The sequence below is a fragment of the uncultured Massilia sp. genome (assembly GCF_913773735.1).
Classification (GTDB): Bacteria; Pseudomonadota; Gammaproteobacteria; order Burkholderiales; family Burkholderiaceae_D; genus Telluria.
Genome location: NZ_CAJYEB010000043.1, coordinates 1 through 87,096 on the forward strand (window position 1 = coordinate 1; position 87,096 = coordinate 87,096).

At 66.2% G+C, this 87,096-nt stretch carries 89 protein-coding genes and 4 pseudogenes; 53 read left to right on the plus strand and 40 right to left on the minus strand.

Translation table 11 applies throughout. The features are described from left to right. From QZ749_RS22570 to QZ749_RS22600, 7 genes and pseudogenes are all read left to right on the plus strand, one after another. A pseudogene (locus QZ749_RS22570) lies at positions 1 to 104 on the plus strand (IS5/IS1182 family transposase); the annotation flags it as partial. Between the two features lie 98 nt (positions 105 to 202). After that, on the plus strand, positions 203 to 937 hold the full coding sequence (locus QZ749_RS22575; RefSeq protein ID WP_296951794.1) for a site-specific integrase: 735 nt from the start codon (positions 203 to 205) through the stop codon (positions 935 to 937). Between the two features lie 347 nt (positions 938 to 1,284). Then, on the plus strand, positions 1,285 to 1,473 hold the full coding sequence (locus tag QZ749_RS22580; RefSeq protein WP_296952017.1) for an AlpA family transcriptional regulator: 189 nt from the start codon (positions 1,285 to 1,287) through the stop codon (positions 1,471 to 1,473). Further along, on the plus strand, positions 1,470 to 1,646 hold the full coding sequence (locus QZ749_RS22585; RefSeq protein ID WP_296951797.1) for a hypothetical protein: 177 nt from the start codon (positions 1,470 to 1,472) through the stop codon (positions 1,644 to 1,646). The genes QZ749_RS22580 and QZ749_RS22585 overlap by 4 nt, the downstream gene beginning before the upstream one ends. Continuing rightward, positions 1,643 to 1,879 (plus strand): hypothetical protein, encoded by a 237-nt coding sequence (locus QZ749_RS22590; protein ID WP_296951800.1) that lies wholly within the window; start codon positions 1,643 to 1,645, stop codon positions 1,877 to 1,879. The genes QZ749_RS22585 and QZ749_RS22590 overlap by 4 nt, the downstream gene beginning before the upstream one ends. After that, positions 1,857 to 2,660: a hypothetical protein gene (locus tag QZ749_RS22595; RefSeq protein WP_296951804.1), complete on the plus strand. Its 804-nt coding sequence runs from the start codon at positions 1,857 to 1,859 to the stop codon at positions 2,658 to 2,660. Before QZ749_RS22590 ends, QZ749_RS22595 begins: the two co-directional genes overlap by 23 nt. Positions 2,661 to 2,837: 177 nt before the next feature. Beyond that, positions 2,838 to 3,461, plus strand: a complete 624-nt coding sequence (locus QZ749_RS22600; RefSeq protein ID WP_296951807.1) for a hypothetical protein — start codon at positions 2,838 to 2,840, stop codon at positions 3,459 to 3,461. 251 nt (positions 3,462 to 3,712) lie between these two features. Here QZ749_RS22600 and QZ749_RS22605 read toward each other — a convergent pair whose 3' ends face one another. Next, positions 3,713 to 4,276 (minus strand): hypothetical protein, encoded by a 564-nt coding sequence (locus tag QZ749_RS22605; RefSeq protein ID WP_296951808.1) that lies wholly within the window; start codon positions 4,274 to 4,276, stop codon positions 3,713 to 3,715. Between the two features lie 273 nt (positions 4,277 to 4,549). Between QZ749_RS22605 and QZ749_RS22610 the strand changes: the two genes are divergently transcribed. Then, the gene (locus tag QZ749_RS22610) at positions 4,550 to 5,170 is read left to right on the plus strand and encodes a recombinase family protein (protein WP_296951810.1); all 621 of its coding nucleotides are present in this window, start codon (positions 4,550 to 4,552) and stop codon (positions 5,168 to 5,170) included. Positions 5,171 to 5,239: 69 nt separating this feature from the next. Here QZ749_RS22610 and QZ749_RS22615 read toward each other — a convergent pair whose 3' ends face one another. Together QZ749_RS22615 and QZ749_RS22620 are read right to left on the minus strand one after the other, a co-directional pair. Then, on the minus strand, positions 5,240 to 7,528 hold the full coding sequence (locus QZ749_RS22615; RefSeq protein ID WP_296951812.1) for a DEAD/DEAH box helicase: 2,289 nt from the start codon (positions 7,526 to 7,528) through the stop codon (positions 5,240 to 5,242). Beyond that, positions 7,528 to 8,253: a hypothetical protein gene (locus tag QZ749_RS22620; RefSeq protein ID WP_296951815.1), complete on the minus strand. Its 726-nt coding sequence runs from the start codon at positions 8,251 to 8,253 to the stop codon at positions 7,528 to 7,530. Before QZ749_RS22620 ends, QZ749_RS22615 begins: the two co-directional genes overlap by 1 nt. 698 nt (positions 8,254 to 8,951) lie before the next feature. On the opposite strand from QZ749_RS22620, the gene QZ749_RS22625 reads away from it, so the two are divergent. The 6 genes and pseudogenes from QZ749_RS22625 to QZ749_RS22655 all read left to right on the plus strand — a co-directional run. After that, positions 8,952 to 9,323: a hypothetical protein gene (locus QZ749_RS22625; RefSeq protein ID WP_296951817.1), complete on the plus strand. Its 372-nt coding sequence runs from the start codon at positions 8,952 to 8,954 to the stop codon at positions 9,321 to 9,323. 553 nt (positions 9,324 to 9,876) lie between these two features. Further along, positions 9,877 to 10,659 (plus strand): annotated as a pseudogene (locus QZ749_RS22630) (DUF4172 domain-containing protein). 782 nt (positions 10,660 to 11,441) lie between these two features. Continuing rightward, entirely contained in the window at positions 11,442 to 12,344 is a 903-nt protein-coding gene (locus QZ749_RS22640; protein WP_296951819.1) for a hypothetical protein, read from the plus strand. Between the two features lie 421 nt (positions 12,345 to 12,765). Then, the gene (locus QZ749_RS22645; RefSeq protein ID WP_296951821.1) at positions 12,766 to 13,035 is read left to right on the plus strand and encodes a PAAR domain-containing protein; all 270 of its coding nucleotides are present in this window, start codon (positions 12,766 to 12,768) and stop codon (positions 13,033 to 13,035) included. 63 nt (positions 13,036 to 13,098) lie between these two features. After that, positions 13,099 to 13,939: pseudogene (locus QZ749_RS22650) on the plus strand (Fic family protein); the annotation flags it as partial. Between the two features lie 52 nt (positions 13,940 to 13,991). Continuing rightward, positions 13,992 to 14,498 (plus strand): annotated as a pseudogene (locus QZ749_RS22655) (DUF2199 domain-containing protein); the annotation flags it as partial. 94 nt (positions 14,499 to 14,592) lie between these two features. Here the strand turns inward: QZ749_RS22655 and QZ749_RS22660 are convergent. Beyond that, positions 14,593 to 14,775: a hypothetical protein gene (locus QZ749_RS22660; RefSeq protein WP_296951825.1), complete on the minus strand. Its 183-nt coding sequence runs from the start codon at positions 14,773 to 14,775 to the stop codon at positions 14,593 to 14,595. A 304-nt stretch (positions 14,776 to 15,079) separates the two neighbouring features. On the opposite strand from QZ749_RS22660, the gene QZ749_RS22665 reads away from it, so the two are divergent. The 3 genes from QZ749_RS22665 to QZ749_RS22675 all read left to right on the plus strand — a co-directional run bounded on the left by QZ749_RS22665 (position 15,080) and on the right by QZ749_RS22675 (position 18,275). Beyond that, positions 15,080 to 16,600 carry a PAS domain-containing methyl-accepting chemotaxis protein gene (locus QZ749_RS22665; protein ID WP_296951828.1) on the plus strand — a complete coding sequence of 507 codons (1,521 nt, stop codon included), beginning with the start codon at positions 15,080 to 15,082 and terminating at the stop codon, positions 16,598 to 16,600. Between the two features lie 216 nt (positions 16,601 to 16,816). Then, the gene (locus QZ749_RS22670; protein ID WP_296951831.1) at positions 16,817 to 17,467 is read left to right on the plus strand and encodes a zinc ribbon domain-containing protein; all 651 of its coding nucleotides are present in this window, start codon (positions 16,817 to 16,819) and stop codon (positions 17,465 to 17,467) included. 76 nt (positions 17,468 to 17,543) lie between these two features. Further along, positions 17,544 to 18,275 carry a transcriptional regulator gene (locus QZ749_RS22675; protein ID WP_296951834.1) on the plus strand — a complete coding sequence of 244 codons (732 nt, stop codon included), beginning with the start codon at positions 17,544 to 17,546 and terminating at the stop codon, positions 18,273 to 18,275. 108 nt (positions 18,276 to 18,383) lie between these two features. On the opposite strand, the gene QZ749_RS22680 is transcribed toward QZ749_RS22675, so the two are convergent. From QZ749_RS22680 to QZ749_RS22695, 4 genes are all read right to left on the minus strand, one after another. Further along, entirely contained in the window at positions 18,384 to 20,519 is a 2,136-nt protein-coding gene (locus QZ749_RS22680) for a TonB-dependent siderophore receptor (protein ID WP_296951836.1), read from the minus strand. Positions 20,520 to 20,523: 4 nt separating this feature from the next. Continuing rightward, positions 20,524 to 22,143, minus strand: coding sequence for a peptidoglycan DD-metalloendopeptidase family protein (locus tag QZ749_RS22685; RefSeq protein WP_296951838.1), 1,620 nt, complete (start codon positions 22,141 to 22,143; stop codon positions 20,524 to 20,526). Further along, positions 22,140 to 22,526, minus strand: coding sequence for a BlaI/MecI/CopY family transcriptional regulator (locus QZ749_RS22690; RefSeq protein ID WP_296951842.1), 387 nt, complete (start codon positions 22,524 to 22,526; stop codon positions 22,140 to 22,142). Before QZ749_RS22690 ends, QZ749_RS22685 begins: the two co-directional genes overlap by 4 nt. A gap of 187 nt (positions 22,527 to 22,713) precedes the next feature. Next, positions 22,714 to 24,030 (minus strand): alpha-amylase family glycosyl hydrolase, encoded by a 1,317-nt coding sequence (locus QZ749_RS22695; RefSeq protein WP_296951844.1) that lies wholly within the window; start codon positions 24,028 to 24,030, stop codon positions 22,714 to 22,716. A gap of 285 nt (positions 24,031 to 24,315) precedes the next feature. On the opposite strand from QZ749_RS22695, the gene QZ749_RS22700 reads away from it, so the two are divergent. Both QZ749_RS22700 and QZ749_RS22705 read left to right on the plus strand, forming a co-directional pair. After that, a complete protein-coding gene (locus QZ749_RS22700) occupies positions 24,316 to 25,383 on the plus strand; it encodes a porin (RefSeq protein ID WP_296951846.1) in 1,068 nt (355 codons plus the stop codon). Positions 25,384 to 25,480: 97 nt separating this feature from the next. After that, on the plus strand, positions 25,481 to 25,918 hold the full coding sequence (locus QZ749_RS22705) for a hypothetical protein (protein WP_296951849.1): 438 nt from the start codon (positions 25,481 to 25,483) through the stop codon (positions 25,916 to 25,918). A gap of 172 nt (positions 25,919 to 26,090) precedes the next feature. Here QZ749_RS22705 and QZ749_RS22710 read toward each other — a convergent pair whose 3' ends face one another. The 4 genes from QZ749_RS22710 to QZ749_RS22725 all read right to left on the minus strand — a co-directional run bounded on the left by QZ749_RS22710 (position 26,091) and on the right by QZ749_RS22725 (position 29,816). Next, positions 26,091 to 27,119 (minus strand): SDR family oxidoreductase, encoded by a 1,029-nt coding sequence (locus QZ749_RS22710; protein ID WP_296951852.1) that lies wholly within the window; start codon positions 27,117 to 27,119, stop codon positions 26,091 to 26,093. 46 nt (positions 27,120 to 27,165) lie between these two features. After that, positions 27,166 to 28,197, minus strand: coding sequence for an SDR family oxidoreductase (locus QZ749_RS22715; protein ID WP_296951854.1), 1,032 nt, complete (start codon positions 28,195 to 28,197; stop codon positions 27,166 to 27,168). 218 nt (positions 28,198 to 28,415) lie between these two features. Beyond that, entirely contained in the window at positions 28,416 to 29,450 is a 1,035-nt protein-coding gene (locus QZ749_RS22720) for a sulfate ABC transporter substrate-binding protein (protein ID WP_296951856.1), read from the minus strand. A 153-nt stretch (positions 29,451 to 29,603) separates the two neighbouring features. Next, entirely contained in the window at positions 29,604 to 29,816 is a 213-nt protein-coding gene (locus tag QZ749_RS22725; protein WP_296951859.1) for a hypothetical protein, read from the minus strand. Between the two features lie 176 nt (positions 29,817 to 29,992). Between QZ749_RS22725 and QZ749_RS22730 the strand changes: the two genes are divergently transcribed. The 3 genes from QZ749_RS22730 to QZ749_RS22740 all read left to right on the plus strand — a co-directional run bounded on the left by QZ749_RS22730 (position 29,993) and on the right by QZ749_RS22740 (position 32,539). Beyond that, positions 29,993 to 30,754, plus strand: a complete 762-nt coding sequence (locus QZ749_RS22730; RefSeq protein WP_296951861.1) for a phosphatase PAP2 family protein — start codon at positions 29,993 to 29,995, stop codon at positions 30,752 to 30,754. Further along, positions 30,751 to 31,641, plus strand: coding sequence for a diacylglycerol kinase family protein (locus QZ749_RS22735; RefSeq protein ID WP_296951863.1), 891 nt, complete (start codon positions 30,751 to 30,753; stop codon positions 31,639 to 31,641). The genes QZ749_RS22730 and QZ749_RS22735 overlap by 4 nt, the downstream gene beginning before the upstream one ends. Before the next feature lie 61 nt (positions 31,642 to 31,702). After that, a complete protein-coding gene (locus QZ749_RS22740) occupies positions 31,703 to 32,539 on the plus strand; it encodes a metallophosphoesterase (protein WP_296951866.1) in 837 nt (278 codons plus the stop codon). Between the two features lie 196 nt (positions 32,540 to 32,735). On the opposite strand, the gene cls is transcribed toward QZ749_RS22740, so the two are convergent. After that, positions 32,736 to 34,145 carry a cardiolipin synthase gene (gene cls, locus QZ749_RS22745; protein ID WP_296951869.1) on the minus strand — a complete coding sequence of 470 codons (1,410 nt, stop codon included), beginning with the start codon at positions 34,143 to 34,145 and terminating at the stop codon, positions 32,736 to 32,738. Beyond that, entirely contained in the window at positions 34,142 to 36,238 is a 2,097-nt protein-coding gene (locus QZ749_RS22750) for a site-specific recombinase (RefSeq protein ID WP_296951872.1), read from the minus strand. Before QZ749_RS22750 ends, cls begins: the two co-directional genes overlap by 4 nt. Positions 36,239 to 36,387: 149 nt before the next feature. Between QZ749_RS22750 and QZ749_RS22755 the strand changes: the two genes are divergently transcribed. Then, positions 36,388 to 37,224 (plus strand): branched-chain amino acid aminotransferase, encoded by an 837-nt coding sequence (locus tag QZ749_RS22755; RefSeq protein WP_296951874.1) that lies wholly within the window; start codon positions 36,388 to 36,390, stop codon positions 37,222 to 37,224. A gap of 188 nt (positions 37,225 to 37,412) precedes the next feature. Here the strand turns inward: QZ749_RS22755 and QZ749_RS22760 are convergent, their stop codons facing one another. The 6 genes from QZ749_RS22760 to QZ749_RS22785 all read right to left on the minus strand — a co-directional run bounded on the left by QZ749_RS22760 (position 37,413) and on the right by QZ749_RS22785 (position 43,599). Beyond that, positions 37,413 to 37,967: a DUF3617 family protein gene (locus QZ749_RS22760; RefSeq protein ID WP_296951877.1), complete on the minus strand. Its 555-nt coding sequence runs from the start codon at positions 37,965 to 37,967 to the stop codon at positions 37,413 to 37,415. A 154-nt stretch (positions 37,968 to 38,121) separates the two neighbouring features. Further along, complete coding sequence (locus tag QZ749_RS22765) at positions 38,122 to 40,974, minus strand: TonB-dependent receptor domain-containing protein (RefSeq protein WP_296951883.1); 2,853 nt, start codon at positions 40,972 to 40,974, stop codon at positions 38,122 to 38,124. A gap of 409 nt (positions 40,975 to 41,383) precedes the next feature. Then, entirely contained in the window at positions 41,384 to 42,055 is a 672-nt protein-coding gene (locus QZ749_RS22770) for an OmpA family protein (protein WP_296951886.1), read from the minus strand. 106 nt (positions 42,056 to 42,161) lie between these two features. Further along, entirely contained in the window at positions 42,162 to 42,308 is a 147-nt protein-coding gene (locus QZ749_RS22775) for a lmo0937 family membrane protein (protein ID WP_296951888.1), read from the minus strand. Between the two features lie 91 nt (positions 42,309 to 42,399). Continuing rightward, entirely contained in the window at positions 42,400 to 42,630 is a 231-nt protein-coding gene (locus QZ749_RS22780) for a hypothetical protein (RefSeq protein WP_296951890.1), read from the minus strand. A 180-nt stretch (positions 42,631 to 42,810) separates the two neighbouring features. Beyond that, on the minus strand, positions 42,811 to 43,599 hold the full coding sequence (locus QZ749_RS22785; RefSeq protein ID WP_296951893.1) for a glycine zipper 2TM domain-containing protein: 789 nt from the start codon (positions 43,597 to 43,599) through the stop codon (positions 42,811 to 42,813). 208 nt (positions 43,600 to 43,807) lie between these two features. Between QZ749_RS22785 and QZ749_RS22790 the strand changes: the two genes are divergently transcribed. Continuing rightward, complete coding sequence (locus tag QZ749_RS22790) at positions 43,808 to 44,539, plus strand: Crp/Fnr family transcriptional regulator (RefSeq protein WP_296951896.1); 732 nt, start codon at positions 43,808 to 43,810, stop codon at positions 44,537 to 44,539. Positions 44,540 to 44,774: 235 nt separating this feature from the next. On the opposite strand, the gene QZ749_RS22795 is transcribed toward QZ749_RS22790, so the two are convergent. The 3 genes from QZ749_RS22795 to QZ749_RS22805 all read right to left on the minus strand — a co-directional run bounded on the left by QZ749_RS22795 (position 44,775) and on the right by QZ749_RS22805 (position 47,606). Next, positions 44,775 to 44,996, minus strand: a complete 222-nt coding sequence (locus QZ749_RS22795) for a glycine zipper 2TM domain-containing protein (protein WP_296951899.1) — start codon at positions 44,994 to 44,996, stop codon at positions 44,775 to 44,777. A 36-nt stretch (positions 44,997 to 45,032) separates the two neighbouring features. Further along, positions 45,033 to 45,326 carry a BON domain-containing protein gene (locus QZ749_RS22800; RefSeq protein WP_296951901.1) on the minus strand — a complete coding sequence of 98 codons (294 nt, stop codon included), beginning with the start codon at positions 45,324 to 45,326 and terminating at the stop codon, positions 45,033 to 45,035. A gap of 228 nt (positions 45,327 to 45,554) precedes the next feature. Further along, complete coding sequence (locus tag QZ749_RS22805; protein WP_296951904.1) at positions 45,555 to 47,606, minus strand: AsmA family protein; 2,052 nt, start codon at positions 47,604 to 47,606, stop codon at positions 45,555 to 45,557. A 189-nt stretch (positions 47,607 to 47,795) separates the two neighbouring features. Here QZ749_RS22805 and QZ749_RS22810 point away from each other — a divergent pair, with 189 nt between their 5' ends. The 6 genes from QZ749_RS22810 (at position 47,796) to QZ749_RS22835 (ending at position 50,972) form a co-directional block, all read left to right on the plus strand. Beyond that, complete coding sequence (locus QZ749_RS22810) at positions 47,796 to 48,191, plus strand: DUF4398 domain-containing protein (RefSeq protein ID WP_296951908.1); 396 nt, start codon at positions 47,796 to 47,798, stop codon at positions 48,189 to 48,191. Between the two features lie 79 nt (positions 48,192 to 48,270). After that, positions 48,271 to 49,194, plus strand: coding sequence for an OmpA family protein (locus tag QZ749_RS22815; RefSeq protein ID WP_296951911.1), 924 nt, complete (start codon positions 48,271 to 48,273; stop codon positions 49,192 to 49,194). A 40-nt stretch (positions 49,195 to 49,234) separates the two neighbouring features. Further along, positions 49,235 to 49,771 carry a bacterioferritin gene (locus QZ749_RS22820; protein ID WP_296951914.1) on the plus strand — a complete coding sequence of 179 codons (537 nt, stop codon included), beginning with the start codon at positions 49,235 to 49,237 and terminating at the stop codon, positions 49,769 to 49,771. A gap of 49 nt (positions 49,772 to 49,820) precedes the next feature. Continuing rightward, positions 49,821 to 50,180, plus strand: a complete 360-nt coding sequence (locus tag QZ749_RS22825) for a YqjD family protein (protein WP_296951917.1) — start codon at positions 49,821 to 49,823, stop codon at positions 50,178 to 50,180. Positions 50,181 to 50,198: 18 nt separating this feature from the next. Next, a complete protein-coding gene (locus QZ749_RS22830; protein ID WP_296951920.1) occupies positions 50,199 to 50,585 on the plus strand; it encodes a phage holin family protein in 387 nt (128 codons plus the stop codon). 9 nt (positions 50,586 to 50,594) lie between these two features. Further along, positions 50,595 to 50,972, plus strand: coding sequence for a hypothetical protein (locus QZ749_RS22835; RefSeq protein WP_296951923.1), 378 nt, complete (start codon positions 50,595 to 50,597; stop codon positions 50,970 to 50,972). A gap of 240 nt (positions 50,973 to 51,212) precedes the next feature. Here the strand turns inward: QZ749_RS22835 and QZ749_RS22840 are convergent, their stop codons facing one another. Further along, entirely contained in the window at positions 51,213 to 51,677 is a 465-nt protein-coding gene (locus QZ749_RS22840) for a glycine zipper 2TM domain-containing protein (RefSeq protein WP_296951925.1), read from the minus strand. Between the two features lie 191 nt (positions 51,678 to 51,868). Between QZ749_RS22840 and QZ749_RS22845 the strand changes: the two genes are divergently transcribed. The 3 genes from QZ749_RS22845 to QZ749_RS22855 all read left to right on the plus strand — a co-directional run bounded on the left by QZ749_RS22845 (position 51,869) and on the right by QZ749_RS22855 (position 54,287). Further along, a complete protein-coding gene (locus QZ749_RS22845; RefSeq protein WP_296951928.1) occupies positions 51,869 to 52,417 on the plus strand; it encodes a hypothetical protein in 549 nt (182 codons plus the stop codon). A gap of 123 nt (positions 52,418 to 52,540) precedes the next feature. Beyond that, entirely contained in the window at positions 52,541 to 52,855 is a 315-nt protein-coding gene (locus QZ749_RS22850) for a BON domain-containing protein (protein WP_296951931.1), read from the plus strand. 145 nt (positions 52,856 to 53,000) lie between these two features. Beyond that, positions 53,001 to 54,287: an AI-2E family transporter gene (locus tag QZ749_RS22855; RefSeq protein WP_296951933.1), complete on the plus strand. Its 1,287-nt coding sequence runs from the start codon at positions 53,001 to 53,003 to the stop codon at positions 54,285 to 54,287. 292 nt (positions 54,288 to 54,579) lie between these two features. On the opposite strand, the gene QZ749_RS22860 is transcribed toward QZ749_RS22855, so the two are convergent. Together QZ749_RS22860 and QZ749_RS22865 are read right to left on the minus strand one after the other, a co-directional pair. Then, complete coding sequence (locus QZ749_RS22860; protein WP_296951936.1) at positions 54,580 to 55,509, minus strand: YihY/virulence factor BrkB family protein; 930 nt, start codon at positions 55,507 to 55,509, stop codon at positions 54,580 to 54,582. A gap of 103 nt (positions 55,510 to 55,612) precedes the next feature. After that, positions 55,613 to 56,653 (minus strand): OmpA family protein, encoded by a 1,041-nt coding sequence (locus QZ749_RS22865; protein ID WP_296951939.1) that lies wholly within the window; start codon positions 56,651 to 56,653, stop codon positions 55,613 to 55,615. Between the two features lie 681 nt (positions 56,654 to 57,334). Between QZ749_RS22865 and QZ749_RS22870 the strand changes: the two genes are divergently transcribed. From QZ749_RS22870 to phbB, 9 genes are all read left to right on the plus strand, one after another. Beyond that, complete coding sequence (locus tag QZ749_RS22870) at positions 57,335 to 57,949, plus strand: winged helix-turn-helix domain-containing protein (RefSeq protein WP_296951942.1); 615 nt, start codon at positions 57,335 to 57,337, stop codon at positions 57,947 to 57,949. Between the two features lie 162 nt (positions 57,950 to 58,111). After that, positions 58,112 to 58,876, plus strand: coding sequence for a glutathione peroxidase (locus tag QZ749_RS22875; RefSeq protein ID WP_296951945.1), 765 nt, complete (start codon positions 58,112 to 58,114; stop codon positions 58,874 to 58,876). Between the two features lie 13 nt (positions 58,877 to 58,889). Beyond that, a complete protein-coding gene (locus QZ749_RS22880) occupies positions 58,890 to 59,756 on the plus strand; it encodes a zinc-dependent peptidase (protein ID WP_296951948.1) in 867 nt (288 codons plus the stop codon). A 133-nt stretch (positions 59,757 to 59,889) separates the two neighbouring features. After that, on the plus strand, positions 59,890 to 60,444 hold the full coding sequence (locus tag QZ749_RS22885) for a hypothetical protein (RefSeq protein ID WP_296951950.1): 555 nt from the start codon (positions 59,890 to 59,892) through the stop codon (positions 60,442 to 60,444). A gap of 97 nt (positions 60,445 to 60,541) precedes the next feature. Continuing rightward, positions 60,542 to 61,492 (plus strand): phosphate acetyltransferase, encoded by a 951-nt coding sequence (locus QZ749_RS22890; RefSeq protein WP_296951952.1) that lies wholly within the window; start codon positions 60,542 to 60,544, stop codon positions 61,490 to 61,492. 1 nt (position 61,493) lies between these two features. Then, positions 61,494 to 62,687, plus strand: coding sequence for an acetate/propionate family kinase (locus tag QZ749_RS22895; protein ID WP_373896852.1), 1,194 nt, complete (start codon positions 61,494 to 61,496; stop codon positions 62,685 to 62,687). Beyond that, positions 62,684 to 63,457, plus strand: coding sequence for an enoyl-ACP reductase FabI (gene fabI / locus QZ749_RS22900; RefSeq protein ID WP_296951954.1), 774 nt, complete (start codon positions 62,684 to 62,686; stop codon positions 63,455 to 63,457). The genes QZ749_RS22895 and fabI overlap by 4 nt, the downstream gene beginning before the upstream one ends. A 12-nt stretch (positions 63,458 to 63,469) precedes the next feature. Then, positions 63,470 to 63,718, plus strand: a complete 249-nt coding sequence (locus QZ749_RS22905; RefSeq protein WP_296951957.1) for an RNA-binding protein — start codon at positions 63,470 to 63,472, stop codon at positions 63,716 to 63,718. A gap of 112 nt (positions 63,719 to 63,830) precedes the next feature. Further along, entirely contained in the window at positions 63,831 to 64,577 is a 747-nt protein-coding gene (phbB, locus tag QZ749_RS22910) for an acetoacetyl-CoA reductase (RefSeq protein ID WP_296951959.1), read from the plus strand. A gap of 75 nt (positions 64,578 to 64,652) precedes the next feature. Here phbB and QZ749_RS22915 read toward each other — a convergent pair whose 3' ends face one another. The 7 genes from QZ749_RS22915 to QZ749_RS22945 all read right to left on the minus strand — a co-directional run bounded on the left by QZ749_RS22915 (position 64,653) and on the right by QZ749_RS22945 (position 71,740). After that, the gene (locus QZ749_RS22915; RefSeq protein ID WP_296951963.1) at positions 64,653 to 65,243 is read right to left on the minus strand and encodes a hypothetical protein; all 591 of its coding nucleotides are present in this window, start codon (positions 65,241 to 65,243) and stop codon (positions 64,653 to 64,655) included. 22 nt (positions 65,244 to 65,265) lie between these two features. Further along, positions 65,266 to 66,129, minus strand: coding sequence for a hypothetical protein (locus QZ749_RS22920; protein WP_296951966.1), 864 nt, complete (start codon positions 66,127 to 66,129; stop codon positions 65,266 to 65,268). Positions 66,130 to 66,239: 110 nt separating this feature from the next. After that, positions 66,240 to 67,025 carry a 2-oxo-tetronate isomerase gene (otnI, locus tag QZ749_RS22925; protein ID WP_296951968.1) on the minus strand — a complete coding sequence of 262 codons (786 nt, stop codon included), beginning with the start codon at positions 67,023 to 67,025 and terminating at the stop codon, positions 66,240 to 66,242. Between the two features lie 93 nt (positions 67,026 to 67,118). After that, complete coding sequence (locus QZ749_RS22930; protein WP_296951970.1) at positions 67,119 to 68,414, minus strand: MFS transporter; 1,296 nt, start codon at positions 68,412 to 68,414, stop codon at positions 67,119 to 67,121. Then, a complete protein-coding gene (locus QZ749_RS22935; RefSeq protein WP_296951972.1) occupies positions 68,411 to 68,848 on the minus strand; it encodes a MarR family winged helix-turn-helix transcriptional regulator in 438 nt (145 codons plus the stop codon). The genes QZ749_RS22930 and QZ749_RS22935 overlap by 4 nt, the downstream gene beginning before the upstream one ends. Before the next feature lie 230 nt (positions 68,849 to 69,078). Beyond that, a complete protein-coding gene (locus QZ749_RS22940; RefSeq protein WP_296951974.1) occupies positions 69,079 to 70,596 on the minus strand; it encodes a DEAD/DEAH box helicase in 1,518 nt (505 codons plus the stop codon). A 361-nt stretch (positions 70,597 to 70,957) separates the two neighbouring features. Continuing rightward, positions 70,958 to 71,740 (minus strand): inositol monophosphatase family protein, encoded by a 783-nt coding sequence (locus tag QZ749_RS22945; RefSeq protein ID WP_296952026.1) that lies wholly within the window; start codon positions 71,738 to 71,740, stop codon positions 70,958 to 70,960. A 172-nt stretch (positions 71,741 to 71,912) separates the two neighbouring features. On the opposite strand from QZ749_RS22945, the gene QZ749_RS22950 reads away from it, so the two are divergent. From QZ749_RS22950 to QZ749_RS22965, 4 genes are all read left to right on the plus strand, one after another. Then, positions 71,913 to 72,665, plus strand: coding sequence for an RNA methyltransferase (locus tag QZ749_RS22950; protein WP_296951976.1), 753 nt, complete (start codon positions 71,913 to 71,915; stop codon positions 72,663 to 72,665). Between the two features lie 177 nt (positions 72,666 to 72,842). After that, the gene (locus tag QZ749_RS22955; protein WP_296952029.1) at positions 72,843 to 73,763 is read left to right on the plus strand and encodes an alpha/beta fold hydrolase; all 921 of its coding nucleotides are present in this window, start codon (positions 72,843 to 72,845) and stop codon (positions 73,761 to 73,763) included. A 67-nt stretch (positions 73,764 to 73,830) separates the two neighbouring features. Continuing rightward, complete coding sequence (locus tag QZ749_RS22960; protein ID WP_296951978.1) at positions 73,831 to 74,514, plus strand: TetR/AcrR family transcriptional regulator; 684 nt, start codon at positions 73,831 to 73,833, stop codon at positions 74,512 to 74,514. 23 nt (positions 74,515 to 74,537) lie between these two features. After that, entirely contained in the window at positions 74,538 to 75,077 is a 540-nt protein-coding gene (locus QZ749_RS22965; RefSeq protein ID WP_296951981.1) for a TIGR00730 family Rossman fold protein, read from the plus strand. Between the two features lie 19 nt (positions 75,078 to 75,096). On the opposite strand, the gene QZ749_RS22970 is transcribed toward QZ749_RS22965, so the two are convergent. The 5 genes from QZ749_RS22970 to QZ749_RS22990 form a co-directional block, all read right to left on the minus strand. After that, positions 75,097 to 77,847, minus strand: coding sequence for an EAL domain-containing protein (locus QZ749_RS22970; protein ID WP_296952032.1), 2,751 nt, complete (start codon positions 77,845 to 77,847; stop codon positions 75,097 to 75,099). Continuing rightward, positions 77,847 to 78,284 carry a phosphate ABC transporter substrate-binding protein gene (locus QZ749_RS22975; protein WP_296951984.1) on the minus strand — a complete coding sequence of 146 codons (438 nt, stop codon included), beginning with the start codon at positions 78,282 to 78,284 and terminating at the stop codon, positions 77,847 to 77,849. The genes QZ749_RS22970 and QZ749_RS22975 overlap by 1 nt, the downstream gene beginning before the upstream one ends. 1 nt (position 78,285) lies before the next feature. Continuing rightward, positions 78,286 to 79,521 carry a porin gene (locus QZ749_RS22980; protein ID WP_296951987.1) on the minus strand — a complete coding sequence of 412 codons (1,236 nt, stop codon included), beginning with the start codon at positions 79,519 to 79,521 and terminating at the stop codon, positions 78,286 to 78,288. 268 nt (positions 79,522 to 79,789) lie between these two features. After that, on the minus strand, positions 79,790 to 80,311 hold the full coding sequence (locus QZ749_RS22985; protein WP_296951989.1) for a M48 family metallopeptidase: 522 nt from the start codon (positions 80,309 to 80,311) through the stop codon (positions 79,790 to 79,792). A gap of 217 nt (positions 80,312 to 80,528) precedes the next feature. Then, the gene (locus QZ749_RS22990; RefSeq protein ID WP_296951992.1) at positions 80,529 to 80,864 is read right to left on the minus strand and encodes a KGG domain-containing protein; all 336 of its coding nucleotides are present in this window, start codon (positions 80,862 to 80,864) and stop codon (positions 80,529 to 80,531) included. A 206-nt stretch (positions 80,865 to 81,070) separates the two neighbouring features. On the opposite strand from QZ749_RS22990, the gene purU reads away from it, so the two are divergent. From purU to QZ749_RS23005, 3 genes are all read left to right on the plus strand, one after another. Next, entirely contained in the window at positions 81,071 to 81,940 is an 870-nt protein-coding gene (purU, locus tag QZ749_RS22995) for a formyltetrahydrofolate deformylase (protein ID WP_296951993.1), read from the plus strand. A 36-nt stretch (positions 81,941 to 81,976) separates the two neighbouring features. Continuing rightward, on the plus strand, positions 81,977 to 82,519 hold the full coding sequence (locus QZ749_RS23000; protein WP_296951996.1) for a YaeQ family protein: 543 nt from the start codon (positions 81,977 to 81,979) through the stop codon (positions 82,517 to 82,519). A gap of 67 nt (positions 82,520 to 82,586) precedes the next feature. Next, positions 82,587 to 83,057, plus strand: coding sequence for a copper chaperone PCu(A)C (locus tag QZ749_RS23005; protein WP_296951998.1), 471 nt, complete (start codon positions 82,587 to 82,589; stop codon positions 83,055 to 83,057). A 106-nt stretch (positions 83,058 to 83,163) separates the two neighbouring features. On the opposite strand, the gene QZ749_RS23010 is transcribed toward QZ749_RS23005, so the two are convergent. Continuing rightward, positions 83,164 to 83,949 (minus strand): head GIN domain-containing protein, encoded by a 786-nt coding sequence (locus QZ749_RS23010; protein ID WP_296952000.1) that lies wholly within the window; start codon positions 83,947 to 83,949, stop codon positions 83,164 to 83,166. A 209-nt stretch (positions 83,950 to 84,158) separates the two neighbouring features. Here QZ749_RS23010 and QZ749_RS23015 point away from each other — a divergent pair, with 209 nt between their 5' ends. The 4 genes from QZ749_RS23015 to QZ749_RS23030 all read left to right on the plus strand — a co-directional run bounded on the left by QZ749_RS23015 (position 84,159) and on the right by QZ749_RS23030 (position 86,822). Beyond that, positions 84,159 to 84,473, plus strand: a complete 315-nt coding sequence (locus tag QZ749_RS23015) for a hypothetical protein (RefSeq protein ID WP_296952003.1) — start codon at positions 84,159 to 84,161, stop codon at positions 84,471 to 84,473. 123 nt (positions 84,474 to 84,596) lie between these two features. Beyond that, positions 84,597 to 85,565: a threo-3-hydroxy-L-aspartate ammonia-lyase gene (locus tag QZ749_RS23020; protein ID WP_296952006.1), complete on the plus strand. Its 969-nt coding sequence runs from the start codon at positions 84,597 to 84,599 to the stop codon at positions 85,563 to 85,565. A gap of 10 nt (positions 85,566 to 85,575) precedes the next feature. Then, a complete protein-coding gene (locus QZ749_RS23025) occupies positions 85,576 to 86,259 on the plus strand; it encodes an HAD family phosphatase (protein ID WP_296952009.1) in 684 nt (227 codons plus the stop codon). Between the two features lie 8 nt (positions 86,260 to 86,267). Further along, positions 86,268 to 86,822: a YbaK/prolyl-tRNA synthetase associated domain-containing protein gene (locus QZ749_RS23030; RefSeq protein WP_296952012.1), complete on the plus strand. Its 555-nt coding sequence runs from the start codon at positions 86,268 to 86,270 to the stop codon at positions 86,820 to 86,822. 68 nt (positions 86,823 to 86,890) lie between these two features. Here the strand turns inward: QZ749_RS23030 and QZ749_RS23035 are convergent. Continuing rightward, the coding region (locus tag QZ749_RS23035) for a DUF4214 domain-containing protein (RefSeq protein ID WP_296952014.1) at positions 86,891 to 87,096 on the minus strand (206 nt) is incomplete at its 5' end.

The following is an 87,096-nucleotide window of genomic DNA, read 5'->3' on the forward strand; positions in this document are numbered from 1 at the left end:
ATCGATTGAAGGACTTCCGGGCCATAGCAACGCGCTATGACAAGCGCGGCCATAATTTTTTTACAGCCGTGCTTGTAGCGACAATTATCCTATGGCTCCTCTGAACTCAGTCAGACACGCCCTAGCCCTGCACGAAGGGAAAGACCCGTTGGAGTTGAAGCGGTCAGCCAAGTTGGCAGCGGCGCTTGATAGGGCGCGCCTGATGACGTTCGACCAGTGCGCGGCGGCGTACATTGCGGCCCATCGCGGAAGCTGGAGCAATCCCAAGCACGTAAGCCAGTGGGAAAACACGCTTGCGACCTATGCCAGCCCGATCATTGGCGCATTGCCGGTTGCGGAAGTGGACACGCCGCTTGTCGTCAAGGTGCTTAGTCCGATCTGGCAGACGAAGACTGAAACAGCGACTCGTCTGCGAGGTCGAATCGAAAATATCCTGGACTGGGCAACGGTCAGCAAGTACCGCACTGGCGAGAACCCGGCACGCTGGCGCGGCCACCTTGAGAACGTGCTAGCCAACCCGAACAAGATAGCGCCGGTAGTACACCATCCAGCCTTGCCATGGCAGGAAATTGGCGCGTTTATGGCAGAGCTACGGACAAGGCCCGGAACGGCAGCGCGCGCCCTCGAATTCTTAATCTTAACCGGGGTCCGGTCGGGTAGCGTTCGCGGTACGCGCTGGGTCGAGATCGACTTCGATCGGCGCGTTTGGACCGTTCCAGCAAGCCGGATGAAGAGTAAGCAAGAGTTCCGCGTCCCGCTCTCGTCTGCTGCGCTGGCGCTGCTCGGCAGCATGCCACGGACAGGGGCGCTGGTGTTCCCGGGGCGGAAGGCTGACAGCCCCCAATCGGACATGACTTTGACCGCTGTACTGCGTCGGATGGGGCGCGAAGATATCAGCGTGCACGGCTTTCGCTCAACCTTCCGTGACTGGTGTTAGGAATCGCTTACCAACTCGTTCCCGCATGAGGTGATCGAGCAGTCGCTTGCGCACACGTTGCCGAACAAGGTTGAGGCGGCGTACAGGCGCGGCGATCTGTTAGCCAAACGTGCCATGCTGATGCAGGCGTGGGCTGACTACTGCGGAGTTGTCCCTTCCATGGCAACCGTGACAACAATTCGGAGCGAAGCAGTCGGCTGAAAAAGTTTAGTAGAAAGCCTCAAAGACCGGCGAACGATAAAAATCGATGACTATAATGGGCTGTGACTAGTAAGTCATCCATTACTTAGACACACAGTAGGATTGTAGGAAACGATATGAAACAACCAACTCAAGGCGGCGTTACTATGCTCCGTCTTCCCACCGTAAAAGACCGGGTGTCGCTCGGCCGCTCCAGCATCTATGCCGCTATCAAACGAGGCGAGTTCCCAGCACCAGTAAGGCTATCGGAACGGGCTGTGGCGTGGGTCGAAAGTGACATAGATGCTTGGTTGGCTTCACGTATAGAAGCCAGCCGGAAGGGAGTGCATGTATGAGCGCCGCTATGCACGAAGTTGAATCGCATGACCATATGGCGGAAGTCATCTGGGCGGCGATAGGGAGCAACGACCCGTATCCAACTGCCGTTCAATTGGCAGCGCACCGCGCAAAGCAGGCGCAACGCGAAAAGTATTTTAGTAACGAATACAGGACGGATGAAGCACAATGAACGTAGCAATGATCTCTCACGGAACACTTGCTGAAACCCTGCGCGAAGCGAACATTTTGGCGACGCTGGAAGGCCCTGGGTTATCGCAAACCTATGTATGCGAGCGTGATGGCGCTGACATCCTGGTCATTGCAGATCCTGTGTCCGGTGATGCAATGGTAGTGCATCCGTGCAGCGAAGATGCTGAGTCCGGCGGTAGCATCCACGATCATGCACGAGCATCCATCGTTTGATGTTATCAAGAGCATTCCACAGCTACTGACCGAACGAAAGACGAGCGCAGCCGCTTGGGCCATTTTCCAGGCGGCTGCAACCGACATACATACACAGGAATCCAAGACACTCGTCGCTCGTATCGAGACAACCACGGACCCGCTTTTGCTTTGGCAAATTCATGAGGAACTGGACCGGCGTGAAGTGCCGCCAGCATTCCGTTGGCCGGTAAATCAAGAATCAACGCAAATCGAATACGTGACTTGGCTGGCTGATATCTACTGGTTCACACGTCGCAATCCGGGCCATAAACCGGCTTACAAGAACTGGCAGCGCTGGTTCGCTGGGGTTTACGAAACGTGGCACATGTCAACCGTTAAGGCGTACCTCTTTGCTTTCAAGCAGGGCTTGGGCGCCGCATATTTTTCCAAAGGTTTGCTGCTTTCTGATCGGGATAGGCAGGATCTCATGACGATAAAAACAGCTGGGCAGATTGCACGGTTGCACCCGCTGAAAAGGCATGCAGAATACTTGAAAGCCATTCTTGACCATGCTAGAGCCAAGCCGGACAGGTCTGGCTCGAAAACCCCCGAGGAAGTCGCAAAACGGCGGTACGCAATGTGGAAGCTCTACTTACTGGCAGACGGAAGTGAAACCGCTGCGGCTCGGCAATATGGCAACCTGTACGGTGAGCAAGTAGCTCGGCAGAACTTGGGAAAACAGGTCGCATTGGCGCGAGAAGCATGGAGAGCATTCGGACCTGCGGTCAAGAATCAACCTTTGTACTGTCTCACAGGGTAGTCCCCCTTTTCTACGAAAAGGGGTGGGGCGGTGCTACCCTGCGAAGCTAGTATTGATGCGGGCTTTAAGGGTATGCACTTCACCCCACAGTAAGGGTATGCACTTTTTATCCGGCTGCATACCCTTCCGTTACCTGTTCGTGATAGCGTCTGCTCTCGACAAGACCACAATTTAGCTATGAATGACCTGAATATCAGGGTTCGCTTGGGCGACCAGACCCGTTACATTACCTCGGCTCAATTGAACGCCTTCGCTTCGATATATGAGCTAGACAGGATCGCGGACGGACGCTACAGCTCGCTGTTCGTGCTTAACTTATTGCTTATGAGTGAGATTCAAGGGATCGATCCCGCGCACGTCATCGTGGAGTTGAAAGCTTTGGAAGGGAAAGGCCCTTCATTCACCAAGCCGGAGACCGAGTTTCGAGGTCAGCACTTGCAGGGCCTGTGGCATAAACATTTCCTACCGCCACTACCTAGCGCAATGGCCCACAACATCCTGAACCAACTTGGGAAAAATGGACTCAGCAAAATCGCTGAAGAGGTCTTTGGTCCGCACATGGGTAAGACTGTTACTCAGGAAATGTTGGACGAGGTTACAACTAGGGCTATCGTCGATACCATTACACAGCGCGCCGACAACAACCGACTGACCGGCGAATGGATCGTATTTGCAAGAGAAGACGGTCGAAATTATTACCTCGGCATCTGGCCACATGCACAAGGCGATGAAGAGATCGCTCAAAGCCTACGGGCAGCGTGCCTCCCGGAATTTCCTTTCCTGCAAAAATATCTGTCTTAACGGCCCTGCCTGGTGCGACCCTCTGCAGAGGGTAGGTAGTCTTAGAAAAAAAGGGCTTGGGCCTGATCCCCTTCGTCAATTAGCCCGACCACTTGGCAAACCAATGCTTATATAAAATTCGACAACTATAAGAATGTGGCCGTGCAACCTGTTGCTGTCTTCAACTGAACATCATTGAGAATACAGACTAGATGTTGTCCGTAGTTTGTCGGGTTTCGAGCTGCGCTGCCAGAATATTCAGGTCATGTGCATCAAGTCTTTGGATAGAGGATTACAGTGTCACCATTGAGAATAAACTGACTAGAAACCTTTTCGCCACTTGCCACGGTAGTCCATAGACGGTTAATTAGATCGTCAACAGCCGTACACTCTTCCGACAAAGCCTTCAAGGTTTGAACCGAGTTCTGGCTCGACTTAACCCCTGCGCCTTTTCGCCCCCTGGTCAGTTTATGGCTATCCGCCCTAAACGTAGGATCATCCTCGCCCCTAGCGCCTACCATAGTGACGCTATGGACGAGATCGTTACGAGTCTCGATAAGACTTTGCACGCGCTTGAAAATTTTGTCAGTGATCGATCGATCCTGATCGTCAAGCTCTGCAACCTCTGCGATCATGGCCTGTAAGATACTCTTTGCAGGATAGGCAGTTAGCTCGGCCAAAATGATATGCGCTAGCTGCTGATTTTTCAGACCTTGGCTATGGAGAAGAAAGGTAATGCCCCATCCAATCGACATGACAACGTGTTCAAACTTAACAGCGAATCGGCCGATTTCGCAAAAAATTCTGTCGGCCTGGCTGTATTCCTCATCAGTCATATCATTTCCCCCATCGCTAGCTATTTATAAAAATTTAACCCAGCCACCCCGCTACAAGAGCTGCGGGCGCTGCTGCGGTTGAGCATGATTATCCACTCCTTAAGCAGAAAGACCTAATGGTTAACCAGTTCATTTTGGGTATGCCCTAACTGAACCATTCCAAACCGGCCTAGGGCTGGGCAGAGAAACAAAATGAACCACTTGTACTAGACCAGTATTAATAGACCACTTATAATATACTTACTTAAACTTGTCACTCCGGAACTAAAGAATATGTTTGTACGCGCTTACCTCCGTGCCTCAACCAAAGAACAAGATGCTACCCGCGCCAAGGCGCAACTGGAAGTCTTCGCAGCTGAACGTGGCTTGAAGATTGCGGCGTTTTACATCGAGAACGAAAGCGGCGCATCGTTGCACCGACCGGCATTGTTTGAACTAATCGCGGATGCGTCTGCTGGGGATATCCTTCTGGTTGAACAGGTAGACCGCCTGTCCCGCCTAAATGAGTTTGATTGGGCTAAGTTGAAGCAATCGCTCAACGAAAAGCATATCAAAATTGTGGCCTTAGATCTGCCAACCTCTTGGATGATGACTGGCACAGACGAGACCACGGCTCGCATGTTTGATGCGATCAACAATATGATGTTGGATATGCTCGCGGCGATTGCACGCAAAGACTATGTGAGTCGTCGCCAGCGCGCGGCGCAGGGCGTAGAAAAGGCGAAGGCCGCCGGTAAGTACCGGGGCCGTTCCGAAGACACTGAGCGCAACGCTCTGATTCAAAAACATCTCAAAGCGGGCTTGTCGAGTTGGAGTGAAATTATGGCGCTGGTAGGCTGCAGTCGTGGCACTGTTGCAAAACAGGCTGCACTGCTGAAAACGCTAAGTGCATAAGCTAATCTTGAAAATAGCGGTCTTGTAAGATTAGTTGCGAGCTTAAGCCGGTAACGACGTCATAGCGATTTACGGGAGGTACCATTCAACAAGGTCGAGAATATGTTGCGGCGCTGAAGATATCTCAGTCCGAAACACGATTTCATTCTCGGTCACAAATTGAATGTAAGGAATAATTTGTGCCACGCTTTCCGGAGGAAAGCCATACCGCATCAACAAAATGTGGTCAACGTTATTCGTTCCATAGCGCAGCAGTTCCAGCATCTTGCTAGCTCGCGAGTCCTGGGTTTTAGTTCTATAAATCTTGAAGGCCGCCATGAATATATCAGACAACGAAAAAGAGACGACCTTGTCCATATAATCATATGTGTCAAACACGACAGCATCGTAACTGACGTCATTTGCCGCCACTCCGGCGAACATAGAGAAACGCCGCTTTAGCTCACTGTTTGGTAAGCTTTCCGCCGGTTGAGCAAAATCTGCTTCCCCTTTGTGACCGGAATTTCTTCGGGAAATTTTACTGTACCTGATTCCGGCAATTTCGCGGAACGTACGCCCGCCAATCGCTAACAAGAAAATAGTAATAGCCGTCCTGAAGACAGCCTCTTCACCATAATAAAGCTCACGATTAATTGCTTCTTGATAAATCGACTGTAGGCACTTTTTGATAGATTCACGTAGGTCGCGCTTTTCCTCGCCTTCGATACTGTCACGTATTGTATTTTCGGCATAGAGTAGATCTAAGATATTACGACAGGCCGAAATGATACTCGGCTTTGATAGCCGCTCTACCTTTGTCTGTGGCAGGTTGTGTTCATCATCGAACGTGTTACCTCGGATCGAATCGATAAGTTCTTTTGAATCTTCTGTCTGACCCGAAAAATCTTCATCGATTAATGAAGTTTCGCTTAAAACGTAGGAGTCATTAATTCGCTCGGCGTAAAGCGCTGGATTGGAAGTAAAAACATAGCCAAAGTCAAACTGCTGCTCAGATGACAATCTCCCCGCGCGGCCTGTTAAGTTTTTAAACGATAACGATCTATCGGTCGCCTCATCGCCGTTAATACGCATGCTGTGTAGCCAGACAATGTCAAAGGGCATGTTTACGCCCTGAGCCAAGGTATTTGTTGCGAAGCAAACGCGGGCGTGCTTTTCACGAATGAAATCTTCGACAAGGAACCGTACATCTAACGGAACTGAGCCGTGATGGATGACTACTCCTTTCCTAAGCAACGCGACGAGGCTTGATCGGTGGTCGTTGTGGTCCGCACCTAACGCATGTTCAACGGCCTTGATTATTTCTAGCGCACGTGTGTCAGTGACGTTCGGAAAGGCGTCAATGTACTCTTGGAACGGTATCAAGAACTTTCCGTTATAGATAGACGCTTTCGAGACAAAAATTAATATCGAGTGTTTTTCGTTAAAGGCGAACTGCGCGAAGCCGCCGTCAAACTCCTCGCAATTTGATAGTAGGTGGCCCTTCTTAACGAAAGGGGAGAAGTAGAAGTCGCGCCCGTTTTTGTGCTTAAAAATGCTTATTTTTCCAACGGTGCCGTGGGTATAGGACCTGGCATAGCTTTTAGACTCATCAATACTGTGCTTCTTGAACTGAGCTTCTGGGTTGTCGACGAAAGGGTGCGCAAAAATAATCTTTGCACTTGGAAAACGCTTTTGTATCCTTCGCACCAGAACATCAAAAATAACGCCGCGGCCTTTTTCTTCTGACATCTGAGCTTCGTCTAGAAAAAACACCGAAATATTGAAGTTTTCTGTTTGCGTGAAAAGCTCACGCGCTCGCTCAGGTGTTAATACGAAAATATACCGGAGTTTTCTTTTTTTGAATACGGAGTCGACGAAGGGAGAAACCATTATCTCCTTTGATGACCCGAAGCCGCGTCGCATCGATGAGATATATTCTGCTATTAATGCCCTAGAGGGAACAATCACTACAGCGTCGCCGTCCTGCTCGGAAATAAAGTCTCGTATCGAATAGGATTTCCCAGCACTTGTTGGTGCTGATATCGAAATAAACTGCTTGTCGTCCAGCGCTCTGCGTACGCTCGCTTGAACAGGTGTCAGCGGTTTTCCATATTTTTCTTTGTAGTCATCACCAACCGCTGCCATCATAAACGTATATAAGTCTTGAGGCGTCTGAATCTTATAAAAAAGACCCATTGCGGAAATAATTCTTTGCTCCGCCAAGGCAAACGACTTTGGGTGAAATTCTTTATATAGTGCGATGTCCTCAAGGATATCGGAGCTTATTGGACCTTTTAGATGAAGTTGTTCAATCAGATCGGAGATGTCTTGTAAAACGGTCTCCGATTCTTTTATTCGGGTGATCTTGGATTCTGCCATTATCTAACTCCAACCAAATATATGTTAGTCACCTTATTTTTTGCTGCTAAAGTGGCTGCAGATTTGGCTGCGTTGGCGAAGATTTTGTCGGGATTTTTCCCTTGAATCGAAAATGCTGCCACGATCCCGAACTGCTGATTGTCTAGATTTGTAACGCAATTTCCGTCTACTAGGTGCATGAGGTGCACTGCGTCGCGGAAATGCTTTTCGTCATCAATAAAATCTTCCGCTTGCGATATTGCTAACGTATAAGAATTTGTGTTGCTGGAATATTTCGCCTCGCCAAAGTTGACCATGTTAGCAGGGCAAGTTGTATGAAAGTCAAATCCCTCGTTTTGGCTTAATTTTGGTTTCCATAACTCTGCAATGGGAATCCTCAAATGCGAGAATATTTTTTCTAGCGCATATGCTGATCCCATTGATACCATCAACTCGCCAAAGTCTGCTCCGAGTGTGCCCGTAGCGCTGGTGGCCTGAAAAATACTGACCAGTTTGTTCGCAGTTTGAGTTACGGTCCTGTCGTAAGCCTTCTGTACGATTGGGTCGAGACTCGTTATCCATGATTTATCAAGTACACCGCGCGTAATCACTGCGGCAAACGCAGGCAGGTTTGTGACTTCGACGAAGCATAATTTGACATTCGGCAGACCGGGCGAATCGACGACCTGCTGATATGCGCACCCCCAGACAGCGTCGACTGTTTGTGTTTGAAAAGTTACACTCATACAATAATCTCGTCGCGATACGTCGACTTAACCTCATGCAGTGATTCATTAACAACTAGAATGCAGCAGAGTGATCAAATTGTCTAGAAATAACGTTTACAAAATGCATCACTCGTTGTGTCGCACTGACCTATAAATGCTGAGGGCCGCAGGCAAGCGATATTGAAGGGCGCTGTACGGGTGAGGAAGCGTGAACTACGTGATACGGACGATGTCCTTAACGGAGACGACAGGTCGGGCGCTGAACGGATGTCAGTGTTGTGGGTTGAAGTGTGGGTAGGTTTGCTCGAGGATTAAAAACTTTAGCAAGATCAAAGACTTAGCTTGTCAAATGGCGGACACCGCTTCCGCCAAGCATACTGAACAAGAGCCCCACAAGTTGGGGCTTTTTTTCGTCTCCTCATAGGAGAAAAGTCAAAATCGGTGTCCACCGATGGCCACTAGAATCTACCCACATCGACGCAGGAGGGGTGTGTAGGAATACGGGTTGTTTCAAGAGTGAAAATCTTGGCGGAGACCACGCCGGAAGGTGGTAGACACCGATGAGCTACACGATCAACAAGCTTTCCGCGATCAAGGTCCGTTAAGTGACACGGCTTGGCATGTATAGCGACGGCGCCGGGCTTTGGCTGCAGGTGTCGAAGCGCGGCGCCAAAAGCTGGATCTTCCGCTAAGACTTTTGCGGCAGGCGCCGCGAGATGGGGCTCGGTTCCTGTTACGCCGTCGATCTGGCGCTGGCGCTGGCGCGCGAGAAGGCGAAGGCATGCCGCCCCGTGCTGCTGGAAAAGCGCGATCCCATCGAGGAGCGTGACAAGGCCAGGGCGGAGTATGTGCACCAGCAGGGCAAGCGTGTCACCTTCGACGAATGCGCCTCAGCTTACCTCTCGGCACACCGCGGTAGCTGGAAGAGCGCCAAGCATGCGGCGCAGTTGGAGACCACGATTGCGGCCTACGTAAGTCCCATCATCGGTACGCTGCCGGTGGCTGAGGTGGACATGGCCCTCGTCAAGAGCGTTTTGCTCATGCAGGCGTGGGCGCACTATTGTGCGCTTCAGTTCGACTCCGTGTAAGTACTGTCCACGCGCCCCATCAAGAGCTACCGTTGGGTACCGTGACATGGTCGCAGGATTGACTGCGTGACCCGTGCTCGCGCGTCTGCCTAACAAGACTAAGTGCTTGCCTTGGAGGGAACGGCGGCCCTACACTGGGGTTTGGCGGACTGCTGAGTCCGGCCGAGAGCGGCCCCTACTGAGCACCAAAATGATCTTGTAAATTAACCACGGAGATCAGCGATGGCAGACATGAGGCGCGTGAACGAAATCCTCGGAAGCTTTCACGAATGGGAGCGACCGTGGGAGTACATCCATAAGGTGCTGGCGACTCCGGGTATCCCAAATTCTGAAATGCAGCTCATTAAGGACATTTGGGCTGAAGCCACTGATGCTGAACATTGGGCGGGACCCGGGCCCAAGGCATCTCATGAGTTGGTTCGCCAAAAGCTGGGAAGTACGTACCCGTCACTGGATGGGCATGCAGTTGACTCGGTGATTCGGGCTGCGTCGTACGATTGGAAGTGACCATTTACGCAGTGGGGGTGCGGCGATAACCCCGTACAATCACCGCATGAAATGCGGTGATTGCAAATACATCTTGCAGGCCCCCGACTGGCCGAACTGGCGCTATGACCTCACGGCGCTGGTATCTCCGCTTGCGCAAGTCAGCCAAAGGCAGGGGGGCTCCTCGGCCAGCCCGCCGACATCGGCCTTGGCCTGCGCGACCAGGCCAGTCTCGCCGCACTGACTGACGACGTACTTAAGATCAGCGAAATCGAAGGCGAACATCTGAACGTCGCCTCGGTGCGCTCATCCATTGCGCGTCGTCTTGGTGTCGAGATCGGTTCACTGGCGCTAGTGGACCGGCACGTGGAGGGCGTGGTCGAGATGGTGCTCGATGCCACCATCAACGGCGTATCGCCGCTGACGCAGGAACGCCTGTTCGGCTGGCATGCGGCTCTGTTCCCGGCCGGCTACTCTGGCCTGAGCAAGATCAGCACTAGTACATGGCGCGACGATGCGCACGGTCCGATGCAGGTGGTGTCCGGGCCCATGGGACGGCAACGCGTCCACTACGAAGCTCCGCCTGCGCAGCGACTGACGAGGGAAATGGCGCGCTTTCTCGCATGGGTCAACGCACCGGCCCTGGCCGAGCCAGCACTGATTCACCAGTAGTAAGTGGGCAGCAATCGCGAAGTCATCTACCGATACTGCGCTACGCGATATCAACGAATTGGTCGAACTGGGTATTCTGCAGCGGTCTGTTGCTGGCGGGCGCAGCACCAACTATGACTTGGTGCGACGGCCAGCGTCTCCGCTGCCCGGAGTATTGGGACAAGTTGGCGTGGATTGATGCCGGTGCCAGCTATGTTGGCGGCGTCGAAATTTCGTCATGACGAAACTGGTGGAAGTCCAACTGCGGATGAGGTAGGATTAATCCTACAGTTAATCGAACTGATGTGCTGCACGCGTCGTGCCCGTCCTTCTACTTGCACTACTTCCGTCGCTTCCAGCTCATCTTTTCTGGATCCAGTCCAGTAACTGCGCCCGAGCAACGCACAAAATTTCCTGACAGATACTATTGGTACACAAACTGACACTGGGTGTTTAGCCGACTGCGTCGCGACTCATGCCGTCTATCGGTCGGATGAGTCTGCAACTTGCGGCGTCGCAGCATGCGGAGCGGTTGCCGCATCAATAATCCTTCCTTTTTTGTGCTCGAACCGTAGATGAAAGTCAACATTTCCTACTTGGAAAAAGAACAAACATAGTCCACTCCATATGTAGAGGAACATGGAGGCCATTAGAAAGAGCGACAGATGGCAGAGTTTGACAATGTGCGCATCGCCGACCTGGCCCAGTACCTCCTTTCGACCGACAACAGGCCGATTCGGCTTGTCTTCGACCACGCAGGCGGCAACAAGGGGGCCAGCTTCTGGCCCAGAAGGTCATCGGGCACGAAGCGATATGTGGCGGCTTCGAGTACCGAGTACTGTGCGTTGCCGACAGTGCCACGCTCCCCCTCAAGAACTTCATCGGCGTGCCTGCGGAGCTGCAAATCGTCACCGACCGGGGCCGGCTGCGCCGCCTGTGCGGCATCGTGACCAGCGATTCGAGACAGGGTTGAGGAATTGTATGACGAAAATTTTCTACGGCATATTTACCTTCTTTCTGGTGCTGGCGTACTACATGTTTGTCCCGGAAACTGTCTGCACAGTGGAGTGGGTGGACAGCGCTTCTAGACCTATAGACGGCCCATTTTACGAGTGCAAGGGTAGTTTTGAAACCCGGCATATCGGATTTCTCGAATATACCCGAATCGGGAATGAAGTCTACCGGGTTAGCGAAGTCCATGGCGGAATTCTGCCTCCCCGAGGGCTACGCTCTAGAGTACCCAAGAGGTTTGTCTTACTTAAACTTGACGGACCAGTCAATTGGGAAAAACTGCAGGATTACCTCGGCGGAATATATTTGAGTGACGGAAATGTCATTTGGAACTCGGATGGGGAAAGAGTACTTTCACTAGTGCCAGCGCTCGACATCGCAAATCTACACCGCGTCCCCGGTTCTATCGCCGGCCGTAGTGCTGACTACGCGACAGATGGTCGCTGGGTAATACGTGGCAGCAACCCTGTTAAAGGCGCGGATGCGCAGACATTCAGGCAAATTTTTGCTCTCGAGTTAGATGGGACTGAGGTGGAGTCTCAGTCGACGATGGAATTCGGGCGTGACCAAAATTCCGTTTATTACGGCGATGATAAATTAGAAAGCGCCGACCATAACAGCTTCGGTTTGGTTTCCTACAACGACTGCCGCAATCCACCGCCGGGGATTCAGTTTAGTTCTGACCAAGTGGAACGAGGAGCGGGTTGGGTAGCGGTTGACCGAAAGGAGGCTTGGGAGGTCGACTTCACAGGCATTACCCCGCTCAAGGTATCCGACGCCCAACTACGTGTCTTGCAGAGCGATTTGCAAAGGGCTAACGCCGCTTCCAAGAACGCCCCAAAAGAATTCGATGAAAGCTTATGTAAAAGATAGCATTCATTACCCGATAAAATCTTTTTGAGGTGGCTATGGCCCTACGATTCAATAATTTTCATGAGAAATTTATCGCGCTTCACCAAAGCGCCGTGCTTTTAATCGGGTTGGCTGTAATCACAATCTCGCCCGAAAGAAGTTACATCTTCTTTTTGCCGTTTGGAATTGCAATAGTGCGGCTTCTTTTCGCGGCATTTACGAACCAAGATACTTTAACTGCGCAAAAAAGGAATAATCTACGGCTGCGTACCTATTGGCTCAGTTCCTTCATTGGGGTGCTTTGTACACTCGTGCTGATGGGGATGTGGTTCGCTTGGGCGATGATACAAACACTTCGCGAACTAGGTTCCGCACATTGAATGAAGGCGCCCGCAGCGACGTCCGCTTGGCTTCATCAGGATAGGTAACGGAGGGATAGGCAATGAGAAATGTCATCCGGTTGGGCGATGCCAAATCGCACGGCGGCAAGGTGGTCAGCAGTAGTGTCACACACTTCAAAGTTCACGGCGTGCCGGTAGCGTGCGTGGGCGACAAGTGCAGTTGTCCCATCCCTGGTCACGATGACTGCACGATTACGACCGAGTCCCCGCACCACCTCATCAAAGGCAAGAGAATAGCCTTCGACGGCGACGAACTAAGCTGCGGTGCAAAGCTCATCTCAAGCTTCAAGCACTTCAGCATGTCCCAATAGTGAGGCCAGACGTGCCGACCAGATGACGAGGAATCGGACCGCGCCAATGCCAGTGAATGTCACAAATACGTCGAGGGCGTGGTCGAGATGGTGCTCGACGCCACCATCAACAGCACATCGCCGTTGACGCGGGAGCGCCTGTTCGCCTGGCATGCGGCGCTGTTCCCGACAGGTTATTCCGGCCTGAGCAAGATCAGCACCGGCACGTGGCGCGACGATGCGCACGGTCCGATGCAAGTGGTGTCCGGGCCCATGGGACGGCAACGCGTTCATTACGAAGCATCACCGGCACCACGACTGGCTGGCGAGATGGAACGCTTCCTTGCCTGGGCAACGCACCGGCCCAAGCTGCTGAACCGGCACTGATTCGCGCTGGACTTGGGCATCTGTGGTTTGTTACCCTGCATGCGTTCGACGATGGCAACGGCCGTATCGGGCGGGCCATCGGCGACTTGCTGCTGGCGCGCGCCGATGGCAGTCCACAGCGATTCTACAGCCTGTCGGCGCAGATCCAGCGCGAGCGCAAGGCGTACTACGACATCCTCGAACGGACGCAAAAGGCTGGCCTGGACGTGACCGAGTGGCTGCTGTGGTTTCTTCGGATGCTCGGCGAGGCCGTGGATCTGGCCCACCATGCGCTCGATGCCGTGCTGGAGAAGGCGCATTTCTGGCAACGGGTGTCGGGCGTGGCGCTCAACGCGCGACAAGTCAAGATCATCAATCGTCTCCTCGACGGCTTCGAGGGCAAGCTCACCAGCAGCAAGTGGGCGGCAATCGCCGAATCATCGACCGATACCGCGCTACGCGATATCAATGAGCTGGTCGAACTGGGCATCCTGCAGCGCTCCGGCGCAGGCGGCGGAGTACCAGTTACAATCTGGTGCGACGCCAAGCGTCGTCTTGAACTGTCATACAGAAAGAGACGCATGACATTCGAATTCGATTGCAAGGGATGCGGCCAGGTCCATCAAGGCATGCCGGCGCTCGATGCCGCCGCACCGTGGAGTTACTATGCCGTGCCGGAAGGTGAACGCGAAGCGCGATGCCGGCTCGATGCGGACTCGTGCATCATCGACGGGGCGCTGTACTTCGTTCGCGGGTGTCTCGAGATTCCCGTGCAGGGCGAGTCCGAGCCTTTCTCCTGGGGTGTTTGGGTGTCGCTGAGAGAGCAGAGCTTTCAGCAATGGCTCGGTTGCTATGAATCCGGGAAGCGCTCGCACATCTGTCCCTTCTTCGGGTGGCTGAATACTGCGCTTGCGCCCTATCCGGACACGGTGAACCTGAAGACGCATGTGCATCTCAGGGACGACTTCCTCCGGCCGTTCATCGAACTGGAACCGACCGACCATCCGTTGGCGGTAGAGCAGCGCGAAGGCATCCCGGTGCAGCGGGTCGCCGAATTGTATGCGCTCGTGGTACATGGGGACCATGCGGTCGACGAGGGATGCGATATGCGGGATTGATGGCCGACTGGAGGAATGCGTCGTCCATGCCGATGCCCGCCGGCGCGCGCCATCGGCTGTCACCGCAGCAGCAGGCGCGCTGCAGCGCACATACTTATTGCTGTCGCATCGTCGACCCCACCGGCGTGCCGATGACCTGGGCATCCTGGAAGTGGTCCAGGAACTGCCCCGCATCCCCCGGATGCGCGTAGGCCCACGCGTTGGCCTCTTGCGCGCGCTCGGGCGTTCCCATCTCGTATACCTGGCCGTTCACAGTGACAGTGGTCGTGTCGTCCATGCCATCCTCCGCGGTTAGTGGCGTGGTCCCACTGTAGCACCCGGTGCCGCCGGACGGCGTCCGATACCGGACCTCGCTGGCGGGGGCAGGTCTCCGCCACGGCGGCGCTCAATTGTTATTACAAATATCATGTAAGTTACTTATTGTTAAAGTAACTTAATGTCAATATAATCTTGCCAACTGCCCAAACAACGCAGCTTCCTTACTGTCGGCCGCCACCCCCGCCGACTTTTCGTCAAGAATCATGCGTCGAAATTTGCCTGTCACAGACAATGAGTACGTCTTGAAGGACCACGAAGCCGTGGTGTCCAAAACGGACTTGCAGGGAAACATCACTTACGTCAACTCCGACTTCATCCAGATCAGCGGCTTCTCCGCCGAGGAATTGCTGGGCGCGCCGCAGAACATCGTGCGCCATCCGGACATGCCGCCCGCGGCCTTCGCCGACATGTGGCGCTGCCTCAAGGCCGGCAAGACCTGGACTGCCATCGTCAAGAATCGCTGCAAGAATGGGAATTTCTACTGGGTCGAGGCGCAGGCCGCACCGCTGGTCAGCGAGGGCAGGGTGGTCGGCTATACCTCGATCCGCATGAAGCCGACGCGCGAGCAGGTCCAGGCCGCGAGCAGTGCCTATGCGGCGCTGGCCGCCGGCGAGGATGTCCGCATCGTGGAGGGCGTCGCCGTCCGCGGGCGCCAGGGCGCCTGGCGCGCGCTGTTGGGGCGCATCACCTTCGGCCAGAAGCTGTTCGCCCTGCTGCTCCTGCAGTGGGTCGCGCTGGGCCTGGTGTTCGAACTGAAGCAGGACGGGATGACCCTGGCAGCGTGGATCGCCGGGAGCGTCCTCGCACTGGCCGGATGTACCGGCGTGCGCTACCTGGCGCGCCGCGTCGATGGCACGCTGGCGACGCTGAGCCGCGAGATGCAGCAGATCAGCGCCGGCGACCTGACCTCGGCCATCCCCGCGCCGCGCGAGCCCGCGTTCCGGCATCTGACGAACCAGTTGCGCGTGCTGCAGGTGAACATCAAGCTGCTGGTCGGCCAGATCCGCGAATCGACGCTGGTCGTCGGCCGCGCCGCCTGCGATATGGTGGAAGAGAACCGGCACCTGTCGCAGCGCACCGAATCGCAGGCCTGCGCGCTAGAGGAAGCCGCGGCGTCGATGCAGCAGATGAATGCCACGGTCCAGCAGAACGCACTGTCGGCCCAGGACGCCAGCCGCCTGATGACCGACGTCTCGCAATCGGCCTGCCAGGGCGGGCAGGCGGTGGGCAATGTCGTGCGCACCATGAGCGGCGTGCGCGAGAACGCGCGCCGCATGACCGAGATCATCGCCGTCATCGACGGCCTGGCGTTCCAGACGAATATCCTGGCGCTGAACGCGGCGGTCGAGGCGGCGCGCGCCGGCGCGCAGGGAGCGGGGTTCGCCGTGGTCGCATCCGAGGTGCGCACGCTGGCGCAACGCTCGGCGCAGGCCGCGCGCGAGGTGCGCCGGCTGATCGACACGACGATGCATGGCGTCGAGGACGGCGGCGAACTGGTCGACGCGGCGGGCGGGCAGATCACGCGCCTGGTCGATGCGGTGCGCCAGGGCGCGCTGCTGATGCGCCAGATCGAGACGGCCAGCAGCGAGCAGAGCGACGGCATCGCCCAGGTCACCCAGGCGGTGCAGAGCATGGACGAGATCACCCAGGAGAGCGCCGCCGCGGTGGAATCGGCGGCGTCGGTGGCGCAGCGCATGCGCGAGCAGGCGGCGCACCTGGCCGACCTCGTCGACAGCTTCCGCCTGACGCGCCGCGGCGCGCCCGCCCGCCTGGCTATGCGCTGACGGCCGGCCCAGGGCGAGGGCGGCGCAGAGAAGTGGGCGTTGCATGTCGCACCTCCGCGGGCAGGGGATCGGATCGCGCCGGCGGCCCGCAGTACTGAGCGCGGGCCTAGCGTAGTCCCGGCGCGGCGCACGCGCCAGGCGGACTGTTGCGCGCGCCGCATCGCGTGAAATCATGCCTATAATCGCGCGACATTTTTCCTGTGGGGAAGCAATCGAATGGCCGCCGAAACCAAATTCGCCAGCAATGTCCGCGACCTCAGCAACGCGACCGGGGTCGATGCCGGATTCCAGTTCGAGTTCTATTGCGAGCGCTGCCAGGACCGCTGGCGCACCGCTTTCAAGCCCTATCGCAGCGCCCAGGCCGGCGGCTGGCTGCAGAAGGGCGCCAGCCTGTTCGGCGGCATCCTCGGCAATGCCGGCTCGGTGCTCGACAGCATGGCGGAGGCGGGCTGGCACAGCGCGCGCGACGGTGCGTTCCGCGAGGCAGTGGAAGACGGCAAGCGCCATTTCAACCGTTGCGGCAACTGCCACGACTACGTCTGCGCGCAATGCTTCGACGGCGCCAACGGCCTGTGCTTCGATTGCGCGCCCAACGTCAGGGTGGCGATCACGCAGGCGCGGGCGCGCGGCGAGGTCGCCAGCGCGTCCGAGCGCGCCAACGACGAAGGCCAGCGCCGCGGCCTGGGACACGACGTGCGCCAGGACATGCAGCTGGTCTGCCCGCAATGCAGCACCGAGACACATGGCGCCAAGTTCTGCCCCGAGTGCGGCTTCCGGATGGCGCAGAAGGTGCAATGCCGCGCGTGTCCGGCGATGCTGGAGCCGGGGACGAAGTTCTGCACGGAGTGCGGGCAGCGCCAGGCGTAGGCGCGCGGCCGGTCGTTCGTACGGGCGGGCGTGCTACGATCGTGCGGCACAGATCGTTCCACGCCATCGAGGTCCCATGTCCGAAGTCTCGCAACTGCTCACCACCATCAAGCGCCAGCTCAAGCTGCAAGGGAAGACCTACCGCGACGTGGCCGCCGTGCTGGACCTGTCCGAGGCCAGCGTGAAGCGCCTGCTGACGTCGGACACGCTGGGCGTCGACCGCCTGGTCCAGGTCAGCAATATGCTCGGCTTCACGCTGGCCGAGCTGGCGCAGGAGGCGGCGGTGACGGAGTCGCGCCTGCGCACGCTCACCGACGCCCAGGAAAGGGAACTGGTCTCCGACACCAAGCTGATGGTGGTCGCCGTGTGCGCGCTGAATCACTGGACCATGGCCGACATCCTGGCCGTGTACCGGCTGACGGAGGCGGAGTGCCTGCAAAAGCTGCTGCACCTGGACCGCCTGCACCTGATCGCCCTGATGCCCGGCAACCGCATCCGCCTGAACGTGGCGCGCGATTTCGACTGGCTGCCGGACGGGCCGATCCGCCTGTTCTTCCGCACGCAGGGCCTCGACGACTTCCTTGACAGCCGCTTCGAACAGTCCGACGAGGCGCTGTCCTTCGCCCACGGCATGCTGACGGAAAGCGCGCTGGCGCGCATGCAGGCCGAACTGCGCCAGCTGCGCGCCCGCTTCGCCGAGCTGCACGAGGAAAGCCTGGCGTCGCCGCTGCCGAAGCGGCGCGGCAGCGGTTTGCTGCTGGCGTTGCGCGAGTGGGAGCCGGCGGGGTTCACGGCGTTGCGCCGTTAGCACGTCGCCCCGGCAAAGGCCGGGGGCCAGTTTTGCATGCGGTCCGGCTGCGCCAATAACCTGGACCCCGGCCTGCGCCGGGGCGACGGTGTTAACGTCCGCAAATCGCTATAACGCCTGTTCCCACACCACCCGCCACGTCGCATGCACCCGATACACGGTGGTGCGTGCCAGCGGACTGTCGCCCTCGTAGGACAGGCGTTCGCGGTAGTCCCGGTGCAGCAGGTCCGATACCGACACCCGCAGCCGCGCGTTCGCGTCGCGCTTCCACAGCGCGTACAGGTCGAGCTGGCGCTTGGGGGCGTCGTCGCTGGACAGGACCGCGCTGCTGCGGTTGGCCACGCGTCCCCGGTAGGTCCAGGTGCCGCCCGCGCCGAAGCGCGCGGCGCTGTAGTCCAGGCCCAGGTTGCCGCTCCAGGCGGCCTGGCCCTCGATGCGGTTGTCCGGGCCCGGCACGCTGTCGATCGTCGACCAGTTGCGCGCCAGGTTGGCGCGGCCCGACAGCGGCCCGCGCGTCGCCTTGCCCTCGACCTCGATGCCGTAGACCGTCGCCTTGCCCTGGTTGTCCGGCGTGGCGATCCACACGCCGTCGCTCAGGTAGGTGCGAAACAGCGTGACGTCGCGGATCGTCTTGTGGAAGACGCTCGCGCTCACCATGTCGTCCTTGCCGATGTAGCGTTCCCATGCCAGGTCGATGCCCAGCGCCAGTTCCGGGCGCAGGTTCGGGTTGCCCTGCTGGTCCGGGTTGGTGGCGCTGTTGTTGTTGTCGACCGTATAGCGGCGCGGCATCAGCTGGACGATGTTCGGCGCCTTGTAGGTGCGGCTGGCGGCCAGGCGGAACTGGTCGCGCGGTCCGGTGTCCCCGTCGCGCCGCGGCGGCTTGTACAGGGCCTGGAAGATCGGGCTCCAGGCGCCGGCATCGACGTCGACGGCGGCGTGCGCATTGCCCGCGCCGGTGGTGTGCAGGTCTTCGCGGCGCAGGCCCACGTAGGCCGACCAGGCGTCGTCGATGTCCCATTCGTCCTGGACGAAGAAGGCGGTGCGCGCCACCGTGGCGCGGTAGTCCTCGTCGCTGGCGAGCAGCAGCGCGCCCTGCGCGTCGGTCTGGCGCTCGCGCCGGTATTCGGTGCGCCGCTTGCGGCCGAATTCCCAGCCGGCCGCCAGCGCGTGGCCGTCCAGGATCGGCTTGCGCCAGTTGCCGTTGAAGGTCCATTCGCGCTCGGTCGGGCCGGAGGCGACGCGGTGCGTCTCGCGCAAGCGGTCCTGCAGGTCCATGCCGCGGTAGTCGAAGTCGGCGTCGTTCTCCAGCGCGAAGCCGGACAGCTTGGTGGTCAGGCGCGCGCCGCCGGCGAGCTTGCGCGTCCAGGCGACGTCGGCGTAGGCGGACAGGGGCCGCGCCTCGTAGGTCTGCGACGCGTGCGGGAAGGCGGTGGAGCTGCCGACGACGGCGGTCTCGGTCTCGCGCTTGGCGTTGTCGATGTGGCGCCTGCGCAGGTAGCCCTGCGAGGTGATCGTGTCGAGCGCGTTCGGTTGCCACGACAGGCGCGGCGCCAGTTCCAGGAAGTCGCTCATCTGGTGGTCGAACCAGGCCGTGCGGCGCAGCAGGGCGGGGCGCGCGCCCACTTCCGTGCTGACCGCCGTCACCGGATTCTCGTCGCGCCGGAGCACGGCCGCCAGCGTGTAGGCGAGCGTGCCGGCGCGGCCGCTGTGCTGCGCCACCAGCTGCGGCGCGGCGTAGCCGTCGACGACGGCGCCGCCGGCCTTGATCTCGTTCGCCTTGCCGCCCCTGGCGGCGCCGGCGCGGCGCAGCACCACGTTGATGGTGCCGGCCATCGCCTGGCTGCTGGTCGCGGCGGTGGCGGTGCGCTGGATCTCGATGCGCTCGACCATCTCCGGGCTGAGCGATTCCAGCGCGAAGCCGGCCGGCGCCGGCAGGCCGTCGAGCAGGATCGCGACGTAGCCGGCGCCCATGCCGCGCATGCGGATCGCCGCCGCCTTGCCGGGGCTGGCGTCGACGGTGATGCCGGGCTGGCGCTTGAGCACGTCGGACAGGCTGGTGTCGCCCTGGCGCAGCAGCTCGTCGCGGCCGACCACGATGGACGTGGTCGTCGATTGCGCGCGCTGTTCGTTGGCGCCGGCGCTGACCACGACCTGCTGCATGGGTTGGGGTGTCGTCTGGGCGGCCGCGCAGGCGTGCGCCGCCACCAGCAGCGCGCTGGCGCTGCCGTGTCGAAGGATCGTCATGGTCTTAGAGGTCGGTAGGGATCGGATGGCCCTGGGCGCGGCGGCGCGCGAGGGCGGTCGGGGTGGCATGCGCGGACAGGTCCACGAGCATGGCGGCGGGATCGAGGCGGCGCCCGTCGCGCCAGTATTCGAGGTGCAGGTGCGGACCGGTGGCCCGGCCGCTGGCGCCCGCGGTGCCCAGCAGGTCGCCGGCAGCCACGCGCCGGCCGTAGGCGACGGCGGCGCGGTCGAGGTGGATCAGCAGCGAGCTGGCGCCACCGCCGTGGTCGACGCGCACGTAGTGGCCCCAGGCCGGATTGAACGCGGCTTCGACGACCGTGCCGGCGGCCACCGCCCGAACGGGCGTGCCCCGCCGCGCGGCGAAGTCGACGCCGTGGTGGCCCTGCGGCACGCTCGGGCTGCGCACGCCGTACAGCGCCGTCACGCGCACCCGGTCGAGCGGATAGCGCCAGGGTTCCGGCGCGGTCGGCGCGGGCGGCACGGACAGCGGCGCCGCCGGCGCGACGGCGGCCGTGGAGAATGCCGGCTGCAGCAGCGTGGCGACGCCGGCGGTGCCCAGCGCGCCCAGGCCGACCAGCGCGCGGCCGCGCCCGGACAGGCGCGGCGGCGTGGCGCTGCGCATGCGCTGCACGCGCCCGGCGACGCCCAGGTTGCCGAAGGCGGGGGCGCCGGCATCGGCAGGCCAATGCGCCTGCCGATGCGCCTGCCGATGCGCCTGCCATTGCAGTTGCAGGCGCAGCTGGGCGACGAGGGCGGCGGCGTAGCCCTGGCGCTCGGTGGCGGCGCGGCCGCGCAGCACGGCGTCGTCGCAGCCGAGTTCCACCGCTTCGCGCAGCAGGTCGTCCAGGCGCCGGCAGGGACGGTTGAACCAGAACAGCAGGGCGATCGCGCCGGACACGGCCAGCCACAGCGGATCGGCGCGGCGCCGGTGCGTCAGTTCGTGTTCGACGACCAGGCGTTGCTGGCCGGCGGGCAGCTGCGCCAGCTGCGCGGGCAGCAGCAGGCAGGGGCGCAGGATGCCCAGTAGCATGGGCGAGACCGGCAGGTCGGTGGTGCGCAATGCGAGGCCGGCCGCGCCGATGCGGCGCCGCTGTGCGTCGTCGAGCGCCGGCCAGCCGGCCGCGTCGATCGGGCGCGTGTGGTCGCGCAGCAGCGCCTGCCAGCGGCGCCGGGCGCGCAGGCGCCGTGCGAGGTGCCAGCCGAGGCCGGCCAGGTAGAGTGCGAGCCAGGCGGCCGGCAGCCAGCGCAGCGCGTGGGCGGCGTCTACCATGGGACGGGCGGCATGGGGGGCGGCGGGGGTAGCGGCCTGGGTGGCGACGATGGGCGCGGTGGCCGGGCCGCTGGCGTCGGCGTCGCTGCCGAGGTCGGCGTCGGCCGTGTCGGCGGCGATGGGCGCAAGGGCCAGCGCCGGCGCCAGGGCGGCGCGCGGCAGCGGCGCGCAGGCCAGCACGAAGGCCAGCAGGACGGCGCCCTGGGCCAGCAGCCACACGCTGCGGTGGGCGGCCAGCGCTGGCCAGCGGACGGCGGCAAGGCGCAGCAGCGCGGCCAGTACCCAGGCGCAGGCGAGGCTGCCGGCGCAGGCGGCGCCGAAGCGCAGCAGGACGATGGCGAGGTCGGGCGTCATGGCGTGTCCTCCGGCCAGTCCTGCAGCAGGCGGTCGAGGCGTTCCAGCTCGCGCGCGTCGACCAGCTTGCTGCCGGTGAACATCGCCGCCGCCAGCGGCGCCTCCATCTCCATCACGCGCTGGCTGAAGTCGCGCGCGAAGGCGGCTAGCGTGCCGACCTTTTCCAGCAGGGGACGGTAGACCTGGATGCCGTCCGCCACGTCCTGCGCCACCATGCCCTTGTCGAGCATGCGTTCGAGCGTCTTGCGGGTGGAGGAATACGACCAGCCCAGTTCGGCCTCGACGCGTTCGTGCAGTGCGCGCGCGCTGAGCGGCGCGTCCTTCCAGAGGGCCTTGAGCAGGCTCAGTTCGGTGGGGGAGGGGATCGTCGCAGGGTGGGCCATGGCCGTCTCCGTGGTGTCGGTGCGGCCATTATGCGACAGGTGTCGCATGCGATGCAAGACGTTTATGCGACATTTGTCGCGTCAAGGGTGGGCATGGCATGGTGCGCTCGGGGAGCGCACCCTACGTCATCGATTGCCAAGTCCCGTAGGGTGCGCACCCCGTGCGCACCACACATGCCGCGAGCGATCAACGCCCCTTGCCGGGCGCCTCGATCCGATAGTCCCACGCCGCCAGTTTGCCCGCCGCCCCGCCGGCCAGCCGGTAACGCTGGGCGCTACCCGACACGTTCACCGTTACCTGCACGGCATTGCCGCCGAGCGCGCGGCGGAACGCGAACACCTTGTCGTTGCCCGTCTCGAGCACCTGGACGGCGCCGCCGTACTGGCCGTTCCACAGGGCCGGGTTGTCGTGCTTGAGCGCGAGCAGGCCGGCGTAGAAGGATGCGTACCGGTAGTCCTTCCAGTCGATCGGGTCTTTCTCGAAGAAGGCGAGGCGCTTGTCCAGGCCCGCTTCCTGGCCGCCGTAGATGAGCGGCATGCCCGGCAGCGTCGCGGCCAGCACCGCCATCGCCTTGAACGCGGGGCCGTAGAGTTCGGTATCGCTGCCCGACCAGGAATTCTCGTCGTGGTTGCTGGTAAAGCGCATGCGGTAGGCGCCCGGCGGGAAGGCCCTGGGCGGATGCTCCAGGAAGGCGCGCAGGGTGCGCGCATCGGCCTTGCCCTTGGCGACGTCCTTGAACAGGTCCTTGGTGTCCCAGCCGTAGGTCATGTCGAACGCGTGCTCGTGCAGCTCCGGCTTGTCGGCCTCGGCCAGCATGAACACGGGCTTGACGCGGTCCAGGGCCGCGCGCGCCTGGTTCCAGAACGGTGTCGGCACCTTGCCGGCGACGTCGCAGCGGAAGCCGTCGATGTCGGTCTCGCGCACCCAGTACAGCATGGCGTCCGTCATGCCCTTCCACAGGTCCTTGTTGCGCCAGTCCAGGCCGGTGACGTCGGTCCAGTACTCGGGTTCGGCGCCCTCGGTGTAGGTGACCGGGAAGATCTCGCCCTTGTCGTCCTTCAGGTACCAGTCCTTGTGCTGGACGGTCCAGGGATGGTCGAACGCCGTGTGGTTGGCGACCCAGTCGATGATCACGCGCATGCCCAGGCCGTGCGCCTGCTTCACCAGCGCCTTGAAATCGTCGAGCGTGCCGAATTCCGGATTGATGCCGGTGTAGTCGCGCACGGCGTAATAGCTGCCCAGCGAGCCCTTGCGGTTCTTTTCGCCGATCGGCTGGATCGGCATCAGCCACAGGATGTCCACCCCCATCGCCTTCAGGCGCGGCAGGTGCCGGGCGAAGGCCGTGAACGTGCCTTCCCTGGTGTACTGGCGGAGATTGACTTCGTAGATGTTGGCGTTGCGCGACCAGGCCACGTGCGGCATCGGGGCCATGCCGGCATCCGCGGCGCGCGCGGGAAGGGAAGTCGCCAGGCAGGCGCTGAGCGCCATTGCCAGCGTAGTCAAGTTACGTGCGATTTGTCTCATGATCGTTATTGTCCTTGTCGGCGGGCGCCGTGCGAAAACAGGATGGCCCAAGGTGATGTAATTAAATTACACGGCACGGCAAGACATTGTAAGCCCGAAACACCGCTATGCAAGCCGCGGCGTGCACGTCGCGTTCATATGGAAACAGCGGACGTCGGAATATACCGACACGAAGACGGGGTAAATATGCGGGCGATTTGTGCGATATTGGACAGATCAGATCGTCGAACGAGAGGATAACGTAAGCCTAGAGAGGACTTCGCCATGAACAAGGCTTTCGTTGCGAGCGTCATGCTGGGTGGCTGCACGACGTTTGCTTTTGCGCAGGATGCGCTACCGGCTTCGAGCGCCGGCGCCACCACCGTCAACGCCGCTGCGTCCGTGCAGGCAACGTGCGCGGACTGCCGCGCCGGCAGCCTGCACTACGTCGGCGAGCAGCCGGGCGGCCACGACATCGCCGTCTTCGCCGGCGAGCCGTCCGCGCAGGCCGGCCGCCAGGGCGACTGGACGGCCGCCGCCGCGCCGCGCCACACCTATGGCCGCCTGGGCGGCTTCGGTCCGGGGGACGGTCCCGGCCGCTTCACGCTGGGACGCCAGTACAACCTCGAATACCTGACCCAGGCCGACGTCGGCGATCCCCTCCATACCGGGACGGCCGGCCAGGCCAGCAACCTGGTCAACCCGACCGGCACGCGCGTCAACAGCGACGTGCGCTACTACAGCAGCCGCATGAACGGCGTGTCCACCGATGCGTCCTGGACCGTCGACACGCTGGGCGGCAGCTCGATGGCCAACCGCGCCTGGGGCATGACGGTCGGCTACGACCTGGGGCCGATCTCGTTGCGCGCGGCGCACCAGAACCGGCACGTCGCCCAGGTGCAGTTGTACAACCTGGCCGGCAACAACATGGACGCGAAGAACTCCATCGTCGCCGCCAACCTGCGCATGCGCTGGGGCACGGCCTACGCGGCCTATGCGGCCAACCGCGGCTGGGGCAGCTCGCCGCTGTACAACCCGGACAATCCCTACAGCGCCGGCGTGGCCAGCACGTCGTCGACCGACAGCCGCGACATGCTGATGGGCGTGGCCGTGCCGATGACGCGCTCGACCACCTTCCTGGCCTCGTTCATCCACAAGAACGACCGCGACCTCGCCAACCGCGACGCGCGCCAGTTCGCCATCGGCGCCAGCTACGTGCTCTCGCGCAAGACCGACTTCTACGCCGCGTTCTCGCACACCGTGAACACCAACGGCGCCGGCATCCTGGTCGGCGACGGGATCCGGCCGAACGGCAGTTCCGCCATCAACGTCGGTATGCGCCACGCGTTCTGAACGCGTGGCACCGATTCCCCTGGGACAGGCATGCGCCGCCGCACCGCGAAAGCGGGTAGCCTGTCCTCGTATTCTTTTTGCATCACATGGAGGCAATATGACTGGCACGAGCACACTTGATCCGGATAACTTTCCGGAAGCACCCGACCGCAGCCTGGGCAAGGGCCACGGCATCGATTCGCTCGGCCCGAGCGACATTTCCGATTCCGGCAGCGACGTGGTCGGCGGCCCCGGCTTCGCCGCGAACCTGGACGACGACCAGGTGCTGGACCTGGATACGGGCAGTACGTCCGACGCCGAGGCCAGCTATGCGCACGACAGCGCCGGCCCGGACATCGGCGACGCCAACATGGACGGCGACAGCGACTACGGCGGCACGGGCGAACGCGCCGCGGCGGGCCGCGACACGGTCGCGCGCGACGGCGCCGACATCGATACCGACCACATCGAATCGATCCCGAACCAGCCGCTGACCGACGAGGACGTCGATTTCCTCGGCAGCCAGCCGCCGCGCGGGCCTGCACCGGGCAAATGAGCGGTAGCCGCCGCGGCGTGCCTGGCATGCCTGGCGCGGCGGCGTGGTGGGCACGGGGTGCCCACCCTACGTAGCAATCCACCGCAAGCGGGTATCCGCGGTCGTCGTCGGCGGCGTGGCAGCGTGGCGGGCACCCGTGCCCGCCACCGCCTGCCGACGCCGCCTGCAATCCCTACGCCTTGCGCATCCCCGGCCTTCCGGCCAACGCCCACACCGCCAGCAGCACCCCACCCAGCAACGCCGTCTTGACCGGCGCCGACTGCATTTCCAGCGTCGTGTACGGGCTGCGCTCGCTCACGCGCGCCGCCGAGCGGTTGCGCGCGCGCAGTTCGCGGCGGCTGTCCGGCGCGTGCAGGGCGTCGCTGCGGCCGGCGCGGCTCGGCTTGTCGGACTGCTGCTGGTCGAACATCGTGCTGCGCATGAAGCGGTCCATCGCGCGTGGCATCAGGCCGCCCAGCACCGAGGCCGCCTTGGCGTGGCCGCCGACGAACAGCTCGCGTTCCGGCTTGACGGCCGCGTGCAGGATCGCGTCGGCCACCAGTTCCGGCGCGTAGTTCGGCGGCGGCAGCGCGGGTTCCTGGTCCATGTAGTTCTTGGCGTGCTCGGCGAAGGGCGTGGCGATGGCGGACGGCTTGATCAGCGTGACCGAGATCGACGCCTTGTCCTTGTCCAGTTCCATGCGCAGCGATTCCGTGAAGGCCTTGATGGCGTGCTTGGACGCCGCGTACGTGCCCTGCAGCGGGATCGCGCGGTCCGACACTTCGCTGCCCAGGTTGATGATGGCGCCGCCGCCGTGCGCCTTCATCAGCTTGACGGCTTCCAGCGAGCCGTTGACGCAGCCCCAGAGGTTGGTCTGCATCACGCGCTGCATGTCCGCCAGCGCCACCTGTTCGCTGTTGCCGTAGACGCTGGCGCCGGCATTGTTGATCCAGGTGTCGACGCGTCCGTAGCGCTGCACAGCCTCGCGTGCGATGCGCGCGACGTCGGCCGGGTCGCCGACGTCGGCGGCGACCGTGAGCGCTTCCGCGCCGCGCTGGCGCATCTCGTGGGCGAGCGTGTCGAGGGCGTCGGCGTCGCGCGCGACCAGTACCACCCTGGCGCCGGCCTGGGCCGCCTTGCGCGCCGTGGCCAGGCCGATGCCGCTGGTCGCGCCGGTCACGACGATCACTTGTTCTTCCAGTTTCTTGAGTGCGGGAGACATGGCTCCTCCTTCCTGTTGTCGGTGCAAAGGTGTCGAGAGCGGGCGCTCAGGCGCCGCGCAGGCCGGGGCGGCGCGCCAGCTTCCAGGCGCCGAACAGCGCGGCGCCGCCCACCAGCAGCGGCAGTACCTTGTCGGTGCGCAGCGATGCCGCGGTATAGGCGCATTGCTCGGCCACCGCCTTGCCGTTGTCCTGGCGCTGGCGCAGTTCGAGGCGCGGGTCCGGCGCGTACAGGGCGTCCTGGCGGTTCGGCGCGCTGGCCGACCTGGCCTTCTGCTGCTTGAACATGGTGGCGCGCAGGTAGCGTTCCAGCAGGCCCGGGACGGCGAAGCTGGCGGCCGACAGCGCCTTGGCCGCGCCGCCCACGAACACGTCGCGCTTCGGGTGCTGGGCCGCGTACAGGATCGACCTGGCCGCCAGTTCCGGCGCGTAGACCGGCGCGGGCAGCGCGGGTTCCTTGTCCATGTAGTTGCGGGCGTGCGGCACGAACATGGTCTCGATGCCGGCCGGCTTGACCAGCGTGACGGAGATCGGCGCCCCGTCCTTTTCCAGCTCCATGCGCAGCGAATCGGTGAACGCCTTCACCGCATGCTTGGAGGCGGCGTAGATGCCCTGCAGCGGGATCGAATGGTCGGACAGCTCGCTGCCCAGGTTGATGATGGCGCCGCCGCCGCGCGTCTTCATGTGGCGGACCGCTTCCAGCGAGCCGTGCACCACGCCCCAGTAATTGGTCTGGAACAGGCGCTGCATGTCTTCCACGGGAATGTCTTCGTTGCGCCCGAAGATGGAGACGCCGGCATTGTTGATCCAGGTGTCGATGCGCCCGAAGCGCTGCATCGCGGCCTGGCCGATGCGCTCGACGTCGTCCGGCTTGCCGACGTCGGCGGCGACCGTGGCGACCTGCGTGCCCGTGCGGCGCAGTTCGCTGGCCAGCTGGTCGAGCGCGTCGGCGCTGCGCGCGGCCAGCACCAGCTTGGCGCCGCCCTCGGCCGCCATGCGCGCCGTCGTCAGGCCGATGCCGCTGGTGGCGCCGGTGATCACGACGACCTGTTCGTCGAGCTTGCGTAATTGCACTGCCATGACTTGCTCCTTCTTGTCGGTTGGAGAATGGCCGCCGCCGCGCGGCAAGCGCGTCCGGCGGCCAGGCTTCATTCCACAATCGTGGCCCGGCCGCGGATTTCAAGTCATTTTTTGCAAGATGATGGTGGCGACAAGGTTTTGCAAGGCGTGCCGTGCAGGCCGCCGTTCCCGCCCCGGCGCAGACGCCGCCGGCGGGGACGGCGTGACGGGCGCGACGCTTACTTGCGGCCCGGCTGGTAGATCTGGTCGAAGATGCCGCCGTCGGCGAAGTGCGCCTTCTGCGCCTTCGTCCAGTCGCCGGCGACGTCGTCGATCTTGAACAGCTTGACGGCCGGGAATTGCGCCGCGTATTGCTTGGCATACGGCTCGACCAGCGGGCGGTAGTAGTGCTTGGCGGCGATCTTCTGGCCTTCCGCGCTGTACAGGTATTGCAGGTAGGCTTCGGCGACGGCGCGGGTGCCGCGCTTGTCGACGACCTTGTCGACCACCGACACCGGCGGTTCGGCCAGGATGGAGACGGACGGCGCCACGATCTCGAACTTGTCCGGGCCGAGTTCCTTGACGGCCAGCAGCGCCTCGTTTTCCCAGGCCAGCAGCACGTCGCCGATGCCGCGCTCGACGAAGGTGGTGGTGGCGCCGCGCGCGCCCGAGTCGAGCACCGGCACGTTCTTGTACAGCCTGGCGATGTAGTCGCGCGCCGTCGCTTCGCTGCCGCCCGGCTGGCGCAGCGCATAGCCCCAGGCCGCCAGGTGGTTCCAGCGCGCGCCGCCCGAGGTCTTGGGGTTCGGCGTGATCACGGAGACGCCCGGCTTGACCAGGTCGGCCCAGTCCTTGATGCCTTTCGGATTGCCCTTGCGCACCAGGAACACGATCGTCGAGGCGTAGGGCGTGCTGCGGTTGGCCAGGCGCTGCTGCCAGTTGTGCGCGACCAGGCCACGCTCGCTGATAGCATCGATGTCATAGGCCAGCGCCAGCGTGACGACGTCCGCCTGCAGTCCGTCGATGACGGAACGGGCCTGCTTGCCCGAGCCGCCGTGCGACTGCTTGATGGTGACGTTGTCGCCCGTCCTGGCCTTGTACTGGCGCGCGAACGCCTGGTTGAAATCCTGGTACAGCTCGCGCGTCGGGTCGTACGAGACGTTGAGCAGGGTGATGTCGGCGGCGAAGGCGGCGGACTGGGCCAGCAACAGGCCGACGGACAGCGCGGTGGCCAGCGCAGTGGCCAGCCTGGTGGCGATCTTTTTATGGAGCATCGTTGTCTTCTTTCTTTTCTGGTGGAAGCCGGTAAGGCATGCCGCCGGAGAAAACCCCGGGCGGAACCACAGGGTAGGTTCCGGCCCGGCGAAAGACAACGAATGTAAACGACGAACCTTATGCGCTTTTCGATGCGCGGCGCCGCGTGGGAATCAATGGGCCCTGGACAGGATCAGCAGCCAGCGGCGGAACAGCAGCACTTCGACATGGCCCGGCTCGACGCCGGTATCGCATTCGATGATGGGGTTGACCGGATAGAAGCGCTTGCGGAAATCGCGCGTTACCAGCGCCTCGCGGCGACCGATGCGCAGCAGGAAAGGCGTGGGGGCGTATTCGAGGCCGAAGGAGCTGTTCAGAGTGGTCATGACGATCCCTTTATCGAAGTGGTCTGTTGTCGAAGGTATTGATCAGGTGAGTCAAGAATAGCATAACTACTGTATGAATCCACAGGTACTGTATAAAAAAACAGTCCTGAAAAGAAATTGTGGTTTTTTTGCCAGCAGGCCCCATCTGCTCAGCATTTCGTCAACGATCCGATCCCATGCACAGACTGCGCAGCTTTCTCGCCGCCAGGTTCTCTCCCGAAGGGGAGATGGGCCTGCACCTGACCCTCGGCCTGGCCCTGATCCTGCTGGCCGGCTTCCTGTTCGGCGAGATCGCCGAAGACGTCGTCGACGGCGACACCATCACCGTCGTCGACGTCCAGCTGGCGCAGTGGTTCCACCAGCGCGCGCATCCCGTCTTCACGCGGGTGATGCTGTTCGTCACGCACTGGAACGGCATCGTCGGCGCCTGCGTGATGGGGACCTTGCTGGCCGCCTGGTTCTGGCGCCGCGACGCCCATTACTGGCTGATCGTGGCCGTCACCGCCATTCCCGGCGGCATGCTCCTGAACGTCGCCCTCAAGCACGTGTTCCGGCGCGCCCGGCCGGTCTTCGACGAGCCGCTGCTGACGCTCGCCACCTACAGCTTCCCGAGCGGCCATACGGCCGCCGCCACCGTGTTCTACGGCCTGCTGGCCTGCTACCTGGTGTGCCGCACGCGCGACTGGCGCCTGCGCCTGCTCGCGGTGGCGGGCGCCGTGGCGATGGTGGCGCTGGTCGCCCTGTCGCGCATGTATCTCGGCGCGCACTACCTGTCCGACGTGCTCGCCGCCAGCGTCGAGGGCGCGGCCTGGCTGGCCGTCTGCGTCACCGCCGTCTCGACGCTGCACCGGCGCCGCACGGCGCGCGGCAAGCCGTCCTGGAGCGAGCGCGAGCGGCGCCGCCTGCGCGCCCGGGCGCACGCGGGGAGGGAAGCATGAAGCCCGTCATGGTGATCGTCAACGGCGATGCCGGCAGCGGCCACGACGACGCGGTGGCCGCGCGCCTGCGCACGCTGCTGGCCGACGCGGGCCTCGATGCCGAACTGGTGCTGGCCGGCGGCGGCGAGGAGATGATGGCGGCGGCGCGGCGCGCGCTGGACGGCGGGGTGCGCCTGGTCGCGGCCGGCGGCGGGGACGGCACGATGAATGCCGTCGCCTCGGTGCTGGCCGGCAGCGACACGACGTTCGGCGTGCTGCCGATGGGCACGCTCAACCACTTCGCCAAGGACCTCGGCATTCCGCTGGAACTGGAGGCGGCCGTGCGCAACCTCGCCGACGGCAGGCCCAAGCGCGTCGACGTCGGCGAGGTCAACGGCCGCATCTTCCTCAACAACTCCAGCCTCGGCCTGTACCCGGACATCGTGCGCGACCGCGAGCTGCAGCAGCGCCGCCTGGGACGCGGCAAGTGGCCGGCGGCGCTGTGGGCGACCTGGTCGGCGCTGCGCCGCTATCCGTTCCTGACGATGCACCTGCGCATCGGCGACCGGCAACTGGTGCGGCGCACGCCGTTCGTGTTCATCGGCAACAACAGCTACACGATGGCGGGCCTGGCGATCGGCGAGCGCGAACGCATCGACGACGGCCAGCTGAGCCTGTACGTGGCCGAGCGGCCGACGCGCCTGGGCCTGCTGCGCTTCGCGTTCGACGCCCTGCGCGGCAAGCTGGCCGACCGCGCCGACTTCGACGTCCTGCACGCGCCCGAGCTCGAGGTCGATACCCACCGCAGCCGCCTGCGCGTGGCCACCGACGGCGAAGTGGCGATGATGGCGCCGCCGCTGCGCTATCGGGTGCGACCTGGCGCACTGACGGTCCTGGTTCCGGCGTGAACAATATCCCTACCAAGCTGACGAACCCGGGGATTCACGCCCGATAACAAGGATAACCGACATGCGTACACTCGTTCATCTTTCCGACCTGCACTTCGGGCGGGTCGACACCGCCCTGCTCGAACCGCTGCGCGACCTCGTGCACCGCGTCGACCCGACCGTCGTCGTCGTCTCCGGCGACCTGACCCAGCGCGCCAAGAGCGACGAATTCGAGCAGGCCCGCGCCTGGCTCGACACCTTGCCCGACCCGCAGATCATCGTGCCGGGCAACCACGACATCTCGCTGTACAACGTGTTCCGCCGCTTCCTGCTGCCGCTGGACCGCTACAAGCGCTACATCACGGACGACCTCACGCCGGTGTACGCCGACGACGAGATCGCCGTGCTGGGCCTGAACACGGCGCGCTCGCTGACCTTCAAGGACGGGCGCGTGAACCGCGAGCAGGTCGACAAGATCCGCACAACCCTGTCGAGCCTGCCGCAGCACGTCACGCGCGTGGTGGTCACGCACCACCCGTTCGACCTGCCCGCGGGCGCCGAGGAGAGCGACCTCGTGGATCGCGCGGGGATGGCGATGAAGGTGTTCGCCGACCTCGGCGTCGACCTGCTGATGGCCGGCCACCTGCACATGAGCCACGCCGGCAACACGCAGGCGCGCTACAAGATCAGCGAGTACGCGGCGCTGGTGGTGCAGGCCGGCACGGCCACCTCCACGCGCGGGCGCGGCGAGGTCAATTCCTTCAACGTGATCCGCATCGACGGCCAGCGCATCGAGGTCGACCGCTACGGCTGGGACACCGTGCACGCGCAGTTCCAGCTGATGGCCACCGAGAAGTTCGTGCGCGACGGCAACGTGTGGACGGAGCAGGCGGAAGGGTTGTTGGCGGCGGGCATCTAGGACCGTAGGGTGGACGGGTTCCCCGTCCACGCGTTCAACTCACGCATGCATTGCGAGGCTGCATGAGCTGGCTGAACGCATGCATTGCGAGGCTGCACGAGCTGGCTGAACGGGTGCATTGCGAGGCTGCACGAGCTGGCTGGACGCGTGGACGGCCAAGCCGTCCACCCTACGATGTCGCCGACGGAGCAGGTGCTCAGATCCAGTACTCGCCCAGCCGCGCCACCATCTCCTTGATGCGGTCCGCCCACGGCCGCTTGCGCCACTGCGCCAGCGTGACTTCCTTCGAATCGCGCATGTCCTCGTTGAACGCGCTCTCCATGTCGCGCCCGAACGCCGGGTCGATGACGACCACGTTCAGCTCGTAGTTGTGGATGAAGCTGCGCCGGTCGATGTTGGCCGAGCCGATCGTCGACCAGGCGCCGTCGATCACCGCCGTCTTGGCGTGCAGCACGGCGATCTGCAGCTCGAAGATGCGCACGCCGCCCTTGAGCAGGTCGTCGTAGAAGCCCTGGCCGGCGTAGCGGATCAGGCTGTGGTCGGACACCCCCGGCAGCACCAGCTTGACGTCCACGCCGCGCCTGGCGGCGGCCACCAGCGCGTCGACGATCTGCTGGTCCGGCACGAAATAGGCCGAGGTGATGTGGATCGACGTCTTCGCTTCGTTGATCGCCACCACCAGCGACTTGTAGATTTCCGAATCGCGCTCGGGCGTGGTCGACAGCACCCGCACGAACTTGTCGCCCACCGGTGCCAGCTTGGGGAAGTATTCGGCCTGCGGCAGCTCGCCGCCTTCCTGCTGCACCCACAGGTTGACGAAGGACCACTGCAGCGGCGCCACGGCCGGGCCCTCGATCTTGATGTGGGTGTCGCGCCAGCCGACCTTGTCGCCGTCGATCTGCTTCGGCTTGTTGCGCGAGCGGAACAGCGAACTGTTGGCATAGGTGCCGCTGATGTTGATGCCGCCAGTGAAGGCCGTGCGGCCGTCGACGATCATCAGCTTGCGGTGGTCGCGGTTGTTGAGTTCCCACTTGCCGCGCGCCTTGGCCGGGTTGACCGGGTTGAACACGACGACGCGGATGCCGGCGTCGCGCATCTTGCCGAAGAAGGCCGACGGCGTGGCCAGCGCGCCGACCGCGTCGACCATGATGTTGACCTGCACGCCCTGGCGCTGCTTGTCGATCAGCACGCCGGCGAATTCGTCGCCGATCTCGTCCTTGTCGAAGATATAGGTCTCGAGGTTGATCGAGCTGGTGGCCGCGCGCGCCGCTGACAGCATCTCGCGCATCGTGGCCGGGCCGTCGAACAGCAGCGTCACCTTGTTGCCCGCGATCAGGGGCACGCCGGTCGCCTGTTCCTCCATCACGGCTAGCGCCTTCAGGTCGCCGCTGGCGTTCGACCAGCGCCGCGAGACAAGGGCCGACGCGCGCTTGGCCGGCAGCGTGCCGCTGCCGGTGGCGATCGTCGGCACCGCCTTGGCGGGCGCCTCCGGTTCGACGTCGGGCAGGGTCTTGCACGAGACGATGGCGCCGCACAGGCCCAGCGCCAGTGCGCAGGCGACGATGCGGGTCTTGCCGATGGAACGGAACAGGGACGGGCGTGTCATTTGAGTCCTCTCTGGTGGACCGGGTCCGGGGCCGGCAGGTCGAGGTCGCGCGGACCGACGAAGAAATCGAGCGGCGCGGCGCGCAGGCGCCGGCCGAGGGCACGCAACAGCCGGAAGCCGTGGCGGAAGCGGATCTTGCGGGCCCGCAGCGCCACCCACAGCGCCAGGCCGAAGCTGACCAGCAGGTTGACCATGCCGATCAGGGCGATCCCGAGCGCCGTGACGGCGACCGTCTCGGCATCGAGGTTGTAGTCGAGGCCGACGGCGCCGATGGCGAAGTTCGCCGACGAAAAGGTCACGTGGCGGATGTCGAGGGGCAGGCCGAGCAGGAAGCCGACCGTGGCCGTCGTGCCCATCAGGATGCCGAACACGAGGTTGCCCATCAGGCCGCCGAGATTGTCCTCGAGGTAGCGCGCGAACCGTAGCGAGCGCTCGCGACCCAGCAGGCGGCGCAGCCAGCGCAGTTGCTCGACGCGGCGCGCCATGCGCGTGTACAGCGCCTTGTTGTCGTAGTAGCCCGATACCAGCCCCGAGACGAACAGCCAGACGGCGGCGATCGCCGCGTGCAGCAGCGCCAGCGAGTGCCAGGGATGGCTGTCCTCGACCAGCGCGCGCGCCTTGAACACGTTCACCAGGTGGTGGCCGAAGATCCAGTTCCAGCCCACCGCGATCAGCCAGGCCACGGGAATCGTCGTCGCCAGGTTGCCCAGCACGGCCACGACCTGGGTGCGGAACACCTTGTTGACCAGCGCCGCCATGCTGTCGACGTCGACCTGGCGGCGCGAGCCGCCCTGGCTGCCCGCGTGCAGGGCGGCGGCGATGCGCGCGGCCGTCATCGCCGGCTGCTTGGTCGCGATGGTCAGGTGCAGCACGTGCACGAGCATGAAGCCGAGCGCGTAGTTGGTGCTGTACAGCAGGGCCTCGATCAGCGGCGCGCTGTGCAGGTAGGAGATCAGGATCTTGACCAGCGCCATGCAGCCGACGATGACGCCGGCGCCGGCCGCCGAGCCGAACATGCTGCGCAGGTCGGCACGCTTTTCGGCGATGTAGTGCTCGCCGGTGCGGCTGGCGTTCTCGGTGACGTTGCGCGCCAGCAGGTCGATGTTGTCGCGCAGCAGGCCGCGCACCTCGTACTTGGTGTTGTGCGCCTCCGCCAGCTCGTGCGCCAGGGCGAGGGCGGCGGCGCGGCGCGGGGTGTCCGTTTCCTGGGTGGCCAGGGCCTCGTCGGGCGCGGTGCGCATGGCCGGCGCGGCGCCGACATCGACCAGGAACAGCAGCTTGCGCATGCGTTCGATGCTCTGGCCCAGCGCCACCAGCAGGTAGGTCAGCGCCACGGTGGTGCCGGAATTCAGCGCGCCGCGGCGGATCTTCAGCACCACTTCCTCGCACTGGTCGAGCATGACCAGCAGGTGGCGCGCATCCTCGATACGGTCGAGCTCGCCCGCCAGCAGGCGCGCGTAGGCGTCCAGGTAGGCATTCGCTTCGATGTTCTGCATCAGGAACGGCGAATCGACTTCCTCGATCTCGCGGTAGGCGTGGATCAGGCGCGGTTCCAGCCCGAGCGCGCAGATGCGGCAGGACAGCGTGCGGATCGCATCGAGCAGGCCGCGCACCATCACCTGGCGCGCGCGCCGCGGCGCGTCGTCGGCACGGCCGCCCGGCGGGGCGGCGTCGGCGATGGTGTCGAACAGGTCGAGCCAGTCGGCGTCGGGCACGGCGCGGATCCAGACGTGGTCGTCGTCGCGGCACAGCAGGCGGTCGAGCGTATCGGACAGGTACAGCTCGTCGAGCGCCGGCGGCAGCAAGCGATACGCGATGCGTTTCTTGAGTTCGGTGAAAAAGCCGTCGTTGGACAGGATGCCCACGTCGGAGTACAGGCTCGTGTGGCGGCGCGTCTCCAGCAGGGTGACGAAATAGCGGCGCAGCGCCCAGGCCTGGCCCGGGTGGCCCTTGAGCAGCTGGCACAGCGTGCGCACCTGGGCGCGCGCGTAGGCGGCGTCGTCGGCGCGGCGCGGGCGCAGCTGGTCGACCAGGTCGACCAGCAGGTCGATGCGGTCGCTGTCGGGATCGAGGCGTTCTAAGATAGAGAGCATAGGCGGGAATACGGCGTGACGAGGCTAGTGTAGCGGGGGAGGCGGCGCAACATTGTACGGCAACGAACTGAGCGGCTCAGGAGGCTGGCCGGCAGGGACGCAGACCGTCGGTTACACTTACTCTACTACAACATTACCAAGGGGAAGGCATGTACCTGACGTATTACAAGGGCCAATGGGCCGAAGGAAACGTCCCATTATTCGGGGCGATGGACCACAGCGTGTGGCTGGGTTCGTCTGTCTTCGACGGCGCGCGGGCGCTGCGCGGCCACCTGCCGGACCTGCGTCCGCACCTGCAGCGGGTGATCGACTCGGCCGGCAAGCTGGGCCTGACCTGCCCGCTGACGGTGGACGAGATGGAAGCGCTGGTGCGCGACGGCGTGGCGAAATTCCCGGCCGACGCCGAGCTGTACATCCGTCCGCTGGTGTTCGCCTCGGAAGGCTTCCTGATCCCGAGGCCGGAAGCGGCCGCCTTCGCGCTGACGCTGTTCGACGCGCCGCTGCCGCCGTTCACCGGCTTCTCGGCCTGCCTGTCCACGCTGCTGCGCCCGCAGGCGTCGATGGCGCCGACCGACGCCAAGGCCTCGGCGCTGTACGCCAACACGTCGCGCGCGCTGCGCGAGGCGACAGCGCGCGGCTTCGACAATGCGATCATGCTGGACGCGGACGGCAACGTGGCCGAGTTCGCCTCGTCGAACCTGTTCCTGGTCACCGCCGACGGCGAGGTCGCCACCCCGGCCCTGAACGGCACCTTCCTGGCCGGCATCACCCGGGCGCGCGTGATCGCGCTGCTGGCCGAGCAGGGCGTGCACGTGGTCGAGCGTACCGTCCGTCCGGAAGAACTCGACACGGCCCGCGAAATCTTCAGCACCGGCAACTACGGCAAGGTCACCCCCTGCATCCGCTACGGTCCGCGCGACCTCGGCGCCGGCCCGATCGCCCGCACGGCCCGCGAACGCTACCTGGCCTTCACCGCAACCACCTGACTTGCGCAAACCCAAACCGGGGTCAGAGCCGGGGTCAGAGCCCGGTTTTTGGAAATTGCTCAGGGGTGCTACCTGGCCTTCGCCGCAACCGTTCGACTTGCGCAAACCCAAACCGGGGTCAGAGCCGGGGTCAGAGCCCGGTTTTTGGAAATTGTTTGCGGGATTTGTTGAGGGGCGCCGCGGGCGGCTTATCCGGCCGGTGCCGTCATCGGCTTCAGGCCGCCGCAATCGGCCGACAGCCAGCGGCCGGTGACGTTCGTGTCGACCACCTGGCTGCCCTGTTCGGCATTGGTCACGCGCATGTTGGCGCGGTAGTTCTTGTCGTCGATCATCGTGATCTCGCCATTGCCGCTGATGCGCGGCTTGGTGCAGGAGAACGCGACTTGTCCCTTGCCGCCCGCCTGCGGCGTGTACTTCTGCGTGCAGTCGCCCTGCTGGACGGGGAACTCCTTGCGCGCGGCCATTTCCTTCGTCATGCAGATCTTGGTACGCAACTGGCCGCCGCCGCCGATGTCGAGCTGCACGCCGTTCTGGCGCAGCGTCTGCTCGAGCTGGGCGCGCTGTTCCGGCGGCAGGTTGGCCAGGCGCTGCTGCATCGAACTCATGGCCGACTGCACCTTGGCGTCCGGCGAGGTGAACTGGCTCGACAGTTCCCACAGGCCGGGGCGAATCTCCTGGGCGCTGGCTGGGAGGGCGCAGGCGCCGGCCAGCAGGAAGGCGAGGGTGGGGAGCTTGTTGGTCATGGCGGGTCCTTTCCGACGTTGATTTTTCCGAACAGTACCACCGTTGGCGTAATCGCGACGTTCCGGCCGCGCGCCCATGAAAAAAGCCGCCCGGCTCGAAAGCGGGGCGGCTGGCGGGACGGCGCGGGCGCCGTCCGTCGGGTTCAGGCGTGGATTACTTGAACTTGTACGACGCGGTCAGGCGGAAGTAACGGCCCATGCCATTGTGCAGCTGGGTGTTGAAGCCTTCGTTCGGATAGCGCGGATCGTACGGTGCCTTGGTGTCGAACACGTTCTTCACGTTGGCGGCCAGGGTCCAGTCCTTGAAGCCGGTGTAGGCGTAGGCGACGTTGAAGGTCAGCCATTCGTCGACGTTGCAATCCTGGCTGTAGTTGCTGAACTTCGGCAGGCCGCCCAGCGAGTACGCGCTCGACGGCTGGCCGACGCCGTAGTGGCAGTACGGGACCGGGTAGGTCACTTCGGCATCGTAGCGGCGCAGCAGCGACACCGACGACACGTAGTCGGCCGACACGGTCACGGCATGCACGTCGCGGGTCCAGGTGCTCGACAGGTTGAAGCGGTGGCGCGGGATGTCGCCGACGCTGGTCGCCCAGTCGGACAGGCCGCCGTTGGTGCCCACCAGGTTGTGCGACACTTCGCCCGGACGCTCGCTGCGCTTGAAGCGCAGCGCGTAGTTGTAGTTGAAGCGGGTCGCCACGCGGCCGTTCTCGCCCAGGTTCAGGCGGTGCGCGATTTCGAAGTCCAGGCCCGAGGTCTGGGTGCTGCCCTGGTTGACGTAGGTGCGGTTGATCGCCAGCAGCTGGCCCGAGTTCGGGATCACGTTGCCGGCGGCATCGACCAGGTTGTTGTTGTCACGCAGCGCCAGGCCCGGGAACAGTTCCGGGTGTTCGGCGACGTAGGTGGCCGACAGCAGCGCCGTCTCGTTTTCCTTGCGGATGTTGTAGTAGTCGACCAGGATGTCGAGGTTGCGGGTCGGCTGCAGGATGGTGCCGATCGACCAGCTCTTCGACTCTTCGTTCTTCAGGTCCGGGTTCGGGCTCGACATCGACGAGATGCTGCGCGAGCAATCCTGCTTGTCGGCGCCGGCGACCGGGTTGACGCCGTCCGGGCAGCGGATCGGGTCCACGAAGCCGTTGTTGAAGGTCTGCACGCCACCCGGCGAGACCTGCGACAGGGCCGGGGCGCGGAAGCCTTCGGCATAGGTCGCGCGGAAGGTGACCTTGTCGGTCGCGGCCCACTTGGCGCCGACCTTCGGCACGAAGCTCTTCGCGCTCGGGTACTTGTCGTAGCGGCCGGCGAAGTCCATCTCGAAGGTCTTGGTGAACGGCGCGCGCAGTTCGACGAAGCCCGACTTGACGACGCGGCGGCCGTCCAGCACGGAGTTGGCCAGGCCGATGATGTTGCCGGCTGCCAGTTCGGCATCCGAGGTCAGGCCGATCTTTTCCTGGCGGATTTCGCCGCCGAAGGCCAGGCCGATCTCGCCGCCGGCCAGTTGGCCGAAGCTGGTCGATGCCTTGGCATCGAACTGCTGGACCTGCGAGTAGCCGGAGTTGACCACGTCGCGCACGGCGTTCGGATCGGCGATGGTGGCGGCGATGGTGCGGTTCTCGGTCGCGATGCGGTCGATGACCGGACGGTACAGGTAGCCGTGGCCGGTGTCTTCGCGCTCGGTGCGGTTGTACAGGTAGGCCGATTCCCAGTCCCAGTTGCCGACGGTGCCCTTCAGGCCGGTGACGAAGCGGTAGTTCTCGTTGATGTTTTCCGAACCGCTGTTGGAGCCGACCATGCGGAAGCCGACGGCGGTGTTACCGGTCGAGAACGGATTGTCCGGGTGACCGGCCGGCAGCAGCAGCTGGTAGCTGGACGGCAGGCCGTTGACGCGGAACACGGTGGTCGGCGAGGTCGACAGCACGGTCTTCGGCAGGCCGACGTACTCGCGCTCGGTGCGGTTGTAGCCGATCTCGGTGAACGAGGTGATGTTGTCGCCCAGCTTCAGGGTGATCTTCGACAGCAGGTTGGCGTCGTTGCCCTTGCTCTGCGCTTCGTAGTAGTCGTTGACGTCGAAGTTGCAGAACTGGCGACCGTACAGCATCGAGGTCGGCAGGATGTTGTTGGCGGCGCTGCCGGTGATCAGGTTGCCCTGGCAACCCGCGGTGCGGTTGACGATGTTGGCGTTGTTCGAGAACGCGGTCGAGTAGTTCTTCGCGCCCGGGGTGCGTTCCTTGAAGAAGAACGGCTGGTTCGACAGGTAGCTGCCGTACGGGTTCAGGCGGGCGTTGACGTCGGCCAGCACGTCGCGCTCGATGCCCTTGACGTCCTTGATGCCGGTCTGGCCGCGGTTCGACAGGTCGAAGCTGACGAAGGCGTTCCAGCGGTCCTTCTCGAGGTCGCCGAAGCCGACGATGCCGTTGACGTTGTTGCGGTTGAACTCGCCGTCACCGTTGGCGCTGGTCGAGGCCGACACTTCGCCGCCCTGGTAGTCGTCCTTGGTGATGAAGTTGATGACGCCGGCGATCGCGTCCGAGCCGTACACGGCCGAGGCGCCATCCTTGAACACTTCGACGCGGGCGATGGCCGAGACGGGGATGCTGTTCAGGTCGTAGACGGTCGACTTGCCCTGGTTCGGGTCGGCGTAGGCGGCGGCGGCGATGCGGCGGCCGTTCAGCAGGATCAGGGTCGACGAGGAGCCGAGGCCGCGCAGCGACGCGGTCGAGACGCCCTTCGAGAAGCCACCGTCGGTGATGTCGTTCGACGAGCCGGAGCCGAAGGCCGGGATCGAGTGCAGCAGTTCGGCGACGGTATTGGCGCCGGTGGCCGCGATTTCCTTGGCGGTGACCACCTGGATCGGCGACGAGTCTTCCTTGTCTGCACGCTTGATGTTGGAACCGGTGACATAGACCTTCTGGACCGGCTGTTGGGCCTGGGCTTGTGCGAAGACAAAACCGGGCGCTGCGAGGGTGAGGGCGACAGCGATGACGCTGTGCTTTACTGCGAGTTGCTTAGTCAAAATCTCTCCGTTACGTTGCTACGGGATCTTTGAACGCCCGGGTAGGGCGTGGCCGATTCCCTTTTTTGCTCGGCAGTAAAGACGGCCGAGGGGCGGCATCTGACCATTTATGATGGGTATTAGTCAAATTGATGTCTCAATTTGTATGCAAACTGCAACAGGTATACAGCGCAGGAATAGGTGTATGCCATGCATATCTTGTCACCGCTAACCGGGGTCAGCGCCGGGGTCAGAGCCGGGGTCAGAGCCCGAATTTTGGAAAGGGATTCGAGAAAACAAAATGGCCGGCAACGGAACATCGTCCGCTGCCGGCCATCGACGACCGTTGATGTCGCTGCCGTGATGTAGCTGCCGGGCTATTGCCAAAAACCGGGCTCTGACCCCGGCTCTGACCCCGGTTTGAGGTGGGTCAGCCTTGCGGGGCGGGTTCGCTCACGTAGATTTCGACGCGGCGGTTGCGGGCGCGGCCGGCCGGGTCGTCGTTCGAGGCGATCGGTTCGCGCGCGGCGCGGCCTTCGACGGTGATGCGGTTCGGCGCCACGCCGCGCGATGCCAGGTAGTCGCGCGCGTGGGCGGCGCGGTCGAGCGACAGCGGCTGGTTGATGGCGTCGCCGCCGGTGCTGTCGGTGTGGCCGATGATGGTGACGTAGGTCGCCGGATTGTCCTGCAGGGTCCCGGCGAAGCGGTCCAGGATCGGGCGGAAGTTCGGCTTGATGTCCGAGCGGTTGGTGTCGAACGAGATGTCGCTCGGGATCTCCAGCTTCAGGCGGTTGTCCGCCGTCTGCGAGACCTGCACGCCGGTGCCGCGCGTCGCCTGTTCCATCTGCTGGCGCTGCTTCTCCATGCGGTTCGACCAGATATTGCCGACCACTGCGCCGGCGGCCGCGCCCAGCACGGCGCCGCGCGCGGTGCGCCCGCCGCCGCCGCCGCTGGTGGTCGCGCCGATCAGGGCGCCCAGGCCCGCGCCCACGCCGGCGCCGGTGGCGGTGCCGCGCTGGGTCGCATTCATGTCGGCGCAGCCGCTGGCGGCCACGGCCAGCACGGTGACGCACAGCGTCGATCGGATCAGGGTCAGTTTCATGGTGGTCTCCTTCAAAAAAAATATCCGTTTCGCCGTCACGTCCATGCTACCAGCTGGGCGCGACCGCGAAACGGATCGGTGATGACTGCGGGGTGTTACGGTGTTGCTATATGCCTCGGCCACTGATCAGGCGCACCAGGATCATGATGACGGCGACGACCAGCAGGATGTGGATGAAGCCGCCGATGGTGTACGAAGTCACCAGGCCAAGCAGCCAAAGAATGATGAGTACGACAGCGATGGTGTAGAGCATGATGAGTTCCTCTTTTGTGTGTCACGGCGATCCGTTTGCCGTGAATCCAGTATCGAAGAATTGCTCACTACGCTCCGTTCGATGACGTACATTAAATCGCGTTTTCTTGCTTTCCGCGCAGTCCGGGAATCCAGCCCATGAAGCCCATCAGGCCGGTCACGCCGATCAGGCAGGTCAGCAGGCCGCCGGTGATGAGGAAGATCACGTCGTGCGCCGCGATCTCCGCCGCCGCGGCCGACTGTGCCGGCGTGGCGCTGGCCAGGCCGAAGCCCGTCAGGAGGATTCCCCACAAGATGATGCCGATCCAAGCAAGGCTGTTCATGCGACTTCCTTTCGATCAGAGTGTTGTCTCCGCCATGTCCCTCAGCGTAAAAACAATTCTCGTGTGCATCAAGCAACTGCTCCGTGCGCTGGCGCACATTGCGAAAAGGAAAATAAAACCGGAGCACATGGCTCCGGCGGTTTTTATTCGGCATGCATCGACGGCATGCGGATGGGGTGATCAGGCGGCGCGCAGCGCTCCCTTGACGATGCGCACGCGGTCGCCCGTGCGCCAGTGCGGCGCGCTGCGCTGGTGGAACGTGCGCAGCGTGCCGTCGTCGAGGCGCACGCGGATCTCGTAGCTGGTCGAGGCCTTCATATTGCCTTCGACCTGGTTGCCGACCACGGCGCCGCCGACGGCGCCCGCGACCGTCGCCAGCTGGCGCCCGTGGCCGCCGCCGACCTGGTTGCCCAGCAGGCCGCCGAGGATGGCGCCGCCGGCCGCGCCGACGCCGCTGCCCTGGGCGCGCTGGGTGATGGTGCGCACCGATTCGACATTGCCGCAGGTGCCGCACCAGCGCTCGCCGCTCTCCACCGCGGCCGTGCGCACCGGGGCGCTCGCGGCCTTCGGATGGCTGGGCGCGGCGGGTTCCACCGGCGCATACTGCGACGGCGTCGCCGGCGCCGGATTCGCATCGCCGGCGCTGGTCGTGCCGAGCGCGGCGGAACCGCCGTAGGCAGCGCCCGGCGCGGCGTACGCCTGGGCGCCGGCCGGCGCCGGATACTGGGGTGCCGGGACCGCGGCCGGGGCCGGCGGCGCGTAGGCCGGCTGCACCGGCTGCTGCAGGTTGGCGGCGAGCGCGGCGCGGTCGGCGTCGGTGAGGCGGTCGCGGCTGCTGCCCGATGATGTCGGCAGCCAGCCCATGATGGCGGCGGTGCCGACGGCGCAGAACAGGATGACCGCGAGCGCGGCGGCGATCAAGAGCGGGTGCTGCCTGCCCCGTGCGGGGGGCGTCTGGTGGGTGTCCATGGTGTCGTCCTTTGTCGTTGTCGGTGGCGCGTATGCGGTCTCGGCATTGTCCCCAGCAACAACACCACGTTCCGTGCGTCACCGTACATACTTCCCTTAGCACGACCATTACGCTGACTGAAAGTTGTTTGCAAATGTAAGCGGCGCGCCGGACCGGCCGCCGCCTTTCCGCCCATAGCCGAACATGAAGTCCAACCGCGAGGGTCCGATGAATTTTGCCGCAGCGCCGCTGGCCGTCGAACACAACGCCAACCTGCTGCTGGCGGCGCTTCCGTCCGAGGAAATGGCACGCCTCCTGCCCGCGCTCGACCGGGTGGAGGTGGACACCGGCGACGTGCTGTGCGAGCCGGACGATCCGATCCGCTACGTCTATTTTCCGAGCGATTGCCTGATCTCGCTGATGGCCGTGGCCGAGGGCCGCATGACGCTCGAAGTCGGCCAGGTGGGGCGCGAAGGCATGCTGGGCGCCACCGTCGCGCTCGGCCACGACACCACGCAGGTGCGCGCCGTCGTGCAGCGCGCCGGCAGCGCCAGCCGCGTCGAGACGGCGCGCCTGCGCGCCGTGTTCGCGCACAGCCCGGTGCTGCAGCGCGTGCTGTACCGCTACACCGACGCGCTGCTGGCGCAGGCGATCCAGATCGCCGTCTGCAGCCGCTACCACGTGCTGGAGGCGCGCCTGGCGCGCTCGCTGCTGGTCACGCGCGATCGCCTGCAATCCGACAAGTTCCACCTGACCCACGAATTCCTCGCGCATGCCCTGGGCGTGCGCCGCGTGGGCGTTACCAAGGCCGCCAGCGCCCTGCAGCAGCAGGGGCTGATCATCTACAGCCGCGGCAACATCGAAATCCTCGATCCGGACGGCCTGGCCGCCGCATCGTGCACCTGCTACGAGATCGTGCGCGAGGCCGGCGCGGGCGCGATGGCGCCGCTGCTCGCCTGAGCGGCGCGGGCCGGCGAACGGCGGGCCGCCGACGACAACGCGCGGACGACAACGAGCGGAAGTCAACGCCCGGACCGCAACGCCCAACCGACAACACGCAAACGACAACGCGCAAACGGCAACACGTAAACGACAACGCCCCCGCGCAAGCGAGGGCCCAATTTTGTTCGCGCATCGCTGCGCAAGCAAACCCGGGCCCCCGCCTGCGCGGGGGCGAGCGCACGGAGGGCGCCGCTTAGTTGGTGGTCTTGACCTGGTTGCCGATCACGCCGCCCACTGCCGCGCCGCCGACGGTGCCGACAGCGCTGCCGCCGGTGATGACGCCGCCCAGCACGGCGCCTGCGCCGGCGCCGACGGCGGTGTTACGGTCCTGCTGCGACATGCCGGCGCAGCCGGTCAGGCCCAGGGCGACGGTTGCCAGCGATGCGGTCACGATGATTTGCTTGATGGTTTTCATGATGGATCTCCTTGTGATGGGGGTTGTTTCTGCCTCTTACCTCAGGCGCAGGTCATTCCTGACCGACTGCACGCCTTTTACCGTACGGGCGGCCGCGGCTGCGGTCGCCACGTCCTCGGCCGAGCTGACGAATCCGCTCAACCGGACGATTCCTTCCGCCGTGTCGACCTCGATGTCGTTGGACGCCAGCTGCGCGTCCGCCGCCACCGCCGCCTTCACGCCCGCGGTGATCGCCGCGTCGTCGATGGCCGGGGCGGGCGCACTGGAAGCGCATCCTGCAACCATCGCCAGCGCTGCCAGCCATGCCGCGGTCTTGCCGAATCGATTCATTGCCTTGCCTCGTTGCTGCCTCGTTTGCTCATGCTTGCCGGAAGGACCGGCATGTGTCACAGGCTACCGGTTCGCGCCGGCAAGGTCTGTACGACAAATAACACTGGCGCACGCGGCTGGTCAGGCGGGCGCCGCGCCACGGGGCGGCGCGTCTCCCGGCGCGCAGGGCGGCGGATGGCGCCGCCCGCGCGCACGGTGGCGTACCAACGCCGGCAGCCGCGCACATGCCTAGCGCTTGGCGCTCTTGCCCGGCGGCGGCGCCTGCGGCTTGGCGCCGGCGCGGGCGAGCAGGGCGGCGCAGGGGCTGTCCTCGCCGGGACCGGTGTTGATCAGCGGCAGCAGCGCAGCCACCGGCGCGGCCACCACGGCCAGCGCCGCCGCGGCGCCGCCCTTGATCGCCAGTACCTTCTTGTCGAGCGACAGGTCCGGATCCTTGAACGTGCCGCGCACGTAGAACGGCGTGCGCAGCGTGAACAGGCGCAGCGCCTTCGTTTCCGGCTTGATGCGCAGGTCCATGTGCTCGTTCGACATATTCACCCAGCCATTGATGTCGACGATGGCCTCCTCGGTGTCGAGCACGAACGTGCGCGTGCTGGCCACGCCGTTCTTCACGCCGAGGTCCGCGGCCAGGCAGTTCAGTTGCACCGGCTTGTCGCCGAACAGCTTGGTGATGATGATGTTGCCCACGTTCAGGCCGGCCTCCTCGAGCAGCAGCTTGCTCACCACGCCCTGGCTCACCAGGCCCTTCACCTCGCCGTTCGAGTTGGCCAGCATGGCGCCGACCGAGTCGCCGGTGGCGGTCAGCTTGGTCTGGCCGTAGATCTCGCCGACCGTCGCTTGCATCTTCTCGATGGCCGGGAACAGCTGCTTGATCTTGACGTGGCGCGCGGTGGCGTCGAGCGAGGCCTTGATCGGCGTGCCGCCGCCGGCGCTGCCGTCGAGCTTGATGTTCGAATTGACGGTGCCGCCGGCCAGCGCGAAGTTCAGCGGATCGAGCGTCAGCACGCCGTTCTTCATGACGATATGGGTGGATACCTTGCTGATCGGCAGGTCGGCATCCTTGACGATGCGGTCGGCCGCGTACTTGACGTCGGCGTCGATCGTCTTCCACTTGTCGGTGTTGAACTTCTCGACCGGCAGTGCCTTGCTGGCCGGCTGCACCGCCGCCACGCCGCGCGCGCGCTTGCTGGCGTTGGAGTCGGCGCCGACCACCGGACCCAGGTCGGCGAAGCGCAGCTGGCGCGAGCGCACGTCGCCGCTCAGCTTGTTGCGCGGCCGCGCGGTGGCGAATTCGAGACGGCCGGCGATGTCGGACTCGCCGACCCTGCCGGTGAACTTGTCGTAGACCCAGCGCGCATTCTCGCCGTCGCGCCGTCCGGTCAGGTGGCCTTCGGTGGAGAACGCGTGGGTTTCCGGCAGCAGCACGCCGGTGAAGGCGTACAGGCGCGCCATCGAGGGGGCGGCCAGCTTCAGCTGCAGGTCGACGCCGCCGAACTGCGCCGGACGGATGAGGGTGCCCTCGATGGCCACGCGGCTGTCTTTCGAGCGCACGTCGGCCTGCACGGGGAAGGGCGTGTCCTGGTCCTTCAGCGACAGCACGGCGCCGGTCTTGCCGCCGCCGGTGACGGGCGCGCCGTTGTAGTCGCCGTGCACCTTGAAGGCGATGCCGTAGGTCGGATCGTTGGCGATGGTCTCGACGTCGGCCGTGATGTCGGCCTTGGTGACGGCGTCCTGCAGGCGGATCGTGCCGCGGTTCAGGACCACGCGGTCGAGGTCCAGCTCCCACTTCGACTCCTTGTCCTTGCGCCGGTAGGCCCAGTTGTAGTGTTCGGGATCGGTGCGCAGCAGGTCCACGCGCGGGCCGTCGACGCGCACCACGGGCACGTGGATGCGGTGCCCCAGCAGCGCGAACGGGTCGAGCGAGAACGAGAACTGGCGCACGCTGGCGGTGTCGCCGGCGGGCAGGCCGGCCGGATTGCCGACGTGGGTGTCGTCGGCGTACAGGTGCGGCCAGGGGATGTGGTCGCGCCAGGTACGCTGGCCGGCCGGCATGCTGGCGGCCGGGCGTTCCCAGTGCACGGCCAGGTTGCCGCGGATCGCGAACGGGCGTTCGATGGCTTCGCTGACCTTGGCGTTGAGCCACGGCTTGGCGCGATTCCAGTCGAAGGTGAGCAGGATGATGATGGCGATGGCCAGGATCGCCACCAGCACGCCGACGATGCCGAGCGTGATCTTCAGCGGGCGCGCCATGTGCCGGCCCGGCTTGGTTGTTGTCGTCATTGGCCTTCCTCGGTCGGGAGCGGTGTTTATTCCAGATTAACGGAAAGGCCGGGTCATCAATGTGCGGTGCCGCACCGTGGGCCGGCCGGGCTTGCGGCGGCGCAGCGCGTATGTGCGGCAGCGAACCGATCACGGCAGGCAAGAGGGTTATAACGTTACCAACACATTCCCAAGACCCGGAGAACAACAATGGACAAGCACACGATCTCCCTGCCGCTGCCGGCGCGCGCCGCCCTGGTGGCTGCCCTGCTGACGCTGGCCGCCTGCGCCAGCCCCGAGAAGACCCCGGCCACCGCGGCCGTCGCCGTCTCGCACAATGCCGTCGAGAACGCGGTGTCGGCGGGCGCGCCCGAGCTGGCGCCCCAGGAAATCAACGCGGCGCGCGAAAAGATGATGCGCGCCAACCAGGCGCTGGCCGCCAAGGACTACAAGACGGCGCGCGAACTCGCCGTGCAGGCCCAGGCCGACGCCAAGCTGGCGCAGAGCAAGGCGGCATCGGCGAAGGCCACGGCCGCCGCCGACGCGCTCAACGAAGACCTGCGCGTGCTGCGCCAGGAAGTCGACCGCGCCAATTCGGGACAGTAAGCCCGCATCCTTCAGTCGCATTCGCCAACAAGAACCGCGCCGTACCAGGCGCGCCCATGCAGAACAGAAAGGAAGCACCATGAAAGCGTACTTCAAGAAGTCGACCACCGCGATCGCCTCGTCGCTCATGCTCGCCGGCGTCCTGTCGCTGACGGCCTGCAGCACCACCCCGACCACCACGCCGACGCTGGACGAGGCGCGCGCCGACTTCGTCGCCGCCAACAACAATCCGCAGGTCGCGTCGTATGCGCCGATGGAATTCCGCCAGGCCGGCGAGGCGCTCGACCGCGCCAACCAGGCCGCCGCCCAGCGCGAGAGCCTGGACACGATCGACCGCCTGGCCTACGTGGCCAAGCAGCGCATCGCCACCGCCCAGGAAGTGGCCAAGGCCAAGGGCGCCGAAGCCGAGATCGCCAACGCCAGCCGCGAGCGCGACCGCGTGCAGCTGGAAGCGCGCACCGCCGAGGCCGAGCGCGCCAAGCGCGATGCCGCCGCCGCCCAGGCCCAGGCCGCCGATGCCCGGATGCAGGCCCAGGCCGCGCAGGCCCAGGCGGCCCAGCTGGCCGAGCGGTCGTCGCGCCTGGAGGCGCTGCTGGTCGAGCTGCATGCGCAGAAGACCGAGCGCGGCATGGTCGTGACGATCGGCGACGTGCTGTTCGCCACCGACCGCGCCGAGCTGACCCCGAACGGCATGGCGACCGTGCGCAAATTGGCCGAGGTCATGATGCAGAACCCGGACCGCTCCGTGCTGGTCGAAGGATTCACCGACAGCACCGGCAGCGCATCCCACAACAAGGACCTGTCCGAGCGCCGCGCGGCGTCCGTGGCCCAGGCCCTGACCAGCCTCGGCGTGCCGCGCCAGCGCGTGGACATGCGCGGCTACGGCGAAGCGTACCCGGTCGCCGGCAACGACACGGCGGCCAACCGCCAGCTGAACCGTCGCGTCGAAATCGTGCTGTCGAACGATGGCGCGGCGATCCCGCCGCGTGCGGCGCAGCGCTGATTTTTGTTTTTGACCCCCACAAGGAAGGAAAGGTTTTATCATGGAACAGAACGCATCGAATCTGGCGCATGGCTTCGACATCCAGGAGATCCGCCGCGCCGCGGCCAACCTCGAGGACGGCGCCGTCACCGAGGGCTACGCGGCCGACCGCGAGGCGGTCGTCGCCATGCTCAACGCGGCACTGGCTACCGAGCTGCTGTGCGTGCTGCGCTACAAGCGCCACTACTACACCGTGAGCGGCCCGAACACCGGCCACATCAAGGATGAGTTCCTCGAGCATGCCCAGCAGGAGCAGGACCACGCCGACCGCATCGCCGAGCGCATCGTCCAGCTGAACGGCTCGCCCAACTTCAACCCGGCCACGCTGACCCAGCGCAGCCACGCCGAGTACGACGATTCCGAGGACGTGCAGGCGATGATCCGCGCCGACCTGATCGCCGAGCGCGTCGCCATCGAGTCCTACCGCCAGATGATCGCCGCCATCGGCGACAAGGACCCGACCACCAAGAACATGCTCATCGAGATCCTCGCCACCGAAGAGGAACACGCCGACGACATGCGCGACCTGCTGGCCTGAGCCGGCGGCCGTCCATCCCTCACATTCACACCAAGACAAGGAGTACATCATGCTCGAATCCATCCGTGCCAATGCCAATGCGGCCCGCGCCAACGCCAACGCCGCTTCCGTGAACGGCAGCCTGGACGACGCCACCGGCGACGTCAAGGCGCTGGTCCGCGACGCCCAGTCGCTGCTGACCGCCGCCGCCGCCCTGACCGGCAACAAGGCCGACGAGCTGCGCGAGCGCGGCATGCAGATGCTGGACGTTGCCCTGGGCAAGGCCGGCAAGTACCAGGACCAGGCCGTCGTCAAGGGCAAGGAACTGGCCCACACTGCCGATGTCTACGTGAAGGACAATCCGTGGCGCACGGTGGCCGTCGCGGCCGGTGTCGGTCTGCTGCTGGGTGTCGTACTGGGCCGTAAATAATCGCGGTCGGGGGCAGCCATGGATATCAACGAAGCCCGCGTGCAAAGCCCCGGCCTCCTGGGCGGCATCACCAGCCTCACCAAGAACGTGTTCGGCCTCCTGGTCTCGCGCGTGGAGCTTGCCGCGCTCGAGCTGACGGAAGTGCGCAACCATGTGATCGAGCTGATCGCCATTTTCGCGGCGGCTGCCCTGTTCACCTGGTTCGCGCTGGCCTACGGCACCGCCACCATCGTCGCGCTCGCATGGGAGTCGATGGGATGGAAGATCCTGCTGGTCCTGTTCATCGTGTTCGCCGTGCTCACCCTCGTCCTGGTCATGAAGGGCCTGTCCATGCTCAAGCAGGGCAAGCTGGCCTTCCCGGAAACGATGAAGGAATTGCGCAACGACCGCGACATGCTGATGTAAGGAGAAACGATGGAAAAGACGAGCCACCACGGGCACCATGGTGCCCACGAGGAGCGCAAGCGCGCCTTGCTGCGCGAGGGCGAGTTCTACCGCACGGGCGTGGCCCATGCCCGTGCCCAGATCAAGCATGCGGCCAAGCCCGAGGTGATGTTTCACTCGGTCATCGACCATGCGACCTGGGCGCTGCGGACCCGGGCCGACGCCCTGTTGCAGCCCACCGGTACCAGCATCTCGGTGCTGGCCCCGTACGCGCTGACCGTGCTGGGCTTCATCCGCAAGCGCCGCCTCGGCAAGCCGGCGCTGGGCATCGCCGCCCTGGCCGGCATCGCCGCCCTGGTCCTGCAGCGCAAGCGCGCGCATGCACATGGCCAGGATATGACATACTGAGGGTGACGACGGAATGCATCGCCAGATGCGTTCCCGCAGGAAGATTCAAGTGCGCGGCGGCAAGCCTGCTGCGCACGCTACACGAATATGGTGGGGCTTGAGCGGCGTCGCAATCTACGATTGGACGCCGTCTTTTTTTGTGCGTCGCCGCGCGCGTGCATGCGCCGCGCCCCGGCGGGCCACGCAAAAAAGCCGGCACCCGCGTGCCGGCTTGCGCGCCGATCGCGGCGCTCGCTGCGATCAGTAACGGTAGACGCGGCCGTCGACCACGCGCACGCGGTTACCTACGCGCAAATCGTAGACGCTGTCCTGCACGATGGTGCGGTACTCGCCATTGTCCAGACGGACATTGACTGCATACATTTGCTGCCCTTCGGGATTGCGGTTCGCCTCGACGCGGTTGCCGATCGCCGCGCCGGCCACGCCGCCGGCCACGGTGGCCGCCGTGCGGCCGCCGCCGCTGCCGACCTGGTTGCCGGCCAGCGCGCCGACCAGGCCGCCGACGATGGCGCCGGCGCCGCTGGTGCGGTTGTCGCCGGTCGTGACCTGGATCGACTCGATGGTGCCGTAGCCCATCGAGGCCGTGTTGTCGTAGCCGCCGCGGTAGCCGTCGCTACCGTAGTACGGCTGGGAACTATTGCTTGCGCAACCGCCGAGGATTGCACCGGCCGCGACGAGGGCGGCAATCGAACGCATGGCTTTCATGACTTGTTCTCCTGGCAAAGATGTGATGTCCAGATTAAGCAGTCGGGTTGCCAGGGTCTGTGCGATGACGCACCCATTGATAGTGCGTCAAGTCCATGTCCTTACAACACTGCTGTACTGTGTTCGGCAGCGAACAGAAATTCCCCTTACGGCAGAGTAAAACTACAACTGTCGAGAACAAGGAGAACAACATGCGGACACCCCATATGATCCTGCTGCTTGCCGCGGCCCTGTTGTGGGCGGCGGGCCATGCGCGGGCGGCGACGCCCGAAGCGCGCCAGGCGTTCCAGCAGGCGCGCGACGCGGCGGCGGCCAGCTACAAGGCGGCGCGCGCGCAGTGCGACACGCTGGCCGGCAATCCGAAGGACTTGTGCGTGGCGACGGCCAAGGCGGCGCGCGTGCATGCCCAGGAAGAGGCGCGCGCCCGCTACGAGGACACGCTGCAGGCCTATACCCGGGCGCGCATGCGCATCGCGGCGGCCGATTACGACCGCGAGAAGGTGCGCTGCGCCGGCTTCACGGGCAACGACAAGGACGTGTGCCAGGCGCAGGCCAAGGCCGCGCTGGTGGCGGCCCAGGCCGATGCCAAGGCCGACCGCAAGGCGATCCAGGCGCGCAACGAGGCGCAGGACGACAAGCTGGAGGCGTCGTGGCGCGTGGCCAAGCAGCGCTGCGACGCGTTCGCCGGCGCCGCCAAGGACCAGTGCATGGCGGACGCGAAGTCGGCATTCGGCAAGTGAAGGCCGGTCACGCCAGGGTCCATGACGTCATGACCCTGCCATGACCGGCTTCAGCGGGTCCGCCCGCATCCTGCTCATCGGAGCGTAACCGGCAATACCACCACCAACAACAAGGAGTTCACCATGAACATCACCAAACGTGTCGCTACCGCCATCTTCACCGCCACCGTCGCCTTCACCATCGTCGGCTGCTCCTCGTCGCCGACCAAGGAAAGCACCGGCGAATACGTCGACGATTCCGTCATCACCGCCAAGGTGAAGGCATCGATCTTCAACGAGCCGACCCTGAAGTCGACCGAGATCAATGTCGAGACCTACAAGGGCGACGTCCAGCTGTCGGGCTTCGTGGCCCAGCCGGAAGATGCCAAGAAGGCCGCCGACCTGGCGCGCGGCGTGAAGGGCGTGACCTCGGTCAAGAACGATATCCGCGTAAAATAAGCCGGTACCGGCCATGCCGGCAGGGAGCCGCAGGGTGGGCATGCGGGGCCGCGGGCCTCGCATGCACCGTGCCCACCACGAGCCGGCATGATGCACGCAGTCGGTGGGCACGGGGTGCCCACCCCACAGGTTGAACAGGTACCACATGCAGCTCGCCAACTCCGGCTCCCTTGCCACCGACGCCGCCGCGCCTCCGGCCCCGGCCCAGCCTGAATCCGTCGGCACCGCCGCCCGCGAGGCCGGCCTCGTCGACGCCGCCGGCGCGCCGACCGGCGAAGAGCTGGGCGCCCAGCACGGGCAACTGCGCCTGCCGGTGCACGTCAATGCGCGCGGCCTGACGCTGGCCGTGATCGCCACCGTCGCTTTCGTATTCGGCCTGCAATGGGCCAAGAATTTCTTCGTGCCGCTATTGCTCGGCATTTTCATCGCCTACACCCTGAGCCCCGTCGTGCGCTGGCTCGAGCGCTGGCACATCCGCCGCGCCATCGGCGCCACCCTCGTCACCGCCGTGATCCTGGTCGCCATGGCGCTGACCATCCAGCGCGTGCAGGGCGAGATCTTCAACATCGTCGACGAACTGCCCGCGCTCACGCACAAGGTCACGCGCCTGATCATGCAGGCCTCGGACGGCCAGCCGTCGACGATCCAGCGCGTGCAGGCCGCCGCCGCCGAGATCGAGCAGGCCGCCGCCGCCAATGCGAGCGGCGCGCGCCATGCGCCGGCGCGGCGGGCGCCGCCGTCGCTGTCCGTGCCGGCGTCGCAGCAGACGCCGGGCGCCAGCAATTTCCGCGTCATGGACTGGCTGCTGGCCGGCTCGGTCGGCCTGGCCAGCTTCGTCTCGCAGGCCACGATGGTCGTGTTCCTCGTGTTCTTCCTGCTGCTGGCCGGCGACACCTTCAAGCGCAAGCTCGTCAAGCTGACCGGGCCGTCGCTGACGCGGAAGAAGGTCACGGTGCACATCCTCGAGGACATCAACACCTCGATCCAGAACTACATGTTCATGTTGCTGGTCACCAACGCGCTGCTGGCGCTGCTGATGTGGGTGGCGCTGCGCATGATTGGCCTGGAAAACGCGGGCGCCTGGGCCATCTTCGCCGGCGTGGCCCACGTGATGCCGTATTTCGGCCCCCTGTTGATCACCTCGGCCACCGGCCTGGTCGCCTTCCTGCAGTTCGAATCGCTGCAGATGGTGATCCTGGTGGCGGGCGCCTCGCTGGCCATCGCCACCCTGGTCGGCATGGTCGTCACCACCTGGATGACCGGCAAGATCGCCAAGATGAACCCGGCCGCGGTCTTCGTCAGCCTGCTGTTCTGGGGCTGGCTGTGGGGCATGTGGGGGCTGCTGCTGGGCGTGCCCGTCGTCGTCGTGATCAAGGTCGTGGCCGAGCGCGTCGAAGGCATGGAAGTCGTCGCCGAACTGCTGGGCGAATGATGCCGTGGCACGGGACGGCCAGGCCGGTCGTGGTGGAGCGCATCCCGGGGGCGTGACGCCGCCGCGGAAGGCGTCCCGGCCTGGCGCCGGGAGACGGTCCTGCCGCGAACGCACCTGCCGCCGCGCGCCGGCGCATCCGCTTTCCGCATGCGGCACGAGCTACGGCGACGATGCGCCATACCCCATGCCATACCCCATGCCGCGTCCCGGGCCGGGATGACGCGGGGGGAAGGGCGCCGACGGCGCCGCGCGACGGCCCCGCGGCGCCGTCGCGCAAGCGCTTCCCGCTGGCTTACCTGGACGGGGCGCGGGCGCCGGCGCTGCCGCCGCGTCCGCTGGTATCCGGCACGTCCTTCTTGCGCAGGCTGCCCAGCTGGATGGCGTACTGGCGCGCGAACTCGGCGCCCAGGAAGAAGATCTGCGCCGAATAATAGACCCACAGCAGCAGGGCGATCAGCGATCCGGCGGCGCCGAAACTGCTGGTGGTGCTGCTGTTGCCGATGTACAGGCCGATCGCGAACTTACCCAGCGTGAACATGACGGCCGTGCCCAGCGCGCCGATGGTGACGTCGTGCCAGGACAGCTTGATCCGCGGCAGCAGCTTGTAGATCACGCCGAACAGCACGGCGATCACGAGGAAGCCGAAGCCGGAAGCGACCCAGCCGAGCACCACGGTGGCCGATTGCCAGATCCCGCCGAAGAACTTTTCCACGAACGACAGCGCGGCCGAGACCACGAGCGAGGTCATCAGTAGCAGCGCGAGCGTGAGGATCAGGCCGAAGGAGAGCAGGCGCGTGCGCACCGTGTCCCACCAGCTGGCGTTCGGCGGCGGCGGCACGCCCCAGATCTCGTCGAGGCTGTCCTTGAGTTCGGAAAAGGCGCTGGTCGCGCCGACCACCAGCAGCACCGAGGCGATGATGGTGGCGAGCTTGCCGCTTTCCTGGTCGCGCGCCCCGGCCAGGATCGCCTGGATCGTTTCCGCGCCCTGCGGGCCGACCAGGCCGCGCAATTCGTGGATCAGCTGGCCCTGCGCGGCTTCCTGGCCGTAGAAGAAGCCGGCGATCGCGATCACCAGCACCAGGATCGGCGCCAGCGAGAACAGCGAATAATACGCCAGGGCCGCGCCCTTGCTGGCGGCCCGGTGGTCCATCCATTCGGAGACGGCGCAGCGCATCACGTGGACGAGCTGGCGCGAGAAAGGTACCCAGTTTTGTACTGCCATCGCGTGTTCTCCGTAGAAAAAAACAACGCGCCCGAAGGCGCGTTGGATCGGAGCGCCCGGTCGGGGGCGCTCGACAGGTCCATGTGATGGACCGGCATGAACCTTACTGCACGCGGCGTTCGATGGTGATCTGCTCGACCTCGACGCGGCGGTTCGGTGCCAGGCACTCGATCAGTTCCGATTTCTTCTTCTGGTTGCAATCGGTGACGACCGGGTTTTCCTCGCCACGGCCGACGGCCTTCAGGCGGCTGCCGTCGATGCCCTTGCTGATCAGGTAGTCACGCACGGCGTTGGCACGGCGCTCCGATAGCTTCTGGTTGTACTTCTCCGAGCCCAGGCGGTCGGTGTAGCCGGTGATCGTGATGTCGCTGATCGAGGTGTCGGCGTTCAGCGCGGCGGCGATCTCGTCCAGCTTCGGTGCCGGCATGACCAGCTCGGCCTTGTCGAACGCGAACATCTTGGTCGCTTCCAGGGTCACTTTCTCGAAGCGTGCCGGCGGCGGCGGCGGCGGCGCGACCGGTGCCGGTGCCGGCGGCGGGGTCTCGACGACCGGGGCCGGTGCCGGGGCCGGAGCCGGGCGCGGCGGCGGGTTGAACGCGTAGTTCAGGCTCAGCGAGACGTACTTGTTCAGCGACTTGTCGAAGCCGAACTGGTCGTCGTCGCGGATCCAGCCCTTGACGGCGCGGGCGTCGGCCTGCAGCGACCACTGGTCGTTGATGCCTACCTGGAAGCCCAGGCCGGCGGTGGCGTACGGCGACCAGCCTTTCTGGATGCCCAGGCCCGGACGGCCCATGCGGTCACGCTGGCCACCGACGCCGACCAGCAGGAACGGACGGAAGTTCTTACGCGACAGCATCAGCAAGGCATCCGCGCCAACCAGCGTCTGGCGGTAGTCGAAGCCGTTTTCCTCGGCGCGTGCATGGGTGGCGCCGATCTGGATGTCCCACAGCGGGTGGACAGCCTTACCGAACTTCAACCCGCCGCCCCAGTCCTTCTTGTCGGTGCCGAAGTCCGCGTCCGGCTTGATGCCGACGACGGTCGGCATCACGTACCAGGACGGGTTGATGACTTCTTCTTGCGCCATTGCCGAAGCGGCGGAGCACAGGATGGCGGCAGCCAGGGCGATCTTCTTCGTATTATTCACAGGTAACTCCCATAAGTTGTAAAGGTACTTGACATCGCATGCCTTGCAGTGATGTTGATGACAAGCTTACAAGCCGGCAATTCTTTAGGTCAGTGCGCTAGCGCACCTAAGCGCCGATTGTTGTGGCGATCTTACAACGTAGTCATTTATGTCACGGTTGCCGAGTGTTTCTGAATGTTACGAACTGCGTCATACGTCGTGCCATCGTCAGCCAACGTCGCGCAGCCCCGGCACATGCCGATGACAGGGAAACCATGCATATACGCCATCCGCGGCCGTCATGGCGGCGTCATACGGACCGCCCTCCATGTCATATCGCTCCTCCGGCCCTCTCCGCCATGTCATGAAAGCCATGTTGCAGCGTTGCAAATATGCAACATCAACATGATTTGCACATTCATTGGATGACGGTCGAGGTGTCGAGTTCAATTTCTGGCACTGATCAAACGCATGTTCCTGGACGCCTTTTGGCGGCCTCGTCTTTAACCGGCATCAAGGCGCGCTGCCAAAAAATTACTTTTGGAAATTTTTAGAAATGTTGGATGGCGCACAGACCGGGCATGGTAGGGCAGGCAATCTTGTAACCAGTTAAGCGGAACCGACGTGTTGTCAGCAGGTCATACGACACATGCCGGTCCCGGGCCTCACCAGAACACAGTCTTTTATACGGAGCAGACCAATATGCATGCAGCGACTCACCACAATGCGGTGCAAGGCGACCTCAACGCAGTGCACACTTCCAGCAATTCTGCACTGATCGAACGTGTCCCGCCGCAACCGACCGAGCGCGCCCCGATTTCGCTGGCGCCGATCGAACGCGTGCGGTCGACTTCGGCCACCCAGCGCCGCATCGAGAACATGCAGAAGCTGATTGGCGAGCTGCAAACGCACGAGATGCTGGCCGACGAAATCGCCTGGTTCCTGAAATTCTCGCCGTCGGGCGCCCGTAAATACATCCGCGACCTGCGCGAAGCCGGCGTGATCGAACTGGCACGCTACATCGAGGGCACCGCCACCTACCTGGGCAAGGCCGTCTACCGTATCTCCCCGGATCCGGACCGCGTCAAGGCCTTCCTGGGCGCCATCTGCCAGCCGAAGCGCGAAGGCGCCGCGCCGCGCAAGGAACGTCCGGGCCTGCGCGAGCAGAGCATGGCCGGCACCGGCCGCCACTTCCACATCCTGGCCGACGACACCCACTACGCGATCCGCGTGAACCGCAGCCCGGTCGCCCGCGATCCGCTGGTCGCCGCGCTGTTCGGCCCGGCGCCGAACCAGGTCGCCAAGGAACGCGCCTGATTCCGGATCCCGCATGCCGGGCGGCCCCGGCCGCACCGCGAAGACGCCACCCGCCATCGGCCGGTGGCGTTTTTTTATTGCTTGCCAATTGAAAAGGCGGCAAGAGTTCCCATATGCCCGCTCAGGCGGCGCCCTTGCCGCCACGACCAACGAGGAGAATCCATGCTGCCGAATGCCGAATCACTGGAAGGAAAACGCGTCCCCGACGTGACGTTCAAGGCGCGTCCCAACGACCAATGGCGCGACATTACGACCGATGAGCTGTTCAAGGGCAAGACCGTCGTCGTGTTCGCCCTGCCGGGCGCGTACACGCCGACCTGTTCGTCGGCGCACCTGCCGCGCTACAACGAGCTGGCGCCGGTGCTGCGCGAGAACGGCGTCGACGACATCGTCTGCATCTCGGTCAACGACGCCTTCGTCATGAATTCCTGGCAGGGCGGCCAGGAAGCCGGCAACATCACCATGATCCCGGACGGGAACGGCGACTTCAGCGAAGGCATGGGCCTGCTGGTCGACAAGCGCGACCTGGGCTTCGGCAAGCGTTCCTGGCGCTACTCGATGCTGGTCAAGGATGGCGTCATCGACAAGATCTTCATCGAGGAAGACAAGGAAGGCGATCCGTTCGAGGTGTCCGACGCCGATACCATGCTGCGCTACATCAATCCGCAGGCCGAACCGCGCGAGCCGGTCGTCATCTTTTCCAAGCCAGGCTGCCCGCACTGCGCGCGCGCCAAGGCCGTGCTCAAGGCCAATGGCGTCGTCTTCACCGATCTCTCCCAGGACGCCACCATCAACACCAGCGTCCTGCGCGCTGTCTCCGGGGAAATGACCTGGCCGCAGGTGTTCATCGGCGGCCGCCTGGTCGGCAATGCCGATGCCGTCGAAGCCCACTTCGCGCCGAAGGCCGCCGCGGCGCCGGCCGCCTGACCGGGGAGGCACGATGGAAGCCGCACTGGCCTGCGCCGTCGTCGCCGGGGCGCTGCTGCTGGCCTGGCAGGTCCCGCGCTGGCGCCTGCGCCGCGTGCTGGCCCGGCCCCTGAGTCCGGTGCAACTGGGCTGGATCGAGCGCAACGTCGACCAGTACCGGGGCATGCCGCCGGACCTCCAGCAGCAGTTGCAGCGCCTGACCAAGCAGTTCCTGCACGAAAAGACCTTCGTCGGCTGCGCGGGGCTGGGGGTGACCGAGGAGATGCGCGTGACGATCGCGGCCCAGGCCTGCCTGTTGCTGCTGAACCGTCCCATGCGCGTCTATCCGGGCCTGCATGCGGTGCTCGTGTACCCCGGCGCCTTCCTGGTGCCGCGCAAGGAGGCCGACGAGGCCGGCGTCGTCACCGAGACGCGCCAGGACCTGCTGGGCGAATCCTGGGGCGACGGCCGCGTGATCCTGTCCTGGGAACACGTGCGCCGCGCCGGCCTGGCGCCCGAGGGCACGCACAACGTCGTGCTGCACGAGTTCGCGCACCAGCTCGACAGCGAATCGGGCAGCAACAACGGCGCGCCCATCCTCGGCAGCGCCGAACGCTACCGCAGCTGGTCGGAGACGCTGGGCCGCGACTTCGCGCTGCTGCGGCGCGACACCATCTGGGGCTACCGCGACGTGCTGGACCCGTACGGCGCCACCAACCCCGCGGAATTCTTCGCCGTCGCCACCGAGACCTTCTTCGAGCAGCCGCACGCGCTGGCGGCCGGCCACCCGGCGCTGTACGCCGAGTTCCAGGCCTATTTCCGGGTCGACCCGCGCGCCTGGTTCGCGGCGCCGGTAGTGGAGCCGGGGCCGGCGACGGTGGACTACGGGCAGTGGCGCTAGGCGCCTGGCCGGCACGCATGGCACGCCCGGCGGCGCCCGCCGGGCCGCTGCCGCTGGGCTGCGTGCGCTCTCGTACAGACCTTGCGGCCGCGCGGGCGCATGCTGGGCCTCATCGAATGCAGAGGAGTCGGCCATGTCCACCATCATCGCAGGACACTTCCAGCTTCAGGACGACGTCGACCAGGCGCGCCGCGCACTGGCCGACGCGGGTTTCCAGAGCGAACGCATCAGCGGTTTCTACCTGAGCCAGCCGGGCCAGCACGACATGACGCCCATCGGCGGCGACCACATCACGTCACCGGGCGCCAAGGAGTCGCCCGAAGGCGTGGCGCAGGGCGTCGGCGCCGGTGCCGCCATCGGCGCGGTGGCGGGCGCGGCCACGGCGCCGCTCACCGGGCCGATCGGCCCCGTGGTGGGCGGCCTGGTCGGCGCCCACGTCGGTTCGCTGTTCAGCTTCACCAAGATGAAGGACGCCGGCGAGCGGGAGGAGGGCGGCCGCGCCCCCGTCGAGAACCGCCATGCCGGCATGCTGGTGGCCGTCGCCTTCGACGATCCGGCCCAGGAGCACCGCGCGGTCGAGGTATTGCGCGGCCTGGGCGCCACCCAGCTCGAGCGGGCGCAGGGCAATATCGTCGACGGCGACTGGGCCGACTTCGATCCGGCCAGCGTCCCCGACATCATCCGCTGAGGGTAGCGGGTGGACATTTTGTCGCACCGCAGCAAAAATTTGTTTTATGGCAAAAATGCGGTGATATGATGGGCTCGCGTCAATCAGCGGAGTCCACATGGAAGCGTCGAAACCGGCACACCCTTATTACGACCGATTGATCGCCGCGGCGCGGCGCATCGGTCCCGTCGCGGTCGCCGTCGCCCACCCCTGCGACGGCCACGCGCTGGAGGCGGCGCTCGATGCCGCGCGCATGGGCCTGATCGAACCGATCCTGGTCGGACCGCGCGCCCGCATCCTCGCCGCGGCCGACGCGGCCGGCCTCGACGTGGCGGCCCTGCCGCTCGTGGATACCGAGCACAGCCACGAATCGGCGGCGCGCGCCGTCGAACTCGTACGCGAAGGCAAGGCCGCCGCGCTCATGAAGGGCAGCCTGCACACCGACGAGCTGATGGGCGCCGTGGTGTCCTCGACCACCGGCCTGCGCACCGCGCGCCGCCTGAGCCACTGCTTCGTCATGGACGTGCCGGGCCGCGCCGAACCTCTGATCATCACCGATGCCGCCGTCAACATCGTGCCCACGCTGGAGGCCAAGGCGGACATCGTCCAGAACGCGATCGACCTGGCCCACGTGCTGGGCTTCCCCGAGGTGCGCGTGGCGATCCTCGCGGCCGTCGAGACCGTCAGCGCCAAGATGCCGTCGACCATCGACGCGGCCGCCCTGTGCAAGATGGCCGACCGCGGCCAGATCACCGGCGCCGTGCTCGACGGTCCGCTGGCGATGGACAATGCGATCGACATGCAGGCGGCCGCGCTCAAGCACATCGTCTCGCCCGTCGCGGGCCGCGCCAACGTGCTGGTCGCGCCCGACCTGGAGGCGGGCAACATGCTGGCGAAAAGCCTCAGCTTCATGGCCGGCGCGGCCGCCGCCGGCATCGTGCTGGGCGCGCGCGTGCCGCTGATCCTGACCAGCCGCGCCGACTCGGTCGCCGCGCGCCTGGCGTCCTGCGCGGTGGCGGTGCTGGTGGCGCGCGCCAAGCTGGCCGACGCGCGCCTGCTGGGCGGCTGACATGATCGCCGCCAACGACGGCATCGTCGTCCTGAATGCCGGTTCGTCCAGCATCAAGTTCTCGCTGTACAGCGGCGCCGGGCTGGACCTGACGTTCAAGGGCAGGATCGAGAACCTGTATAGCGGCCCCACGCGCTTTTCGGCCCGCGATGCCGCCGGCGCGTCGATCGGCGCCGAGGAATGGGGCGAGGCGCTCGACCACGCCGCCGCCATGCGCTACCTGGTAGACTTCGCGGCCGGCCACCTGGGCGGCTACCGCGTGCTGGCCGCCGGCCACCGCATCGTCCACGGCGGCACGCACTACAGCGGCCCCCGGCGCCTGGACGCGGAGGCGCTCGCCTACCTGGACACGCTGGTCCCGCTGGCGCCGCTGCACCTGCCGCACAACCTGGCGGCCGTGCGCGCGGTGGCGCAGCTGGCGCCGCACCTGCCGCAGGTCGGCTGCTTCGACACCGCCTTCCACAGCGTCCAGCCGGCGCTGGCGCAGGCGTTCGCGCTGCCGCCCGCGGTGACCGACCTGGGCGTGCGCCGCTACGGCTTCCACGGCCTGTCCTACGAATACATCGCCAGCCGGCTGCCGCAGGCCGATCCGGCGCTGGCCCGGGCGAAGGTCGTGGCCGCCCACCTGGGCAATGGCGCCAGCATGTGCGCGATGGCGGGCGGACGCAGCGTCGCCAGCACGATGGGCTTCACCGCCGTCGAAGGCTTGCCGATGGGAACGCGCTGCGGCGCGCTCGATCCCGGCGTCGTGCTGTACCTGATCCAGGAACTCGGCATGGACGTGGCCCGGGTGCAGGAAATGCTGTACCAGCAGTCGGGCCTGCTCGGCGTGTCCGGCATCTCGTCCGACATGCGCGCGCTGGAGGCGAGCGGCGACCCGCGCGCGCGCCTGGCCATCGACCTGCTGGTCTACCGCATCGGGCGCGAGCTCGGTTCGCTGGCGGCAAGCCTGGGCGGACTCGACGCGCTGGTGTTTTCGGGAGGCATCGGCGAGAACAGCGTCGCCCTGCGCGCCGCCGTCTGCCGCGACGCGGCCTGGCTCGGCGTCGCGCTGGACGAGGCGGCGAATGCGGCGCCGCGCGGCGTGGCGCGCATCAGCCGGCCGGACAGCCGCGTCGCCGTCTGGATCGTGCCCGCCGACGAAGAACTGATGATTGCCCGCCATACCCTCGACCTGATGGAGCGCCCCGCATGACCGCAACCACTTACCCCATCCTGGAAGGCAAGCGCGCGCTGGTGGTCGGCGTCGCCAACGAGCACTCGATCGCCTACGGCTGCGCGCTCGCCTTCCGCCGCCTCGGCGCCGACCTGACGCTGACCTACCTGAACGACAAGGCCAGGCCCTACGTGGAGCCGCTGGCGCGCGACCTGGGCGCCGAACTGCTGCCGCTGGACGTGACCAGCGACGCGCAGATGGACGCCGTGTTCGCGGCGCTGGCGCGCCACGGCCGGCTCGACATCCTGGTCCACTCGATCGCCTGGGCGCCGAAGGACGCGTTGCAGGGGCGCCTGATGGATTGTCCGCTGGACGGCTTCCTGAGCGCGATGGACATTTCCTGCCACTCCTTCCTGCGCATGGCGCGCCGCGCCGCGCCGCTGATGACGGCGGGCGGCACCCTGTTCGCGATGAGCTACCACGGCGCCCGGAAGGTGGTGCCGAACTACGACGTGATGGGGCCGGTCAAGGCCGCCCTGGAGGCGTCCTGCCGCTACCTCGCGCACGAACTGGGGCCGCGCGGCATCCGCGTGCACGCGATCTCGCCGGGGCCGCTGCAGACGCGCGCGGCGTCGGGCCTGAAGGACTTCGAGCTGCTGCTGCGCGACGCGGTGGCGCGCGCCCCGCTCGGCGAGCTGGTCGACATCGTCGACGTCGGCAATACCTGCGCCTACCTGGCGTCCGACTATGCGCACCGGCTGACGGGCAGTACCGTCTACGTCGATGGCGGCCTCAACATCGTGGCCTGAACGGGAGGCGGCATGCAAGTGGTCCTGTCCGGCCTGTGCGGCGACGATTGCGAGGACAGCGTCAGCGCGCACCTGTCGCGCTACCTGCGGATCGAGCACGTGTGCATGATCCGCGACGGCAAGCCCGACAGTCCGTGGGCGCTGCTCGAAGTCGGCGATTCCTACGAGCGCGTCTGGGATGCCTGCAATGCCCTGCGTGGCGTTTTTCATCGCGGCAAGCAACTGCGCCTCTATATCCCGCTGCACCAGACCGGTACCTGACTCGACAGCAGTCTGGCTTTGACCTGTCTCAAAGTTTCTTTTGCTCGGCATCCTAGACTCGATGCTTCGTGCTGCGCAGCCGCGCGGCAGTTTCCAGAGGAGACGATGCGCCATGCAAGAGCAAAAAGTGGCCTTGGTGACGGGTGGCATGGGAGGACTGGGCACGGCGATCTGCCGGCGCCTGCAGGATGCGGGATTCCGGGTGGCGGCGACCCATTCGCCGGGCAATGCCGGGCCGGAGGCCTGGCTGGCCGCCCAGCGCGACGACGGCTACCGTTTTCGCGCGTACAAGGTCGACGTGACCGACTACGGCGACTGCGAATGGATGATGCAGAAGCTGCTGGCCGAGATGGGCCGGATCGACGTGCTGGTGAACAATGCCGGCATCACGCGCGACCGCAGCCTGAAGAAGATGACGCGCGAGGACTGGCAGGCGGTGCTGCGCACCAACCTCGACAGCGTGTTCAACATGAGCAAGCAGGCCATCGAGCCGATGCTGGCGCAGCGCTGGGGCCGCATCATCAACATCGCGTCCGTGAACGGCCAGCAGGGCGCCTTCGGCCAGGCCAACTACGCGGCCGCCAAGGCCGGCGTGCACGGCTTCACCAAGGCGCTGGCGCTGGAGACGGCGCGCCACGGCGTGACCGTCAACACGGTGTCGCCGGGCTACCTGCGCACCAGGATGACGGACGGCGTGCCCGCCGACGTCATGCGCGACCGCATCCTGCCGCAGATCCCCGTCGGCCGGCTCGGCGAGCCGGACGAGGTGGCGGGGCTGGTGGCCTACCTGGCGTCGGAGGAAGCGGGCTTCATGACCGGGGCCAACCTGGCCATCAATGGCGGGCAGCACATGTGCTGAAAGACCGCGTGCCGCCCCGCCTGGCGCGGGCGGCACGCCGCGGGGCCGCCGGGAGGCCACCGCCGGGAGGCGCGGTCAGGAGGCCGCGGGTGGGTGCTCGTGCAGCGCGCTCGTGTCGAGCTGCGTCTTGAGGCGGTCGATCGCGACGAGGATGGGCCCCGCCTGGCCGCTGGCGGCCGCGGCGGCCAGGCCGAGCAGGCGCGCCACCAGCGTGATGCCGTCGCCGATGTGCGTGATCCGGCGGATCTTGTCGGCGGCATCGGCCGTCAGCTGCACCAGCTGCGCCTGCGGCCGGCCCAGCGCCGTCACGATGCAGGCGGCGGCGTCCGCGTACAGGCGGTTGGCGCGCTGGCGCAGTTCGATCTCGGCGTCCAGCAGGGCGCGCGCGGCCGCCTGTTCCGAGGCCGGCACGTTGCCGCCGCCGTGGCGGCCGATGTCGCGCATCACCCGCGCGTGGATATCGTCGGCGCAGGCGCTCAGGCGGTCGGCCAGTTCCTCGACCTGGCGCGCGCTGGCCAGCGCCTCGGCCGGCGAGGGCGGCGGCGCGGACGGCGGCGTGGACTGGACCGCGGCGGCCGGCGCAGGCGTTTGCGGGTCGGACGGGCGCGGCGGCGGCGCGGGGGTCGGCGTGGGCGTGGGCGTGGGCGTGGGCGTGTCGTTGGCCATGCGGTTTCCTCGGGAGCGGTGGTCAGTCGGACAGGGAATCGCGCAGGTTGCGCAGGTCGCGGCCGTAGCCGGCCAGCAGCTTGCGCACCTCGTCGCCGCGCAGGTCGTTCAGGTGCTCGCGCATCTTCTGGTGGCCCAGCGCCACCTTGGTCAGGCCCTGCAGGGCGGCGTCGTAGCGCTTGTCGACCAGCCGGTACTCGGTCGACTTGTTCAGGTAGTGCACCTTGGCCAGCGTCACCAGCATGCGGTCGGCGTTCCTGCTCGAGAACGGGATCTCGACGTCGAAGATGCCCAGTACCGTCTTCTTCTCGTTCTCGTTGGTCTTGGCGTACAGGCGGGTCAGGGCGATCATCGCTTCCAGCAGCACCTGCACGTCGGCGTCGCCGTCGCGCACCATGGTTTCCACGCTGCGGTTCTGGTAGCCGGACGCGATCACCCGCGTCAGCAGCCGCGTCAGGCCGGTGTAGGCGGCGACGTGGCGCTGCTGCAGGCCGGATTCGGCGTTCGCCTTCAGCCCGTTGCCGAGGTCATCGATGCGCTCGGATAGGTCGTAGCGGGCGTCGCCGGCCAGCACGCCGAGCGTCTGCATGTACAGCACCACGCTTTTCTGGATGCTGACGAAGTCGTCGTAGACGGCGCGCCGGCGCGCATCGTTCTCTTTCGCGATGCGGTCGGCGGCGGGCGACAGGTAGGGCTGCTCGCGCTCGTAGGTGTCGCGGTAGCGGCGCGACAGCTCGCCGTACCCGCCCAGGCGCGCCGAGGCGTCGGCGAAGTCGCGCACCTCGGCCAGGCTGACCGGGCCGTTGCTGGCGCAGCCGCCCAGCAGCAGCGCGCAGGCGAGCAGGAGCAGGAAGGAACAACGCGAGGACAGGCGGCGGAAATCCATGGGTCCTTTCTGGTCGGCAAATGGCCGTGCCCGAAAAGCCCCATTTTTTCAAAGCTGCCGTGCGCCGATATTGCCCAAGCTCAAGAGCTTGAGCGATACGCGCCTAACCGTCAGCGCGCCGGCGCCAGTCGCTCGCGCCAGCCCAGGCCGGCGACGGTGTCGCCGCGCGGGTGGTATTCGCAGCCGACCCAGCCGTCGTAGCCGAGCTCGTCGAGCAGGCCGAACAGGAAGGGATAGTTGATTTCGCCGGTGCCCGGTTCGTGGCGGCCCGGCACGTCGGCGACCTGGATGTGGCGCACCAGCGGCAGCAGTTCGCGCAGCGTGTGCGCCAGGTCGCCTTCCATGCGCTGCATGTGGTAGACGTCATACTGCAGGAACAGGTTGTCGACGGCGCATTCGGCGACGATGGCGGCGGCTTGCCGGCTGTGCGTCAGGAAGTAGCCGGGGACGTCGCGGTCGTTGATCGGCTCGATCAGGAGGTCGATGCCGTGCGGCGCCAGCCTGGCGGCGGCGAAGCGCAGGTTGTCGACGAACGTCGCGTGGGCGCGTTCCGGCGCCACGGCCGGGTGCAGCTTGCCGGCCAGGCAGTGCAGGCGTTTCACGCCCAGCTCGACGGCGTATTCGAGCGCCAGTTCGACGCTGTCCTGGAATTCGCCGATGCGGCGCGGATCGCAGGCCATGCCGCGCTCGCCCGCCGCCCAGTCGCCGGCCGGCAGGTTGTGCAGCACCAGTTCCAGCTGGTAGCGTTGCAGGCGGCCGAGGATCTGCTCCGTCTCGAAGGCGTAGGGAAACAGGAATTCGACGCCGTCGAAGCCCGCCGCGCGGGCCGCGGCGAAGCGTTCGAGGAAGCCGAGATCGTTGAACAGCAGGCTCAGGTTGGCGGCGAAACGGGGCATGGGGGCTCTTCTTGTTTATTGAACGAAACAGCCCTCCATGCTAGCCGATTTGCCGCCGCCACGCCGCGCGCCGCGCGCGCGTCGGACGCCTGCTCAGCCGTTTGTCGGCGCGCTCGCCGCCGGCGCATCGTCGAGCGCGCGCATCGGCGTGAACAGCCAGGCCAGCAGCGCGGCGCCGGCCAGGCCCAGGCCTGCGCCGGCGAACAGCGTGCCGAGCGCGATGCGCGCGGCCAGCCAGCCGGCCAGCGAGGCCGCCAGCGGCGCCAGGCCCATGAAGATGAACATGAAGATGCTCATCATGCGCCCCAGCATGGCTTGCGGCACGCGTTGCTGCAGCCAGGTGAACACCGCCACGTTGACGAAGCCGCCCAGCACGCCGATGGCGACGTTGACGACCATGCCCTGCCAGCTGGCGGTGATGAACCCCAGCGGCACCAGCAGCAGGCCGACGACGGCGTCCACCGCCAGCAGCGTCGTGCCCAGGTTGCCGAGCCGGCGCCGGCCCCACATGCCGGACAGGGCCATGCCCGCCAGCGCGCCGGCGCCGTGCGCGCCCATCAACAGGGCCAGCGCGGACGCGCCGTGCAGGCGCTCGTTCGCCAGCAGCGGCAGCGCCACCTGCATGATGCCGCCGACGATGCAGGCGCACAGTCCCCAGTAGACGAAGCAGGTGCGCAGCGTGCGGTCGCGCCAGACCAGCGCGAGTCCCGCGCCGATGGCGCGCAGCACCGGCTGCGGCGGCGCCGCCGCCACCGTGCGCGGCCGGACCCGGGCCAGGGTCCACGCCGACAGCGCATAGGTGAAGGCGTCGACGCCGAAGGCCAGCGCCAGGCCGCGCGCGCTGCCCATGCCGGCGCTGCCGTCGCCGCCCAGCACGAACAGCAGGCCGGCCAGCAGCGGCCCGGCCAGCGTGGTCACCTGGCGGATCGCCATCATCATGCCGTTGGCCGCCTGCAGGCGTTCCGGCGCGATGGCGTGCGGTAGCATCGAGGTGCCGGCCGGGATGCTGAAGGCCGAGGCCAGCGACAGGCCCAGCGCCAGCGCCACCACGACCGGCAAGGTCGCCTGCGCCGTCCACACCAGCACGCACAGGATCGCGAGCAGGGCGGTGTTCACGTGCTTGGTCAGCATCAGCACGCGCTTGGGGGAATGGCGGTCGACCAGCGCGCCCCCGAACAGGATCAGCACGGCGCGCGGCACGCCCATCAGCGCCACGACCAGGCCCAGCGCGACCGGATCGCCGGTCAGCTTGAGCACCAGCCAGGGCAGGGCGATCAGGGTGAACTGGTCGCCCAGGGCGGAAACGGCGCCGCCGCCCATCAGCCAAGCGAAATTGGCGTCGCGCAGCAGCGCGCCCCGGCCGGCGGCCGCGTCCGCCCGGGCGTTCATTGCGGCACGCCGGCGATCTGGGCCAGCAGCGCGGACGTCGCCTCGAGCTGGGCGCGCGACGGGCCGCCCAGCACGGCGCGGCTGATGTTGTCGACGACGACCGTCGCGTTGGTGACCAGTTCGGCCCCTGCCGGCGTGATGATCGCGTAGCCGACGCGGGCGTCGCGCGGGTCGCTCTGGCGCCCGACGAGGCCGATCTTTTCCAGCGGCAGCAGCGAGCGGGTGACGCCGGACGCGGTCAGGCCCAGCTTGTCGGCCAGGTCGACGCGGCGCAGGCGCCCGCCCGGCGCCTGCTGCAGGTGCCGCAACAGCTGGTAGTCGGCGAAGCTGATGCCGTGGTGGCCGCCCAGCGCGTTGTCGAGGCGGCGCGACAGGGTCGCCCAGGCGCGCGCCATGCGCAGGGAGAATTCGGTGGTCAGGGTGTCGGTGCTCATGGGGCCTCCAGTGTTTGCGTGATGGTTGAGTGATCAAGTATATGTGCTCTTGCAATGGTTTGCAAGTACTTGAGTACTCAACTATATGTCGCTTGTGGGACCCGAACAACGTCGCCCCGCCGCAGGACGGGGCCCAGGTTTTCAGCGCAGTCGAAACGCGCGAAATTGGGCCCCGTCCTGCGACGGGGCGACGGTCTTGCTACCAGCGGTAAACCGGAAGCGCCAGGGGATCAGCGTTCGCCGCCCGAGCGCTGGCCGGCCGGGCGCGGGCCGCGGCCCTGGCCGCCGCGGTTGCCGCCGCCACCGTTGCCGCCGTTACCATTGCCGCGGCTGGCCGGCTGGCCGCCGCGGCCCGACAGCAGCGCCGCGGCATTGCCGCCGCTGCGCGCACCGCCGCCGTTGCCGCCGCCCGCGCCGCTGCGCTGGCCCGACGGTGCCGCCTGGCCGCGCGGCTTGCCGCCGTTGCCGCCATTGCCACCGTTGCCGGCATTGCCGCCGCCACCGGCCGCACGGTTGCCGCCCGGCCGGCCGCCGCCGCGGTTGGCGTGGCCCGGGGCGCCGCTGCGCAGCTGGATCGGCTGCGCCTTGGCGGTCGGATCCGGCTCGAAGCCCGTGATCACTTCACGCGGCAGCGTCTGCTTGATCAGCTTCTCGATGTCCTTCAGCATCTGGTGCTCGTCCACGCAGACCAGCGACACGGCTTCGCCGGTGGCGCCGGCGCGGCCGGTGCGGCCGATGCGGTGGACGTAGTCTTCCGGCACGTTCGGCAGGTCGTAGTTGACCACGTGCGGCAGCTGGTCGATGTCGATGCCGCGCGCCGCGATGTCGGTGGCGACCAGCGCGGTCAGGCTGCCGTCCTTGAACTCGGCCAGCGCCTTGGTGCGCGCGGACTGGCTCTTGTTGCCGTGGATCGCCATCGCGCCGATGCCGTCCTTGCCCAGCTGTTCGACCAGCTTGTTGGCGCCGTGCTTGGTGCGGGTGAAGACCAGCACCTGCTTCCAGTCGTTGGTCTTGATCAGGTGCGCCAGCATCGGGTGCTTTTTGTCGCGGTCGACCGGGTGGATCTTCTGGGCGATCACTTCCACGGTCGAGTTGCGGCGCGCCACTTCGATCATGGCCGGGTTGTCCAGCAGGCGGTCGGCCAGGGCCTTGATCTCGTCCGAGAACGTGGCCGAGAACAGCAGGTTCTGGCGCTGCGGCGGCAGCACGGCCAGCACCTTGCGGATGTCGTGGATGAAGCCCATGTCGAGCATGCGGTCGGCTTCGTCCAGCACCAGGATCTCGATCTTGTCGAGCTTGATGGTGCCCTGGGACACGTGGTCGAGCAGGCGGCCCGGGGTGGCGACCAGGATGTCGACGCCGTTGGCCAGCATCTTGATCTGCGGGTGGATGCCGACGCCGCCGAAGATCACGGCGGAATTCAGGTTCAGGTATTTGGCGTAGATGCGGACGTTTTCCTCGACCTGGGCGGCCAGTTCGCGGGTCGGGGCCAGCACCAGGGCGCGGATGGCGCGCTTGGAGGTCTTGTTGGTCAGCGCCGCGCCGACCTTGTCGGTCGACAGGCGGTGCAGCATGGGCAGCGTGAAGCCGGCGGTCTTGCCGGTGCCGGTCTGGGCGCCGGCCAGCAGGTCGCCGCCGCCGAGGACGGCCGGGATGGCCTGGGCCTGGATCGGGGTCGGGGCGGTATAGCCAGCTTCAGTGACGGCGCGCACGATGGCGTCGGACAGACCGAGAGTATTGAATGACATAGGTTTTCTATAGGGATCGGCCCGTCGCCCGGCAAAGGGCGCCAGTCCAGCCGATCGGATTGCACGACACAGGGTGGCCGGTACTGGAGCCGGACCGCCAAGACGCCACCGGCGGCGACATGCCGCGGCAACGTGGATTATTTAAAAATATTTCGCTAAGGAAATTCTAGCGCGGCTGGCGCCGCCAGGGCGCGCCGGTGCGGGCGGGGAGGCATGGCGCCTCGTGGACGATGGCGGGCTTGCACGAAGCCCGCGGCGGAAAATGCCGCGCGGCCAAGCAGGCCCGCGGCACTCCCCGGACTTACACGGGGGCGTATTCTACGCGAAAGGCGCAAAGCCCGCCGTCGGCCGGGAAAAAGGATCAGCCTGCGAACGGCGTCAGCAGGTTGACCATGCCGGCGAAGACCTTCGGGCCGGCGGCGATCACGTCGCCCTTGTTCAGGTACTGCGATTCGCCGTTGAACTCGCCGACGATGCCGCCGGCTTCGGTCACCAGCAGCGAGCCGGCCGCGATGTCCCAGATCTTCAGGCCCTTCTCGAAGAAGCCGTCGACGCGGCCGGCGGCCACGTTGGCCAGCTCCAGCGCGGCCGAGCCGCCCGAGCGCACGCCGTGGCAGCGCGCCGCCACGACTTCGTACATGCGCAGGTACTCGGCCAGCTGGCGCGGCTCGGCGCCGTGGCCGGCGCCGATCAGGGCCTTGTTGATGCGGTCCGGGTTGCGCACGCGGATGCGCTTGTCGTTCAGGTAGGAGCCGCCGCCTTTCGAGGCGGTGAACAGGTCGTTGCGCACCGGGTCGTAGATCACGGCCTGGGTGATCACGCCGCGCTGCTGCAGCGCGATCGAGATGCAGAAGTTCGGATAGCCGTGCAGGAAGTTGGTGGTGCCGTCGATCGGATCGATGATCCAGACGTATTCGCTCTCGTCGTTCAGGTTGCTCGACGCGCCGGTCTCTTCGCCCAGGATCGCGTGGTCGGGGTAGGCTTTCAGCAGCGTCTCGACGATGGCCTGTTCCGCCGCCTGGTCGATGTCGGTGACGAAGTTGTTATGGCTTTTTTCGCTGATGGTGATGCGATCGAGGTCGAACGAGGCGCGGTTGATGACGGTCGCGGCGCGGCGGGCGGCCTTGATGGCCGTGTTGAGCATTGGGTGCATGAAAGCTTCCGTAAATAAATGCTGACGCCCACCGCGCGCTGGCGCCGTGAACGATCTGGACGAGAGAAAATTATAAAGAGCAAAGCTGTGCCGAAGCCGTTAAAATCGCGGACCTTGCAGCCCGTATTCCAACGCTCGTCACCGCGCGATGCCGCTATTGTAAATGAACCCGACCGAAACTGATATATCTCTTTTCAAACGCCTGCGTTTTGTGTTAGTGGAAACCAGTCGTGCCGGTAACGTCGGCTCGGTGGCGCGCGCCATGAAGACGATGGGTTTCAGCGACCTGGTGCTGGTGTCGCCGCGCTGCGAGGCGCCGCTGCAGGATCCGGAAGCGGTCGCCTTCGCCAGCGGCGCCATCGACGTGCTGCAGGGCGCGCGCATCGTCGGCAACATCGCCGAGGCGCTGGACGGCTGCAATTTCGCCGCGGCCGTCTCGGCGCGCCTGCGCGAATTCTCGCCGCCGGTGTGGACCCCGCGCGCCTTCTCCGCGCACGCGGCGGGCCACGCCGACCTGCGTCCGGCCGTCATCCTGGGCAACGAGCGCGTCGGCCTGCCGAACCAGATCGTGGAGCAGTGCAATATCCTGATCAACATTCCGGCCAACCCGGACTATGCCTCGCTGAACCTGTCGCAGGCGGCCCAGGTGCTGGCCTACGAATGCCGGCTGGCGGCGCAGGGCGAGAACCGCACGCAGGAAGGCGTGGGCTTCCACGGCGAAGCGGCGAGCGTGGCGCAGATCGAGGGCATGTACGCCCACCTGGAAGAAGCGCTGGTCGCGATCGGCTTCCTGAACGCCGACAACCCGAAGAAGCTGATGCCGCGCCTGAAACGCCTGTTCGCCCGCACCCAGCTCGAAACCGAAGAAGTCAACATCCTGCGCGGCATCGCACGCCAGATGCTGCGCAAAGACTGACCTCCATCAAACCGGGGTCAGAGCCGGGGTCAGAGCCGGGCTCTGACCCCGGTTTGAGGCAGGTCGAGGAGTGGTTCTGCGGGGCTTGACGGCGCGGTGGCGGGTTTCGTTTACACTGCATGGCATGCCGATTCTTTGCCCTTTCTTTCTTGCGCCTGCCGCGGCGCCGGCGGCGTGATGGTCCGGAGCGCGCGTCGCCTGCTGCAGGGGATCCTGGTCCTGCAGGCCGTCTTTGCGCTGCTCGTCGCCGGCGCCGCGCTGGCGCTCGGGGCGCCGGCGTGGGCGGCGCTGCTCGCCGGCCTGGGGGGCGTCGTGCTGGTGCGGCTGGCGATCAACCTGAACAATTTTCTGCTGTCGTCGCGCGCCGCGAGTCCCACGCCGGAGCCCTACCGCCTCGACTGGCGCGCACGCCTGCGCCTGTTTCTCGAGGAATTTCGCTGCAGCATGCTGGTCACGTCCTGGCACGTGCCGCGCGGCCGCGCGGCGCTGCGCGTGCATGCGGACAGCACGCACCCGCCGGTATTGCTGATCCATGGTTATGGCTGCAACAGCGGCTACTGGGCCTGGCTGGTGCCGCTGCTGGATGCGGCGCGCATCAGCCATGCCGGCGTCGACCTGGAACCGGTCGGCGGCGACATCGACGACTTCGCGCAGCTGGTCGAGCAGCGCGTGCGCGCGCTGTGCGCCGCCACCGGCGCGCCGCAGGTGGCCATCGTCGCCCACAGCATGGGGGGACTGGTGGCGCGCGCCTGGATGCGCCGCTACGGCACGGCGCGCGTGGCGCGCGTGGTCACGCTCGGCTCGCCGCACCACGGCACCGCGCTGGCACGCTTCGGGCCGGGCACGAACGCCCTCCAGATGCGCATGGACAGCCCGTGGCTGCGCGCGCTGGCCGCCGCCGAGACGGCGCAGACGCGGGCGCTGGTCACGTCGATCTATACCCACCAGGACAATATCGTGTCGCCGCAGACCACGAGCGAGCTGCCCGGCGCGCGCAACATCGGCTTCGGCGGCGTCGGCCACGTGGCCCTCGGCCGCAACCCGCGCGTGCTGGCGGCGGTGATGCAGGAACTGGAGGCGCTGGAGGCGCTGGCCTGAGCCGTCGGTGGCCGGCAGGCCCCGGTCGGTGATATCCTTGCGGAACAATCCAACCATGCTGTCTTCCATGCAACAAAAAGCGCCACGCCGTACCCGCGAACGGATCCTCGAGCTGTCGCTCCGGCTGTTCAACGAGTTCGGCGAACCGAACATCACGACGACCGTGATCGCCGAAGAGATGAACATCTCTCCGGGAAACCTGTATTACCACTTCCGCAACAAGGACGACATCGTCAATTCGATCTTCGTGCAGTTCGAGGCCGAGATCGAGCGCATCCTGACCGTACCGGCCGGGCGCCGCTCGAACATGGAAGACGTGTGGACCTACCTGCACCTGATGTTCGAGCTGATCTGGAAGTACCGCTTCTTCTACCGCGACCTGAACGACCTGCTGTCGCGCAACCGCAAGCTGGAACTGCACTTCAAGGCGATCCTGGCGCACAAGATCAAGGTCGCGCGCCAGCTGTGCGAAGACCTGCGCAGCGAAGGCTCGCTGGAGGCCGGCGACGCCCAGATCGGCGCGATGGCGACCAATATGGTGGTCGTGGCCACCTACTGGCTGTCCTACGAGTACGTGCGCAACCCGCGCAAGTACAGCGAGCAGCAGGCCATCGCCGACGCGCTGGCGCGCGGCTGCTACCAGGTGCTGTCGATGGTCGGTCCCTACCTGCGCGGCGAGACGCACGCGCTGTTCCAGCGCCTGTCCGAGGACTACCTGAAGAAGCTGCCGCCGGAAGCGCGCCAGGACTGACCCTGCCCCCACCGAGAGAACCCATGAAATCGATCGCCGTCTACTGCGGCGCCTCTTCCGGCGCCGATCCCCGCTACGCCACGGCCGCGCGCGCACTGGCCCAGGCGCTCGTCGCGCACAATATCGCGCTGGTCTATGGCGGCGGCAAGGTCGGCCTGATGGGCGTGATCGCCGACGAGGTGCTGCGCCTGGGCGGCGAGGCCACCGGCGTGATCCCCAAGGCGCTGCTCGAACGCGAGGTCGGGCATGCCGGCCTGACGCGGCTGTTCGTCGTCAAGGACATGCACGAGCGCAAGGCCATGATGTCCGACCTGGCCGAGGGCTTCATCGCCATGCCCGGCGGCTTCGGCACGCTGGAAGAACTGTTCGAGATGGTGACCTGGGCCCAGCTCGGCATCCACGCCAAGCCGATCGGCCTGTACAACGTGGACGGCTTCTGGAACGGCCTGGTGGACTTCGCCGGGCAGATGGTGGACAAGGGCTTCGTGCGCCCGGCGCACGCGGCGCTGCTGCAGGTCGAGGAAGACCCCGACGCCCTGATCGGCCGGCTGCGCGGCGCCTGAACGCCGCGCCGGGCGGCGCTCAGGCCGCCAGTGCCGGCGCGGCGGCGTCGTGGCCGCGGGGCTGCTGCTGCTGCTGCTGCTGCGCCAGCAGGGCCGCGATCTGCTCGGCCGCCACCGGAGGGCTGAACAGGTAGCCCTGCATCTCGTCGCAGTCGTTGGCGCGCAGGAAGTCGCGCTGCTCCTCGGTCTCGACGCCCTCGGCGATCACGCGCAGGTGCAGGCGGTGGCCCAGCGAGATCACGGCCAGGGCGATGGCCTGGTCGTCGGCGCAGTGGCCCAGGTCGCGCACGAAGGACTTGTCGATCTTGAGGGTACTGATCGGGAAGGACTTCAGCGCCGACAGGCTCGAATAGCCGGTGCCGAAGTCGTCGATCGACAGCGACACGCCCATCGCCTTCAGCTCGCGCATGCGCTCGACCGCCTGGTGCATGTCGCGCATCAGCAGGCTTTCCGTGACCTCGAGTTCGAGCGCGCTGGGCGGCAGGCCGCTCTCGCGCAGGGCGCCGGCCACGCGCTCGACCAGGCGCCGTTCCTCGAACTGGCGCGCCGACACGTTCACCGACACCGTCAGCGCCGGCAGCCCCGCCGCGCGCCAGGCCTGCGCCTGGCGGCACGCGGTGCGCACCACCCATTCGCCCAGGGCGACGATCAGGCCGGACTCCTCGGCCAGGCCGATGAAGCGCGGCGGCGGCACCATGCCGTGCTCCGGATGGCGCCAGCGGATCAGCGCCTCGACGCCGAACATGCGCCCGGTGCGCAGGTCGACCTTGGGCTGGTACAGCAGGTGGAACATGCCCGCCGGCGCGGGGACGGCCGCGCCGGCCGTCGTGTCGCCCGCCAGCAGCGTCGCCTCCATGGCCTTGCGCAGACCTTCCAGCAGCACCAGCTTTTCTTCCACGCTGGCGTTCATGGCGCGCGTGTAGAACTGGAAGTTGTTGTTGCCGAGTTCCTTGGCCCGGTACATGGCCGCGTCGGCGTTCATCATCAGGGTCTTCGGGTCCTCGCCGTCGCGCGGGTAGATCACCACGCCCGTGCTGCAGCTCACCTGCACGGCCTGGCCGTCGATCTGCACCGGCTCCGTCACCGCCTGGCGGATCGTTTCCAGTAGCGGCGTCAGGCCGAGCGGATCGCCCTTCACGTCGGGCAGCAGGATCACGAATTCGTCGCCGCCCATGCGGCCCAGCGTGTCGGTGCGGCGCAGGCAGGACTGCATGCGCGCGCCCACGACCTGCAGCAGCGCGTCGCCGGCGTTGTGGCCGAGGCCGTCGTTGACCAGCTTGAAGCCGTCCAGGTCGACGAAGGCCAGGGCCAGCTGGCCGCCGGTACGCTGCGCGTTGCGGATCGCCTCGTCGAGACGGTCGCGGATCAGCGTGCGGTTCGGCAGCCCGGTCAGCTCGTCGTGGTGGGCCATGTGGCGGATGCGTTCCTCGGCGCGCTTGCGCTCGCTGATGTCGCGCACCATCGCCACCGCGCCGCCTTCGACCGGGACGATCTGGCGCTGCAGCCAGTGGCCGGTGGCCGGTCCCGTCCTGGCCTGCCACTCGGTTTCCACGGCCTTGCCTTCCGAGACCACCTGGACCAGCTGCTCGAACATGCCGTTGACGCGGTAGAACGGCAGCAGGTCGCCCATCATGCGGCCCAGCAGCGCCGCGGTGGGGATGCCGGTGACCTGTTCGGCGCGGCTGTTGGTGTGCTCGACGAGGAAGTCGACGATCCGGCCGTCGTCGCCGGCGATGCTGCGCAGGACGAAGAAGGCGTCCAGGCTCGCCTCCGACGCCGCCGCATAGGTCTCGTGGGCGCGCCGCTCGCGCCGGCGCGCCTTGGCCAGCTGCCACGACCAGGCGCTGATCATCGCCACCAGCGCCACCAGCAGGGCGCTGCCGGCCGCCGCCGCGGCCAGGTAGGTGCGGCGGTGCTGCGCGTACAGCGCCATCTGCTCGTGCTCGGCCAGGCCGACCAGCACGCTCAGCGGAAAGCCGTGCAGGCGGCGCACGCTGGCATGGCGCACGACGCCGTCCGGGCCCGCGGGAAGGGCGGCGCGCACCTGTTCGCCGAAGCGCGACAGGTCGATGCGCTGGCCCCACGACACCTGGTCGCCGATGCGCAGCGCGCGCGCCACGCCATCGTCGCCCACCAGCGCCAGCAGGCCCAGTTCGCCCTCGCGCGTGCGGTCGTAGGAACTGGTGAAGTAGGCCGGGTCGACCTCGACGACGGCGATGCCGGCGAAGCGCCCGTAGCCGTCGTTGATGCGGCGCGTGAAGCGCAGGCGTGGATCGGCCGCGGCGGCGTCGCTGCGGGTGCGGCTGACGTAGGGTTCGCTGGCGTCGTCGTGCTGGTGCACCGTGAAAAAGGGTTCGTGCGAGACGTCGCGCGCCGGCACCGCCGGATGGCTGTCGACGACCAGGCCGGCGCGGTCGGCGATGCTGACCTGGAATACCAGGCCGGGCGGCAGCAGGCCCTGGCGGCGCAGGGCGGGCAGGGCGGCCGGCGCCCCGTCGTGCTCGACGGCGTACTTGACCACCTTCAGCGTCTGGTCGATCGCGTTCAGGTTGCGCGCCATCTGCGCCTCGTAGGTGTCGACCTGTTCGCGCGCGGCGTCGCGCGCCGCGTCGGCGGCGGCCATGCGCTCGGCGTCGACCAGGTGGAAGGTGCCGATCCAGATCGCCGCCAGCGGCACCAGCGCGAACAGGGGCAGGGCGACGTGGGTCTCGAGCGAGCGCCCGAACAGGCGGCGCAGGCGCGCCGAGCGCAGGAAGGACGGCAGCCGCATCATTGCACCACCAGCACGACGCGCACGCTGGCATCCACCGCGCCGCGCTCGATGTAGCCGATGGCGTCCGGATCGTCGGCCACCCGGCGCCGCACGGCGGCGCTGTCGCGGATCTCGGCCGGCGGCTGGCCGCGGCCGGTGAACACCAGCTTCGACCAGTGCGCCTTGAGCAGGGCCGGGGTCTTGCTGGTCACGCGCTCGTAGAACGCGTCGCGCAGCGGCGAGCCCAGGCGCTGGTCGAGCGGCACCGCCTCGACGCCGTCGGGGAAGCGCGCCGTCTGGCCGAGGAAGATCGCGGCCACCTGGTCGGGGCGCAGCGCCGTCACGGCGCTCTTCGCCGAGACGATCACGACCAGGTCGGCGCCATGGGCGGCGCCGGCCGCGAGGAAGAATGCCAGGGCGGTGCCGAGGCGGCGTAGCAAAATGGGCGGACGCATGTCAGTAGACGAAATCGAGGGCGACGCTGGCGACGTGGGCCATGCGTCCCGAGCGGAAGCCGGGTGCCGGATTGATCATAGTGCCGCGCGAGCCGGCGCGCGGCGTCACGCGGTCGTACTGCAGCTTGAGCGCGGCATTGGCGTGCAGGTCCCAGCGCACGCCCACGCCATGGGTGGACTGCTGCGGGATGCTGGCCAGCAGCGCGGCCAGGCCGGCGTTCAGCGCCGCCGCGGCGGGCACGGCCTGGGCCGGCAGCGCGTCCAGCGGCAGGCCGGTTTCGGCCGCGAGGCCGGCGGCGCGCACCCTGGCCCAGGTCGCGTACGGCGTCCAGCTGCCGTGGCGCCAGCCGGCGCTGACGTAGGCGCTGCGCGTCGACCCCAGGAAGGAATCGGTGCGGGTGCGGCCCGCCTCGGCCATCAGGAACCAGGCGCCGGGATCGTAGTCGACGCCGACGTTGGCCACCCGCATGTCCTTGTGGTCCATCTCGTAGCGCCCGGAGATCGCCCGGCCGGCGGCGCCGAAGGCGTCGAGCCCGCGGAACAGCGGGGCCGCGAGGTCGCTCGAGACCTCGGCGCGCAACAGGTTGGCGCGCACGCTCCATGCGCCCCATTCGGCCGTGTGCGAGATGCCGGCGATGCCGCGCGCGCGGGCGCGCATGGGCGGCGCCAGCGGCACGTCGTCGTGGCCGTAGAACACCTGCGCGGTATGGCGCAGCCGCCCGGCGTTCCAGCGCAGCGTGGCGTCGACGCCGTCGCTGCTGGTGACCGGCACCACGCCATAGCCTTCCACCGGCGGCCGCACCCAGGGATAGGCATAGCCGACGCGCCGGTAGTCGGCGGTCAGGAACAGGGGCAGGGCGACGCGGCCGAGGCGCAGCGCGAGTTCGGGCGTGAGCTGGTACTTGACGTTGGCCCACTCGATCCTGGGGCGGTAGCTGTTGTCCGGCCCCTGCTCGCTCACCACCTGCACCACGGCCGACCAGCGCTTGTCGATCTGCAGGTCGAGCTGCATGCCCAGCCGGCTGTCGACGTCCGGACTCCAGCGCTGCGAGGCGCCGGCGCCCGAGTGCTTGATGGCGTTGGACGTGTAGTCGGCCAGCCGCTCGCTCGAATGGACGACGCCCAGCGTGCCGAATCCCGACACCGACCACGACGGCGTCTCGTCGGCGTGCGCGGCCGCCGCGGCCCGGCCCGGCGCCAGGGCCAGGGCCAGGCTTATGGCCAGGATCGGGGCCAACGGTTGGGCCGCGCCCCGCGCGCGTACGGGGACGGGCAGGGAAAAAGGACGAAGTCGTTGCTGCATGGTTCGCTTTCTGGGGACGCCGGCGGCATCGCGGGGGTCGGACGGGTCTGCTGGACGAGGATTCGGCGGCCGTGCGGGACGGGGCAGGCCGTGGCGCGATCGCGCGGAGCTCGACTGTAATGCCGGTTTCGGCAAAAGTCGATGGTATTTCGGAAAGAAATATGATGAATTTGATAGTTGTTGCGATGCGGCAACAGCCGGCTTACGGCGCCTGCTGCCCCCACAGGCGCTTGCCGTCGAGGTCGAGCTGCGTCAGGTACAGGCGCAGGTCGAACTCCAGCTGGTGGTACTGCGGCTCCATCCAGCAGCACAGTTGATAGAAGGCCTTGTCGTGGTCCTTTTCCTTCAGGTGCGCCAGTTCGTGCACGACGATCATGCGCAGGAATTCCGGCGGCGCGTCGCGGAACACGGTGCCGATGCGGATCTCGTGCTTGGCCTTCAGGCGGCCGCCCTGCACGCGCGAGATGGCCGTGTGCAGGCCCAGCGCCTGCTGGACGATGCCGATCTTGCTGTCGTAGGCGACCTTCGAGACCGGGGCCGCGTTGCGCAGGTAGTCGTCCTTCAGGTCCTGCACGTAGCCGTACAGGGCCTTGTCGGTGCGGATCGCGTGGGTGGCGGGATAGCGCTGCAGCAGGTGGTCGGCCAGGCGGCCTTCGGCGATCAGGCGCTCGACCTGGGATTGCAGGTGGGCCGGATAGGCGCTCAGGTATTTCATGTGGGACATAGCACGCGCACTCTACCATGGCTGCCACGGCGGCGCGCGCCTGGTACGGCGACGGTGCAGGAATGGTAGGAGGATGGTGCGACGCGCGTACGAGCGTGCCACGGGTGCGGTGGCAGGAACGCAATGGCCGGGGCGTGGTGGAAGGAGCACGGTGGCAGGCGCGGTGGCAGGCGCGCGGCGGTCCGGCCGGGATGCGGCCGGACCGCCGGGGGCTGCCTCACTCCTCCTTGCCGCCCTGGCGATTGGCGGCCTTCGCGGCCGCGGCGGCGCGGTTGGCCGACTGCCGGCTTTCCCCGCCCTTGCGGCCGATGTCGGCCATGTGGGCGCGATTGCGGCTGACGACTTCCCCGCCTTTCTGGCCCGCCCGGCGCGCTTCTTCCGAATCGAATTCGTGCGCCGTGCCTTTCTGGTGGGCGGCCTGGCCGCCCTTGCTGGCGATTTGACGCTGCTGGTTCTGGTCCATCGCAGCGAAACCGCGCTTGGCCGGCTGGCTTTTCTGCTCGCTGCCGCCGGCGTCGGCAGAGGCCTTGCCGCCTTCCTTGCTTGTCGCCATATCGATCTCCTTGTGCCTGTCGGTGAACAATCCAAACCCGAGCGTCCATGGATGCGCTCGTGCGTTTAGAGGCGCTGGGCAGGCGATAGTTCCGGCGGGCTGGCGCGGCGGCGGCGCGGGCGGGCAATTCGTTGCGGGAATGCCGAAATTGCAACGTCGTGCGACAATGGACCGGCTGTTTCCCTTCAACCTTTCCCCTCGAGCGCATGACGTACCCCGAATACATCCTGACCCTCTCCTGCCTTGACCACCGCGGCATCGTGCTGCGCGTGTCGGGCTTCCTGGCCGAACACGGCTGCAACATCATCGACTCGGCGCAATATGGCGACGCGGAATCGAAGCTGTTCTTCATGCGCGTGCACTTCGCGCTGGAGGACGGGGCGGTGTCCGACGAGCTGCTGCGCGCCGGCTTCGGTTCCCTGTGCGAGCAGCTGGGCGCGGACGGCCAGCTGCACGACGCCGGACGCAAGCCGCGCGTGATGATCATGGTGTCGAAGATCGGCCATTGCCTGAACGACCTGCTGTTCCGCTACCGCAGCGGCCTGCTGCCGGTGGAGATCCCGGCCATCGTGTCGAACCATATGGATTTCTACCAGCTCGCGGCAAGTTACAATATCCCTTTCCACCACTTGCCGCTCGAGGCCGGTGCCAGCGAATCGGCCAAGCTCGCCCAGGAGGCGCGCGTGATCGACCTGCTCGACACCCACCGCATCGACCTGGTCGTGCTGGCGCGCTACATGCAGATCCTGTCGCCGGGGCTGTGCGAAGCCTTGAAGGGCAGGGCGATCAATATCCACCATTCGTTCCTGCCCAGCTTCAAGGGGGCGCGCCCGTACGCGCAGGCGCACCGGCGCGGCGTCAAGCTGATCGGCGCCACTGCCCATTTCGTCACCGGCGACCTGGACGAGGGCCCGATCATCGAGCAGGACGTCGAGCGCGTCGACCACGCGATGCGCGTCGAGGAGTTGACGGCGATCGGCCGCGACGTCGAGAGCGTCGTGCTGGCGCGCGCGGTCAAGTGGTTCGTGGAACACCGCATTTTGCTGAACGGCGACAAGACCGTCGTGTTCAGCTGAACCGACGAACGCAGACAAGAAAGCGCAGCAACCCAGATGGCCCTGAAAGCAACGATCTACAAGGCAGACCTGAACATCGCGGACATGGACCGCAACTATTACCAGGAGCACGCGCTCACCATCGCGCGCCATCCTTCCGAGACCGACGAGCGCGTGATGATCCGCCTGCTCGCATTCGCCCTGCACGCCGACCCGGCGCTGGCGTTCGGCAAGGACCTGTTCGACGTCGAGGAGCCGGCGCTGTGGCTGAAGGACCTCACCGGCGCGATCCAGACCTGGATCGAGGTGGGCCAGCCCGACGAGCGGCGCCTGCTCAAGGCCTGCGGGCGCGCCGAGCACGTGATCGTGTACAGCTACAGCGCCACCAGCAACATCTGGTTCAAGGGCCTGGCCAGCAAGCTCGAGCGCAACCGCAAGATCACCATCGTCAACATCCCGGCGGAGACCAGCGCCCAGCTCGAGCAACTGGCCCAGCGCAGCATGCAGCTGCAGTGCACGATCCAGGACGGCCAGGTGTGGCTGACCGACGGCACGAACACCGTGCAGGTCGAGCGCGAGGTGCTGCTGGGCGGGCGCTGATCGCGCTATACTTGGCGGCCGTGCACACCCCGTGCACGGCCGACGTGTCGTTCAACCGGATACCACCATGGCTTTACGAGCAATTTCCACCCTTGTCGCCCTGGCCGCCGCCAGCCTCGTCTCCACCGCCGCGCTGGCCCAGGTCGGCGTGACCGATCCCTGGGTGCGCGCCACCGTGCCGACCCAGAAGGTATCCGGCGCCTTCATGCAGCTGCGCGCCGCCAAGGCGGCGCGCCTGGTCGAGGTCAAGAGCCCGGTCGCGGGCCGCGTCGAGATCCACGAGATGGCGATGGAAGGCCAGACCATGCGCATGCGCAAGATCGACGGCCTCGACCTGCCGGCCGGCCAGCCCGTGAACCTGGCGTCGGGCGGCTACCACATCATGCTGTTCGACCTGCAGCGCCAGCTGAAGGAAGGCGAGCAGGTGCCGCTGACGCTGACGGTGCAGGGCGCGGACGGCAAGCGCGAGAGCGTGGCCGTGCAGGCCCCGGTCAAGCCGCTGAACTACAAGCCGGCCGGGGACGCGGCGCACCATTGATAGGCGCGGCGGTGGCGCGCACGGGGTGCGCACCCTGCGGTGCTGCTTGGTGCGCGTGGTCACACCGGGGCCGGAGCCCCTTGAAAGCAACACCGGGCGCTGACCCCTACGGCGCCGAACCCAGCCGGCGCAGGCTGCCCGAGCCGACCACCGACTTGCTCACCTGCGGATCGCCGTAGTAATCGACGTCGCCCGAGCCGGCCACCGTCAGGCTCAGCGCATCGCGCACCCACAGCCGGGCATTGCCCGACCCCGCCACGTTGACGCTGGCGGTGTCCGTGCGCACCTTGCCCAGGTCGACGTTGCCGGAACCGGCCACCGACACCGACAGCTTGCGCGCGCTGCCGTCGCCGGCCTGCAGCTTGCCGCTGCCGCCCAGGTTCACGCTCAGGTCGCCGCCTTCGACGCGGCGTACCCGGATTTCCCCCGATCCGCCGATGTCGAAGCGCACGCGCTGGCCGCGCATCGCGTCGATGTCGACGTTGGCCGAGCCGGCCAGCGTCATGCGGTCCAGCTCGCGCACCTGCACGACGATCCTCAGGTTGCGCGTGCGCAGGTTGGTCCTGGAGCGCGCGCGGATCTTCAGCGTGCGGTCCTCGACCACCGTTTCGATCAGCGGCAGCAGGTTGTCCTCGGTCTCGATGGTGACGCCCTCGGCATTGCCGGTGCGGACCTCGACCGTGCCCGGCACGGCCACCGACAGGCCGTCGAAGCGGCCGACGCTGCGCTCCTGGCGCCTGACGGGGCCGCGGCCCTCCACCGTTTCGGAACCCCAGCCCCAGGCGCCGGCCTGCGGCGCGGCGGCGACGCAGGCGAGGGCGCAGGCGCCGGCCAGGAAGCGGCGGCGGGCGGTCGGGATGGCGGTCGGGATGGCGCTCGTGTTCGTGGTCATGCGGTCCTCCTGTAGTGGGTCTCGTGGGATGCGATGATGGCATCCTAAGCCACCGCGGCGCTACAGGGGCGCGGTTTGCGACGGACTGCAGCGATCGCGGGCCGAACTGCGCCAGCGCCGGCCAGCCGGTGGCCAGCGGCGCGCCGCCGTCGCCCCGATCCTGCTAAGGTCGGGCCATCCCATCGACGTGGTTCCTTGCAGGAGGCAGCATGGATCGGTACCTGATCGTCTACCGTGGCGTGCCCGTCGGCAGCGCCGACGGCCCCGCGCACGACCGCGCGCGCTGGCGGGCCTGGCTCGACGGGCTGGGCGCGGCGCTCGTCGACCGCGGCGCCCTGGCCGGCGGGGCCGTCGAGATGCCCAGCCGCCTGCTCGGGCCGAAAGAGTCGACCAGTTCGCTGTCCGGCTACGCCATCGTGCGCGCGGCGGACTTCAACGCGGCGGTCGCGCTGGCCGCGTCGTGTCCGGTGTTCGACGAAGGCGGCTCGGTCGAGGTCGCGCGCCTGGACGATTCCCTGGCCTGATGCCATCCCGCCTATCCCTTCTGGCCGCCGGTTTCCCCTGACCGGGCGGGCGACTCCCGGCTAAAATGTCTGCTTGGACATGTCATCGTCCAATCACGCACGCCAACCGAAAGGGATTACAGGATGAGTACGCTCCAGCCGCCGGCCTATGCCGACGTCGTCCAGGCCGCCGAACGCATCGCCGGCATCGCCAACCGCACCCCGGTGCTGACCTCGCGCACCGTGAACTCGGCATGCGGCGCCGAGGTCTTCTTCAAATGCGAGAACCTGCAGCGCATGGGCGCCTTCAAGTTCCGCGGCGCCTGCAATGCGCTGGCGCGCTTCACGCCGGCGCAGCGCGCCGCCGGCGTCGTGGCCTTCTCGTCCGGCAACCACGCGCAGGCGATCGCGCTGGCCGCGCAGCTGCTGGGCATGCCCGCCACCATCGTGATGCCGCAGGATGCGCCGGCCGCCAAGGTCGCGGCCACCCGCGGCTACGGCGGCAACGTCGTGCTGTACGACCGCTACACCGAAGACCGCGAGCAGATCGGCCGCGACCTGGCCGAGCGCCACGGCTACACCCTGATCCCGCCGTACGACCACCCGGACGTCATCGCCGGCCAGGGCACGGCGGCGAAGGAACTGTTCGAGGAGGTCGGCGCGCTGGACGCCCTGTTCGTGCCGCTGGGCGGCGGCGGCCTGTTGTCCGGCTCCGCGCTGTCCACGCGCGCGCTGGCGCCGGCCTGCAAGCTGTATGGCGTCGAGCCCGAAGCGGGCAACGACGGCCAGCAATCGTTCCGTTCGGGCGCCATCGTCCACATCGACACGCCGCAGACCATCGCGGACGGCGCCCAGACCCAGCACCTCGGCAGCCTCACGTTCCCGATCATCCGGCGCGACGTCGACGACATCCTGACCGCGTCCGACGAGGAACTGGTGCGCTGCATGCGTTTCTTCGCCGAGCGCATGAAGCTCGTCGTGGAGCCGACCGGGTGCCTCGGTTTCGCGGCGGCGCGCGCCATGCAGGACCGGTTGCGCGGCAAGCGGGTCGGCATCCTGGTCAGCGGCGGCAACGTCGACCTGGCGCGCCTGGGCGCCTTCCTGGCCGGCTGACGGGCGGCCGATGGCGACCGGCGCGCTCAAGGCCATCCTATGGGACAACGACGGCGTCCTGTCGGACACCGAACGCCTGTTCTTCGAGGCCAACCGGCGCGTGCTGGCGCCGCACGGCATCGACCTCGCGCACGCGGACTACGTCGCCTGGTACCTGGAAGACGCGCGCGGGGCCTGGCACCTGCTGCGCGCGCGCGGCTACGGCGAGGACGACATCGCGCAGGTGCGGCGCGCCCGCGACGCCTGCTACGCCGGCCTGCTGGCCGAAGCGGCGACGCCGCTCGGCTTTCCCGGCGTGCCGGCGATGCTGGCGCGGCTGGCGCCGCGGGTGGCGATGAGCATCGTCACCGCCTCGTTCGCCGAGCACGTGGCGCTGGCGCACCGCGACGGCGGCGTGCTCGAGCACATCGGCGCCGTGTTCGCACGCGCACCCGGCATGCGACCCAAGCCGCATCCCGACGCCTACCTGCACGCCCTGCAGCAGTTGGGCCTGGACGCCGCCGACTGCATCGCCGTCGAGGATTCGCCGCGCGGCCTGGCCGCGGCCAGGGCGGCCGGGCTGCGCTGCATCGCGCTGCGCAGCGAACTGCTGGCCGGCTACGACTTCGACGGCGCCTGGCGCGTGGTCGACGGCCATGCCGAACTCGAACGCGAACTGGCGCTGCTGCTGGACGGCGCAGCGCCTCCACCCTGAAGGATCCCATGACCGACACCACGTCACATGCCACCACGCAGGCCACCACGCAAACCGCGGACGCGCCCGGCATCGGCCCCACGCCCGTCTTCGACAGGCTGGTGGCGCTGCTGTCCGCGCAGGATGCGCGCTACCGTGTCATCGCGCACCCGGCCGCCGGCAAGTCCGAGGAAGTCGCGCGCATCCGCGGCACCGAGGTCGGGCAGGGCGCCAAAGCCATGGCCTGCAAGCTCAAGGTGCCGGACGCGCCGGCCGTGCACGTGCTGGCCGTGCTGGCGGCCGACCGCCAGCTCGACCTGCAGGCGCTGGCCGACCTGTTCGGCGCGCGCCGCGCCAGCCTGATGAGTCCCAGGGAAATCCTCGACATGACGGGCTGCGTGCTGGGCGCGATCCCGCCGTTCTCCTTCCACCCGGACCTGGTGCTGGTGGCCGATCCCGATCTGTTCGGACGCTACCGCGAGATCGCCTTCAACGCCGGCCGCCTGGACGCGTCGATGGTGCTCGACAGCGACGACTACCTGCGCGTGGCGCGGCCGCGCCTGGCGGACCTGCGCCAGCGCTGACGGGACGGCCGGCACCGGCGACGACGGGGCGCCTCCTTGCGGATGGCGCCCCGTTTCTCATCGCGCGGTCAGGCGGTGGCGATGCCGGTGGCGATGGTGGTGGAAACGGTGCCGACGAGCTGCACCATCTCGTCCGCATCGGCAATGCCCAGCAGCACGTCGGCGCGCGTCACCTGGCCGGCGGCCAGCTTGACGGCCCACTCGCTGGCTTCCGCCGCGCTCGGGCCGTGGCCCAGCGCGGTCTGGTACAGCTCGGCCACGAAGTGCGCGTCAT

Excerpts from the sequence above, each read along its gene's own strand:
- cls (WP_296951869.1), bottom strand. The coding sequence starts at position 34,145 with ATGACACGCCCGTCCCTGTTCCGTTCCATCGGCAAGACCCGCATCGTC.
- QZ749_RS23005 (WP_296951998.1), top strand. The coding sequence starts at position 82,587 with ATGGCTTTACGAGCAATTTCCACCCTTGTCGCCCTGGCCGCCGCCAGC.
- QZ749_RS22940 (WP_296951974.1), bottom strand. The coding sequence starts at position 70,596 with ATGTCATTCAATACTCTCGGTCTGTCCGACGCCATCGTGCGCGCCGTC.
- QZ749_RS22675 (WP_296951834.1), top strand. The coding sequence starts at position 17,544 with ATGTCCGAAGTCTCGCAACTGCTCACCACCATCAAGCGCCAGCTCAAG.
- QZ749_RS22875 (WP_296951945.1), top strand. The coding sequence starts at position 58,112 with ATGCTGCCGAATGCCGAATCACTGGAAGGAAAACGCGTCCCCGACGTG.
- QZ749_RS22770 (WP_296951886.1), bottom strand. The coding sequence starts at position 42,055 with ATGAAACTGACCCTGATCCGATCGACGCTGTGCGTCACCGTGCTGGCC.
- QZ749_RS22935 (WP_296951972.1), bottom strand. The coding sequence starts at position 68,848 with ATGAGCACCGACACCCTGACCACCGAATTCTCCCTGCGCATGGCGCGC.
- QZ749_RS22820 (WP_296951914.1), top strand. The coding sequence starts at position 49,235 with ATGGAACAGAACGCATCGAATCTGGCGCATGGCTTCGACATCCAGGAG.
- QZ749_RS22975 (WP_296951984.1), bottom strand. The coding sequence starts at position 78,284 with ATGCGTCCGCCCATTTTGCTACGCCGCCTCGGCACCGCCCTGGCATTC.
- otnI (WP_296951968.1), bottom strand. The coding sequence starts at position 67,025 with ATGCCCCGTTTCGCCGCCAACCTGAGCCTGCTGTTCAACGATCTCGGC.
- QZ749_RS22620 (WP_296951815.1), bottom strand. The coding sequence starts at position 8,253 with ATGAGTGTAACTTTTCAAACACAAACAGTCGACGCTGTCTGGGGGTGC.
- QZ749_RS22755 (WP_296951874.1), top strand. The coding sequence starts at position 36,388 with ATGTACCTGACGTATTACAAGGGCCAATGGGCCGAAGGAAACGTCCCA.
- QZ749_RS22965 (WP_296951981.1), top strand. The coding sequence starts at position 74,538 with ATGAAATCGATCGCCGTCTACTGCGGCGCCTCTTCCGGCGCCGATCCC.
- QZ749_RS22750 (WP_296951872.1), bottom strand. The coding sequence starts at position 36,238 with ATGCTCTCTATCTTAGAACGCCTCGATCCCGACAGCGACCGCATCGAC.
- QZ749_RS22680 (WP_296951836.1), bottom strand. The coding sequence starts at position 20,519 with ATGACGATCCTTCGACACGGCAGCGCCAGCGCGCTGCTGGTGGCGGCG.
- QZ749_RS22870 (WP_296951942.1), top strand. The coding sequence starts at position 57,335 with ATGCATGCAGCGACTCACCACAATGCGGTGCAAGGCGACCTCAACGCA.
- QZ749_RS22970 (WP_296952032.1), bottom strand. The coding sequence starts at position 77,847 with ATGCGGCTGCCGTCCTTCCTGCGCTCGGCGCGCCTGCGCCGCCTGTTC.
- QZ749_RS22735 (WP_296951863.1), top strand. The coding sequence starts at position 30,751 with ATGAAGCCCGTCATGGTGATCGTCAACGGCGATGCCGGCAGCGGCCAC.
- QZ749_RS22885 (WP_296951950.1), top strand. The coding sequence starts at position 59,890 with ATGTCCACCATCATCGCAGGACACTTCCAGCTTCAGGACGACGTCGAC.
- QZ749_RS22610 (WP_296951810.1), top strand. The coding sequence starts at position 4,550 with ATGTTTGTACGCGCTTACCTCCGTGCCTCAACCAAAGAACAAGATGCT.
- QZ749_RS22990 (WP_296951992.1), bottom strand. The coding sequence starts at position 80,864 with ATGGCGACAAGCAAGGAAGGCGGCAAGGCCTCTGCCGACGCCGGCGGC.
- QZ749_RS22840 (WP_296951925.1), bottom strand. The coding sequence starts at position 51,677 with ATGAAAGCCATGCGTTCGATTGCCGCCCTCGTCGCGGCCGGTGCAATC.
- QZ749_RS22645 (WP_296951821.1), top strand. The coding sequence starts at position 12,766 with ATGAGAAATGTCATCCGGTTGGGCGATGCCAAATCGCACGGCGGCAAG.
- QZ749_RS22795 (WP_296951899.1), bottom strand. The coding sequence starts at position 44,996 with ATGAAAACCATCAAGCAAATCATCGTGACCGCATCGCTGGCAACCGTC.
- QZ749_RS23010 (WP_296952000.1), bottom strand. The coding sequence starts at position 83,949 with ATGACCACGAACACGAGCGCCATCCCGACCGCCATCCCGACCGCCCGC.
- QZ749_RS22985 (WP_296951989.1), bottom strand. The coding sequence starts at position 80,311 with ATGTCCCACATGAAATACCTGAGCGCCTATCCGGCCCACCTGCAATCC.
- QZ749_RS22700 (WP_296951846.1), top strand. The coding sequence starts at position 24,316 with ATGAACAAGGCTTTCGTTGCGAGCGTCATGCTGGGTGGCTGCACGACG.
- QZ749_RS22860 (WP_296951936.1), bottom strand. The coding sequence starts at position 55,509 with ATGGCAGTACAAAACTGGGTACCTTTCTCGCGCCAGCTCGTCCACGTG.
- QZ749_RS22835 (WP_296951923.1), top strand. The coding sequence starts at position 50,595 with ATGGAAAAGACGAGCCACCACGGGCACCATGGTGCCCACGAGGAGCGC.
- QZ749_RS22605 (WP_296951808.1), bottom strand. The coding sequence starts at position 4,276 with ATGACTGATGAGGAATACAGCCAGGCCGACAGAATTTTTTGCGAAATC.
- QZ749_RS22625 (WP_296951817.1), top strand. The coding sequence starts at position 8,952 with ATGGGGCTCGGTTCCTGTTACGCCGTCGATCTGGCGCTGGCGCTGGCG.
- QZ749_RS22660 (WP_296951825.1), bottom strand. The coding sequence starts at position 14,775 with ATGGACGACACGACCACTGTCACTGTGAACGGCCAGGTATACGAGATG.
- QZ749_RS22740 (WP_296951866.1), top strand. The coding sequence starts at position 31,703 with ATGCGTACACTCGTTCATCTTTCCGACCTGCACTTCGGGCGGGTCGAC.
- QZ749_RS22810 (WP_296951908.1), top strand. The coding sequence starts at position 47,796 with ATGGACAAGCACACGATCTCCCTGCCGCTGCCGGCGCGCGCCGCCCTG.
- QZ749_RS22685 (WP_296951838.1), bottom strand. The coding sequence starts at position 22,143 with ATGACGCCCGACCTCGCCATCGTCCTGCTGCGCTTCGGCGCCGCCTGC.
- QZ749_RS23025 (WP_296952009.1), top strand. The coding sequence starts at position 85,576 with ATGGCGACCGGCGCGCTCAAGGCCATCCTATGGGACAACGACGGCGTC.
- QZ749_RS22960 (WP_296951978.1), top strand. The coding sequence starts at position 73,831 with ATGCAACAAAAAGCGCCACGCCGTACCCGCGAACGGATCCTCGAGCTG.
- phbB (WP_296951959.1), top strand. The coding sequence starts at position 63,831 with ATGCAAGAGCAAAAAGTGGCCTTGGTGACGGGTGGCATGGGAGGACTG.
- purU (WP_296951993.1), top strand. The coding sequence starts at position 81,071 with ATGACGTACCCCGAATACATCCTGACCCTCTCCTGCCTTGACCACCGC.
- QZ749_RS22590 (WP_296951800.1), top strand. The coding sequence starts at position 1,643 with ATGAACGTAGCAATGATCTCTCACGGAACACTTGCTGAAACCCTGCGC.
- QZ749_RS22580 (WP_296952017.1), top strand. The coding sequence starts at position 1,285 with ATGCTCCGTCTTCCCACCGTAAAAGACCGGGTGTCGCTCGGCCGCTCC.
- QZ749_RS22915 (WP_296951963.1), bottom strand. The coding sequence starts at position 65,243 with ATGGCCAACGACACGCCCACGCCCACGCCCACGCCCACGCCGACCCCC.
- QZ749_RS22830 (WP_296951920.1), top strand. The coding sequence starts at position 50,199 with ATGGATATCAACGAAGCCCGCGTGCAAAGCCCCGGCCTCCTGGGCGGC.
- QZ749_RS22575 (WP_296951794.1), top strand. The coding sequence starts at position 203 with ATGACGTTCGACCAGTGCGCGGCGGCGTACATTGCGGCCCATCGCGGA.
- QZ749_RS22760 (WP_296951877.1), bottom strand. The coding sequence starts at position 37,967 with ATGACCAACAAGCTCCCCACCCTCGCCTTCCTGCTGGCCGGCGCCTGC.
- QZ749_RS22825 (WP_296951917.1), top strand. The coding sequence starts at position 49,821 with ATGCTCGAATCCATCCGTGCCAATGCCAATGCGGCCCGCGCCAACGCC.
- QZ749_RS23030 (WP_296952012.1), top strand. The coding sequence starts at position 86,268 with ATGACCGACACCACGTCACATGCCACCACGCAGGCCACCACGCAAACC.
- QZ749_RS23015 (WP_296952003.1), top strand. The coding sequence starts at position 84,159 with ATGGATCGGTACCTGATCGTCTACCGTGGCGTGCCCGTCGGCAGCGCC.
- QZ749_RS22950 (WP_296951976.1), top strand. The coding sequence starts at position 71,913 with ATGAACCCGACCGAAACTGATATATCTCTTTTCAAACGCCTGCGTTTT.
- QZ749_RS22640 (WP_296951819.1), top strand. The coding sequence starts at position 11,442 with ATGACGAAAATTTTCTACGGCATATTTACCTTCTTTCTGGTGCTGGCG.
- QZ749_RS22615 (WP_296951812.1), bottom strand. The coding sequence starts at position 7,528 with ATGGCAGAATCCAAGATCACCCGAATAAAAGAATCGGAGACCGTTTTA.
- QZ749_RS22890 (WP_296951952.1), top strand. The coding sequence starts at position 60,542 with ATGGAAGCGTCGAAACCGGCACACCCTTATTACGACCGATTGATCGCC.
- QZ749_RS22905 (WP_296951957.1), top strand. The coding sequence starts at position 63,470 with ATGCAAGTGGTCCTGTCCGGCCTGTGCGGCGACGATTGCGAGGACAGC.
- QZ749_RS22800 (WP_296951901.1), bottom strand. The coding sequence starts at position 45,326 with ATGAATCGATTCGGCAAGACCGCGGCATGGCTGGCAGCGCTGGCGATG.
- QZ749_RS22790 (WP_296951896.1), top strand. The coding sequence starts at position 43,808 with ATGAATTTTGCCGCAGCGCCGCTGGCCGTCGAACACAACGCCAACCTG.
- QZ749_RS22670 (WP_296951831.1), top strand. The coding sequence starts at position 16,817 with ATGGCCGCCGAAACCAAATTCGCCAGCAATGTCCGCGACCTCAGCAAC.
- QZ749_RS22880 (WP_296951948.1), top strand. The coding sequence starts at position 58,890 with ATGGAAGCCGCACTGGCCTGCGCCGTCGTCGCCGGGGCGCTGCTGCTG.
- QZ749_RS22920 (WP_296951966.1), bottom strand. The coding sequence starts at position 66,129 with ATGGATTTCCGCCGCCTGTCCTCGCGTTGTTCCTTCCTGCTCCTGCTC.
- QZ749_RS22595 (WP_296951804.1), top strand. The coding sequence starts at position 1,857 with ATGCACGAGCATCCATCGTTTGATGTTATCAAGAGCATTCCACAGCTA.
- fabI (WP_296951954.1), top strand. The coding sequence starts at position 62,684 with ATGACCGCAACCACTTACCCCATCCTGGAAGGCAAGCGCGCGCTGGTG.
- QZ749_RS22600 (WP_296951807.1), top strand. The coding sequence starts at position 2,838 with ATGAATGACCTGAATATCAGGGTTCGCTTGGGCGACCAGACCCGTTAC.
- QZ749_RS22710 (WP_296951852.1), bottom strand. The coding sequence starts at position 27,119 with ATGTCTCCCGCACTCAAGAAACTGGAAGAACAAGTGATCGTCGTGACC.
- QZ749_RS22785 (WP_296951893.1), bottom strand. The coding sequence starts at position 43,599 with ATGGACACCCACCAGACGCCCCCCGCACGGGGCAGGCAGCACCCGCTC.
- QZ749_RS22930 (WP_296951970.1), bottom strand. The coding sequence starts at position 68,414 with ATGAACGCCCGGGCGGACGCGGCCGCCGGCCGGGGCGCGCTGCTGCGC.
- QZ749_RS22720 (WP_296951856.1), bottom strand. The coding sequence starts at position 29,450 with ATGCTCCATAAAAAGATCGCCACCAGGCTGGCCACTGCGCTGGCCACC.
- QZ749_RS22855 (WP_296951933.1), top strand. The coding sequence starts at position 53,001 with ATGCAGCTCGCCAACTCCGGCTCCCTTGCCACCGACGCCGCCGCGCCT.
- QZ749_RS22715 (WP_296951854.1), bottom strand. The coding sequence starts at position 28,197 with ATGGCAGTGCAATTACGCAAGCTCGACGAACAGGTCGTCGTGATCACC.
- QZ749_RS22690 (WP_296951842.1), bottom strand. The coding sequence starts at position 22,526 with ATGGCCCACCCTGCGACGATCCCCTCCCCCACCGAACTGAGCCTGCTC.
- QZ749_RS23000 (WP_296951996.1), top strand. The coding sequence starts at position 81,977 with ATGGCCCTGAAAGCAACGATCTACAAGGCAGACCTGAACATCGCGGAC.
- QZ749_RS22725 (WP_296951859.1), bottom strand. The coding sequence starts at position 29,816 with ATGACCACTCTGAACAGCTCCTTCGGCCTCGAATACGCCCCCACGCCT.
- QZ749_RS22945 (WP_296952026.1), bottom strand. The coding sequence starts at position 71,740 with ATGCTCAACACGGCCATCAAGGCCGCCCGCCGCGCCGCGACCGTCATC.
- QZ749_RS22955 (WP_296952029.1), top strand. The coding sequence starts at position 72,843 with ATGGTCCGGAGCGCGCGTCGCCTGCTGCAGGGGATCCTGGTCCTGCAG.
- QZ749_RS22705 (WP_296951849.1), top strand. The coding sequence starts at position 25,481 with ATGACTGGCACGAGCACACTTGATCCGGATAACTTTCCGGAAGCACCC.
- QZ749_RS22585 (WP_296951797.1), top strand. The coding sequence starts at position 1,470 with ATGAGCGCCGCTATGCACGAAGTTGAATCGCATGACCATATGGCGGAA.
- QZ749_RS22895 (WP_373896852.1), top strand. The coding sequence starts at position 61,494 with ATGATCGCCGCCAACGACGGCATCGTCGTCCTGAATGCCGGTTCGTCC.
- QZ749_RS22805 (WP_296951904.1), bottom strand. The coding sequence starts at position 47,606 with ATGACGACAACAACCAAGCCGGGCCGGCACATGGCGCGCCCGCTGAAG.
- QZ749_RS22845 (WP_296951928.1), top strand. The coding sequence starts at position 51,869 with ATGCGGACACCCCATATGATCCTGCTGCTTGCCGCGGCCCTGTTGTGG.
- QZ749_RS22780 (WP_296951890.1), bottom strand. The coding sequence starts at position 42,630 with ATGAACAGCCTTGCTTGGATCGGCATCATCTTGTGGGGAATCCTCCTG.
- QZ749_RS22730 (WP_296951861.1), top strand. The coding sequence starts at position 29,993 with ATGCACAGACTGCGCAGCTTTCTCGCCGCCAGGTTCTCTCCCGAAGGG.
- QZ749_RS22815 (WP_296951911.1), top strand. The coding sequence starts at position 48,271 with ATGAAAGCGTACTTCAAGAAGTCGACCACCGCGATCGCCTCGTCGCTC.
- QZ749_RS22850 (WP_296951931.1), top strand. The coding sequence starts at position 52,541 with ATGAACATCACCAAACGTGTCGCTACCGCCATCTTCACCGCCACCGTC.
- QZ749_RS22775 (WP_296951888.1), bottom strand. The coding sequence starts at position 42,308 with ATGCTCTACACCATCGCTGTCGTACTCATCATTCTTTGGCTGCTTGGC.
- QZ749_RS23020 (WP_296952006.1), top strand. The coding sequence starts at position 84,597 with ATGAGTACGCTCCAGCCGCCGGCCTATGCCGACGTCGTCCAGGCCGCC.